Origin of the sequence: Paenibacillus albiflavus (assembly GCF_004344915.1) — a bacterium.
GTDB lineage: Bacteria > Bacillota > Bacilli > Paenibacillales > NBRC-103111 > Paenibacillus_AM > Paenibacillus_AM albiflavus.
This window is the reverse complement of record NZ_SKFG01000010.1, coordinates 57,672-173,014: the sequence shown is the minus strand read 5'-3', so window position 1 is coordinate 173,014 and position 115,343 is coordinate 57,672. Positions and strand designations below refer to the sequence as shown.

At 42.5% G+C, this 115,343-nt stretch carries 109 protein-coding genes (2 of these 109 cut by a window edge); 87 read left to right on the top strand and 22 right to left on the bottom strand.

Annotation, left to right across the window (positions count from 1 at the left end; all coding sequences use genetic code 11):
- The 28 genes from E0485_RS11840 to E0485_RS11705 form a co-directional block, all read left to right on the top strand.
- Positions 1-1,305 carry the 3' portion of an aminotransferase-like domain-containing protein gene (locus E0485_RS11840; protein WP_132418250.1) on the top strand. It extends 57 nt beyond the left edge of the window, so 1,305 of the gene's 1,362 nt are visible here — the last part of the coding sequence; its start codon lies off the left edge, out of view; it ends in the stop codon at positions 1,303-1,305.
- 109 nt (positions 1,306-1,414) lie between these two features.
- Positions 1,415-1,525, top strand: a complete 111-nt coding sequence (locus E0485_RS25510) for a hypothetical protein (protein WP_235857550.1) — start codon at positions 1,415-1,417, stop codon at positions 1,523-1,525.
- A gap of 711 nt (positions 1,526-2,236) precedes the next feature.
- The gene (locus E0485_RS11830) at positions 2,237-2,995 is read left to right on the top strand and encodes a DeoR/GlpR family DNA-binding transcription regulator (protein ID WP_165921156.1); all 759 of its coding nucleotides are present in this window, start codon (positions 2,237-2,239) and stop codon (positions 2,993-2,995) included.
- A 167-nt stretch (positions 2,996-3,162) separates the two neighbouring features.
- Positions 3,163-4,104, top strand: a complete 942-nt coding sequence (locus E0485_RS11825; RefSeq protein ID WP_132418248.1) for a ribokinase — start codon at positions 3,163-3,165, stop codon at positions 4,102-4,104.
- 48 nt (positions 4,105-4,152) lie between these two features.
- Positions 4,153-5,700 (top strand): sugar ABC transporter ATP-binding protein, encoded by a 1,548-nt coding sequence (locus E0485_RS11820; protein ID WP_132418247.1) that lies wholly within the window; start codon positions 4,153-4,155, stop codon positions 5,698-5,700.
- Between the two features lies 1 nt (position 5,701).
- Entirely contained in the window at positions 5,702-6,685 is a 984-nt protein-coding gene (locus E0485_RS11815; RefSeq protein WP_132418246.1) for an ABC transporter permease, read from the top strand.
- 17 nt (positions 6,686-6,702) lie between these two features.
- Positions 6,703-7,650 (top strand): ABC transporter permease, encoded by a 948-nt coding sequence (locus E0485_RS11810; protein ID WP_132418245.1) that lies wholly within the window; start codon positions 6,703-6,705, stop codon positions 7,648-7,650.
- Between the two features lie 58 nt (positions 7,651-7,708).
- A complete protein-coding gene (locus E0485_RS11805; RefSeq protein WP_132418244.1) occupies positions 7,709-8,758 on the top strand; it encodes an autoinducer 2 ABC transporter substrate-binding protein in 1,050 nt (349 codons plus the stop codon).
- A 46-nt stretch (positions 8,759-8,804) separates the two neighbouring features.
- Positions 8,805-9,749: a sugar phosphate isomerase/epimerase family protein gene (locus E0485_RS11800; RefSeq protein WP_132418243.1), complete on the top strand. Its 945-nt coding sequence runs from the start codon at positions 8,805-8,807 to the stop codon at positions 9,747-9,749.
- 26 nt (positions 9,750-9,775) lie between these two features.
- A complete protein-coding gene (araB, locus tag E0485_RS11795) occupies positions 9,776-11,449 on the top strand; it encodes a ribulokinase (RefSeq protein ID WP_132418242.1) in 1,674 nt (557 codons plus the stop codon).
- 81 nt (positions 11,450-11,530) lie between these two features.
- Complete coding sequence (gene araD, locus E0485_RS11790) at positions 11,531-12,220, top strand: L-ribulose-5-phosphate 4-epimerase (protein ID WP_132418241.1); 690 nt, start codon at positions 11,531-11,533, stop codon at positions 12,218-12,220.
- 390 nt (positions 12,221-12,610) lie between these two features.
- Positions 12,611-13,795: an acetyl-CoA C-acetyltransferase gene (locus E0485_RS11785; RefSeq protein WP_132418240.1), complete on the top strand. Its 1,185-nt coding sequence runs from the start codon at positions 12,611-12,613 to the stop codon at positions 13,793-13,795.
- 34 nt (positions 13,796-13,829) lie between these two features.
- Positions 13,830-15,365, top strand: coding sequence for an acyl-CoA synthetase (locus E0485_RS11780; RefSeq protein WP_132418239.1), 1,536 nt, complete (start codon positions 13,830-13,832; stop codon positions 15,363-15,365).
- Positions 15,366-15,455: 90 nt separating this feature from the next.
- On the top strand, positions 15,456-18,701 hold the full coding sequence (locus E0485_RS11775) for a BTAD domain-containing putative transcriptional regulator (RefSeq protein ID WP_235857540.1): 3,246 nt from the start codon (positions 15,456-15,458) through the stop codon (positions 18,699-18,701).
- A gap of 51 nt (positions 18,702-18,752) precedes the next feature.
- Entirely contained in the window at positions 18,753-20,033 is a 1,281-nt protein-coding gene (locus E0485_RS11770) for a substrate-binding domain-containing protein (RefSeq protein WP_235857538.1), read from the top strand.
- A gap of 19 nt (positions 20,034-20,052) precedes the next feature.
- Entirely contained in the window at positions 20,053-20,817 is a 765-nt protein-coding gene (locus tag E0485_RS11765; RefSeq protein WP_132418238.1) for an ABC transporter ATP-binding protein, read from the top strand.
- Entirely contained in the window at positions 20,804-21,508 is a 705-nt protein-coding gene (locus E0485_RS11760; RefSeq protein WP_132418237.1) for an ABC transporter ATP-binding protein, read from the top strand. The genes E0485_RS11765 and E0485_RS11760 overlap by 14 nt, the downstream gene beginning before the upstream one ends.
- Before the next feature lie 18 nt (positions 21,509-21,526).
- Entirely contained in the window at positions 21,527-22,384 is an 858-nt protein-coding gene (locus E0485_RS11755) for a branched-chain amino acid ABC transporter permease (protein WP_132418236.1), read from the top strand.
- 8 nt (positions 22,385-22,392) lie between these two features.
- The gene (locus tag E0485_RS11750) at positions 22,393-23,412 is read left to right on the top strand and encodes a branched-chain amino acid ABC transporter permease (RefSeq protein WP_132418235.1); all 1,020 of its coding nucleotides are present in this window, start codon (positions 22,393-22,395) and stop codon (positions 23,410-23,412) included.
- Positions 23,385-23,573, top strand: coding sequence for a hypothetical protein (locus E0485_RS11745; protein WP_132418234.1), 189 nt, complete (start codon positions 23,385-23,387; stop codon positions 23,571-23,573). Before E0485_RS11750 ends, E0485_RS11745 begins: the two co-directional genes overlap by 28 nt.
- 7 nt (positions 23,574-23,580) lie before the next feature.
- Entirely contained in the window at positions 23,581-24,648 is a 1,068-nt protein-coding gene (locus E0485_RS11740) for a 3-oxoacyl-ACP synthase (protein ID WP_132418233.1), read from the top strand.
- Positions 24,649-24,654: 6 nt separating this feature from the next.
- Positions 24,655-25,563: an intracellular short-chain-length polyhydroxyalkanoate depolymerase gene (gene phaZ, locus E0485_RS11735; RefSeq protein ID WP_132418232.1), complete on the top strand. Its 909-nt coding sequence runs from the start codon at positions 24,655-24,657 to the stop codon at positions 25,561-25,563.
- 110 nt (positions 25,564-25,673) lie between these two features.
- On the top strand, positions 25,674-26,426 hold the full coding sequence (fabG, locus tag E0485_RS11730) for a 3-oxoacyl-ACP reductase FabG (RefSeq protein ID WP_132418231.1): 753 nt from the start codon (positions 25,674-25,676) through the stop codon (positions 26,424-26,426).
- Positions 26,426-27,958: an acyl CoA:acetate/3-ketoacid CoA transferase gene (locus E0485_RS11725; protein ID WP_132418230.1), complete on the top strand. Its 1,533-nt coding sequence runs from the start codon at positions 26,426-26,428 to the stop codon at positions 27,956-27,958. The genes fabG and E0485_RS11725 overlap by 1 nt, the downstream gene beginning before the upstream one ends.
- A gap of 247 nt (positions 27,959-28,205) precedes the next feature.
- On the top strand, positions 28,206-29,276 hold the full coding sequence (locus tag E0485_RS11720) for an ABC transporter substrate-binding protein (protein ID WP_132418229.1): 1,071 nt from the start codon (positions 28,206-28,208) through the stop codon (positions 29,274-29,276).
- Between the two features lie 103 nt (positions 29,277-29,379).
- Entirely contained in the window at positions 29,380-30,303 is a 924-nt protein-coding gene (locus E0485_RS11715; RefSeq protein ID WP_132418228.1) for an ABC transporter permease, read from the top strand.
- Positions 30,303-31,097 (top strand): ABC transporter ATP-binding protein, encoded by a 795-nt coding sequence (locus E0485_RS11710; RefSeq protein ID WP_132418227.1) that lies wholly within the window; start codon positions 30,303-30,305, stop codon positions 31,095-31,097. The genes E0485_RS11715 and E0485_RS11710 overlap by 1 nt, the downstream gene beginning before the upstream one ends.
- Positions 31,098-31,175: 78 nt before the next feature.
- Entirely contained in the window at positions 31,176-32,468 is a 1,293-nt protein-coding gene (locus tag E0485_RS11705; RefSeq protein WP_132418226.1) for a homocysteine synthase, read from the top strand.
- A 63-nt stretch (positions 32,469-32,531) separates the two neighbouring features.
- On the opposite strand, the gene E0485_RS11700 is transcribed toward E0485_RS11705, so the two are convergent.
- Positions 32,532-33,806 (bottom strand): methyl-accepting chemotaxis protein, encoded by a 1,275-nt coding sequence (locus E0485_RS11700; RefSeq protein WP_132418225.1) that lies wholly within the window; start codon positions 33,804-33,806, stop codon positions 32,532-32,534.
- Positions 33,807-34,281: 475 nt separating this feature from the next.
- Here E0485_RS11700 and E0485_RS11695 point away from each other — a divergent pair, with 475 nt between their 5' ends.
- On the top strand, positions 34,282-35,907 hold the full coding sequence (locus E0485_RS11695; protein WP_132418224.1) for a formate--tetrahydrofolate ligase: 1,626 nt from the start codon (positions 34,282-34,284) through the stop codon (positions 35,905-35,907).
- A 530-nt stretch (positions 35,908-36,437) separates the two neighbouring features.
- On the opposite strand, the gene tnpB is transcribed toward E0485_RS11695, so the two are convergent.
- The gene (gene tnpB, locus E0485_RS11690) at positions 36,438-37,541 is read right to left on the bottom strand and encodes an IS200/IS605 family element RNA-guided endonuclease TnpB (RefSeq protein WP_132418223.1); all 1,104 of its coding nucleotides are present in this window, start codon (positions 37,539-37,541) and stop codon (positions 36,438-36,440) included.
- 6 nt (positions 37,542-37,547) lie between these two features.
- On the bottom strand, positions 37,548-37,949 hold the full coding sequence (gene tnpA, locus E0485_RS11685) for an IS200/IS605 family transposase (RefSeq protein WP_132418222.1): 402 nt from the start codon (positions 37,947-37,949) through the stop codon (positions 37,548-37,550).
- Positions 37,950-38,182: 233 nt separating this feature from the next.
- Here tnpA and E0485_RS11680 point away from each other — a divergent pair, with 233 nt between their 5' ends.
- From E0485_RS11680 to E0485_RS11645, 8 genes are all read left to right on the top strand, one after another.
- On the top strand, positions 38,183-39,937 hold the full coding sequence (locus E0485_RS11680) for a cache domain-containing sensor histidine kinase (protein WP_132418221.1): 1,755 nt from the start codon (positions 38,183-38,185) through the stop codon (positions 39,935-39,937).
- On the top strand, positions 39,934-41,487 hold the full coding sequence (locus E0485_RS11675) for a response regulator transcription factor (protein WP_132418220.1): 1,554 nt from the start codon (positions 39,934-39,936) through the stop codon (positions 41,485-41,487). Before E0485_RS11680 ends, E0485_RS11675 begins: the two co-directional genes overlap by 4 nt.
- A gap of 126 nt (positions 41,488-41,613) precedes the next feature.
- The gene (locus E0485_RS11670) at positions 41,614-42,672 is read left to right on the top strand and encodes a Gfo/Idh/MocA family protein (RefSeq protein WP_132418219.1); all 1,059 of its coding nucleotides are present in this window, start codon (positions 41,614-41,616) and stop codon (positions 42,670-42,672) included.
- A gap of 30 nt (positions 42,673-42,702) precedes the next feature.
- Positions 42,703-43,578: a sugar phosphate isomerase/epimerase family protein gene (locus tag E0485_RS11665; RefSeq protein ID WP_132418218.1), complete on the top strand. Its 876-nt coding sequence runs from the start codon at positions 42,703-42,705 to the stop codon at positions 43,576-43,578.
- 152 nt (positions 43,579-43,730) lie between these two features.
- Complete coding sequence (locus E0485_RS11660) at positions 43,731-45,098, top strand: extracellular solute-binding protein (protein ID WP_132418217.1); 1,368 nt, start codon at positions 43,731-43,733, stop codon at positions 45,096-45,098.
- A 132-nt stretch (positions 45,099-45,230) separates the two neighbouring features.
- Positions 45,231-46,103: a carbohydrate ABC transporter permease gene (locus E0485_RS11655; protein ID WP_132418216.1), complete on the top strand. Its 873-nt coding sequence runs from the start codon at positions 45,231-45,233 to the stop codon at positions 46,101-46,103.
- 86 nt (positions 46,104-46,189) lie between these two features.
- Positions 46,190-47,014: a carbohydrate ABC transporter permease gene (locus E0485_RS11650; protein WP_407944848.1), complete on the top strand. Its 825-nt coding sequence runs from the start codon at positions 46,190-46,192 to the stop codon at positions 47,012-47,014.
- Between the two features lie 41 nt (positions 47,015-47,055).
- On the top strand, positions 47,056-47,922 hold the full coding sequence (locus E0485_RS11645) for a sugar phosphate isomerase/epimerase family protein (protein WP_235857537.1): 867 nt from the start codon (positions 47,056-47,058) through the stop codon (positions 47,920-47,922).
- Positions 47,923-48,189: 267 nt separating this feature from the next.
- On the opposite strand, the gene E0485_RS11640 is transcribed toward E0485_RS11645, so the two are convergent.
- Positions 48,190-48,525: a MerR family transcriptional regulator gene (locus tag E0485_RS11640; protein ID WP_132418363.1), complete on the bottom strand. Its 336-nt coding sequence runs from the start codon at positions 48,523-48,525 to the stop codon at positions 48,190-48,192.
- 225 nt (positions 48,526-48,750) lie between these two features.
- On the opposite strand from E0485_RS11640, the gene glnA reads away from it, so the two are divergent.
- The 12 genes from glnA (at position 48,751) to E0485_RS11580 (ending at position 65,483) form a co-directional block, all read left to right on the top strand.
- Positions 48,751-50,091 (top strand): type I glutamate--ammonia ligase, encoded by a 1,341-nt coding sequence (glnA, locus tag E0485_RS11635; protein WP_132418215.1) that lies wholly within the window; start codon positions 48,751-48,753, stop codon positions 50,089-50,091.
- A 12-nt stretch (positions 50,092-50,103) separates the two neighbouring features.
- Positions 50,104-54,711: a glutamate synthase large subunit gene (gene gltB / locus E0485_RS11630; protein ID WP_132418214.1), complete on the top strand. Its 4,608-nt coding sequence runs from the start codon at positions 50,104-50,106 to the stop codon at positions 54,709-54,711.
- A gap of 43 nt (positions 54,712-54,754) precedes the next feature.
- Positions 54,755-56,272: a glutamate synthase subunit beta gene (locus tag E0485_RS11625; protein WP_132418213.1), complete on the top strand. Its 1,518-nt coding sequence runs from the start codon at positions 54,755-54,757 to the stop codon at positions 56,270-56,272.
- Positions 56,273-56,282: 10 nt separating this feature from the next.
- A complete protein-coding gene (locus E0485_RS11620) occupies positions 56,283-57,521 on the top strand; it encodes an LL-diaminopimelate aminotransferase (RefSeq protein WP_132418212.1) in 1,239 nt (412 codons plus the stop codon).
- Between the two features lie 15 nt (positions 57,522-57,536).
- Positions 57,537-58,385, top strand: coding sequence for a diaminopimelate epimerase (dapF, locus tag E0485_RS11615; protein WP_132418211.1), 849 nt, complete (start codon positions 57,537-57,539; stop codon positions 58,383-58,385).
- A 218-nt stretch (positions 58,386-58,603) separates the two neighbouring features.
- Entirely contained in the window at positions 58,604-59,920 is a 1,317-nt protein-coding gene (locus tag E0485_RS11610; protein WP_132418210.1) for an ArsB/NhaD family transporter, read from the top strand.
- Between the two features lie 100 nt (positions 59,921-60,020).
- The gene (hprK, locus tag E0485_RS11605) at positions 60,021-60,932 is read left to right on the top strand and encodes an HPr(Ser) kinase/phosphatase (protein ID WP_132418209.1); all 912 of its coding nucleotides are present in this window, start codon (positions 60,021-60,023) and stop codon (positions 60,930-60,932) included.
- A gap of 229 nt (positions 60,933-61,161) precedes the next feature.
- Positions 61,162-62,475, top strand: a complete 1,314-nt coding sequence (locus E0485_RS11600) for a glycoside hydrolase family 1 protein (protein ID WP_132418208.1) — start codon at positions 61,162-61,164, stop codon at positions 62,473-62,475.
- A 322-nt stretch (positions 62,476-62,797) separates the two neighbouring features.
- On the top strand, positions 62,798-63,547 hold the full coding sequence (locus E0485_RS11595) for an ABC transporter ATP-binding protein (protein WP_132418207.1): 750 nt from the start codon (positions 62,798-62,800) through the stop codon (positions 63,545-63,547).
- Positions 63,538-64,287: an ABC transporter permease gene (locus E0485_RS11590; protein ID WP_132418206.1), complete on the top strand. Its 750-nt coding sequence runs from the start codon at positions 63,538-63,540 to the stop codon at positions 64,285-64,287. Before E0485_RS11595 ends, E0485_RS11590 begins: the two co-directional genes overlap by 10 nt.
- A gap of 25 nt (positions 64,288-64,312) precedes the next feature.
- Positions 64,313-64,786, top strand: coding sequence for a hypothetical protein (locus E0485_RS11585; RefSeq protein WP_132418205.1), 474 nt, complete (start codon positions 64,313-64,315; stop codon positions 64,784-64,786).
- Between the two features lie 166 nt (positions 64,787-64,952).
- Positions 64,953-65,483 carry a C40 family peptidase gene (locus tag E0485_RS11580; RefSeq protein WP_235857536.1) on the top strand — a complete coding sequence of 177 codons (531 nt, stop codon included), beginning with the start codon at positions 64,953-64,955 and terminating at the stop codon, positions 65,481-65,483.
- A gap of 53 nt (positions 65,484-65,536) precedes the next feature.
- Here E0485_RS11580 and E0485_RS11575 read toward each other — a convergent pair whose 3' ends face one another.
- Complete coding sequence (locus E0485_RS11575; protein WP_132418203.1) at positions 65,537-66,379, bottom strand: alpha/beta hydrolase family protein; 843 nt, start codon at positions 66,377-66,379, stop codon at positions 65,537-65,539.
- A gap of 148 nt (positions 66,380-66,527) precedes the next feature.
- Between E0485_RS11575 and E0485_RS11570 the strand changes: the two genes are divergently transcribed.
- Positions 66,528-68,033, top strand: a complete 1,506-nt coding sequence (locus E0485_RS11570) for a long-chain-fatty-acid--CoA ligase (protein WP_132418202.1) — start codon at positions 66,528-66,530, stop codon at positions 68,031-68,033.
- Between the two features lie 30 nt (positions 68,034-68,063).
- Here E0485_RS11570 and E0485_RS11565 read toward each other — a convergent pair whose 3' ends face one another.
- Complete coding sequence (locus tag E0485_RS11565) at positions 68,064-68,711, bottom strand: lysoplasmalogenase (protein ID WP_132418201.1); 648 nt, start codon at positions 68,709-68,711, stop codon at positions 68,064-68,066.
- Between the two features lie 216 nt (positions 68,712-68,927).
- Here E0485_RS11565 and E0485_RS11560 point away from each other — a divergent pair, with 216 nt between their 5' ends.
- Positions 68,928-69,377: a DnaJ family domain-containing protein gene (locus E0485_RS11560; RefSeq protein WP_165921154.1), complete on the top strand. Its 450-nt coding sequence runs from the start codon at positions 68,928-68,930 to the stop codon at positions 69,375-69,377.
- 14 nt (positions 69,378-69,391) lie between these two features.
- Here the strand turns inward: E0485_RS11560 and lpxA are convergent, their stop codons facing one another.
- Positions 69,392-70,183 (bottom strand): acyl-ACP--UDP-N-acetylglucosamine O-acyltransferase, encoded by a 792-nt coding sequence (gene lpxA, locus E0485_RS11555; RefSeq protein ID WP_268957561.1) that lies wholly within the window; start codon positions 70,181-70,183, stop codon positions 69,392-69,394.
- Positions 70,184-70,385: 202 nt separating this feature from the next.
- On the opposite strand from lpxA, the gene E0485_RS11550 reads away from it, so the two are divergent.
- The 3 genes from E0485_RS11550 to E0485_RS11540 all read left to right on the top strand — a co-directional run bounded on the left by E0485_RS11550 (position 70,386) and on the right by E0485_RS11540 (position 72,907).
- A complete protein-coding gene (locus tag E0485_RS11550) occupies positions 70,386-70,724 on the top strand; it encodes a DUF1801 domain-containing protein (protein WP_132418198.1) in 339 nt (112 codons plus the stop codon).
- Between the two features lie 100 nt (positions 70,725-70,824).
- On the top strand, positions 70,825-72,006 hold the full coding sequence (locus tag E0485_RS11545; protein ID WP_132418197.1) for an NAD(P)/FAD-dependent oxidoreductase: 1,182 nt from the start codon (positions 70,825-70,827) through the stop codon (positions 72,004-72,006).
- Positions 72,007-72,046: 40 nt separating this feature from the next.
- Complete coding sequence (locus E0485_RS11540; RefSeq protein ID WP_132418196.1) at positions 72,047-72,907, top strand: RNA polymerase sigma-70 factor; 861 nt, start codon at positions 72,047-72,049, stop codon at positions 72,905-72,907.
- 174 nt (positions 72,908-73,081) lie between these two features.
- On the opposite strand, the gene E0485_RS11535 is transcribed toward E0485_RS11540, so the two are convergent.
- Complete coding sequence (locus E0485_RS11535) at positions 73,082-73,561, bottom strand: ferritin-like domain-containing protein (protein WP_132418195.1); 480 nt, start codon at positions 73,559-73,561, stop codon at positions 73,082-73,084.
- Between the two features lie 178 nt (positions 73,562-73,739).
- Between E0485_RS11535 and E0485_RS11530 the strand changes: the two genes are divergently transcribed.
- The 7 genes from E0485_RS11530 to E0485_RS11500 are packed head-to-tail and all read left to right on the top strand — an operon-like array spanning position 73,740 to position 78,774.
- Positions 73,740-74,390: a stalk domain-containing protein gene (locus E0485_RS11530; RefSeq protein ID WP_132418194.1), complete on the top strand. Its 651-nt coding sequence runs from the start codon at positions 73,740-73,742 to the stop codon at positions 74,388-74,390.
- A gap of 1 nt (position 74,391) precedes the next feature.
- The gene (locus E0485_RS11525) at positions 74,392-74,757 is read left to right on the top strand and encodes a hypothetical protein (protein WP_132418193.1); all 366 of its coding nucleotides are present in this window, start codon (positions 74,392-74,394) and stop codon (positions 74,755-74,757) included.
- Between the two features lies 1 nt (position 74,758).
- Positions 74,759-75,706, top strand: coding sequence for an FAD:protein FMN transferase (locus E0485_RS11520; RefSeq protein ID WP_132418192.1), 948 nt, complete (start codon positions 74,759-74,761; stop codon positions 75,704-75,706).
- A complete protein-coding gene (locus tag E0485_RS11515) occupies positions 75,706-76,278 on the top strand; it encodes a ferric reductase-like transmembrane domain-containing protein (RefSeq protein WP_132418191.1) in 573 nt (190 codons plus the stop codon). The genes E0485_RS11520 and E0485_RS11515 overlap by 1 nt, the downstream gene beginning before the upstream one ends.
- Positions 76,253-76,936 (top strand): response regulator transcription factor, encoded by a 684-nt coding sequence (locus E0485_RS11510; RefSeq protein ID WP_132418190.1) that lies wholly within the window; start codon positions 76,253-76,255, stop codon positions 76,934-76,936. Before E0485_RS11515 ends, E0485_RS11510 begins: the two co-directional genes overlap by 26 nt.
- Positions 76,926-78,260, top strand: coding sequence for a sensor histidine kinase (locus E0485_RS11505; protein WP_132418189.1), 1,335 nt, complete (start codon positions 76,926-76,928; stop codon positions 78,258-78,260). The genes E0485_RS11510 and E0485_RS11505 overlap by 11 nt, the downstream gene beginning before the upstream one ends.
- A 34-nt stretch (positions 78,261-78,294) precedes the next feature.
- A complete protein-coding gene (locus tag E0485_RS11500) occupies positions 78,295-78,774 on the top strand; it encodes a DUF2231 domain-containing protein (RefSeq protein WP_132418188.1) in 480 nt (159 codons plus the stop codon).
- Positions 78,775-78,874: 100 nt separating this feature from the next.
- Here E0485_RS11500 and E0485_RS11495 read toward each other — a convergent pair whose 3' ends face one another.
- Entirely contained in the window at positions 78,875-80,038 is a 1,164-nt protein-coding gene (locus E0485_RS11495; RefSeq protein ID WP_132418187.1) for an alpha-hydroxy-acid oxidizing protein, read from the bottom strand.
- A gap of 234 nt (positions 80,039-80,272) precedes the next feature.
- Here E0485_RS11495 and E0485_RS11490 point away from each other — a divergent pair, with 234 nt between their 5' ends.
- Both E0485_RS11490 and E0485_RS11485 read left to right on the top strand, forming a co-directional pair.
- Entirely contained in the window at positions 80,273-80,956 is a 684-nt protein-coding gene (locus tag E0485_RS11490; protein WP_132418362.1) for a DUF421 domain-containing protein, read from the top strand.
- Positions 80,957-80,979: 23 nt separating this feature from the next.
- Positions 80,980-81,687, top strand: coding sequence for a L,D-transpeptidase family protein (locus E0485_RS11485; protein WP_132418186.1), 708 nt, complete (start codon positions 80,980-80,982; stop codon positions 81,685-81,687).
- Between the two features lie 89 nt (positions 81,688-81,776).
- On the opposite strand, the gene E0485_RS25325 is transcribed toward E0485_RS11485, so the two are convergent.
- From E0485_RS25325 to E0485_RS11470, 4 genes are all read right to left on the bottom strand, one after another.
- Positions 81,777-81,881 (bottom strand): YjcZ family sporulation protein, encoded by a 105-nt coding sequence (locus E0485_RS25325; protein ID WP_207910968.1) that lies wholly within the window; start codon positions 81,879-81,881, stop codon positions 81,777-81,779.
- Between the two features lie 101 nt (positions 81,882-81,982).
- Positions 81,983-82,852 carry an SDR family oxidoreductase gene (locus E0485_RS11480; RefSeq protein ID WP_132418185.1) on the bottom strand — a complete coding sequence of 290 codons (870 nt, stop codon included), beginning with the start codon at positions 82,850-82,852 and terminating at the stop codon, positions 81,983-81,985.
- Positions 82,853-82,874: 22 nt separating this feature from the next.
- Positions 82,875-84,494: a thiamine pyrophosphate-binding protein gene (locus tag E0485_RS11475; RefSeq protein WP_132418184.1), complete on the bottom strand. Its 1,620-nt coding sequence runs from the start codon at positions 84,492-84,494 to the stop codon at positions 82,875-82,877.
- A gap of 224 nt (positions 84,495-84,718) precedes the next feature.
- Positions 84,719-85,411 (bottom strand): helix-turn-helix transcriptional regulator, encoded by a 693-nt coding sequence (locus E0485_RS11470; protein WP_132418183.1) that lies wholly within the window; start codon positions 85,409-85,411, stop codon positions 84,719-84,721.
- A gap of 551 nt (positions 85,412-85,962) precedes the next feature.
- Between E0485_RS11470 and sdaAB the strand changes: the two genes are divergently transcribed.
- The 12 genes from sdaAB to E0485_RS11410 all read left to right on the top strand — a co-directional run bounded on the left by sdaAB (position 85,963) and on the right by E0485_RS11410 (position 99,226).
- Positions 85,963-86,661: an L-serine ammonia-lyase, iron-sulfur-dependent subunit beta gene (gene sdaAB, locus E0485_RS11465; protein WP_132418182.1), complete on the top strand. Its 699-nt coding sequence runs from the start codon at positions 85,963-85,965 to the stop codon at positions 86,659-86,661.
- A gap of 22 nt (positions 86,662-86,683) precedes the next feature.
- The gene (sdaAA, locus tag E0485_RS11460) at positions 86,684-87,580 is read left to right on the top strand and encodes an L-serine ammonia-lyase, iron-sulfur-dependent, subunit alpha (RefSeq protein ID WP_132418181.1); all 897 of its coding nucleotides are present in this window, start codon (positions 86,684-86,686) and stop codon (positions 87,578-87,580) included.
- A gap of 175 nt (positions 87,581-87,755) precedes the next feature.
- A complete protein-coding gene (locus E0485_RS11455) occupies positions 87,756-89,078 on the top strand; it encodes an aromatic amino acid transport family protein (protein ID WP_132418180.1) in 1,323 nt (440 codons plus the stop codon).
- 345 nt (positions 89,079-89,423) lie between these two features.
- A complete protein-coding gene (gene ahpC, locus E0485_RS11450; RefSeq protein WP_132418179.1) occupies positions 89,424-89,987 on the top strand; it encodes an alkyl hydroperoxide reductase subunit C in 564 nt (187 codons plus the stop codon).
- Positions 89,988-89,998: 11 nt separating this feature from the next.
- Positions 89,999-91,528, top strand: a complete 1,530-nt coding sequence (gene ahpF / locus E0485_RS11445) for an alkyl hydroperoxide reductase subunit F (RefSeq protein WP_132418178.1) — start codon at positions 89,999-90,001, stop codon at positions 91,526-91,528.
- 955 nt (positions 91,529-92,483) lie between these two features.
- Complete coding sequence (vanR, locus tag E0485_RS11440) at positions 92,484-93,179, top strand: VanR-ABDEGLN family response regulator transcription factor (protein WP_132418177.1); 696 nt, start codon at positions 92,484-92,486, stop codon at positions 93,177-93,179.
- On the top strand, positions 93,157-94,290 hold the full coding sequence (locus E0485_RS11435) for a sensor histidine kinase (RefSeq protein ID WP_132418176.1): 1,134 nt from the start codon (positions 93,157-93,159) through the stop codon (positions 94,288-94,290). The genes vanR and E0485_RS11435 overlap by 23 nt, the downstream gene beginning before the upstream one ends.
- A 139-nt stretch (positions 94,291-94,429) precedes the next feature.
- Positions 94,430-95,287, top strand: coding sequence for an ABC transporter ATP-binding protein (locus E0485_RS11430; protein ID WP_132418175.1), 858 nt, complete (start codon positions 94,430-94,432; stop codon positions 95,285-95,287).
- A gap of 20 nt (positions 95,288-95,307) precedes the next feature.
- Positions 95,308-95,877, top strand: a complete 570-nt coding sequence (locus tag E0485_RS11425; protein ID WP_132418174.1) for a hypothetical protein — start codon at positions 95,308-95,310, stop codon at positions 95,875-95,877.
- 8 nt (positions 95,878-95,885) lie between these two features.
- Positions 95,886-97,118 (top strand): hypothetical protein, encoded by a 1,233-nt coding sequence (locus E0485_RS11420; protein ID WP_132418173.1) that lies wholly within the window; start codon positions 95,886-95,888, stop codon positions 97,116-97,118.
- A 7-nt stretch (positions 97,119-97,125) separates the two neighbouring features.
- The gene (locus E0485_RS11415; RefSeq protein ID WP_132418172.1) at positions 97,126-98,316 is read left to right on the top strand and encodes a hypothetical protein; all 1,191 of its coding nucleotides are present in this window, start codon (positions 97,126-97,128) and stop codon (positions 98,314-98,316) included.
- A gap of 340 nt (positions 98,317-98,656) precedes the next feature.
- Entirely contained in the window at positions 98,657-99,226 is a 570-nt protein-coding gene (locus E0485_RS11410) for an SF0329 family protein (protein WP_132418171.1), read from the top strand.
- Positions 99,227-99,307: 81 nt separating this feature from the next.
- On the opposite strand, the gene E0485_RS11405 is transcribed toward E0485_RS11410, so the two are convergent.
- On the bottom strand, positions 99,308-99,850 hold the full coding sequence (locus E0485_RS11405; protein ID WP_132418170.1) for a hypothetical protein: 543 nt from the start codon (positions 99,848-99,850) through the stop codon (positions 99,308-99,310).
- Between the two features lie 251 nt (positions 99,851-100,101).
- Between E0485_RS11405 and sigK the strand changes: the two genes are divergently transcribed.
- Positions 100,102-100,803 carry an RNA polymerase sporulation sigma factor SigK gene (gene sigK / locus E0485_RS11400; protein WP_132418169.1) on the top strand — a complete coding sequence of 234 codons (702 nt, stop codon included), beginning with the start codon at positions 100,102-100,104 and terminating at the stop codon, positions 100,801-100,803.
- Between the two features lie 50 nt (positions 100,804-100,853).
- Positions 100,854-101,657: a DUF2935 domain-containing protein gene (locus tag E0485_RS11395; protein ID WP_132418168.1), complete on the top strand. Its 804-nt coding sequence runs from the start codon at positions 100,854-100,856 to the stop codon at positions 101,655-101,657.
- 169 nt (positions 101,658-101,826) lie between these two features.
- On the opposite strand, the gene E0485_RS25320 is transcribed toward E0485_RS11395, so the two are convergent.
- The 5 genes from E0485_RS25320 to E0485_RS11375 form a co-directional block, all read right to left on the bottom strand.
- On the bottom strand, positions 101,827-101,952 hold the full coding sequence (locus tag E0485_RS25320) for a YjcZ family sporulation protein (RefSeq protein WP_207910967.1): 126 nt from the start codon (positions 101,950-101,952) through the stop codon (positions 101,827-101,829).
- Positions 101,953-102,063: 111 nt separating this feature from the next.
- Complete coding sequence (locus tag E0485_RS11390) at positions 102,064-104,004, bottom strand: TOMM precursor leader peptide-binding protein (protein WP_132418167.1); 1,941 nt, start codon at positions 104,002-104,004, stop codon at positions 102,064-102,066.
- Positions 104,001-105,446, bottom strand: coding sequence for a hypothetical protein (locus E0485_RS11385; protein WP_132418166.1), 1,446 nt, complete (start codon positions 105,444-105,446; stop codon positions 104,001-104,003). The genes E0485_RS11390 and E0485_RS11385 overlap by 4 nt, the downstream gene beginning before the upstream one ends.
- 186 nt (positions 105,447-105,632) lie before the next feature.
- Positions 105,633-106,025: a YkvA family protein gene (locus tag E0485_RS11380; protein WP_132418165.1), complete on the bottom strand. Its 393-nt coding sequence runs from the start codon at positions 106,023-106,025 to the stop codon at positions 105,633-105,635.
- Between the two features lie 66 nt (positions 106,026-106,091).
- Entirely contained in the window at positions 106,092-106,496 is a 405-nt protein-coding gene (locus E0485_RS11375; protein WP_407944846.1) for a RidA family protein, read from the bottom strand.
- A gap of 308 nt (positions 106,497-106,804) precedes the next feature.
- Between E0485_RS11375 and E0485_RS11370 the strand changes: the two genes are divergently transcribed.
- On the top strand, positions 106,805-107,275 hold the full coding sequence (locus E0485_RS11370) for a hemerythrin domain-containing protein (RefSeq protein WP_235857534.1): 471 nt from the start codon (positions 106,805-106,807) through the stop codon (positions 107,273-107,275).
- Positions 107,276-107,302: 27 nt separating this feature from the next.
- Entirely contained in the window at positions 107,303-107,635 is a 333-nt protein-coding gene (locus E0485_RS11365; protein ID WP_132418164.1) for a thioredoxin family protein, read from the top strand.
- Between the two features lie 3 nt (positions 107,636-107,638).
- Here the strand turns inward: E0485_RS11365 and E0485_RS11360 are convergent, their stop codons facing one another.
- On the bottom strand, positions 107,639-108,397 hold the full coding sequence (locus E0485_RS11360) for an ABC transporter permease (protein WP_132418163.1): 759 nt from the start codon (positions 108,395-108,397) through the stop codon (positions 107,639-107,641).
- Positions 108,394-109,371, bottom strand: coding sequence for an ABC transporter ATP-binding protein (locus E0485_RS11355; RefSeq protein ID WP_132418162.1), 978 nt, complete (start codon positions 109,369-109,371; stop codon positions 108,394-108,396). The genes E0485_RS11360 and E0485_RS11355 overlap by 4 nt, the downstream gene beginning before the upstream one ends.
- Before the next feature lie 184 nt (positions 109,372-109,555).
- Here E0485_RS11355 and E0485_RS11350 point away from each other — a divergent pair, with 184 nt between their 5' ends.
- Entirely contained in the window at positions 109,556-109,783 is a 228-nt protein-coding gene (locus tag E0485_RS11350; protein ID WP_132418161.1) for a hypothetical protein, read from the top strand.
- Between the two features lie 16 nt (positions 109,784-109,799).
- Complete coding sequence (locus E0485_RS11345) at positions 109,800-110,153, top strand: hypothetical protein (RefSeq protein ID WP_132418160.1); 354 nt, start codon at positions 109,800-109,802, stop codon at positions 110,151-110,153.
- Positions 110,154-110,261: 108 nt separating this feature from the next.
- Here the strand turns inward: E0485_RS11345 and E0485_RS11340 are convergent, their stop codons facing one another.
- Complete coding sequence (locus E0485_RS11340; protein WP_132418159.1) at positions 110,262-110,468, bottom strand: DUF1657 domain-containing protein; 207 nt, start codon at positions 110,466-110,468, stop codon at positions 110,262-110,264.
- A 93-nt stretch (positions 110,469-110,561) separates the two neighbouring features.
- Between E0485_RS11340 and E0485_RS11335 the strand changes: the two genes are divergently transcribed.
- From E0485_RS11335 to E0485_RS11310, 6 genes are all read left to right on the top strand, one after another.
- On the top strand, positions 110,562-111,422 hold the full coding sequence (locus E0485_RS11335; protein ID WP_207910966.1) for a DUF421 domain-containing protein: 861 nt from the start codon (positions 110,562-110,564) through the stop codon (positions 111,420-111,422).
- 20 nt (positions 111,423-111,442) lie between these two features.
- Positions 111,443-111,922, top strand: a complete 480-nt coding sequence (spoVAC, locus tag E0485_RS11330) for a stage V sporulation protein AC (RefSeq protein ID WP_132418158.1) — start codon at positions 111,443-111,445, stop codon at positions 111,920-111,922.
- Positions 111,923-111,924: 2 nt separating this feature from the next.
- Positions 111,925-112,938, top strand: coding sequence for a stage V sporulation protein AD (gene spoVAD / locus E0485_RS11325; RefSeq protein ID WP_207910973.1), 1,014 nt, complete (start codon positions 111,925-111,927; stop codon positions 112,936-112,938).
- 3 nt (positions 112,939-112,941) lie between these two features.
- Positions 112,942-113,307 (top strand): stage V sporulation protein AE, encoded by a 366-nt coding sequence (gene spoVAE, locus E0485_RS11320; RefSeq protein ID WP_132418156.1) that lies wholly within the window; start codon positions 112,942-112,944, stop codon positions 113,305-113,307.
- A gap of 156 nt (positions 113,308-113,463) precedes the next feature.
- Positions 113,464-114,414, top strand: coding sequence for an AAA family ATPase (locus E0485_RS11315; protein WP_132418155.1), 951 nt, complete (start codon positions 113,464-113,466; stop codon positions 114,412-114,414).
- A gap of 13 nt (positions 114,415-114,427) precedes the next feature.
- Positions 114,428-115,343: the 5' portion of a DUF58 domain-containing protein gene (locus E0485_RS11310; RefSeq protein WP_165921153.1), read on the top strand. Its footprint extends 344 nt past the window's final position; 916 of the gene's 1,260 nt are visible here — the first part of the coding sequence; the start codon lies at positions 114,428-114,430; its stop codon lies off the right edge, out of view.

The following is a 115,343-nucleotide window of genomic DNA, read 5'->3' as shown; positions in this document are numbered from 1 at the left end:
TTAAAAGAGGGAGATAAGTTACCATCTATTCGGGTTCTTGCAAACCAATATCACGTTAGTAAAAGCACCGTGATACGTGCTCTTCATGATCTTGAACAGCGCCATATCGTTTATTCGGTAGACAAGAGCGGGTATTACGTGGTCAAATCGATGATCACTGCCAATGTGGAAGAGGAGGACATGATTGATTTTGCGACTTCTTCACCGGACCAGCAAATTTTTCCGTATTTGGATTTTCAGCATTGTGTCAATAAAGCCATTGATACCTATAAGCAAGACTTATTTACTTATGGAACACCGCAAGGGCTGCCATCTCTTCTCGACATGATGCAAAAGCAGCTAGCCAATTATCAGGTTTTCACGAACGTCCGCAACTTATTTGTTGTCTCCGGGATACAGCAGGCTCTTTCCATTTTGACCGCTCTTCCGTTTCCAAACGAGAAAAGAAAGATATTAATCGAACAGCCAAGCTATCATTTATTCATCGAACATGTCATGACTTATGGTGTTCCGGTTGTAGGAATAAAAAGAACATCCCAAGGTATCGACTTTGAAGAGCTAGAGGAAATTTTTAAAACAGAGGATATTAAATTCTTTTACACAATGCCAAGATTCCATAACCCATTAGGTTGTTCCTATAGCGCAGAGGAGAAAAAGAAAATCGTTGCACTTGCGCATAAGTACGATGTTTATATTGTTGAAGATGATTACTTGGCTGATATGGAACAGGATACTAAAGCTGATCCGTTATACGCATACGATGATAAGACCCGCGTCGTTTACTTAAAAAGCTATTCCAAAATCATTTTTCCGGGATTGCGAATCGGCATCGCTGTTATACCCGACAGCCTTGTTGCCGCTTTTACGCAGTACAAAAGAATTCAAGATATTGATAGCTCTATGCTTTCGCAAGGCGCATTGGAAATTTACTTAAAAAGCAGCATGTTTGATAGACATAAACAAAAAATTAAATCCTATTATGAGCAAAGATCACGACTTCTTCATGCAGCTTTAGAACAACAGTTGATTCAGAATGGGAATCTTTTTAGTTTCGATGCTGGCGTAAAATCTTCGCTTCATACCTACATTAGATTGATTGAGGACGTACCCGCAAATGAAGTGATCAGGAGACTGAGGGGAAAATCACTAAGGATTGAACCGATTGATAAGCATTATCTTCCTTCGTTTCCGAAAGATAACTTGTTAAAGTTGAATGTGTCACGTGTCCGATTGAGTGGGATCGAGGATGGTGTTCACTTACTCATTAATGAAATACGACAGCTTCTGGCAGCAAGTTTTTTCTGAATCTCTCTGAATTTCATATGAAGTACAAACATAGTTGGGTATCTGTTTTGTTGAGCCACTTTTGGGAAAAGGTTGCTATTACTTAATTGCTACAGAAGAAGATAAGTTGATGGGTTGGATTCTAATAGGGTCTAGCAAAGACCAATTTACTGATGATATGATTGGCTTTATATACGAACTATATGTAACTCAAGAGTTCAGAGGAAAAGGCATCTCATAGCACCTAATGAAAAGTGCCATTGAGCACTTGCAATCTGAGGGATATCCTGAGATTCGTCTAGGAGTATTTTGCAAAAAATCATGCTATTCAACTTTATAAGCAAATGGGATTCTCTGAAAGAAACATTACTATGAGTCTGTTGGTCATGAAAGATTAATAGTTGAGATCTATTGGTGTATAGAGCAACGGAGCGGACATTGTCCTGCTTCTTTTTTTGACCAGATTTAAGATGAGGGGCGGCTATTGATAGTCGTCCTTTATTGTCCCCCTATCCCAGTGCCTAGCAAAAAGGCTATTACGTATGAGCCGATGTTAAGGCTTGTCATACCCGCCTGAAATTTTTGCAAATATCTTCTGAACGCACAAAGAAAGCCCCAACCATATTGGTGGGGCGAAAACAAGGAGCGTGTGTTTCTAGTATTAATATGAAGATAACTAATATACCTATCTTCCTATTGGGCAGAGCCAACGCTCTGGATTGATTAAACTAAATGAGGAAGCTTTCTAAGCCTGCACTATCATTTTCGACAGAGGAGATGCAGGTTATCTAGTTCCGAGAAACAAAAAAACAAAATAAAAACAATTTGTTTTAAGTTTTGTTTTGTTTGTTAATTTGGTTCTTTTTATTTTGAATAACCAAGCGTATAATGGGGATATAAATTCAAAACAAAAAGAAAAATGCCAAAATACAGATTAAAGGATGACATCAGGATGAAAAAGAGTCGATTAGCGGTAGAGCGGCAAAAGGAAATTTTCAGCAATATTAGCCAAGTCGGCACGGTATACGTTGCGAATCTAAGCAAGAAGTTCAATGTGACCAAAGAAACGATCCGCAAGGATTTAGAAGCGCTGGAGAAGGAAGGTCTGGTCCAGCGTACGCATGGCGGGGCGGTGTTAAACCATAAAATGCCGATTCAACGTCATATGACCAATGTGGATGTGAAGAGTTCCATTGCCAAGGAAGCGGCGCAGCTCGTGGAGAAGGGAGATATTATCGCTTTGGATAGCAGCGATTTTTCTTTGCAGCTCGCCAAAGAATTGCGGGACAGCGAAATTACCGTCATTACAAATTCCATTCCGATTACGCTGGAACTGCTCAATCAAGATCATATTCGTCTGATTACGATTGGCGGGTATGTGAATCATCAGTTCTCCTCTTTTGTCGGGGCGATTGCGGAGAAAGCGATTGATACGTACCATGTAGGCAAATATTTCTTATCCTGCAGCGGATTTGATCTGGAGCATGGTGTTTTTGAGAATCACGAAATGGAAGCACAAATTAAACAAAAGTTTTTGAAGGTCACCGATGAAGTTATTTTGATGGTGGATCATGTGCAATTCGGCCGTAAATCATTGACTAGCCTGGCTGGATTGAGTCAAGTGGATAAGTTGATCATCGATCATGGACTCCCGATTCACAACCTGACGGCATTGCGAAGTGCAGGTGTAAACGTTGTTTTAGCGAATTAAGTTTTGAATCAAAAACATAAACAAAAAAACAAAAGAAAAACCAAGCTCATTTGAGTTTGGTTTTTCTTTGTTATATTTGGTTTGACAACCTTGTGCAAATGCAATGAAAGCGTTTAATATGGCTTCAAGGACGCCGCCAAGGTGTTTAGGGAGGCAAATAGTCGAATATGAAAAAAATTTGTATTGTCGGAAGTTTAAATACGGACATTGTAATGCAGACGAAAAAATTCCCCACACGTGGTGAGAATACCGTGGGTCAAAATGCCGTTGTTCTATCCGGGGGGAAGGGCGGAAATGCCGCAACTGCTGTATGCAGACTTGGCAAAGAAGCCGTACTAATCAGCTCCGTCGGCATGGACTACTATGGCGAGACGATGCTAGCTGACTTAACTGAAAGCGGCATCAATATTACGCATATTAAGCGCACGCCGCTAAGTCATACAGGGTTGACCACGATCATTATTGATGAGTCGGCCGAGCGAACGATGGTCGTTGCTCCAGGCGCCAACATGCAGCTGACAGCTCAGGACATTACCGATCACGCCCTTGAGATTCAACAATGCAGTGTACTTCTCGTACAACTGGAGGTTGCAGAAGAGGCCGTCATTCAGGCGATGAAATTAGCCAAAGAGTCAGGATTGCTGGTCATTATCGATCCGGCGCCGGCGGAAGGCATTACGATGCAGGCCATTCGCTACGCAGATATTCTGATCCCGAACGAGCAAGAGACGAAGCATATGACAGGGATTGAGGTTGCCAACGTGGATGATGCGCTGCAGGCAGCGAAATATTTTCAACTGCTGGGGATTGAGAAGAGCATTATCAAAATGGGGCACCGGGGTGCGCTTGTCTATACGCCAAGTAAATGGCAATTTATCGAAGCGATTCCTGTTGATGCCGTGGACACGGTCGTTGGAGATACGTTCTCAGGCGCACTAGCCTGTTCGTTAGCGGAAGGAAATGACTTGTTCCAAGCGGCATGGTTCGCAACTATTGTCAGTGCGTTGAAGGTGACCAGACTCGGACCACGCGACGGCATACCTACGATGGCCGAAGTCGAAGCCTTTATGAAAGCGCGAAACTTACAGCAACCGTACTTGCCTTCATAACATGTGCCGAACAGATCAATTCGTAAGTAGGTTAGGGAGGGGATCAAGGTGAATCAAACACTACTGGAAATCAAAGATATGAGTAAAACGTTCCCTGGCGTAAAAGCGCTAAATCAAGTGCAGTTGGAAGTCAGACCGGGAGAAGTGCATGCCCTGATTGGCGAGAATGGGGCTGGGAAATCCACGTTGATTAAAATTCTGGCGGGGGTGGAACAGCCTGACCCTGGAAGCACGTTCCTGTTTGAAGGGAAGCCGGCGAATATTACAAAGCCGATCGATGCCACATTGAAAGGAATCTCGATTATCTATCAGGATCTTAGTTTATTCCCGAATTTAAGCGTGGCAGAGAATATTTGTGCCGGGCGTGAGGCGGAAAAAGGCGGTTTCAACTTTGTGAAATGGCGTGAAATGAAGCGCATTGCGAAAGAAACGCTGCAAGGATTAGGTTTCGACATTGATGTGAATGTGACGCTGGAGAAGCTGAGCATTGCCAAACAGCAGCTTGTGGCGATAGCAAGAGCCATTGCGTTCGATGCGAAGCTAATTATTATGGACGAACCTACCTCGTCGCTCTCTGCAGGGGAAGTTGAGCTGCTCTATAACGTTATCGCCGATCTGAAGAGCAAGGGGATTGCGATTCTATTCGTCAGCCACAAGATGGAAGAGTTATTCAAAGTTTCCGATCGGTTCACTGTATTACGTGACGGAAAATTCGTAGGCACCTATGACAAAGATGAGTTAAATGAAGAGAAATTAATTCACCTCATGGTCGGCCGTAAACTTGAAAACATAGAGAGAGAAGAGCATAGCCGGGGTGAGGCACTCTTAAATGTAAGCGGTTTATCGAAGAAAGGGAACTTCAAGAACATCTCATTTACGCTGCATAAAGGCGAAATTGTTGCGATAACAGGGCTCGTTGGGTCAGGACGAACGGAAGTAGCGCATGCGCTGTTCGGTCTGCAAAGTGTAGATAGCGGTTCCATGGAGTTGGACGGTCAGCCTGTACAAATGACATCAACGGAAAAAGCCGTCAAACAAGGGATCGCTTATGTACCTGAAAGCAGACAAAAGGAAGGTCTCGTTCTCCAGCAATCGATTGTACGCAACACATCGTTAACGATATTAAAAAGCTTAACGAATGCGTTCGGAAGCATACAAGAGAAGCGGGAACTTGAGCTAGCCAAACAATATATCGAGTCGCTTGATATCAGACCGAATCTGCCTTTTATCGATACTGGTAATATGTCGGGTGGTAACCAGCAGAAGGTTGTTATCGCGAAGTGGCTGGCGACGAATCCGAAAATTCTGATCGTCGATGAGCCGACGAACGGCATTGATATCGGAGCAAAGCGTGAAATTCATAAGCTGCTGCGCAAACTTGCCCGCGAAGGGATGGCAATTCTCGTGATTTCCTCTGACCTGTCAGAAGTGCTGGCCGTAAGCGATCGTATTCTGGTCATGCGCAAAGGGACGATTGCCGGAGAGTTATCGCATCAAGAAGCAACCCAAGAGAAGATTATGAACCTTGCGTTGTTGGGAACGCATATCCATGAGGCAGCAGAACCCAATGAAATGAAGCAAGGAGACGTGATGTAATATGACAAAGCTTTTTCAGAAAAAAGAGTTCGGCATCGGTCTTATCGTTATTCTTCTGGCGCTCATTCTTTCCATAGTCAATCCTGTTTTCTTTACGGCTGAGAATATCTTGGATGTTTTGAAAGCGAATTCAGTCCTCGGAATCTTGGCGGTAGGGATGACACTCATCATTATTACAGGGGGAATCGACGTCTCGGTTGCGGCTGTTACGGCAGCGGTTACCGTGGTTATCGGCAAGATGGCGGTTGCCATGCATGCAAGCTCTTGGAGCATCTTGGCGATCTTTATCGTAGCCCCTCTAGTTGGTGCCTGTTTCGGATTCGTGAACGGTATTTTAATTTCTAAGACCAAAATTCCGCCGATTGTTACTTCGTTAGGGACGATGAGCATTCTGTCCGGGGTTACGCTGTATGTCACGAATGGCGAATATATGAACAGCAGCATGCTGCCTGCAAGCTTTATTCATTTCTCGAATTTGAAAATAGCGGGTGTATCCATTCTCATCATTATCTTTGTGCTAACGGTTCTAATTACGTGGTTTATAATGAAATATTTATCTATCGGCCGATCTATTCTTTCCTTCGGGGGCAACCCGGTGTCTGCGATGCGCGTCGGTATTAACTTGACGAAAGTACAGATTTTCGTTTACACGTATATGGGATTTCTTGCTGGGATCGCCGCCATTGTGCAGACGGCTTACACCAAGGGAGTGGACCCGAACGGATTCGTCGGATTCGAATTAACCGTTATCGCCGCAGTCGTGCTGGGCGGGGCGAATATTCTTGGCGGTTCAGGCTCAATGCTCGGCTCATTCTTAGGCGTCCTGCTGCTGGGGATTATGCAGAATGGTCTCATCCTAGCCAAAATCAATACCTTCTGGCAGGAGATTATCGTCGGGGCTATCATTTTGCTCGCCGTTTCTTACGATATGATCAAGCGGAAGCGGGAAGAACGAAGTCTGGCTAAAGTCGAAGTCGAGGGATAGAAAAGAGGGATGAAGATATGAAACTATCAAAGGAATGGATGTTAGGGCTCATTTTTCTAGGATTATTCATCATCATGGCAATATCCGTACCGGGGTTTATCGATCCTTATAACTTAACGAGCATGCTCTATCAGCTTCCGGAACTGGGCATTTTATCCTTAGGTATGATGGTCGTGATCTTAACGGCGGGGATTGATCTCTCCATCACATATCTTGCTGCACTCTCGGGTGTGGTTATGGCATATGCGTTGACTGCTGGATTGCCTGTTCCTGTTGCGATGATTGCCGGGGTCATTGCAGCATTAATCGGCGGATTGCTAAACGGATTTTTCGTTGCTTTCATCGGAGTGTCGCCGATTCTGGTCACCTTAGGAACGATGACATTGTTCAAGGGCATTATTCTTCTGATTACAAAAGGGAACAGCGTATCCGGTTTCCCGGACAGTTATTCATTTATTGGCAATGGCGATATTCTAGGCATTCCGTTCCCAATCATCGTATTTGCGCTTGTAGCGCTGTTGGCTTGGTATTTGCTGAATAAAACTGTATGGGGACGCAACGTCTACATGGCCGGGAACAATCCGATTGCAACGTTATTCTCTGGGGTGAATACCAAGAAAGTTATTATGTATGTCTATCTTTTCTCAGCATTCATGGCTGCGGTCGCTGCTATTATCATGACAAGTCGTTACAACTCGGCCAAAGTCGATCTGGGAAGCTCCTATCAACTGCAAAGTATCGCAGTCGCGGTTCTAGGTGGGACGAGCATCTCCGGCGGCTACGGAAAAGTTATTGGAGTTATTTTCGGTACGGCAATTTTCCAAGTGCTTTCGAGCGGTTTGAACCTACTAGGCGTACCTGGCATGGTCATTAACATCCTGATTGGTGTCGTATTGATCGCTGTACTTCTGATTAACTTTTTTACAGCGAAATACAAGCATAATCAGCTCAAGAAAGCCACCTAATTATTGGCATCACCCTTTTCACATATATTTTCACAAAATTTTAAGGAGGAGTCTTACAATGAAAAAAAGAAAATTGTCCATGTTGCTCTCGGTTGTCTTAGCGGTAGGTATGTTAGCGGGTTGTGGTGCGGCAAAAACAGAGAATGCTGGCTCAACCGATCCATCGAGTACAGGAAATAAGACAGCAACTTCTGGAAAATTGAAAATTGCGATCGTGCCTAAGCTGATCGGTATTCCTTACTTTAATGCTTCTGAGAAAGGTGCAAAAAAAGCGGGCGAGGATTTAGGTGTAGAAGTAATCTATACGGGGCCGACGCAAGCGGATGCAGCACAGCAGGTAAAAGTCATTGAGGATTTGATTTCCAAGAAAGTTGACGTGATCGCGGTAGCGCCAAACGATCCGGCTGCGCTTACGCCTGTATTGAAGAAAGCGAAGGCGCAGGGAATTAAAGTCATGGATTGGGATACGAAAGCGGATCAATCGGTTGTAGATCTCTCTATTCAACAGGTGGATGATGAAGTGTATGGACGTCACATGGCAGATTTACTCGTGAAAGCAATGGGTAAAGAACAAGGAAACATTGCTATCGTAACGGGTGGTCTATCTGCACAGAATTTGAATACTTGGATTGATTGGTCGATCAAACAAATTCAAGAGAAGTATCCAAATCTCAAAATTATTGGCGAGAAAATTGGTACCGATGAGAAGCAGCAAATCGCTTACCAAAAAACATTGGACTTGCTCAAAGCAAATCCAGATCTTGACGGTATCTTAGCGTACTCGACAGTAGCCCCGCTCGGTGCGGCTCAAGCGATTCAAGAAAAAGGTCTGCAGGATAAAGTGTCTTTGATCGGTGTTGCATTACCGACAGATTCCAAGCCTTTCTTGGAAGATGGCTCTTTAGATACGGCAACGCTGTGGAATCCGATGAATCTGGGCTACTTGACGGTCGCTGCAGCGAAAGAACTGGCTGAAGGCAAAACCGTTACAAACGGTCAAGACATTCCGAATATCGGTAAAGTTGAAGTTAAAGAAGACGGCAAAACGATTATTCTCGGACCTCCTGCGGACTTCACGAAAGAAAATGCCGGAAACTATGATTTCTAAGACAACACGAACGGTATGAATTTTGAAACGGAAGGATGAAACGGATATGAAGCTGCAAAACTACCAGTTGAAAAACGAACGCATTCGGCAAGCTTTCATAGAACTAAAACGCCAGCATCCTGAACGTTTGAAACAAAGGCTTAATTTATCTTGGAGCAACTGGGGATTCGGTATGGAATCCCTGGTTGATTCCGTCAAACGTTTGAGTCACAATGGCGTCAGATATATTGAACTTCACGGCAACCATTACGGGCCGGATTTAGGTTACGATACACATAGCACGCTGCAAATTTTGCAAGACTTCGGCATGAAAGTATCAGGTGTGTGCGGCATGTTCTCGCAGCACAACGATATGGCGAGCAACGTTGCGCATCAGCGCCAGGCGGCACTCGATTATATTCGAAGAGAAGTGGAATTCACTTCAAGCGTAGGCGGGCAGTACTTGCTGGTCGTGCCTGCAGCGGTGGGACGCCCCAAGGCTTATGACGATCAGGAGCTCGAACGCAGCATCGAATCACTGCGCATCGTTGCAGACGAATTCGTTAACTATAGCGTTCGTGCGGCTATTGAGCCGATTCGTTCGGCAGAGACGACGATCGTGCATACGGTTGAGGAGGCTAAGGCCTATATACAGGCGGTGAATCGTCCAGGAGTTCAGCATATTAACGGCGATATTTATCATATGCAATCGGAAGAAGCTCATATTGGAGAGGCGATTTTGCAAGCGGGAGATCAACTTGTTAATTTGCATCTTGCAGACAGTAATCGCTGCGCATTAGGCGAGGGCTTTATGGACATCGACACCATTATTATGGCACTCTATCTTATCGGTTTTAATCAAGAAGGTCGATTCGTCACGCCGGAGCCACTGGGTCCTGGCGGAGATCCTTATCCAGCGATGTACGGCAAACCGAATGCTGCATCACTTGATATGCTCGTACAGCGAACTGTTTCCTATTTCAGAGAAAGAGAAGAGATCTTATTAGGGTGATAACAACAAGATTGTAGGTGGATCTTATGAAATATTGTATTGGGGTGGATTATGGGACGCAGTCCGGAAGAGCCTTGCTCGTTGAGATCGGGACTGGACGGGAAGTCGCTACGGCGGTAAAGCCGTATACTCATGGCGTCATGGATGAGTATCTTCCTGACGGAACAACGAGACTGGAACCCGATTGGGCACTGCAGCATCCGGCAGACTATTTGGAAGTATTGCAAGTGACGATTCCAGAGGTGCTGGCGAAATCCGGTGTGAGCGCAGATGACGTTGTCGGTATTGGCATTGACTTCACAGCCTGTACGATTTTGCCGACGAAAGGCGATGGAACGCCGCTATGCTTTCTGAATGAGTTCAAGCATCATCCGCATAGCTACGTGAAGCTGTGGAAGCATCATGCGGCACAAGATGAAGCGAATCGGCTTAACAGTATGGCGGAACAGCGTAATGAGCAATTCCTTTCTTTATATGGAGGCAAAATTTCCTCGGAATGGATGTTCCCAAAGGTATGGCAAATATTGAACGAAGCGCCTGAAGTGTATGAAGCCGCGGACTCGATTCTGGAAGCGACGGACTGGGTGGTTTCCCAGCTTATTGGCAAGGAGATGCGCAACAGCTGTACGGCGGGATACAAGGCAATTTGGCATAAACAAAATGGGTATCCGTCGAAGGAATTTCTTACATCGTTAGACCCTAGATTAGAAAATGTTGTGAGTGAGAAGCTGAGTCATGAGATCTATCCGATCGGAACGAAAGCGGGAGAAATTACGGAGCGTGCGGCCAAGTTAACGGGACTTAACGTAGGAACGGCGGTAGCGGTAGGCAATGTGGACGCGCATGTGTCGATACCGGCCGTTGGGATTACGGAAACCGGTAAAATGCTGATGATTATGGGAACGTCGACTTGTCATATTTTATTGGGAGAAACAGAGGAAATTGTCCCTGGTATGTGCGGTGTTGTCGAAGATGGCGTCATGCCTGGATATAGGGGCTATGAAGCGGGTCAATCCTGCGTAGGCGATCATTTCGAATGGTTTATCGAGAACTGTGTTTCGAGTGCTCTGCAGGAGGAGGCACAGCAAGCAGGAATTAACATTCATGAGCTGTTGACGGACAAGGCTTCCAAACTAGCGGTTGGGGAAAGTGGCTTAATCGCGCTGGATTGGTGGAACGGCAATCGCTCGACGTTGGTCGATGCGGATTTAACCGGGCTGATTATCGGCGCTACGTTATTAACGAAGAGCGAAGAAATGTATCGCGCGTTGATCGAGGCTACCGCTTACGGTACGCGTACTATTATTGAAGCGTTTAGAGAACATGGAGTTCCGGTAACGGAGTTGTATGCTGCGGGCGGCATTGCAGAGAAGAATGCGCTTATGATGCAGATTTATGCGGACGTATGCAATATGGAGATTCGGATTGCCGCCTCTTCTCAGACGCCGGCGTTTGGTTCAGCGATGTTCGGTGCCGTAGCCGCTGGCGTAGATCGCGGAGGATACAGCACGATTTCCGAAGCGGCGGATGCGATCGGTAAAGTCAAAGAGCATTATTATAAACCGATCCCTGCGAATGTAGCAGTTTACGATCGGCTCTATTCGGAATACAAGCAGTTGTATCATTATTTTGGCCGCGGGGACAATGATGTCATGAAACGATTGAAGCAGATTAAGAAGGACGCGTTAACAACCTTTTAAAATTCGATGTCTGGTATACATCGTGATCAAAAGATGACTTTTAAACTACCTTTTAAAATTAATTACTTGGGTGTGATGGATATGTTGGAAAGGCTCAAACAACAAGTGCTTGAAGCGAATTTGATGTTGCCGAAATATGGGCTTGTCACGTTCACTTGGGGAAATGTCAGCGGAATTGACCGCGAGCAGGGGCTTGTGGTCATTAAGCCAAGCGGCGTTCCTTACGAAGAGTTGTCCAGAGACGATTTGGTTGTCATCGATTTACAGGGGAACAAGGTGGAAGGACGGCTGAATCCTTCCTCCGACACCCCGACGCATGTGGCGTTATATAACGCATTTCCACATATTGGCGGCGTCGTGCATACGCATTCGACTTGGGCGACGAGTTGGGCGCAGTCAGGGCAAAGCATTCCGGCTCTCGGCACGACACACGGAGATTATTTCTATGGAGAAGTTCCTTGTACGAGAAAAATGACGACGGATGAAATTGAGGCCGAATATGAGCTTGAAACCGGGAACGTTATTATTGAAACGTTCGCAGATATCGATGAGGCTCAAGTGCCAGGCGTTCTCGTGCATAGTCATGCGCCATTCTGCTGGGGCAAAAACGCAATCGAGGCAGTGCATAATGCCGTTGTGCTTGAAGAAGTCGCAGAAATCGCGCACCATACGATGACATTAAACCGAACCACGCCACCGATGGATCAAGCGCTGCTCGATAAGCACTTTTGGCGTAAACACGGTACGCAAGCATATTATGGGCAGCGATAGCAAACGAAGAGTCCCGACTTTCGCCGGGGCTTTATTTCGCGAAGACGATTAAATTCATATCGGCCATGGACGTCTCAGTCCATGGCCTTTTTGGTTTTATGATGTACACGGAACAATCGAAGTGAACTGTAGCTTCCGAAGTTTAATGGGACAAATATGGATGGCAGGGTTGAGGAAGTAATGGTGAAAATGAGGGAAACAGGAATATGATGTGCTGATTGCATATAAAGAAGTTGAGTGTCATGAGCTAAATTTATCGAGTTAATAAATCTTTAGGCGGAGTATCCAGATTAGGATGAACTTCGCCTTTGTTTTTGTGTGTAACTGATTTGTAACTCTCCTATTGTTAACTGACAGTATTCGAGTATCCAAATGTAAGGTGGGACAACAGTGAGAGAAGTCGTTATCGCAAGTGCTGTACGTACGCCAATCGGCGCTTTTATGGGGAGTTATAGTGAAGTTACAGCTGTTCAATTAGGTACGCTGGCGATTAAGGAAGCGTTACAGCGAGCTTTGATTCAGCCCGATCAAGTGGATGAAGTCATAATGGGCAATGTGCTGCAGGCGGGCGTTGGTCAGAACCCAGCTCGGCAGGCACAGTTACAAGCAGGCATTCCGTATGTTGCGAGTGCAACTACGATTAATAAAGTATGCGGTTCAGGCTTGAAGTCGGTTATGCTCGGCGCGCAAAGCATTAAGTCAGGGGATGCAGAGATCATCGTCACTGGTGGCATGGAGAATATGACGCTTGCTCCACATCTGCTGGGCAAATCGCGTAGCGGATTTCGGATGGGCGATGCGCAGCTCGTAGATAGCATGATGCACGATGGATTAACATGTGCGATCAATCAAATCCCCATGGGGATCACGGCAGAAAATATTGCGGAACAATACGGAATTTCTCGCGTGGAGCAGGATGAATTTGCAATGCATAGTCAGCATAAGGCAGAAGCTGCAATGTCCTCGAATCGGTTCCATGAAGAGATCGTGCCTGTCGAATTTACGAATCGCAAAGGGCTGATCACGCGAATCGATACGGATGAGTATCCGCGAAGCGGGGTAACGATGGAAGCACTTGCGAAGTTAAAGCCTGCTTTCAAGAAGGATGGAACCGTAACAGCTGGCAATGCCTCTGGTATAAATGATGGGGCAGCAGCACTCGTGATATGTTCAAGAGATAAAGCAAATGAGCTTGGTTTAACACCATTAGCGCGTATAAGGTCCTATGCTTCAGCAGGTGTAGATCCCAAGCTGATGGGGCTAGGCCCAATTCCTGCGACTCAGCAAGCGCTGAAATTGGCAGGCATGTCTATTCAAGATATCGGTCTTGCAGAACTGAATGAAGCTTTTGCTGCACAGGCCATTGCTGTTACGCGAGAGCTCGGTATTGATCCTTCCATTATAAATGTGAATGGTGGAGCCATAGCGCTAGGGCATCCGATAGGAGCTAGTGGAGCGCGCATTCTCGTCACATTGATCCATGAGATGAAGCGAAGATCAGTTGAAGCAGGACTTGCTGCTCTCTGTATTGGAGGCGGGCTAGGCGTTGCGATGATCATCGAGCAGATCGATTAGATGAGAATGGAAGAGCTGATGGAGGATAGCGAAGATGGATAGTGTGAAGAATTGGATGAAGCATAGAAGCCGAATAAGTGCAGGAAAGACAGCTGTGATTGATGGTGAGACGGGCGAGGCTTGGTCTTATCGTCAGCTATGGCAACGAGTTGAGCGGCTTGCCGGTTATTTGCGCAATCAAGGAATTGCATATGGTGATCGAGTCGCATTGTTATCTCCGAACCATATTTGTTATTTGGAATTGCTGTTTGCATGTGGCCAGCTTGGGGCGATATTTGTTCCTCTTAACTGGAGGCTTGCTACGAATGAATTGAACTATATATTGAATGATTGTAAGCCGAGTCTGCTTGTTGTTCATCCAGATTCAAGCCATCAGGCTGTGATTGAAGCTATTCAACAGGGTATTGCTGTATTCGAGATAAACGGACAGGAATATAGCCATGTGATGTCTGATGAAGAAGTTTCTTATATAGATAGCAGTACTCATCATGCGGCTCCTCTTTTTCAAACGAATGATCCATTAGCCATTATTTATACAGGCGGAACGACGGGCAGACCGAAGGGTGTTGTGCTCAGTCATATGTCGATCTTCTGGAATGCGACGAATACGATTATTAGCTGGAACTTATCGGAGGATGAAATAACACCGACCTATTTGCCTATGTTTCATACGGGAGGGCTGAATGCTTTATCGATTCCCGTACTTATGGCTGGCGGTACGGTTGTCATCGCAAGAAGCTTTGATGCACAGAGTGTTATTCGTTTGCTCAATGATCAGGCCTGTACGATTGCACTTATGGTGCCGACGATGTATCACATGCTTATCCAGACGAAGGAGTTCATGGAAACGAGCTTTCCAATGATGCATACCTTTTTATCTGGTGGAGCGCCGTGCCCGCATCCGATCTATGAAGCATTCGCAGCCAAAGGCGTTGCGTTCAAAGAAGGCTATGGCGCAACTGAATCAGGGCCGAACAATTTCTTCATCAGACCAGGTGATGCTGTTCATAAACCAGGCTGTGTTGGCAAACATATGGTACTAAGTCAGGCGAAGGTCGTTAATGTTCATGGAGAAGAGTTGGCAGTTGGTGAGGTAGGAGAGCTGCTGCTCGCAGGTTCACATCTGTTTGAACGTTATTGGAATGAGCCTGCAATTACAGCGCAGGCATTCGATCATGGCTGGTTTCGAACGGGGGATTTAGCTAAGAAGGACGCTGATGGTGATTTTTATATCGTAGGTAGATGCAAAGATATGATTATCACGGGCGGAGAGAACGTGTATCCCGTAGAAGTGGAGACTTTGATCGCAGGGCATTCTGCTGTTTCCAGTGTGGCGGTTGTTGGCTTACCGCACGATAAGTGGGGGGAGATCGTAGCCGCTGCAATCGTTCTGCATGACGGACATCTCATCACAGAGGATGAATTACGTACGTATTGTGCTAAATCCATCGGTAAATATAAAATTCCGAAGACGATCCGATTTGTCAGTCAATTGCCCCTAACGGATGTAGGCAAGCTGGATAAAAATAAAATTATACAGCAATTTCTGAACACAATGGATACTTGGTGATGACCAAGTATTTTTTTGTAGTTAAGCACATCTGTTATGTTAGAATAATAATATCTGAAAAATTAGATTAATCAGTCAAGGGAGATGAACATGAACAAGGAGAGTATTATTTTAACAACGAAGCTGACTCCTCCTACTTTAAAAAAATATATGCTTAGTCGCGCTGCACTTACCAAAAAATTAAAGAGCGTTATGGATTATCCGCTAACGCTTGTTCATTCAGGACCAGGCTATGGGAAAAGTACGGCCTTATCGGCGTTTTTGCGTTCTGATCAATATGCGATGTGCTGGTATAGCCCTTCCTCGCATGACGATGATTTAGTTCCCTACGTAACTTACATGATATATGCCATACGGACGAAGCATCCGAAGTTCGGAGAGGAAATTCTAAACCGAATGGCACAGGGAGAGAAGTTTACACTTGATTTGGAAATTTATACATTATGCGAGTTGCTGATTAACGCGATTGCCAATATCGATCAAGAGTTTGTGCTGATTATTGACGATTATCACGTGATTGAACATTCCACAGAAATTGATAGCTTTATGCAGCATTTGCTGCGCCATTTGCCAAGTCATTGCCACCTTATCCTATCTAGTCGTACCTTCCCGAAGTGGGATATGCTGCGTGGGATGAAGCTGAAGCATGACGTGCTGGAGATAGGTGAAGCTGATCTTGCTTTAACAGAGGAAGAAATTGATGTATTGTTTGCCGATTATTATGAATATAGTCTGCCGTCAGATGGCGCACATCAAATTTACATGCGTACAGAAGGTTGGGTAATTGCGATTCAGCTAATTTGGCAGCGCTTACTTCTAAGTGGAGGCGAGCTTGACTCTGTTCTGGCTGAGAACACGGAAACGATGGATGAACTATTTCGGTTCCTTGCCCTTGAAGTATTTCATAAGCAATCGGACGACGTTAGGCAGTTTATGCTTCAAACGAGCATTCTTGAAGAGATGACTGGGGAATTATGCGATTTTATTTTTGCAAGGACGAATTCGCAGGAGCTGCTTGATTACATCAGTACGAATCATTTATTCTTGCTGCCTATTGGGGATCGGCAATATCGCTATCATGCACTTTTCAGGGATTTCTTGCTTGGTGAGCTCAAACGCAAGCCTAAGATTCATGTCGAGCTGCATCAGGCGGCTGCGCATTATTTTGAACGGATGGGCAAGAATGATCAAGCGATACACCATTTAGGTATTATTAATGACGATTATGGGGTTGCCAAAATATTACAATCACACGGTAGGACGATGATCAACCATGGGCAGTTGGAGAGCTTGTTGCAGCGAACGCAGCGGATATCCGAAATCCTGCGCAATCAATTTCTTATGCTATGGGTATATGAAGGCGAAATATATCGTTATCGGTGCATGTTCGATAAATCATTCTCTTGCTATGCCAAGGCTGAATTGCTGGCAAGTCGAGCGAATGATGTTTATATTCATAGTCTGGCATTGGAAGGACAGGCGAGAATCTATTTGGATACCATTCAGCCGGATAAGGCAGAAGTACTGCTGAAACAAGCGATTGAGCTGCTTGAAGCGGACCTGCATGCAGACCAGAATCATCTGCTGCGCTTATATGGACTAATGGCAGAGAATTTGATTAACTCTGGACGAGCTGCTGAAGCGGAAGAATGGTATGCGAGATGTCAGGAGCTAAACGGCGATTTTCAGGATGAATTTCTTGAAGCAAGGCTTCATTTGCGAACGGGGCGATTGATGCAAGCCAAGAAGCTGCTTGATGTCACGCGCGAACGTGAAGCTTTAACGAATAATCAGTATCTGGCCAGATTTCATAGAGAGACGGATATCTTATTATCGCTTGTTGAATTGATGCTAGGGAACCCTGAACGAGCCAAGCAATTGGCAGAGTCGGGCATGATGCAGGGCATTAGGCAAAAGGCTCCGTTTGTCGAGGCTTGCGGCTGGATGCGGATGGGGCATGCAGCCCAGATGATGCCGAAGTATGAATTTGCTATCGCTAGCGATTGCTACACAACGGCACTGGATATTATGGATCAGCTCGATGTTCCACGAGGGAAGGCAGAGCCACTGATGGGGCTATGCTTATTATATGGACGTGAAGGGATGCATGAACTGTCCATGCAGTATGGGAATGCTGCGCTAGCTGAGACGGAAAAGGTCAACGATGAATGGTTATCATCGCTCATTCGCCTGTCGATGGGAGTCACTACTTATTCGGCAGATCGCTATGCAGAAGCTAGCAGTATTTTTATGGAATGTCATAACAGATTCATGCAATGTGGGGACAGCTATGGCGTTACAGTATCTCTCCTTTGGCAAGCCATAATCGCTTATCGCCAGCAGCAGGAAGCTTTGTTCCTGGGCTTTATGGATCGGTTTCTGCGGATGATGCAAGCAGGTGAATATGATTTTCTACTAAATCATCGCACTTTAGTGGGGCCAGTCGATACAAGGCAGCTTCTTCCTCTATTAATTGAGGCGCAGCGCTTGGAAATCCAGCCACATTATGTGTCTTATTTATTATCAAAGTTGGGGCTGGAACATATGACTTACCACCCCGGCTACACGCTGCGAATTCAAACATTGGGGCAATTTAAAGTTTGGCTTGGCGACAAGGAGCTAGGCGGGAAGGACTGGCAGCGGGATAAAGCAAAGGAGATGTTCCAACTGCTGCTCATCAACCGCCGTCGTTTAGTTCCTAAGGATGAAATCATAGGCTTATTATTTGATAGTTCGGATGACAAGGTGGCTAATCGTGATTTTAAAGTGGCACTCAATGCACTTCATACAGCACTTGAACCTGCGCGTCTTGCAAGAAGCAACCCGTTCTTCATTCAGAGGCATGGTTCATCCTATGGCATTAATCTGGCAGCGGGGCTTGAGCTAGATCTTGTTGATTTTGAAAGCTTGATTAAGGCGGGGCTTGAGGAGCAAAATGCGGAACGGGCACTACGGTATTTGGACAAAGGATTGTCGCTGTATACAGGGGATTTTTTGCCTGATCGGCGATTTGATGATTGGTGTATTGAAGAAAGAGAACGATTGCAAGTGTTATTCCTTCGTGGGGGCGAACGGATAGCCAAGCTTTGTGTCGCTAGTAAAACGTATGACACAGCTATTCACTGGTGTGAGCGAATGCTGGAGAAAGACCCATGCTGGGAAGAAGCCTATCGTTTATTAATACAATGTCATTATGAGCTTGGCAATCGGAATCAAGCGATTAAGTGGTATCAAAGATGCTGTAGGACGATTACGGCGGAGCTTGGGATTGAGCCGATGAAAGCGACGACTGAACTCTACAAACAAATGATGCAATCCGATGTAACTCATTTGTAACTGTCCCCCGATATGATGTGAACTATTACAGTGTTAGGGGGAATTAGATCAATGTCAGTGAAGAAGTGGGCAAAGAAGAGCAGCGCGATGATGGTTGGAATGGCATTGCTGTTATCGGCTTGTAGTAGTGGAAGTTCAAGCAGTGGCGGATCTGCGACAAACACGCCAGCTCCAGCAGCAACAATTGCTGCGGTAACACCTGCGCCAACACCAGCTCCAGCAAAAACAATCAAGATCGGTGTACTAGCATCTCTTACAGGTGCACTCGAAAGTTATGGTAAACAAACATCGAAGGGTTTTGAGCTAGGAATTGATTATGCAACGCAAGGTATGAGAGAAGTTGCTGGCGCCAAAATTGAATTCATCATTGAAGATACAGAAACGAAGCCAGACGTTGCCATTAAGAAAGCAACAAAGCTGTTAGATACAGATAAAGTGGATTTCCTTGTTGGTTCATCCAGCTCGGGTGACACACTTGCCGTTCTGCCACTTGCTTTGGAATATAAGAAAGTAATGGTTGTTGAACCAGCCGTTGCTGATAGCATTACAGGTGCTGCGTGGAATAAATATGTGTTCCGTACCGCACGCAACTCTTCACAGGATGCAGCAGCAGGAGCAGCAGCAATTGCGAAGCAAGGAACGAAGATTGCTACGTTTGCTCCTGATAGCGCTTTCGGACGCGATGGTGTCAAGGCATTCGCTGATGTTGCCAAAAAGCTTGGAGCCGAGATTGTCGAAGAGCAATATGCAGATGCAGCAGCAACTGACTTTACAGCGAACATTCAGAAGATTATCGCTGCTAAACCTGATTATTTATTCATTGTATGGGCGGGTGCGAACTCACCATGGAAGCAATTGCAGGATATGAAGGTGCAAGAAAAGGGAATCAGGATTTCCACTGGCGCGCCAGACATTGCAGCACTTAAGACAATGAATGATCTGGTTGGCATGGAAGGCTTCTCCGTGTATTACAATGAACTGCCGAAGACTGATGTAAACAAATGGCTCGTAGATGAGCATAAGAAACGCTTCAATGGCGAAGTGCCGGATCTATTCACGGCTGGTGGAATGTCCGCAGCAATCTCCATTATCGAAGCAATCAAGAAAACGAATGGTGATGTAGATTCTGAGAAATTGATTGCAGCGATGGAAGGAATGTCCTTCGAAACTCCGAAGGGAACGATGACATTCAGACCTGAGGATCATCAAGCCTTGCAACCTCTATATGCGATTAAATTGGAAAAGCGCGATGGCTTCGATTATCCTGTTCCAGTTCTTATGAGAGAACTTACGAAGGAAGAAACAACCCCTCCAATTCAAAATAAGAGATAGTGCGAAAGTGGGTGTATGCATGCAACCGATCCTGGAAACAAGCGATCTGACGATAGCCTTTGGCGGTCATACGGCAGTAAATGAGGTTAGCTTGCAGGTTCCGAAGCAGCATTTTAAATCGATCATCGGTCCCAATGGCGCTGGTAAAACGACGTTCTTCAACTTGTTAAGTGGACAATTAAAGCCAACGAAGGGTCAGGTATTATTTAATGGGGCAGATATTACACATCTGCCCCCTCCTGCTAGAACGAGGCTTGGCATGGGTCGCTCTTTTCAAATTACGAATGTGTTCCCAAGCTTGACGGTATTAGAGAATGTTCGATTAGCTGCGCAATCAGCAGCAGGTGTCAGATTCAGTATGTTCGCTCGTGCTTCCAAGTATAAGCAGCTCGAAGAAGAAGCATTTGAATTATTAGAACGGGTATTTCTGTCGAACAAAGCAGATGCGATAGCGAAGAATCTTGCACATGGCGAGAAGCGCAAGCTGGAGATTGCGATGCTGCTCGCTTTGAAAACAGAACTATTGCTGCTTGATGAACCGACAGCTGGCATTTCAATTGAAGAAGTGCCTGCAATTCTAGAAGTGATAAGGGGAATCAAGGATAAACGTGATCGTACGATTCTACTGATCGAGCACAAGATGGAAATGGTGTTGGACTTGTCCGACAGCTTGACGGTACTCTTCAACGGCCGCCTTCTAGCCGATGGAACTCCGCATGAAATTATGCAGAATGAGCTTGTGCAATCCGCTTATCTGGGAGGAATATACGATGACGCTTCTTAAAGTGGATGCCATTGAAACCTTTATTGAGCAGTATCACATTTTGCAGGGCGTTTCTTTTGAGGTTACGGAGGGGGATATCACGGTTTTATTTGGCAGGAATGGCGCTGGTAAAACGACAACCTTGCGTTCCATCATGGGACTTAATCCTGCTTCCAAAGGTCAAATCCTGTTCAAAGACGAACGGATCGATCAAACGCCTACACATCTGATCTCACGTAAGGGAATTGGCTATGTGCCAGAGGATCAGGGTGTATTCTTCGATCTGACGGTTGGCGAGAATATGAAGCTGGCGATTCGAAAGAACGATTCTGAAGCTATGGGAAGACAAGAGTGGGTACTCGAGCTTTTTCCTGATCTTAAGACGTTCTGGTATCGTAAAAGCGGACTGCTTAGCGGTGGTCAAAAGCAAATGCTGGCTATTGCCAGAGCATACGTAAATGATAATGAATTGCTGCTGATCGATGAACCGAGCAAAGGACTTGCCCCTATTATGGTAGAGAAGGTCATGCAGGCGATCGAGCAAATGAAATCAAAGACTACGGTGCTGCTAGTGGAGCAGAATTTCTTCATGGCAAGTATGATTGGCAACCGCTTTTATATTATGGATGAAGGTCGTATTGTGCATCACGGTCAAATGCAAGAGCTTAAAGACGATCAGGAATCCCGCCAGAAGTATTTGGGAATTGCCTGAGGAAAGGAAACACGGTACATGGAAATCGTCAGTCTCGTCATTAATGGTCTAGCAACGGGGATGCTGCTCTTTCTGCTCGCATCAGGTTTAACGCTTATATTTGGTCTCATGAGTGTACTTAACTTTGGTCACGGTGCTTTGTTCGCATGGGGAGCTTATGCCGGTGTATGGCTGTATAAGCTAACGGGCAGCTTTATCCTTGCTGTGCTTGGCGCTGTGGTAATAGGTATGCTTTTAGGGCTTATCATTGAGCGTTTTATTATTCGTCCTGTGTATGGCAATCACGTATCACAAATTCTGGTCACTTTAGGTCTTATTCTCGTCCTAAGTGAATTAGTCAAGGTCTTCTGGGACCCTAATCCGATACCGGCAATTGTCCCTCCATTCTTGGATGGCAGCTGGATGCTTGGCGACCTCGTTATTATTAAATACCGTGTGTTTATTATAGCGGTTGGCATAGCAGCAGTTGTACTTCTACAGTTCTTATTGAATAGAACCAAAATGGGGCTAGTCGTACGGGCAGGTGTGATGAATAAAGAAATGGTTCAAGCGTTAGGAGTCAATATCAAGCTCGTATTCTCGCTTGTATTCATGTTAGGATCAGGGCTTGCTGCTCTTGGCGGAGCATTGCTAGCGCCATACTCTGGGGTTATTTTTGCAGAAATGGGCATGCAGTATGGCATTCAAGCTTTTATCGTCGTCGTGATCGGCGGAATGGGCAGTATTCGGGGATCTGCATTAGCTGCAATTCTTGTTGGTTTATCGGGGGCATTCATGGCGTATTATGTGCCAGATTTATCACTTGCAGTCAATATGCTGCTAATGGTTGCTGTGCTGTTATTTAAGCCATCAGGATTATTCGGAGCAAAGGGGTGAGGCTAAACATGCTATTGCAAAAAAAAGGTGCGAAGTCGAATCTAGCTCTGTTAATCATTGGCGTCATGTTAGTGCTTCTTCCATTTGTGAACGATTCACGCTCCTTAATGATCATGATGACGCAGATTTTTATTTTTGGTATTTTTGCGATGAGTTATGATATTCTACTTGGATTTACAGGAATTGTATCATTTGGGCATGCGGCGTTTTTTGGGATTGGAGCATATGCGGTAGGTGTATTTATGGACGGGATGGGGCCATCGATTGGCGTACTCATTCTGGCGTTCGTAGTTGGTGCAATTCTAGCAGCAATACTAAGCTATCTTGTTGGCATCTTATCATTGCGACTCAAAAGCCATTTCTATGCCATGCTGACGCTGGCGATATCCGGATTACTACTTGTTGTCGGGGAAAAATGGCGCTCCGTAACGAAAGGCGGAGAAGGTTTTACTTTTCAAATTCCAGAGGCCTTAATGAATCGCACGACGTTGTATTTGGTCGCTTTGGGATTAATGATTGTCATTTATTTATTGCTCAAGAGGATTACGATATCACCACTTGGTAAAGTGCTGCAGGCCATTCGCGAGAATGAACAGCGTACGGAATCGCTTGGATATGAAATCGTCCATTATAAGGTAATTGCGAGTGTTGTTGCAGGCGTAGTCGCATCAATGAGTGGAGGACTATATGTCATAACACTTCGCTTTATTAACACTTCGGTTCTATCGGTTGATATTACGTTAAATGCACTGCTCATGACGATTATCGGTGGCGTTGGAACACTTGTGGGTGCCATTCTAGGTTCATCGATTATTGAGCTGGCACATCACTGGCTGACAGAACTAGCTAAGGTGCATCCGATATTCGAGCGCTGGATTATTTTCTTCGGACTGCTCTATATCGTGGTGGTCATGGTATTCCCACTTGGCATCATCGGAACGATCAAGCTGTGGTATAACAAACGAATCGCTAAGCAGCAAGGAAAGAAGGTTGAACAGGCATGGCAGACTCCCATTCCACCCAAGTGATGTCGTCATTTGTGCTTCGCTTTAGTCCGCTTGAAGATGAAGATCGCGCTGATCATAAGTGGAGAATTCGTATTACCCATGTGCAGAATCAAGATGAAGTGACGGTAAGTACGCTTCAAGATGCAATGAATTATATTGATGATGCTTTGAAAAGAGGATGAACATCAGATGGATGCTACACAAGTTAAGGCCGGGGCGCAGCGCATAAGCATTATAAGTACTGCTGTCTACATTCCTCAGAATTTTGAGACAAGTGAGCAAATAAGTGCGGCTTCGGGCATTCCACAGGATGTCCTGGAACGGAAGATGGGTATCAAACGTAAGCCGATTCCAGGCGAGGAAGATCATAGCTGTGCGATGGGCATTTATGCAGCCAGGGAGGCAATCACGAAGGCGGGTATCGATCCACTTGAGATTGATCTTGTGATTTACATTGGCGAAGAGCATAAGGAATATCCAGTCTGGACCGCAGCGCTTAAGCTGCAGCAAGAGGTCGGCGCTTTGAATGCATGGGGCTTCGATGTTGCACTTCGCTGCTGTACAACGATTATGGCGATCAAAGTAGCTAAGAATATGATGCTTGCGGATGAGGATATTAGGACAGTGCTGCTTGCAGGCGGATATCGGAACTCCGATCTCATCGATTATGAGAATCCTCGTACCCGATTCATGTTTAATTTATCTGCTGGCGGGGGCGCCATGATTTTGCGCAAGGAGGCATCGTCACTAACGAATGAAGGAGAAGCTTTCACATGTTTAGGCGAAGTTCTCGCTTCCCATGTGATTACGGACGGATCCTTCTCCGAGGATGTCATTATTTGCGCAGGGGGGACGAAGCAGCCGATTACACCAGAAGCGTTTGCGCGTAGGCAGCAGTATTTTGACGTGCCTGATCCAGAAGCAATGAAAGCCAGATTAGATGACAAATCGATGCAGAATTTTGTGGCAGCGATTCGAGAATCAGTGAAGAAGAGTGGGTATCGTACGGAAGATATTAACTATTTGGCCATTCTGCACATGAAGAAATCTGCACATGAATATGTTTTGCACGAGCTCGGCTTAACTGAGGAACAGACAGTTTATTTGGAAAATTATGGTCATATCGGTCAGTTTGATCAGATTTTAAGTCTGGAACTTGGCTTGCAGCAGGGCAAAATTCAAAGCGGTGATCTGGTTGTCCTTGTGTCCGCTGGGGTTGGCTATGCCTGGGGGGCAACAACAATTAAATGGAGATGATGTTAGATGCAAGAAACTAAATTAATGTCCATTGAATTACCGAATGGGGAAACACTTGGCTACAGAGAACGGGAAGGCGGAGAGCAGGTGCTGCTGCTTGTTCACGGCAACATGAATTCCTCTAAGCATTGGGATCTCGTGCTAGAGAATCTGGATGCTCGGTTCAAAGTATATGCGGTTGATCAGAGGGGATTCGGGATTTCGACTTATCATGCGAAGATTAAAAGCTTACAAGACTTATCCGAGGATCTTAAGCTTTTTGTAGATGCGCTCGGTCTAACGCGATTCTCCGTGGCAGGCTGGTCTACTGGCGGTGGCGTTGTCATGCAATTTGCTGCGGATTACCCGGATTATGTAGAGAAGCTGATTTTATTGGATTCCATGTCTACACGTGGCTATCCGTTCCATGAGACAGATGAGAATTTTATCCCTGATCTATCTAGACGGATTCAGACAATGGAACAGATGCAAGAGACTGTACGCACGAAAGTTGTCAATGGTGCCAATCTGCGCAGAGACAAAGAGTTTATGCGGTATTTGTTCAATGCCTCGGTATATCCACTTAAGCAGCCGACACCTGAACGTTATGAAGAATACTTAGATGATATTCTAACACAGCGGAACTTGCCTGAAATTTATCATAGTTTAAATATATTCAATATTAGTCATAAAGCTGGGGACCTAGGCGCAGGTTCAGGTGCAATTGATCGCATACAAGCACCCGTACTCGTTCTATGGGGAGATCATGACGTCGTAGTTCCTAAAGCAATGACGGATGAAATCATGGAAGACTTCGGTGATCAAGCACGCCTCATTATTCTTCACGATTGCGGACATTCTCCGCTTGTCGATAACATCGACCTGCTATGCGAGGCAATGACGAAGTTTCTTGCGGAAGCAAGCGAACTAGCTTGATTTAACAGTTAAGTGGAGAGGATGGATCGTTCTGGAGAAGCGATAGCGTTTGGAAGAATGATCCATCCTTGCAGCGAATGCTTAATCTTTTAAGATAGGGGATTGAAGTGATGAGATTAGCTGGTAAGGTTGCCATTATCACCGGCGGTGCGAGCGGAATTGGGCTTGCGACCGTTCGTTTATTTTTGCTAGAAGGCGCAAGGGTTGCAATGGTTGATTATAACGAAGAAGCAGGCTTACAGGCAGTGGAGCAGCTGAAGTCTGAACAGTTTGGAGAACAGGATCAAGTGATGTTCGTGAAAGTGAATGTTGCTGAAGCCAGCAGTGTAGAGTCGATGGTGAATACGGTTGTCGAGCGTTTTGGAACACTTGATATTCTTGTGAATAATGCGGGTATTACCAAAGACAGCATGCTCAGCAAAATGACACTTGAACAGTGGCATGCTGTAATCGATGTTAACCTAAATGGGGTATTTTACTGTACGAAATATGCAGCTCCTCACATGGTTCAGAAAGGCAAAGGTAAAATTATTAACACTTCATCTATCGTTGGTGTAAGCGGAAATATTGGACAGACGAATTATTCGGCAGCAAAAGCTGGCATTATCGGAATGACGAAGACTTGGGCGAAGGAGCTGGGCTTCAAAGGTGTGAATGTTAATGCTGTAGCACCAGGCTTCATCGCAACAGGAATGACTGCGGCTATGCCGGAGAATGTGCTGGAGCAAATGCAGGCAAAGGTACCGCTAAGACGTCTTGGAAGTCCGCTTGATATTGCGCAAGCTTACTTGTTCCTCGCTTCTGAGGAATCCAATTATGTAAATGGTACTGTGCTTGAGGTTGATGGAGGTTTAGCCATCTAATGCGAGGGAGCAAAGTGAAGATTCTAACGGCTGATCAAGCCGTCACGCTAATCGGCGACGGGCTAACCGTCGCCGTTAGTGGTTTTGTCGGGTGCGCGCATCCTGAAGCGCTGACATCAGCGCTTGAGCGACGCTTCCTAGAGGAAGCGCATCCGCAGGGGCTAGCCTTGGTCTATGCCGCAGGCCAAGGGGACGGCGCGGATCGCGGCCTCAACCATTTGGCGCATGAGGGCTTAGTCCGCCGGGTGATCGGCGGACACTGGGGCCTTGCGCCTAAGCTTGGCAAGATGGCGCTGGATAACGCCATTGAAGCTTACAACTTGCCGCAAGGCGCTATCGCTCATTTATTTCGCGATGTTGCGGCTGGCAAGCTCGGGACGATTACGCATGTCGGACTGCATACCTTTGTTGATCCTCGGTATGAGGGAGGCAAGCTGAATCAAGTGACAACCGAAGATTTAGTAGAGTTAATGACAATCGGCGGCAAAGAGCAATTATTATACAAAGCTTTTTCGATGGATGTAGCCCTTATTCGTGGAACAACAGCTGATATATACGGCAATATTACGATGGAGAAGGAAGCGACAACGCTTGAAACGCTCGCGATGGCACAGGCAGTCAAGAATTGCGGGGGTATCGTTATTGCTCAAGTAGCGCGCGTGCAAATGGAAGGCCATTTGAATCCGAGAGAGGTTGTTATTCCGGGGATTCTAGTGGATGCCGTTGTTGTCGCAGAACCAGATGATCATCAGCAGACCTTCTTGGAAGCTTATAATCCAAGCTATTCAGGTGAAGTCTATGAACCGATCACACAGCTGGCGCCAATGGAGTGGAATGAACGCAAAATTATTGCTAGACGTGCTGCGATGGAAATTCAAGAAGGCAATGTGATTAATCTTGGTATTGGTTTGCCTGAAGGGGTCGGTTTTGTAACCGCTGAGAAAGGGCTTGATAACTATACGTTACTGCTTGAGTCGGGACCGATAGGTGGTATCCCTGCCCGTGGTCTCAGCTTTGGTGCATCTACGAATCCGAGCGCGATTCTGAATCAACCGTCTCAATTTGATTTCATTGATGGCGGCGGGATTGATATTGCTTTTCTAGGGATGGCTGAGGCAGATCAATTCGGCAATGTGAATGTCAGCAAGTACGGTACGAAGGTAACAGGCTGTGGTGGCTTTATTAATATAAGTCAAAATGCAAAGAAAATTGTGATCTGTTCTACATTTACAGCAGGTGGACTTAAGCTTGCGATGGAACAGGAGAAGCTTCGAATCGTCCAGGAGGGGAAGGTTTGCAAATTTGTTCCACAAGTTGAGCAAATTACCTTCAATGCCTCATACACAGGTGGGCGAGGAATTGCAGTACTATATGTGACGGAGCGGGCTGTTTTCCGTTTGTATAATGGAACACTAGAATTAATCGAGATTGCGCCCGGCATTGACTTAGAAGAACATATCCTCTCGCAAATGGCTTTTACGCCATTAATTTCTCCTGATCTTCGAGTGATGGACAGCTCTATTTTTGCATAAAACTTACCCTTGTCTAGCTGAACTTAATACATCTCCTAATTAGGCTCAATGTAAGGACTGTTACTTTGAAATGGTCTTTATGTTGAGCTTTCCAATTTTTAGATTTTTCATAATTTACAATTGACGTGATAGAAGAACTCTGTATAATGTACTATAATACTTTCATGCTTTTATGTTTTTGTGCATTTATGCTTTTACGCTTCTATGTACTAAAATAATATGCCAATGTTAATAGGAGGATAACCAAATGAAAGCTAAGAAATCATTTATGCTTGTTATGATGACATTTGTACTAGTTTTATTTGCAGGCTGTGGGGCGAAAACAGCAACTGAAGGTGGTTCAGGTGCAGGCACACCAGCACCTGCAACAAATGCGCCTGAGGCAGGTAAGAAAGTTAAGATTGGGATTTCGCAAATTATTGAGCATCCATCACTTGATGAGGCTCGCAAAGGTTTTCTAGCAGCACTGAAGGACAACGGCTTTATTGAAGGTGAAAATTTAGAAATTGATTACAAGAATGCACAAGGTGACGCACCGACTCAAGCGACGATTGCACAAAAATTCGTTGCAGATAAGAAGGATTTAATTCTTGGTATTGCAACGCCAACAGCTCAAGCAATCGCGCAAGCGACGCAAGCAACACCAGAAGGCAAGAATATTCCCGTTCTATTTACGGCAGTAACAGACGCACAGGTTGCTAAGCTAGTACAAAGCAATGAGAAGCCAGGAGGCAATGTGACGGGAACGGTTGATATGAAGCCTGACGCTGTTGTTAAGCTAATGGAATTCATCGCGAAGAATGTTCCAGGTGTCACGGATGTAGGGATTGTATATAGCCCGAGTGAAGCGAATTCAGTCGTTAACGTAAAAATGGCTGAGGACGCTTTGACGAATCTTGGTTTGAAGGTAGTGAAGACTGCAGCTACGAACACGAATGAAGTGCAAACAGCAGCGCAGCAGCTAGTAGGTAAAGTCCAAGCGATTTATGTACCGTCTGACAACACCGTTGTTGGTGCTTTGGATACCGTTATTCAAGTTGCAGATAAGAACAAGATTCCTTTATTCGTGCCTGAGAAGGATTCCGTGCAAAAAGGCGGAGCTATTTCCTATGGCTTTGAATACTACGATCTTGGATATGCAACTGGCAAGATGGCGGTTGAGATTCTGAAGAATGGCAAGAAGCCTGCTGATATTCCTGTAGGCTATGCGGAGAAGATTGGTCTGGCTATTAACTTGAAAGCAGCTGAGAAGCAAGGACTTCATATTACGGATGAAATGAAAGCTGAAGCTAAAGCTAACAACTATTTATTTGAATAAACCGAGTTAGCAAGTGTATGTAGGGAATACAAGCTGAGAGTAGTCTATAATAGGCTACTCTCCGTTCTATTTATTATTAGAACTTAAGGAGGATTACAACATAATGGATGCATTTCTAGGACCTCTACAATCAGGTATTTTGTATGCTGTGATGGCGTTAGGCGTATATTTGACGTTTCGCATTCTTGATTTTCCAGACTTAACGGTTGATGCCAGCTTTACGACAGGGGCTGGTATTGCTGCAATTGCGATATCGAATGGCATATCTCCGATTTTGGCAACGTTGTTTGCTTTTGTAGGGGGGGCACTGGGAGGCGCAATAACAGGGATTTTGCATACCAAAGGCAAAATCAATTCTTTGCTTTCGGGTATTATTATGATGATTGCACTATATTCGATTAACTTGCGCATTATGGGCAAATCCAACTATTCCTTACTAGGAATTGATACGTTATTTTCACAAATTTCGAATGTTTGGGTGATGCTATTCATAACGCTAGCTATGGTTATTGTTCTTAAAGTGTTGCTGGATTGGTTCCTGCATACGGAGATTGGACTAGCGCTGCGTGCAACTGGCGATAACTCCAAGATGATTAGAAGCTTTGGCGTTAATACGGACGGTACGATTATTCTAGGAGTCTCATTATCCAATGGGATTGTTGCCTTATCAGGTGCGTTAGTCGCACAATCACAAGGCTTTGCAGACATCACGATGGGGGTTGGCATGATTGTCATCGGGTTAGCTTCTGTCATCATTGGTGAATCTATCTTTGGTGCCAAAACTGTTATTCGAGCAACTTTAGCTGTTGTACTGGGTGCGATTATTTACCGGATCATTATTGCGCTTGCCTTACGTATTGAATGGCTGCAGCCGAGCGATATGAAGTTGATTACAGCTGTTATTGTAATTATTGCTCTTACGGTTCCTATGTTCCAACGTTCTATGAGACAGAAGCATGTTGCCAAGAAACGCGGACAAGAGCTATTGGAAGCATCTAAATATAAGGCCAAGGGGGGTGTTTCCTAATGCTGCGAATTGAGAATGTGTCCAAAATTTTCAACCCAAACTCGCCTGATGAGAAGCTTGGGCTTGCGAATATTAACCTACATTTGAAGCCACGCGATTTTGTAACCGTCATCGGTAGTAATGGAGCAGGCAAATCAACATTGATGAACATTATTTCGGGAGTACTTACACCTGATATTGGTCAAATTGTGATTGCAGGCGAAGATGTCTCACAGCTATCCGAATATAAGCGCAGCAGATGGATGGGGAGAGTGTTCCAGGACCCGATGGCAGGAACAGCACCTTCCATGACGATTCAGGAAAATCTAGCATTAGCTTATTCGAGAGGCAAAAAGAGAAGTCTAGCATTTGGCGTTTCGAAGAAACGTCGGGATATTTTCCGAGATCAATTAGCAAGACTTGGCATCGGCCTAGAGAATCGACTGCAAGCAAAGGTTGGACTATTGTCGGGTGGCGAGAGACAGGCATTGAGTTTGCTAATGGCTACTTTCACTGAACCGCAAATTTTGCTCCTTGATGAGCATACAGCAGCGCTTGATCCCTCAAGAGCTGAGTTAATCACACGTTTAACAGATGCAATCGTGAAAGAATATCACTTGACTACTTTGATGGTTACTCATAATATGGAGCAAGCAATAAGACTTGGAAATCGCTTAATTATGATGGATAAAGGCAAAATTATTTTGGATATCGATGAGGAGCATAAGCAGGGATTAACGGTAGAAAAGCTGCTCAAAGAATTCGAGAATATTCGCGGGCAAAAATTTGTTGATGATCGTGTCGTATTGGGCTAGCTAAATTGATTAAAATATGAGAAAATAGAGTGGAATAGTCTGAATTGTAATAATAGAAGATAAGGGAGGAATTTTCGAATGTCTCAGGAACGTAATTTCGGCTTTGATACATTGGCAGTCCATGCGGGTCAAGAGATTGATCCGACAACTTTATCACGTGCTGTTCCACTTTATATGACGACATCTTATGCATTCCGTGATACTGATCATGCGGCAAATTTATTTGCACTTAAGGAAGCAGGAAATATTTATACTCGTTTGATGAATCCAACGTCAGATGTGTTCGAGAAACGTATTGCTGCACTTGAAGGAGGAGCAGCTGCGTTAGCGGTTGCATCTGGTCAGGCGGCGATTACATACGCCATATTGAATATTGCTGGCGCAGGTGATGAGATTGTATCAGGCAAAAGCTTGTATGGCGGCACTTATAACTTATTTGCGATTACACTTGCGAAGCTAGGCATTACTGTGAAGTTCGTTGATCCAAGTGATCCAGAGAATTTCCGTGCTGCAATTACGGATAAGACGAAAGCCGTGTATGCAGAGACAATCGGTAACCCTAAAGGTGATGTGCTTGATATCGAAGCGGTTGCGAATATTGCACATGAGAATGGTCTTCCTCTAATCGTGGACAATACATTCCCAAGTCCTTATCTGCTTCGTCCAATTGAGCATGGCGCTGATATTGTCGTTCATTCTGCTACCAAGTTTATTGGTGGACACGGGACTTCAATTGGCGGCGTAATCGTTGATAGCGGCAAGTTTGATTGGAAGCAGAACGATAAATTCCCGGGCTTAACTGAGCCAGATCCTAGCTATAATGGTGTTGTATATGCAGATGCCGTTGGCCCTGTAGCGTATATCATTAAAGCAAGAGTACAATTGCTTCGTGATATGGGTGCAGCGATCTCCCCGTTCAATTCCTTTATGCTGCTTCAAGGATTGGAGACTTTACATCTTCGTATGGAACGTCACAGTTCCAATGCGCTTAAGGTTGCGGAATTCCTTGAAGCTAATGGTGCAGTAGAGTGGGTTAACTATTCAGGTCTTCCAAGTCATGCTTCACATGAATTAGCGAAGAAATATTTGCCTAAGGGTCAAGGCGCTATCATGACATTCGGACTAAAAGGCGGCATTGAAGCGGGTCGTAAGCTGATCCACAGCGTAAAACTATTCTCTCACTTAGCGAATGTTGGTGACTCCAAGTCACTCATCATTCACCCAGCTAGCACAACACATCAGCAGCTTACGGAAGAAGAGCAAATTGGCGCGGGTGTAAATCCGGGACTGATTCGCCTTTCGATTGGTACCGAAGATATTAATGATATTATTTATGATCTTGAGCAAGCAATTCGCGCAAGCCAAGCATAAATTTGATGTAATACAAGAAGAAACGCATCCGTCATATCAGGCGGATGCGTTTCTTCTTGTATATTAATTCGTTTGGAACACTTTTATTTTTTCATTTAACATGTTTGCGTTATTGCGAAGCACCTCTGATGAAGCAGCGACCTCTTCCATAATCGCGGTTTGCTCTTGTGTATACGCGGATACATCTCTTGCGCCTGAAGCAATTTGTCCAGAGATGGCGGCGATACCACGCGTTTCATCAAGTGTTTTTTGAATTTGGACACCCTGCTCTGATACGACTTCTACGATGACTTTGACTGCATCTGAAGTATGACTAACAGCTTGCTCAATAGCGGTGAGCGCTTGGTTAACTTTCTCGCCCTTGGATGCCTCTACACTAATCACATTCACTTGTCCTGTAATTTGTTCAACGACGAGTCCAATTTGGTTCTGAATTTGCTTAATTAGCTCGTTGATATTATCCACTGCTTCGGTGCTTTGCTCAGCAAGCTTGCGAATCTCCGTTGCGACAACAGCGAAGCCCATACCTTGCTCGCCAGCTCTAGCAGCTTCGATCGAGGCGTTAAGAGCAAGTAGATGAGTCTGATCTGCGATTTCTCTAACAACGACAGAGATATTATTAATCTCTTGTGCATTCTCATCCAGCTGATTCACAATTTCAATGGAATGTTCACTAGATTTGGCTAACTCTAGCATTCCTTGTACAAGGGAATGGACAATAACTTCACTATCTTGCAAGGTATGAGACATATTCTTCGTTAAGGCGAATGCTTGATCCGCTTTGCTGCTGACATCTTGTGCTGCATCAGTAATGCGCTCTACTGTCGTAAAGGTATTCTTGGTTGAATCCGCTTGCAAATCAGCGCCCTTGGAAATATCGATGATTGTATTGGAAATGCTCTCAACCTGACTCGCTGCTTGCATCAGTGCATTGCTCAGATCGGATGCATGGCGATTTGTGCTAGTTGAGTTATTTGTAATATCCGTTATGATTTGCTTTAAGTTCCCTAGCATAGTCGTGAAAGAAGCATAGAGAATATGAATCTCATCTTTGGAACGGTGCTCAGGAATTTCAACGTTCAGCTTTCCAGTTGCCGCTTCATTAACGACTGATGTTAACCTAACAAGCGGCTTCACCAGATACATCGCTGCTAACCATCCAAGCAGGCCTGTCCAGAAAATACCAAGGCCTAGAATGATAATGATATAAGACCAATCTGACATCTGGGGAGCAATATAATCTTTTAGTACAAATATGAAGAATCCGCTAGTACCATAGGTGATCATTGAAACAGCGATAATGCCGAGAACCATTTTTTTAATAAGGCTAAATTTCATTCGTGATCTCCCCTTAGTTTTATACCACTTTATATGGTAATGAATCTATTTTCTATTATAAAACATTTTCAGAATATATAAACTACTTTATGCATAAAATGTGAAATTTGAATGATAATATTCGACAGCGGCTGACAAATGTGACAGATGTCATCGCTTTAAATATTGTAGCAGGAGGTAGAAAGATGTCAAATAAACAACAAGGTCATGCTCGCCAGAACACGACGACGAAAACTTCCGATCGAAAAGGAAACAAAGGCAAGAACAATTAATCTAGTCAATGGAACGACACAAGGCTGTCTAAATAAAGACAGCCTTGTTCAGCATATGATGGAAATTCCACAATATGGTACTATAATTGCCAAATTCAGCAACTCCTTTTTTTACATAATACAGTATAATAGGTTCTAGATTCGGGTGGCTGAGCAGCCCTTGAATCTAGAATAACGATTGATCGATCTAGAGGAGGATATTGATGAAGCCGATAATCGAAGTAGCTAGACGCATTGGGATCGATGAAGATGACTTGGAATTATACGGGAAGTATAAAGCGAAGCTTTCAAGTACCTTATGGGATAAAGTAAAAGGCAATTCTGACGGCAAATTGATTCTAGTTACGGCGATGAATCCAACACCTGCAGGTGAAGGCAAAACCTTAACGACAATTGGGCTGTCGCAAGCTCTGAATTTGATTGGCAAACAAACCATTGCAGCACTTCGGGAGCCTTCACTCGGGCCATGCATGGGGATGAAAGGCGGAGCAACAGGCAGCGGTAGAGCCCAGATTGTTCCTCATGATGATATTAATTTACATTTTACGGGCGACCTGCATGCGATATCTTCTGCGCATAACTTGCTCTCTGCTATGCTTGATAATCATCTGTTTCATGGCAATTCACTTCGTATCAACCCGCAGCAGGTGCTGTGGAAGCGTGCAGTTGATATGAATGACCGCGCCTTGCGTAATATTGTTGTAGGATTACAACAAGGTACAGTACGCGAAGATGGATACATGATCACGGTTGCATCAGAAATTATGGCTATATTGTGCTTAAGCGAGAATCTAACTGATTTACGCAACAGACTTGGGAACATCATTGTAGCCTACAATTATGAAGGCAAAGCCGTAACAGCTAAAGACCTTGAGGCGGACGCTGCAATGACTGTACTGCTGAAGAACGCGCTTCAACCAAATTTGGTTCAAACCATTGAGCATACGCCTGTTATTGTGCATGGTGGACCGTTTGCCAATATCGCTCATGGCTGCAGCAGTGTAATTGGGACTAAATTAGGGTTAAAGCTGGCTGATTATGTCGTAACGGAGGCTGGTTTCGGAGCGGATCTCGGGGCTGAAAAGTTCTTCCATATTAAATGCCGCAAAGCGGGGCTGAATCCAAGCGCGGCTGTGCTTGTCGTGACCGTCAAGGCGCTTAAATACAATGGTGGCGTAACGAGAAATGAGCTCGGTGCTGAGAATTTGGCTGCAATTACGGCAGGTTTTGGCAATGTCGAGAAACATATTGAGAATTTGCGCTCGTTCGGCGTTCCAGTGCTTGTGGCCATTAACCATTTTGCTTCTGATACGGAGGCAGAGATTGGGCACTTGCAATCATTACTTAAACAAATCGGAGTCAATGCTGTGGTCTCTGATGTCTGGGAGCAGGGTGGACAAGGGGGAGCAGAGCTAGCAACTCAGCTTGTGAATTTAATTGAACAAGAGCCTAGTCAATTTCATTACTTGTACGATGAGCGCGATTCGATTCCGGCTAAGCTGGATACGCTTGTAAAGCAGGTGTACGGTGGTGCTGGCTACCAGTTATCCACAAAAGCGAAGAGAGCAATCCAGAAGATTGAAGCGATCGGCGCTGATCGATTGCCGCTCTGTATTGCCAAAACGCAATATTCTTTTTCGGACAATCCGAAATTATTAGGCCGTCCCGAAGGATTCACGATGAGTATTAAGGATGTCCAGTTATCGGCTGGAGCCGAATTTATCGTCGTTCTTACAGGCGATATTATGACAATGCCAGGCTTGCCTCAAGTTCCTCAGGCCGTCAAACTAGACATAGATGCACAAGGGAATATTATGAATTTAGAGTAATATTGATATGGCTCAAAACAATAATCAGTGCTAGACAAATAGCGAGAGTAATGGAGAGGACTGAATCGTTTCGGACCAGAGAAACAGTTTAATCGTCTAAAATGACGAATACGTTTCTTAAGGTTATTACACAACATATAGAATCCGAAGGAATAAATGGTGTAATACGAAGCGTTAGCGTTCGCCTAAAGAGCTTTCCGGAGGAAAGCTGAAGAATATGCTTTGTCAGCGAATTTCTACTTGGTGACAACAGCGATCGTAGAAATGCTCTGTCCTCGCAGCGATCACTACTCAGGAGTCAAGTACTTATTTTAGTGTTGATCCATTAATTAACATGCGGCAATCTCGTTTTACTGGGGATTGCCGTTTATTTTGTTATAAGAAAAAATAGTCGAAAAATTAGTAATTATGATACTATTAGATTGAACCTCTCATGGCTAAAGCCACGAGATTCTTGGGTAGTCCGTTCAACTGAACAGAATTAGTACATGATGACCAAGCTATCCCCGCAGTTCCTGCGGTTACTGCGATTATGCAGATAGTAGTCTTTTGCCTTCGGCAAGAATGTTTTTACTTGCGTTCATATCCCTATCCCATTCGCTATGGCAAGAAGGGCACTTCCACTGTCGCAAGTTAAGGTTTTTAACTTCCTTGTTTTGGTATCCACAACACGAACAAAGCTGAGAGGAAGCGAATGTTTTGCCTACGGCAATGACAGTACGTCCATACCACTTTGCTTTATATTCTAGTATCATTCTGAATTGATACCAAGACACTTCACCAATCGCTTTTGAAAGTTTGTGGTTCTTCATCATGTTAGATACCTGCAAATCTTCAATCGCAATGATGTCGTGGTTTTTGACAATATGCGTTGAAATTTTTTGCAAGTAGTCTGTTCGAGCATTTGAAATGCGTTCATGGATTCGGGCAACCTTAATTCGTTGCTTATTCCAATTTGAAGAACCTTTCATACGTCTGGAAAGAATGCGTTGCGCGCGTTTGAGTTTATGTTCCATATTCCGTAGGAATTTCGGATTCTCGAACACTTCACCGTTAGATAGAATAGCGAAATCCTTTAACCCAACGTCAATTCCAACTTCGCTGGTTGTTTTTGGCAATGGTTGTACGTCTGTCTCTACTAACAACGAAACAAAGTATTTGCCAGAAGGATTGCGTCTAATCGTAGCGTTTAAAATACGGCCTTCTACATCTCTTGATTTCGCAAAACGAACGTACCCAAGTTTCGGGAGTTTGATTATGTTTCCCTCAATTGCAATATTTCCATTTGTGTGTTTCGTTGTATAGGATTGAATCTTGTTCTTTTTGTTCTTGAAACGTGGAGCGTCATTCTGCTTCTTGAAGAATCGTGAATAGGCATCGGCAAGATTCTTTACTGACGACTGAATAGCGATGCTGTCTACTTCTTTGAGCCATATCAACTCTTTTTTCAGATTCGGCAGTTCGGAAGAACATACTCCGTATGATAATCCTTTACCAGTTTCTTTGTATGTTTCATTCCACTTCGCCAGGAAGTGGTTAAACACAAATCGACTGCAACCAATTGTTTTAGCAATTAGGACTTCTTGTCCCTTGGTTGGATAGATACGGAATTTGTACGCTTTATTTACTAACATTGCTTTTCACCTCACTTTCTGATTTTGGATGTATTGTCGTATTTGCGCTTCTGTGTGTTCACTTACGGTCGCCACAAAGTAAGAAGGATTCCAAAGATTCCCTCCCCATAGCTTCTTTTTTAGCTGGGGAAACTCTTTAAATAGCAACCTTGCCGAAACACCTTTTAACGCTTTGATGATATTTGGAATTGAATGTTGTGGATTACAATCAACTAAGAGATAAACATGGTCGCAATCACTTTCAATTTCTGAAATCATGAAACCATTATCTGTAGCAATTTGATTGAGTATTTCCTTTAACCTTATATCTATATCGCCAAGCAATACTTTATGGCGATATTTCACGCACCATACAATATGGTATTGGATAGAGTACACATATCCTCTACCATGTTTAACTTCTGCCATGTTATCCACCTCAATCACAGGATAACATATGTCCAATATTTTACAAGTTATTATCGCTAAATATCAGCACTTTTCATTAATCATTAAGTTAACATATGTCGGACAATTGACGTGTCAAAAGATACGCCTTGTCCGAAGCCGATTCATCTCATGACTGAAATCACGAGTGTTCTCTGCTAATTCATAAATAGTTGGAATTAGACATAAACAGGAGAAGGAGGGACGGATGGCTAGTGAAAAGCTGGTTAGATAAATCACTTAAGCGCAAGCTATTGCTGTTGCTCCTGATTGCGGTCGTATTGCCGCAGCTCGTGACGGGCGTTGTTTCTTATCGGATGGCTTCTTCGGTAACGGAGGAGAAGGAGAAGCTGTCGGGGATGAATACCTTAAAACAGATCAATGACAAGATTGATTTTGTCATTCGAGATGTGGAGAGCATGTCTATTTTCTTAATCGGTCAAAAGGATATTCAAACATATCTCAGCAACGATTACGAAGATGCGAATAGCTGGTATTTAAACACAGGTTTCTTGTCTAATCTAGCATTTACTAAGAAATATATATCCAATATTACGTTAACGTCTTTAAAAAACTATTCACCTCTATCAAATACAACCATTTTTGAATCTGGACTGACGGCGCTGCTTGAAAATAACGAGAAGGCGAATGATAAATGGTGGACACCTTTATATGAGAATATGACGGCAGACGGGCTAAAGCGGGTTATTTCACTTGTCAGACCGATTCGCAGCTTGAATACGTTTAAACCGCTTGGCCGTCTCTCAATTAGTATAGACGAGAATGAGATACGAGGTTATTTAACGAATTCAGGCTGGGAGTCGAAGGGCTATGTAGTGCTTATCGATGAGCATAATCGAATTCTATCGAGTGCCAACCAGGAGTGGCTGAATAAATCGATTGAGGAGCTTTTACCTGGACTAGGTCCTATGGATGGCAAAAGCGGTTCATTCGCCTATCGACATGGAGAAGTGGAGAATACGATTCTGTATAGTGAGATCTCCAAGCTCGGTTGGAAGCTGATCGGTGTTATTCCAATGGAAATATATACTGCCCAGAATCAATATGTACTTGGCGTTACTGCGGTCGCAGTAGGCATCTCACTCGTATTCTCCATTATTGTCGTCATCTTCTTTATCTTATGGGTAACAAGACCGTTAACCGTTCTTTCACGAACTATGAAGGATATTAATCCTGACGAGGCGTTACCGACTTATGTGGTGAAAAGCAAGGACGAGGTAGGCTTGCTGCTGCATAGCTTTAATAAGCTGAGCGATCGGATCCAACGCTTGAAGGTGCAGGTGCAAATGAATGAGGCGCTTAAGAAAGAAGCCGATATTATGGCTTTGCAGGCGCAGATTAACCCGCATTTTCTCTATAATACGCTCTCTTCCATTCACTGGATGGCATTGATGAGCAAAGAGAAGCAAATTGCTGAAATGGTCGGTGCGTTAAGTGATTTCTTGCGGTTCAGTTTGAATAAAGGGGAGGAGTTCTGTCCCGTTCAGCAGGAGGTCGCACACGCTAGGAACTACTCCTATATCATGTCGATTCGTTTCCAAGAGAAATTTGACGTTGTTTTCTATATCGATCCAGAGCTGAATTCAAAGCGTATCCTTAAATTGCTGCTTCAGCCGTTAATTGAGAATAGTATCATGCATGGTATTCAGAAGAAGAAGGAGTTCGCGCATGTATACGTACACGGCAAGCTGCATGGGCAAACGATGATTTTCGTTGTGGAGGATACCGGAATTGGAATTGAGCCCGATCAATTACAGAAGATTCATAGGCAGTTAAGTGAGATGGATACAGATGAGGTAAAAGAAGGCCGAGCAGGGTATGGTCTCCGTAATGTCCATAAACGATTGCTGCTGCATTACGGTAATGACACAGGTTTAGTGATCGAAAGCGAGGCAGGCGTAGGGACTCGCATATCATTCACTATACCGTTGATGGAGGATGCAACATGAGAATTATGATTGTAGACGATGAAGTCATTATACGAACTGGCTTATGTACGGTCATTGATTGGAAGGAGCTTGGGCTGGATTTGCTGCCAGCTGCAGCGTCTGCTGAGGAGGTGCTTGAACGAATTCCGAGTGAGAAGCCTCATATCGTACTAACGGATATACGGATGCCAGGGATGGACGGAATTGCGTTAGCGCAGGAGATTAAGAAGCTGCTTCCAGATACGGAAATTGTGATTTTGACTGGTTACGATGATTTTGCTTATGCGCAGCAGGCACTTCGGGGAGGTGTTACGGACTATTTGCTCAAAACAAGCGGTCCAGAAGAAATAATTAAAGCAGCGATGAAGGCAAAACACAATATCATGTCGAAATGGGAGATGATGAAACGTGAGACGGAGCAATCGGCCGCATTGCGCAGCAGGCTACTGGAGCAGCTTTTGACCGGTCAGCTTGATCAGAAGACAAGCATTGACCCGCTGCTCGATTGGTTGGCGAAGCGAAACGTGTTTCATTATGAGACAAGTAAAATCCAGAATATGCAATCAGTTTTATTATCTGCGACTGGTTGGGGGAGCGGATCACCGGCCACCCTGCTGCTCGGAGCGACAGAGAATATGCTGATCGAGCTGCTGCCTTGTGTGACATTAATGAAGAAAGATCGCATTATGCTTGTCACTCGTGTACCTGATAGCCTGTATACCTTTGATGAGCTGCTTTGTGCAGTTCGCCGTGTGGAGGATACGCTTAAATGTCATATTTTTGCAACTAGAGGCTGTATCGTTCAATTGTGTGATGAACTAGCTCGATCTTATCAAGAAGCTGAGGAGGTGTTTGCTTATCGGGGACTATTAGGAGGAGTTGGCGTACATGAGTACAGCATGATTAAGAATCGTAGTGGAGGCCGTACCGTTTGTTCAGAGAAAGAAGAGAATGAGCTCGCTGCCATTCTTATGGGCAATAACGCGACTCGTCTTCGGCTATGGGTAAACGGGCTTGTTAACGATATGCTGCTGGATCAGAATGTGACGCTAACAACGCTGCAAGCTTTTATGCAATCATTAGTCATCGCAGGTCACAGATGGCTTGAAAGAGCAAAGGGTGGCCATAGTATGGAGATTACCCTAGCTCCTACTTATGTATATGATGCGAATGATCAGCTTGAAGAAGAAGTATTTAAGCTGCTTGCCTCTATTATGTCAGCATTCCATGAATCGATTGCCGATCATCGGTATTCTTATATCCACTTGGCGACAGCTTATATTCGCAACAATTTGGATCAGAATGTTACCTTGCAGCAAGTGGCTAGGCATGTACATATTAATCCGAATCATTTGAGCGAAGTATTCAAAAAAGAAACGGGACAAAGTTACATTGAATTCGTAACACAGGAACGAATGAAGCTTGCAGCGGAAATTCTCAGAACCTCTCAGGTCAAAATAAGCGAGGTTGCTGGTAAAGTAGGCTATGAGGATATCAAATATTTTGGACAGCAATTTAAAAAGTATATGGGACAGACGCCTTCTGAATTTAGGCAATCTGGTAGTACCTGATTTAAATCTACCTATTCGCTGTATTTTGTCCCGTGCGCAGGAACAAGGCATTATACTATATTGAATGTTAAGCTACTCTATTCAACAATTTATTAATAAATAGATAATCCAGGAGGTATTAGCATTATGGGAAAATTAAAGATAGCAGTTATCGGAGCGGGTTCGATCTCGTCAGCGCATTTGTCATCCTATGCCAAAAATCCTGAAGTGGAGATTTATGCGATTTGTGATCTTGTTGAGGAACGAGCAAGAAGTGCGGCTGAGAAATATGGCGCTGCCAAGGTGTACACTGATTATCATGAGCTTTTGGCCGATTCTGAGGTTGACGCTGTCAGCATCTGCACATGGAATAACACACATGTCGAGATTAGCATCGCAGCTCTTGATGCAGGTAAGCATGTTCTGTGTGAGAAGCCGATGAGCACAGATATTGATAAAGCGTTAGCTTTGCAAGAAGCTGTTAAGCGTTCTGGCAAGCAGCTGCAGGTTGGGTTCGTTCGCAGATACAGCGGAAGTGCCAAAGTGTTAAAGCAATTTATCGATTCAGGCGATTTGGGCGATATTTATTATGCTAAAGCATCCATTCTAAGACGACTCGGTAACCCAGGCGGATGGTTCTCGGATGTGGAACGCTCTGGCGGTGGACCTCTGATGGATATTGGCGTTCATATCGTTGATCTCTGCTGGTATTTGATGGGTCGCCCGAAGGTGAAGTCCGTCACAGGGAATACCTATACGAAGCTTGGCAACCGTACGAACATTAAGAATTTAGATTTCTATAAAGCAGCGGATTATGATGCATCGAAGAATACAGTCGAGGATCTTGCAAATGCGCTTATTCGATTCGACAATGGCGCTTCCTTATTCGTCGATGTCAGCTTTACGCTTCATACCAAACAGTCAGTTTCATCTGTTACCCTCTATGGAGACAAAGGTGGGGCAGAGGTTGAGCCTGATTTTGTTATTGTATCTGAGAAGCATGATACGATTCTAAATATGACACCTCAGATCGATTATCCAGGCTTTAACATGGAGGAAGGTTTCCAGAATGAAATTAATCATTTTGTGAACTGCTGCTTAGGCCGTGCAGAGCTGATCAGCCCGGTTGAGGATGGCGTTGAAATTACGAAAATTTTATGCGGAATTTATGAGTCGAGCAAGACAGGCAAAGAAGTTCTATTCTAATACCATATATCAGATAGAGGGGAAAAAGAGATGAAACTTACGAATAAAATCGGTGTGATCGTGGATAGTTTTCAGGTTGGTGTTCGTAATGGATTGCTTAAGGCGAAGGAAGTTGGCGCTGATGGTGTTCAAATTTATGCCGTGAAGGGTGAAATGGACCCAGCGAATTTGTCAGCAGCAGCTCGCAAGGAGCTTAAAAATTACATTGCTTCCTTAGGACTGGAGATTAGCGCACTATGCGGAGATTTAGCCGGACATGGGTTCCAGGATAAGCAGGAGAATGAGGCCAAAATTGAAAAGTCCAAGCGTATTCTTGATCTAGCTCTTGATCTAGGTACGAATATTGTGACAACCCATATTGGTATTGTACCTGATGACAACAATAGCGAAGTCTATCACAGCATGCATGCAGCTTGTGAAGAGCTCGGCCAATATGCGACGAGTCTTGGTGCGTATTTTGCGATTGAAACAGGGCCGGAAACCGCTTCTCATCTCAAAAGCTTCTTGGATACGCTCAGCACGAAGGGCGTCTCCGTAAATTTCGATCCTGCAAACATGGTAATGGTTACGGGGGATGATCCCGTACAAGGCGTATATACTTTACGCGATTATATTGTGCATACCCATGTGAAGGATGGCATTCGCCATCGAGCGGTTGATCCGAGAGAAGTATACGGCTCACTTGGATTTGAACCGATGGATCATGGCAAAATCGCACAAATGGTTACGTCTGGCGAAATATTTGAAGAAGTTCCACTAGGCGAAGGTCGTGTTTCTTTTGATTCTTATTTTGCAGCTTTACAGGAAATCGGTTATAAAGGCTATTTAACGATTGAACGTGAGGTTGGTGCACAGCCAGAGATCGATATTCGCAAAGCAGTGGAATTTATTAATCGATATAAATAAAGAGTGGAAGGGATAATCTGATGATTATCCCTTTTGTATGAAGTGAAGCATAAATCTGTATTTTGTCTACCCTATGGCTGATTGATCTCCCCTTCTGGAAGCTAACCCTGTTATTTATACTAAAGAAGAAATCTAAAGAGGAGGGTTAAGGAATGAAAAAGAGAATATTGTCTATCGCTGCTTCTGTTCTAGCTCTATCCACCTTGCTTGCAGCATGCAGTACGAAGGAATCCCCGCCACAGGCTGGCGCAACAACACCGAACACACCTGCGACAGAAGCACCTAAAGGTACAGATGCACCGTCAACAGATAAAGTGAAACTGTCGATCTGGCACAACTATTCTGGTGATGATGCAAGAGCGAAAGTCATAAGAGGTCAAATCGAGAAGTTCCAGAAGGAACATCCAGAAGTTGAGCTCGATGCGCAAGCGATTCCGCCAGATGGCTATCGCCAGCGTTTGAAAACGGTTGCAGCAGCTAACGAAATGCCAGACGTATTCTTCGCGCATGCAGGAACAACGATCAAAGAATTCTATGAGGGCGGCTTCATTCAACCGATTAACCCTGTTCTAGATAAATACCCGGATTGGAAAAATAACTTTACAGATGGCGCATTTGGTCCGCTTACATTCGATAACGGTATATATGCAGCGCCAGTGAACGCATCTGTGACTTCGATTTTATACTACAATAAAACTTTGTTTGAACAGAATAATGTGAAAGTGCCTACGACATGGGACGAAATGATGACAGCTGTCAAAACGTTCAAGGACAAAGGAATTACGCCAATTGCACTCGGCAACAAAGCAGCATGGCTGGCACAATCCAGTATTCTAAGCTCATTAGCGGATCGCGTAACAGGAACGGAATGGTTCCTTAAAGCAGCGAAGCAGGATGGAGCGAAGTTTACTGATCCCGAATTCGTACAAGCTTTGACTTACTTCAAGAGCTTATCGGAAGCAGGCGCATTCCAAAATGGCTTTAACAGCATCGATAACACCCAAATGGAGCAGTATTTCGTGCAAGGCAAAGCAGCAATGATGATCGACGGCGCATGGGGAATCACGAATATGGCTTCCTCTGCCACCAAAGAACAGTTAGATCAAGTGGAAGTAACGGTGCTTCCGTCAATTCCTGGAGGCAAAGGAGACCCTAATACCTTATCTGGCGGCGCTGGCGGTGGTTTTACACTGAACAAGAAGCTAACAGGCAAGCAGTTGGAAGCAGCGCAAGAGCTGATCTACACCATTAGTGGTCCTGAAGGAATGAAGCTTGTTGCTGAAGCGAATCAAATCGTTAATTACAAAGTGGAAGTAGATAAATCCAAGGTTAGCTCCTTATTTATCAAAGCTTATGACTTAACGCAGAAAGTTAAATTCACTCCTGTATATGATGCTGTACTTACTTCTGCAGGTGCAGATGCAATCAACGTTGGTTTGCAGGATCTCTTGATGAAGGGCAAGCCGGAAGACGTGGCGAAGAAACTGCAAGAAGCGCAAGCCAAAGCTCTTGGCAAATAAGTTAATTTAGCGATAAACCTATCCTTAAATCGAAATGACAAGGTGCAGCATCAGAATTCTTGAGCTCGTGAAGATCGATGCTGCATCTTCGTCTTTCATCCACATTTATCATGCAGAGAGGAGGGATCGATAATGGCGACTAGAGCTCAAATGAAACGCTTCATATTCTTCGCTCTACTTCCAGCCGTTGCGATCTATTCCGTATTCGTCATTGTCCCTATTTTCTGGTCAGCGTACTATGGATTCTTTGATTGGAAGGGGATAGGAACTGCAACCTATAACGGCACAGCTAACTATATTGAGGTGCTGCGTGATCCTATTTTTTGGCTAGCTCTTAAAAATAATATGATCATTGTACTAGCTTCCATTGGTGGACAGGTTCCAATCGCGCTCTTGTTAGCTCTCATCCTATGGAAGAATACATTCTTCTATAAATTCGTTCGTTCAGCGGTATTTATGCCGATGGTTCTAGCATCTGTCGTTATCGGAATTATGTGGGGCTATATTTATCATCCTGAAATCGGACTCATCAATTATATTTTGCAGCAAATCGGTTTAAGCTCTTGGATTCAGGATTGGTTAGGCGATCCAAGCATTAATATGTACTCGGTTAGCATGCCGATCATATGGGCAAACATTGGGCCGTATCTCATTATGTTCATTGCAGCGATTCAGAACATTCCTTCAGAGGTTGAAGATGCTGCTCGAATTGATGGTGCTGTAGGTGCTAAGAGACTGTATCTGGTCGTCATTCCGATGATCTGGAACATGATTAAAGTAGCGATTGTTCTTTGTATTTCGGGAAGCTTGAAGGCATTCGACTTGATCTATGTCATGACAGGTGGGGGACCGGCACAGTCAACAGAGCTGCTTGCAACTTACATGTATAACAATACATTTAACATTTATCGCTATGGCTATGGTTCAGCCGTTTCAACTTTAATCATTATCATCAGTTTGATTCTGGTCCTAACTAGCCAAGTAGTGATGAAACGTAAAGATTAGGGTTAAGGCAGAAGGAGGGAAAAGAGATGCAAACGATGGTTCCACAGCAAGTAAACAGAGAAACAAATCACCGCCCTCTCTTGAACATGAAGATGATCCTAAGATCGGGTATTGGTAAGTTCTTGCTGGCGATCTACGCTCTGGTGACACTTTATCCGTTGATTTGGTTGTTTATCAGTTCATTCAAAACGAATCAAGAGTTTTTTGGTAAGCCATTTGGTTTGCCAGAAATATGGCAAATTCAGAACTATGTAAAAGCTTGGAAAATCGCAGGTATTGGAACTGCGTTAATGAACTCGGTGATTGTGACCCTGGTTTCACTTATTTTGACTATATTTATAGGTACGCTTGCTGCTTATGTTTTGTCGCGACTTCAATTTCGCTTTAAGGGATTTCTATTAGGCATGTTCGTGCTTGGCATGCTGATTCCGATTCACAGTACATTAGTTCCGCTATTTATCATGATGAATAAAATGAGGATTCTCGATACGTATGCTGCCTTAATTCTGCCTTATACGGCATTCGAGCTGCCTGTCGCTATATTCGTAGTTACTGCGTATTTGACATCTGTGCCCAAAGAGGTGGAGGAGGCTGCGATGATTGATGGATGCAGCTATTGGGGCATATTTTTCCGTGTCATCTTTCCATTGTCCGTACCTGCTATGTCAACGGTTGCTATTCTAGCCTTTTTACGATTCTGGAACGATTTTGCCTTTGCACTTGTGTTCATTAATAAGCAAGCGCTGAAGACTTTGCCACTGAGCTTGTCCGTTTTCTCGGACGGATTCGGTACAGATTACAGCTTAACGATGGCGGCGATGGCAATTGCGGTCATTCCTACGATTGTCATTTATTTGATTTTTCAGGAACAAATTATGAAAGGTATGGTCGCAGGGGCTGTCAAAGGTTAAGATAGGGGTATTGTACAATATTTCCAGGAAGAAGGTTATGTATGATGAAGTTAGGCATTAGTTCTTATTGTTTGTATCCAAACTTGCATTCGCAAGAGATGAGTGTTAGACAAATGCTGGAATGGGTGAAAGCCCAAGGTGCAGATCATGTGGAATTTACTCCGCATGGGATTGATTTTGAAACGAATCCAGGAGCAGTGGAGCAGATTGCTGATGCAACCCGTAAGCTAGGTCTTGAAGTTGCAAACTACGCGATATCGGCGAATTTCTTGCAAAGCACGCCTGATGAATACAGGCAAGAGCTGGCTCGTGTGAAGAAGCAGGTCGAGCTTGCAGCTCGTCTTGGTTCATCCCAGATGCGTCATGACGTTGTGGCATGGGCATACAAGCAATCATCTGTCGGTCAATTCGAAGGAGATTTTGAGCATTTGGTAGATGCTTGTGGCATCATTGCGGATTATGCTGCTTCCTATGGCATTACTACAACAATAGAAAATCATGGCTTCTACATAACCCCTAGTGATCGCTCGTTGCGAATTGTACAGGCAGTTAACCGTCCTAATTTCAAAATGTTGCTAGATATTGGAAACTTCCTCTGTGTGGATGAGAATCCAGTAGCAGCAGTGAAGCAGTGCTTATCTGTAGCAAGTATTATTCATTTTAAGGATTTTTATATCCGTAGAGCTTACGAATATCCAGGTGAAGGCTGGGTTCAGACGATGAATGGCAATTATATTAGGGGCGCAATCTTCGGACAAGGCGACATGGATGTTCGTTATATAATCCGAATCATCAAGGAATCAGGCTACAAAGGACCGATTTCCATCGAATTTGAAGGGTTTGAGGCAGCTGAACGCGGCACAAGCGCCAGCTTCGCTAACGCTAGAAGGTTATGGGATGAGGCGTAGAACAAATAAAAATAGAACAACCGCACAACGATGCGGTTGTTTTTTGTATCTATTCACTAGTCGCGAAGGTAGCGGAGAGAATGGAATCGTTCTGGAGAAGCGATAGCGTTCGCCTCAAAGCTTTCCTCAGGAAAGCTTACTTCGGAAGGATATGCTTTGTCACCGAATTTCTACCATTAAATGGCTTATCAGATTAAGAAATTTGGGGACAACAGCGATCGTAAGAATGATCCGTACTCGCAGCGGACATCTCGCGCTACACCCTTTTTATTTGAATTTAGACTCATTTCGATTCATCAATCCGAATCGCACATTTAGTTGCCCTCGAATTTCCTCTCGCAGCTTCTCCTTGCTGATCGTTTTCTGCTCTTTTTGCGACTCGTTTATTTTCCGTATCTCGTAAGTTTGCAAGCCATCCTCGATTTTGTTGGCAATTTCCACAAGTAATTCCACATCGGAGAAAGAGTACATCCGAGTTCGGCCTTTGGTTCGATCTGGATGGATTAATTGACGCTCTTCATAATAGCGTATTTGTCTTTCAGACAATCCCGTTAACTCACTAACGACCCCAATCGAAATGACTTTCTTATCCTTGTAAGAAATGGTCGACATGTACATCACTCCCGTTACTAGCGCTGTATATTCATTAATGTAACATATTTTGAATAAACTTCAAAATAGACTGTTAGATTATCTTACATATAAAACGATTTATAATGGAAATAAAAATAAGTTATGTTAGATTATCTTACATTATTGTGGAATTGAACCTTTGTATGTGGAAAAATGAAAACAACCAGAAACGATAAATATACGGAGGTTGTGACTATGACAGTGAAACACTTTAGCAAACAAGATATTATCCGATTGGCAGAAGAAGAGAATGTTCGATTTATCCGATTGCAGTTCACAGATTTGCTTGGAACGATTAAGAACGTCGAAATTCCTGTCAGCCAATTGACGAAGGCACTCGACAATAAAATGATGTTCGATGGTTCTTCCATTGAAGGCTTCGTCAGAATCGAAGAATCGGATATGTACTTATATCCTGAACTAGATACGTGGATGATATTCCCTTGGACAGCAGGTAACGGTAAAGTAGCGCGCTTAATCTGTGATGTGTACAATCCAGACGGCACACCATTCGCGGGAGATCCTCGAGGCGTACTGAAAAGAGTATTGAAGCAGGCTGAATCGATGGGCTTTACAGCGATGAATGTTGGTCCAGAGCCAGAGTTCTTCCTTTTCCAATTGGATGAGAAAGGCAGACCAACGCTTGATGTGAATGACCAAGGCGGATACTTTGACCTTGCACCGATCGATTTGGGTGAGAATTGCCGTCGTGATATTGTACTTACGCTTGAAGAAATGGGATTTGAAATTGAAGCTTCACACCATGAGGTGGCACCTGGTCAGCATGAAATTGATTTCAAATACACGAACGCCGTGAATGCAGCAGACCAAATCCAAACGTTCAAGCTGGTGGTTAAGAATGTTGCGAAGCAACATGGATTGCATGCGACATTCATGCCAAAACCATTGTATGGTGTTAACGGTTCAGGTATGCACTGTCACCAATCTTTATTCCGTGGAAATGAGAATGCCTTCTATAACGAAAGCGACGAGCTCGGATTAAGTGAAACGGCTAAGCAATATATGGCGGGTGTTCTGGAGCATGCTCGCGGTTTTGCAGCTATTACGAATCCAACAGTGAACTCTTACAAACGTCTTGTTCCAGGTTACGAAGCACCTTGCTATATCGCGTGGTCAGCGAAGAACAGAAGCCCGCTAATCCGTGTTCCCGCAAGCCGTGGTTTGAGTACTCGTATTGAGGTTCGTAATCCAGACCCAGCAGCTAACCCTTACCTAGCACTAGCCGTTATGCTGGCAGCTGGACTTGATGGCATTAAACGCAAGTTGCAAGTGTGTGAACCAACGAATCAAAATATTTATCTCATGAATGATGAAGAACGCAAAGAGAAGTCGGTTGACAGCTTGCCTGCTTCCTTGAGAGAAGCGCTAGATGAACTTAGGACAGATGATATTATCGTTCGTGCACTTGGAGAACATATTATCGCTCATTTCATCGAAGCCAAAGAAATTGAATGGGATCAATTCAGGGTACAAGTTCATCCATGGGAACGCGATCAATATATGACGGCCTATTAAGGGTGGTTTGACATGACAATAAATGGATTGCCAGCAAAGCAAGGTCTATACGATCCAATTTATGAACGTGATGCGTGCGGCATCGGATTTATTGCGAACATTAAAGGGGATAAATCGAGTGAGATCGTAAGTCAAGCTCTTGAAATTCTGTGCCGCCTTAAGCATCGCGGTGGGCAAGGGTCGGATCCGAGTACAGGTGACGGTGCGGGCATTCTAACACAAATCCCGCACGAGTTGTTTGTCTTGGAATGTTTGAAGGAAGGTATTTCCCTTCCTAAGGCAGGTTGCTACGGTGTAGGTATGGTCTTTCTGCCACAAACAGAAGACATCCGAGCTGCCTATGAGCAATTAATTGAAAATATCGTAGTTGATGAAGGGCAAGTTGTATTGGGATGGCGAACTGTGCCTGTAGATGATTCGGTTATAGGTACAAGTGCTCGCGCAGCCAAGCCAATGATTCGTCAGGTATTTATTGCAGCTGCATCTGACTTATATGAAGCAGATGGGCTTGCTTTTGAACGGAAGCTATATTTGATTCGCAAGCGCGTTGAACTAGAAGCGAGTCGCTTGAGCATATGGGAGGCGGAAAGGCTCTATTTTAGCAGCTTGTCTAGCAGAACGATCGTCTACAAAGGTTTATTGTTACCTGAACATTTGGCAACATTTTATCAGGATTTGTCTCATCCATCCTATGCTTCAGCACTAGCGCTTGTTCATTCCAGATTCAGCACGAATACTTTCCCGAGCTGGGAACGATCACATCCTTATCGTTACATGATTCACAACGGCGAGATTAACACGATCAAAGGGAATGTGAACTGGATGCGAGCGCGTGAGCGGGCTTGCGAATCCGAGTATTTTGACGATCTGGATAAAATTCGCCCTGTTATCGATCAATCGGGTAGCGATTCCTCTATGTTCGATAATGTACTCGAGTTCTTGATGCTTACAGGTCGCGCCATGTCACATTCGGTGATGATGATGATTTCGGAGCCTTGGGAAAAAGATGAAACGATGATCGATCAGAAGAAGGCTTTCTATGAGTATCACAGCTCTTTAATGGAGCCTTGGGACGGTCCCGCTGCTGTAGCCTTTACAGATGGCAAGCAGATTGGGGCTGTACTAGATCGAAATGGCCTGCGTCCTGCTCGATATTATGTGACCAAAGATGATCGGATTATTCTGTCTTCTGAAGTAGGCGTTATCGATATTGCTCCAGAGAATATTGTGCGTAAAGACCGGCTTCGTCCAGGTCAAATGTTGCTAGTTGATACCGTGCAAGGCAGAATCGTACCCGATCAGGAAATTAAGCAGCAGGTAGCTGAAGCTCATCCTTATAGGGAATGGACACAAGATACGATCATTTATCTCGATGAACTTAAGGATCATAGTAATAGCGTTAATCAATTTAGTAAAGAAGAGGTTGTTAAGCTCCAGCATGTATTTGGATACACCTATGAGGAATTGAATAAAGTGCTTGCTCCGCTTGCACTTCGGGGGGACGATCCGACAAGCTCAATGGGTTATGATGCTCCGCTTGCCGTATTATCAGAGAGACCTCAGCTACTATACAGCTACTTTAAACAAATGTTTGCGCAAGTTACAAATCCGCCAATTGATGCTTTTTTAGAAGAAATGATTGTCTCCGTAGAGTCGTTAATCGGACCCGAAATCCCGCTTTTACAGCAGAGTAAGCAGCCAGAGAACTTGCAGCGCATACGGCTCAAAACGCCAATTCTAACGAACGATGAACTTGCCCGCATAAAGAATAACCAAGAGATGTATTTGAAGACAGTTTCTATCCCTATGTTGGTCCCTGCAGGTGATGACGATAATGCGCTCGAATCGGCATTGGAGCAGCTGGTCGCTGAAGCGGATCTGGCAGTAGCTGGTGGAGCAGCGCTTCTCGTTATAACGGATCGTGGTGTAAATGAGAAATATGCACCAATTCCTGCTCTCCTATCGGTAGCTGCATTGCACAATCATTTGATCGAGAAGGGGACACGGACGAAGGTAAGCATAATCGTTGAATCAGGTGAACCTCGAGAGGTACATCATATGGCGATGCTGCTCAGCTATGGTGTTGATGCGATTAATCCATATTTAGCACTTGATTCTATTCATCAAATGCTATTGAACGGTCAATTCAGGCTGGAAGAAACAGATGAATTGATTACGTTGGAGGAACTGGTTAACCACTACGTAAGTGGGGTAACCAAAGGTATTTTAAAGGTTATTTCCAAAATGGGAATATCGACGATTCATAGCTATATAGGGGCACAAATATGTGAGGTAGTAGGCATTCGTCAAGAGGTTGTGGATCGTTATTTCACTTCAACGCCAACTAGAATTGGTGGGATCGGGCTAGAGGTTATTGCACGCGAGACATTGATTCGGCATCAGAAGGCTTATGCTGTTTCAAATGAGCGTGAAGCGCAGCTTGAATCAGGCGATGATTTTCAGTGGAGACATAACGGAGAAGAGCATCTATTCAATCCGCAGACGATTCATACACTCCAGCATGCATGCCGTCAGAACGACTACAGCTTATATAAACGTTACAGCAAACTGATTGATGAAGAAACACAAACGAGCAATAACCTGCGCGGATTATTAGATTTCACAGATCGTATATCGGTTCCGATTGAGGAGGTTGAATCGGTCGAAAGCATTCTGAAAAGGTTTAAATCCGGTGCCATGTCCTATGGTTCTATCAGTCAAGAAGCACATGAAGCACTCGCGATTGCCATGAATCGAATCGGGGCAAAGAGCAATTCGGGTGAAGGTGGCGAAGATTCGGCGCGCTATACACCAGATTCGAATGGAGATTTACGCAATAGTGCAATTAAGCAGGTTGCCTCAGGAAGATTTGGCGTAACAAGCCATTACTTAATGAATGCCACTGAGATTCAGATCAAAATGGCGCAAGGTGCGAAGCCAGGTGAAGGCGGTCAATTGCCAGCACGGAAGGTTTATCCGTGGATAGCCAAGGCGCGTGGTTCTACTCCAGGTGTGGAACTTATCTCTCCGCCACCACATCATGATATTTACTCTATCGAAGATCTTGCTGAACTTATTTACGATTTGAAGAATGCAAATTCTGCCGCACGAATTAACGTCAAGTTAGTTTCTGAAGCAGGAGTAGGCACAATTGCAGCGGGTGTGGCTAAGGCGAGAGCAGATGTCATTCTAATCAGCGGCTACGATGGCGGCACAGGGGCAGCCCCTCGAACCGGCATCAAGAATGCAGGTATGCCATGGGAAATCGGGCTTGCTGAAGCACATCAGACGCTTGTGCTGAATGGTTTAAGAAATAAAGTGACGCTGGAAACCGACGGCAAGCTAATGACAGGACGAGATGTGGTTATTGCTGCATTGCTTGGTGCAGAAGAGTATGGTTTTGCAACGGTTCCACTAGTCGTTCTTGGTTGCGTGATGATGCGTGTCTGTCACATGGATACTTGTCCTGTAGGGATTGCAACGCAAAATCCAGAATTGCGCGCCAATTTCAAAGGTGACCCTGAGCATATTGTAAATTTTATGCGGTTCATTGCGCAGGAAGTTCGAGAATGGCTTGCGAAGCTTGGCTTTCGTTCGATTAATGAGTTGGTAGGACGCACGGATATTCTAAGAACGAAAGATGTCCGCGATATCTGGAAGGCAGCAACAATTGACTTATCACCATTACTCTATCAGCCTAGTACCGTAGTCAATCGTGATATCCAAGAGAAAGAATGCCAAGATCATGAATTAGATCAAACGTTAGATGTGACGAAGCTGATCGAGCTGACAAAACCGGCGATAGAAGATAAACAGAAAGTGCATTTAACGTTGCCACTACAGAATACGAATCGTGCTGTAGGAACAATTTTGGGCAGTAAAGTGACTATGCGTTATGGTGCTGAAGGATTGCCGGAGGATACGATTCTAGTTGATTTTAAAGGCACAGCAGGTCAAAGCTTCGGTGCATTCATGCCAAGTGGAATGACGTTTACCTTGGAAGGCGATGCCAATGATCATGTGGGTAAGGGGCTATCTGGTGGCAAGATCGCGATATATCCACCTGCGAACTCAAGCTTTGTTCCAGAGTCAAATATCATTATTGGCAATGTTGCTTTCTTTGGTGCAACCTCTGGAGAGGCCTATATTCGTGGTGTTGCGGGAGAGAGGTTCTGTGTACGCAATAGCGGTGCGAATGTCGTCGTTGAAGGTGTTGGCAATCACGGCTGTGAATATATGACCGGTGGAAGAGTCGTTGTGCTCGGAGAGTTTGGCAAAAACTTTGCAGCCGGCATGTCAGGCGGTATTGCTTATGTATGGGCTGAGAGCATGGAAGCTGTAAAGCAGAATTGCAATATGAAAATGGTACTGCTCGAAGCTTTACAGGAACGGGAAGAGATTCAAATCGTTAAGCGAATGATTGAGAATCATGTGGCATTTACCGGAAGCTTGCACGCTCAAAAAATATTAGGACAGTGGGAGCAAAATGTGAAGCACTTTGTCCGAATTGTACCAGCAGACTATAAGCGGATGGTAAAAGCGATTGAACGCTTCCGTCAATCAGGCATTCCTGGTGATGACGCGCTATTGGCAGCTTTTCAAGAAAGAAAGAATGCTTAATCCGCATCAATAATCTATCGGCTAGAAAAGGAGGAGCCCGCTTATGGGAAAGCCAACGGGATTTATGGACTACAAGTCGCAGCATATGCATGAGCGGAATCCTTTGGAGAGGATTCAAGATTTTGGAGACTTGTACTTGCCGTTATCTGATCAAGAACTACAGCAGCAGGGAGCTAGATGCATGGATTGTGCGGTTCCCTTCTGCCAAACTGGCGACGTGTTTAGTGGGCAAGCAGTTGGGTGCCCTGTGCATAATCAAATCCCGGAATGGAATGATTTGATCTACAGAGGGCAGTGGCGTGAAGCATTGCATCGGCTTCATCAGACGAATAACTTCCCGGAATTCACAGGAAGAGCATGCCCAGCGCCATGCGAAGGCTCTTGTGTAGCTTCTCTATATGAATCACCGGTTACGATCAAGAATATCGAGCGGGCGATTATTGATAAAGGCTTTGAGGAAGGCTGGGTTGTACCTTCACCACCAAGCAAGCGAACAGGAAAGACCGTAGCGATCATTGGATCGGGTCCAGCGGGTCTAACTTGTGCAGATGAATTAAATAAGCTCGGCCATAGAGTTACGGTATTCGAGCGCCATGATCGTGTTGGCGGCTTGTTAACTTATGGAATACCGAGGATGAAAATTGAACAATACGTCGTTGAGCGGCGTGTAGAGTTATTGCGCCAAGTAGGAATTATGTTCGTCACAAATTCAGAGATTGGCAAGGATATTACTTTTGCTATGCTGCAAGAGCAATTCGATGCAGTAGTCGTTTGTATCGGTGCGACTAAGCCTAGAGATCTGCTTGCGCCAGGCAGAGAGCTAAAGGGGATTCATTATGCAATGGATTTCTTACATGCGAATACGAAGAGTTTGCTAGATTCAAACTTGCAGGATGGTCAATATATCTCAGCTGAAGGCAAGGATGTAATCGTTATTGGTGGAGGAGATACAGCGATCGACTGCGTCTCGACGGCGCTTCGGCATAACTGTCGTTCTTTAACCCAATTTGATATTCATGAACGTAAGCCGGATGAGCGGGATGAGGACAACAATCCATGGCCGGGGTGGCCCATCGTGCATAAATGTGATTATGGATTAGAAGAAGCGACTGAGCTATATGGCCATGATCCGAGACAATTTGCTCTCATGACCAAAGAATTCATTAGCGATGGTGCAGGTAATGTTACAGGCGTGCGCACGGTACAGCTTCAAGTGACGAAGGATGCGGATGGGAAGCTAATCCGTAAAGAAGATGCAGGAACGGAGCGAGTATGGGAAGCACAGCTTGTGCTGCTTGCAATTGGCTTCAGCGGTCCAGAGAATCATTTGCTGAACACCACGGGTATCCATACGAATCACAGATCGAATATAGAGACAGCACATGGTCAATATGCAACGAATATAGAAGGTGTATTTGCGGCAGGAGATGCTAGACGTGGCTCAAGCTTAATTGTATGGGCAATTCAAGAAGGTCGTGAAGCGGCTAAGGCTTGTGATCAGTACCTAGCAGAATGCGTAAGCAGCAAAGCATTGATCAGTGAATCTGTGTCTACAATTTAGGAGGTTACAGATGCAAGCGGGATATATACAGCAGTTATTTGCGGAACGAATTGGTGGCGTTAAGTTTGGTTTGGATTCAGAGATTTATAAATTCGAGAAAATTAAACGTGCGAAGCAGGCAGCGCTTAGGGCGCATCCTGGAGTTGAGCTAATCGATTTGGGAGTAGGTGAGCCTGATGAGATGGCGGATCAGCAAGTTGTACAGACGTTATATGAAGAAGCCGGCAAAAAAGAAAATCGCTTCTATTCTGACAACGGAATCGCCGTTTTCAAGCAAGCTGCTGCTGACTATATGAATAGCGTATTTGGAGTGGGCGGAATTGATCCGGAGACGGAAGTTAATCATATCATCGGTTCCAAGACAGCATTGGCGATGTTGCCGACTGCTTTTATCAATCCAGGTGATGTAACGATCATGCCTTCTCCATGCTATCCGATTCTTGGGACACATACCGAATATCTGGGCGGAGAAGTTGTGTCACTGCCTATTCATAAGGAAAATCATTTTTTACCAGATTTAGATTCCCTATCTCCCGAAATTTTGAAACGGGCAAAGCTGCTCTATCTTAATTATCCGAACAACCCAACGGGTGCTTATGCGACTAGAGAATTTTTTGAGAAGGTTGTGCAATTTGCAAAACAGCATAACTTAATCGTCGTGCATGATGCAGCATACGCGGCGCTTGTATTTGAAGGCGAAGAGCCGCTCAGCTTCTTATCCATTCCTGGAGCTAAAGAGGTTGGTGTTGAGCTGCATTCTTTATCCAAGTCCTACAATATGACAGGGTGGCGCATTGGTTTCATTGTTGGTAATTCGCATATCGTCAAAGCGTTCGCAACGGTTAAGGATAATAACGATTCTGGCCAATTTATTGCGATTCAGAAAGCAGCTGTATACGCACTGCAGCATCCCGAAATTACGGAGAACATTAGCAAGAAATATTCACGCAGACACGACATGCTGGTAGAAGCCTTGAGAAGTCTTGGATTTACGGTGGAGAAGCCGAAGGGTTCTTTCTTCCTCTATACGGCGGCGCCTAAAGCAGTTGCTGAAGGACCTGAGTTCCATACAGCAGAAGACTACAGTCAATACTTGATCCGTGAGAAAATGATCTCTACTGTTCCGTGGGATAACGCTGGACAATACATTCGCTTCTCCGTCACGTTCCAGGCACAGGATGAGGTGGAGGATAAGCACGTGATCGAAGAGGTTAAACGCCGCTTGTCTAGTGATCGCTATATTTTTTAAGTAGGGTGAAAACTTATGAAATACACGAAAATGCACGGCCTCGGCAACAATTATATCTATGTGAATGAATTCGAGGTTAAGTTACAGGAAGCGGAACTGGCATTGATAGCGGTTAAGGTCTCTGATGTGAATTTTGGAATTGGGTCAGATGGGATGATCCTGATTGGGCCATCAAGGGTTGCTGATTTTAGAATGCGTATCTTTAATTCGGATGGATCTGAGGCGAAGAATTGCGGCAATGGGTTAAGATGTGTAGCGAAGTATGTGTATGATCGGAGTATGACACATGAGCGGCACTTCACTATTGAAACGCTTGGCGGCATTGTGCATGTCGAGGTTCATGTGGATGAAGAAGCAGTCCAAACCGTAAGTATCGATATGGGGAAACCGCGATTAATGAAAAAAGAAATTCCAATGCTTGGCGATGAGGATAGCATAACGATTAATGAAAGCGTGCAGATTGATGGCGCCGACTATCAAATGACTGTCGTGTCGATGGGCAACCCTCATTCGGTCATGTTTGTCGAGGATATTGAACAAGCAGCGGTCAATCAGATTGGACCTACCGTTGAGCATGCTGCGCTATTTCCTGAGCGAATTAATGTCGAATTTGTCCAAGTTCAGAATTCGCATGAAATCGATTTTCGCGTGTGGGAGCGTGGTTCAGGTATCACGATGGCTTGCGGTACTGGAGCTTGCGCAGCAGTGGTTGCTGGGGTGCTAGGCGGTCATTTGGAGCGTGCTAAGCCGATTACCGTTCATTTATTGGGTGGGGATTTGGTCATTACGTATGCGGACAACGATCATGTGTATATGAAAGGTCCAGCGACGTTTATCAGCGACGGTGTGTTTTATTTGAGATAAGAATCCGCTATTTTTTTAAAAGAAGAGAATCTGAGCAAATAAGTATTTAGAAATCCGTTATTTGATTTCATACTAGATCAACAACAAACCACCCTTCTATATTATTTGGAAGGGTGGTTTGTCATATCGGTTCGTCAAAAAATGATGGATAACCTGAAACATTTCAAATATAGTATGAATAGGAATCTACTAGAGCATTGTCAGAGGGAGAGAGTGACATGGATGATGTATTTTCAATCGTTCCGTTATGGAAGCTGATTGGGGCCATTGTAGTGTTCGTATGTGTTTACATATTCATTATACTTGAAAAAATGAACCGAGCCGTATTAGCAATCAGTGGAGCGGTCCTGATGGTATTGGTCGGGATCGTCGATACACAGGATGCTTATACGAAGCATATCGATTGGCAGACGATATTTCTATTAATCGGAATGATGCTCATCGTTACGGTGACGAAGAAGACAGGGCTTTTTCAATATATATCTGTGAAGGCCGCGCAGAAGGTAAGAGGGAATCCGATAAAGGTTCTGCTGATGTTATCGACGATTACGGCAATTGGTTCTGCTATTCTCGATAATGTGACGACAGTTCTGCTTATTGTTCCGATTATCTTTTCTATCACCAGAATTCTTAAAGTGAAACCGATGCCTTATCTGATTGCAGCGATCCTGATGAGCAATATTGGAGGAACAGCTACATTGATCGGTGACCCACCGAACATTATGATCGGAACGTCTACGCACTTAAACTTTAACGATTTTATAATCAACTTGGGACCACCTGTACTTCTTACAATGATAGCTGCGCTGGTTATGCTCTGGTTGATCTATAAAAAGGATTTTGCAGTTAATGCCGATCGAGTAGAAGAGCTTATGAAAATCGATGCAAGCAGCTATTTAACAGATAAAGTGCTTTTGATCAAATGTCTCGTAGTTCTATCATTAACTTTAATCGGATTTGTCTTGCATAGTGTCATTCATATAGAAGCTGCCGTTATTGCGCTGGCAGGCGCAACGATTCTTATGCTGATCGGTACGAAGGGACATGAAATTGAAGGCGTGTTTCGCTCGGTAGAGTGGGTAACGATCTTCTTTTTTGCTGGCTTGTTCATTCTCGTTGGTGGTTTGAAGGATGTGGGCGTGATTAGCTTCCTGGCAACCAAGGTGCTGGAGCTTACGGCAGGCAATGAAACTTTTACTTCCATGCTTATACTCTGGGTGTCTGGCATCGCATCGTCTACAATCGATAATATTCCGTTCGTTGCAACGATGATTCCATTAATTCAAGATATGGGAGCACAGATGCATTTAGCTGACCCGAATATGCTCAATCCTGTATGGTGGTCGCTAGCTCTAGGCGCTTGCCTCGGTGGAAATGGAACGTTGATCGGTGCATCGGCAAACCTTGTTGTAGCGGGTATGGCTGAGCGAGAGGGTCATAAGATAACATACATGGGCTTTTTGAAAATTGGTGCCCCTATCACATTCGTATCCCTTGTCATTTGTTCGATTTATGTCTTCATCGTTTATCATTAGGATGGCTGATGGAGAGCCAGCATAAAGCAGATCACGTTCCTTCTTATTTTATTTATGATAGAATAGATGTTATATGAAATGTTGATGAGGTGCAGATCCAATGAAAACAATCACTGTCAAAGATTTAGTAGATAAATTTCAATTGGAAGTACTTGCGGGACAAACTCAATTGCATCGAACGATATCAAGATCAAGTGTACATAGGCCTGGCCTCGAGTTTGTCGGTTTTTTTGAATATTTTCCTCAAGAGCATGTGCAAGTACTGGGTGAGAAGGAAATTACTTATCTACATACACAGACTGAACAAGAACGCGATATTCGAATTGGTAACGTTGTGAAGTATCATCCACCTTGCTTTGTTGTGACGTGGAATCAAGGCGGATTGGAATATCTGATTGAGCATTGCGCAAGAGAAGGCATACCATTGCTTCGCTCGCCCAAGCCAACGTCCGTGTTTATCGAGCGTGTTGATGCATATCTAACGAAAGCTTTCGCACCTGAAGTGCAAATCCATGGGGTATGTGTGAATGTCGCGGGCATCGGTATTTTGCTTCGGGGTAAATCAGGTATTGGCAAAAGTGAAACCGCATTAACACTCATCAGACGAGGACATCGCCTGGTAGCCGATGATGCAGTTGTGCTGAAGAAAGTCAATCCAGAGCTAATTATTGGGACACATAATCAGAAGACACGCGAATTTCTTGCCTTACGCAGTGTAGGATTAATCAACGTGGCACGTATTTATGGCAGAAGCTCATTCCAGGATGAAACTCGGATTGTGCTGGATATTGAACTTACGCAGTGGAAAGAAAGTGAGCTTTACAATGACTTGGAGCTAGAAACCAAGTATGTTGAATATTTGGATGTTCGTATTCCACATATCGAAATTCCGCTTCAACCAGGGCGAGATGTTGCTGCATTAGTAGAAGCTGCAGCTAATAATTATTATCTTCAGCTGCAAGGCTATAGTGCGGCAGAGGAATTTATGCAAAGAATCAATAGTGACTCTTAGTTCTTAATACATACGACGAAAGACGTGAACCTGACGCAAAGCTTTCCGTAAAGCCTGCGTTAGTCACGTCTTTATTATTTGTGTTACCGGGCTTAAACGAGAGATTAGATTCATATAATTTAACGCAAGTAACAAGTTCTTATTTTTTTGATGTGCCAAAAAAGAATGATATAATTACAGAGATGGAATGATTTTTGTTAATGAATTGAAGCTAGGAGGTGAAAATAAGATGAGAGCTTATAAACTTCCACAGAATATTCAGCTTGGTTCAGCAACTGCGTCTTTGCAGATTGAAGGGGGAGATCGGAATAACAGTTGGTATCAATTTTGCGAGAACAATCGAATTAAAGATGGTTCTCATTGCATTGTTGCTGCTGATCACTGGAATAGGTATGAAGAAGATATTGCGATCATGAAGCAGCTTAATCAAGAAACGTATCGAATGAGTATCGAGTGGAGTCGTATTGAGCCTGCTGAAGGACAGTATAATCAAGCGGCTTTAGATCATTACAGAGACGAAATTCTTAAGCTACTAGATGCTGGCATTCGTCCACTTGTAACTTTGCATCATTTTTCCAATCCGATCTGGATTGAAGAAGCTGGTGCATGGACGAACCCCAGAATCGTTAATTATTTTTCTAAATATGTCAAAACAGTCGTGTATGCACTTGGTGATTTGGTATGTGATTGGGTGACGATTAATGAACCGAATGTCTACTTATTCCAATCGTATATTGAGCTTACAAGTCCACCAGCCAAGCCCAGCATGAAGCATTATTTTAAAGGCATAAAGTTGATGATCGAAGCTCATATTGATGCCTATCGCGCAATTCATCGGATTCGCAGTGAACAGCATTTTCTTGGTCAGACACAGGTAGGCGTTGCCTTTCATATGCGGGTTTTTGATATTGAGAGGAAGAAAATTCGTTCCGCGCTATCGCGTAAGTTAACTGATTATGTGTTTCATACGCTTTTTCTAGAGGGAATGATTCATGGGAATTATAAGTTTCCAATTCATCGGAATAAGCAGTATATTAATCAGAGAACGGAGCTTTATTGTGATTTTTTTGGTCTGAATTATTATTCGCGAGACATTATTGAATTTACTTGGAATCCATTCGTAGCCTTTGCTAAGCAATTAGTGAAGAAGGGAATTGATACGAATGATATGGGGTGGGAGATCTACCCTGAAGGGCTTTACCGAATTTGTAAGGAAATTTATAAGAAATACCAGCTACCAATTTATATAACGGAGAATGGTATTTGCGATCAGACAGATGGCAAAAGAGCGAAGTTCATCTATGATCATCTAGAACAAGTGGCTAAGCTTTGTGAGGAAGGAATTCCGATTGAGCGTTATTATCACTGGTCAACGATCGATAACTTTGAATGGCAGGAAGGTTTAAGCAGACGCTTCGGGCTTGTTCATATCAATTATGAGACACAAGCCAGAACAATTAAACAGAGTGGCTATTTCTATGCAGAAATATGCAAGACCAAGGAAGTATCTCCAGAAATGCTAATGAAATATCAACCTTCATAGGGATATTAACGATAAAAGCTCGATCATCTCCACTATAGTTGGAAAGATCGAGCTTTCTGTATTTGTTCTGATTGAGTAATTCTGCTTTGGTCTTCGTCTTCTTGGTCGATAGATCCATTGCGATTTGGGTGCCTTGGCGTTTCATTGCATGTAAGTCATAGCCTCTGGCACGGGCTAGCTTATCACGATTACGTCTTGATAAACTTTTGGACATGTTGATCAGCTCCTATTTGGTTTATAATTGTATTGTACATCGAATTAGGGAAAAATGAAAAGTGGGCAAGTGTTTAACGTAATAGAGAACATCGAAGGAGTATATGGAATGTCGATATTGGATTTGCAGCAGCTGGGGAAGTATCGAACAGGCGGGGAGCGAGTGGATTTATTCAGAGAAGTATCAGCGCAAATTAATAAACCAGAGATGATTACTGTACTCGGCGCTTCAGGTCAGGGAAAAAGCACATTGCTTCGTATAATGGCTAAGCTGGATCTTCCGGATGAGGGAGAAGTTTTTTTGCATAATAAATCCGCTAATGATTGGAGTTCCAAGGAGTGGCGAATGAAGGTTTGCTATATCGCTCAACAGGCTGTTATGCTGCCAGGAACTGTTGAGGACAATCTCAGAACTGTCAGTGAATTGCATCGAACACCTTTTGAAGAGAAGCTTGCAACAAGGCTGATGGAGGAGCTCGGATTAGGTCAATTGGACTGGAAACAGAATGCTGATCTGCTATCTGGGGGGGAAAAGCAGCGTGTAGCGCTCATTCGTTCACTGCTCCTGCATCCCGAGATTCTATTGCTGGACGAAGTGACAGCCTCGCTTGATTCAGCAAGCAAACAGGCTGTGGAAAGCATGCTTAAAAAGTGGCACAAGGCGAATGATACGACACAGATCTGGATTACCCATGATCTTGATCAGGCGAGACAGATTGGTGATCGCGTTTGGTTTATAGGTGGTGGAACATTACTCGAAGATAAGGATAGTCATTCGTTTTTTGAGTGTCCATCTAGTGAGTTAGGACGTCAATATCTCCAATTAAGTGAACGGGAAGTTGAATCATCATGTCTATAATGGCTTTATCTTTTACCTTAATTTTTATTATGATTACGATCCTCGTATCTTTATGGCAGAAGCTCGGCTTAGAAAAGGATATTCTGATTGGAACGATACGTTCCGCTGTTCAGCTATTGATTATGGGATATGTGCTGCAGTTCATATTTGATACGGAGCATCCTCTTTTTCTCGTCTTGATTCCTTTCATCATGATCTCAGTGGCTTCTTGGAATGCAAGCAAGCGTGCAGAAGGAATGTCTGGCGTTGTCTGGCGAATTGCCGTATCGATTGCCTGCACAGAGATCATTACGATGGGACTGTTTATAGGATTCAACATTATTGAGCCGATCGCAAGATACATTATACCAATGAGTGGAATGATTATCGGTAATTCCATGATCGTATCCGGCTTGTTCCTCAACCATATGAAACGTGAAGTAGATGCTTCCCGCGGAGAGATAGAAGCTTTGTTATCACTTGGCGCTACAGCTAGACAGGCCATCCATGCATCGCTTAAACGATCCGTGAAAGCAAGTATGATTCCTACGATCGATAGCATGAAAACTGTGGGACTAGTCCAATTACCTGGGATGATGACGGGTATGATCGTAGCGGGTGCAAGCCCTGTCGAGGCAGTACGTTATCAGATTCTGATTATGTTCTCCATCACCTCAGCGGCAGCTGTTACAAGTATTATGTTAAGCCAGCTATGCTATCGTTTATGGTTCACGAAGGATATTCGATTGCGAAGACTATAAGTTTGAAATTGGAGGTTTAATCATTATGATCAGAGGATCGCATGCAGTATTAGAACAAGAAATCAATGCATTTATACATAATGAAGCTTATGGTGATGGCGTTTACCATGTCGAGCATTCGATATTGACTCATGTTTATCCTGCTGATGCTCCCTATGTTTTATACATGGGCTGCGGCGGCAGATCTACAAGACCTTCTTTTATTCTGGGTGTTGGTAACCTACATACCGATCAAGGAGCTTTGATTATTTCCCATTATTACAAACCAAGGTCGTATATCATGGCATTCACAGAAGCAGTTAAGGAGTTATTTGAGGGATCATCCACTGATTACATTCGCTCACTTGTAATGCACTGGGGACAAGTATATAAGGAAATGATTGAGGAGTACTATAGAGAAGCCTCAAATACACAGCAAATAGACCTTAAAACAATGGATATATGGCAGAATAAAGAGGAGATCGAGGCATTCATTAGACGAGAGCGGAAGCACGTCTAAGCATTTTGAGAGTGAATTCTAAGAGCTATTTAATCGTCTTCTCAGAATGATGATTTTCTTTAAGCACAGCGCGGTTTTGCGGCTTTGTAGGCCCAGATTTGGGCATTTGGACATGTGTTATAGTAGTGTCAGAAACCAAATTGGTACTCACAAGGAGGCAACAACCATGAAAATTCAAAACAAACTAGGAAAAATCGTTTTTGGTGTCGTAATGAGCACAGCTTTGATTCTTCCAACAACTACAACTGCTTTTGCAGCAACAACTACTACAGCAGCTACTTCTGCTAAAGCAACAACTTCTATGACATCTGCCCAAAAAGCGGATAAGATGATAAAATTTGCAAATTCACTTGTAGGTAAAGTTAAATATGTGTATGGCAAAAATGATACAAAAAACTTGATCTTTGACTGCTCATCTTTTACAAAATATGCGCTTAAGCAAGTAGGCGTTGACGTGAAATGGGGAGCAAACGCGCAATATAACCAAGGTAAAAAGGTAGCTAAGAAAGATTTGAAAAAAGGTGACCTTGTATTCCTAAGCGTCAAAACTCCTGGTAAAATCGGACACGTTGGTATCTACGTAGGAAATGGCAAGTTCATTCACAATACAACTGGGTCAGTATACGGTTTAACAACTGGTGATTTGAATAAAGGCTACTGGAGTACTCGTTATGTAGCAGCAGCACGTTATTTCTAATAAATGGACAAGCCTAGCGCAAAGAGTGATTAACTCTTTGCGCTTTTTTCTAGTTAATCTTGCCGAATCCATTCGAACATACGCTGAACAGCCTGGAGATGGATTGGAGCGGGGAAATGATGTCCAAGCCCTTCATATTGATGGAAGGAAACATCTTTGTGCAGCTTAATCAGCATTTGGTACATCTTCAAGCTATGCCCGAAATCGACTTGAGTATCGTCAGTGCCATGTATCAGAAGTATCGGACATTGCAATTGATTGGCTATATGGATGGGGGATCTGGCTTCATAGGCTTCAGGTACTTTATTCGGTGTGCCGCCTATTACGCGCTTAAGCATTCGACGTAAATCAATTCTTTCCTCATACGTTTTGCTTAAGTCAGATACGCCGCTCCATAAGATGAGTTTATGCACATCTTTCGAATGTCCAGCCAAATGTGCTGCATTGATCGATCCGCGAGAGAAGCCCATAACGGATATTTGGTCAGTACGGACAAAGGGTAACTGCTGTAAATAATGAATCGCTCCAAGCGCATCGGCTTGATCCGCACCGCCGAATTCATCCCTGCCTTCTCCGCCTTCATTTCCTCTGTATGATGGAGCAAAAATGATATAACCTTGAGCTGTGAATTGTTCTATCCACTCCAATTTGACTTTCCCTACTTTGCCTATTCCACCACGGCAATAAATGAGTGCTGGCAATTTCGCTTGCATGATGTCTTTAGATGGAGAATGTAAGGAGCTAGCTAGCTGCTTGATCGGCAGTTCTGACAAGGGATAAATCTCTTTATCTAACTTTGCTAAAGCAGGTATGGAAAGCATGTATTCAGGTGGGATGCCCAAATATCCTTTGACCTTAAGGCCGTCGTTTGAAAGGTAAGTTATATGAAATATCATTTGTATTCAGCATCCTTCTTCGTGCAGGTAATCAATTGTGTACTATAGCGTCTAGGTCGTAAAAATACAAGTTGACGTGTCTTAATGGTCAAGTTACGATAGAGTTGTAGATATCCTTTTTGTGGAAAATAAAGGAGGAGTTGCTAGTATGAATTTAAGCGAACGTTTACGGAGCAATGCACAGCATTACCCAAATAGTCTGTCATACGACTATCTGGGAGAACAAGTTACGTATCAGGAACTTGATGACAGAGTGAATCGATTTACATACCAGCTTGCGGCTAAAGGAATTGGCAAGGGAGATGTTGTCGCATTATTGCTTGGAAATAATCCGTATTTTGTAACCGCTTACTATGGTGTCATACGAGCAGGTGCGATTGTTGTACCAATTAATCCTACTTTCACCTCAAGGGAATTATCCTACATATTGACGACAAGCAAATGCAAGCTTATTATTGCCCATTCCGCGTTACAGCCAGTCTTGAATGGACTAAGGAGTCAATTAGCTGAGCTTCAATCGATTATTTATGCAGAACCTGTAGAGAATGAACTCAATATGGAATTATTGATGGAGGAAGTAGATGAGCAACTATCGCTTCCAGAGCTTGATGAAGAAGATGTTGCCGTCATTCTCTTTACATCGGGCACGACGGGGAATCCGAAAGGTGCCATGCTGACCCATCGCAATTTGTATTCGAATGCGGTTGCCTGCTGCGAGTTATTCGAAATGACTCGGGATGATCGGATCATTGCCGTATTGCCCTTGTTCCATGTTTTCTGCATGACAGTGTGTATGAATGCTCCGATTATTTGCGGCTCGTCGATGGTGATCATGCCGAAATTCAGTCCAGTTGATGTTGTGAATACGATTCGAGATACGCGGGCAACCTTATTTGCAGGAGTTCCAACGATGTACAACTATATCATGCAGCTTCCAAACGTGAGTGCTGCTGATTTCTCTTCCCTACGACTCGCAGTTTCAGGTGGAGCGCCTATACCTGTATCATTGCTTGAGAATTTTAGCGAGCGATTCCAGGTTCAAATTCAAGAGGGCTATGGTTTATCGGAAGCTTCGCCAGTAACAGCATTCAATCCAATTCGCGGTAAGCGAAAGCCTGGTTCTGTTGGGCTCAATATTCCGAGTGTCATGAATATGGTCGTTGACAGTGAAGGGTTAGAGGTGCCGCGAGGCGAAATTGGAGAACTGATTGTCAAAGGTCCTAATGTGATGAAAGGTTATCTTGGAATGCCAGAGGAAACTAGTCTAACGATCAAGGATGATTGGTTGTATACAGGTGATTTAGCTACAATGGATGAGGAAGGCTATATCTATATCGTCGATCGCAAGAAAGACTTGATTCTTGTTGGCGGCTATAATGTATACCCAAGAGAAGTAGAAGAGGTACTATATCAGCATCCAGCGATCATTGAAGCGGCAGTGATTGGTGTTCCAGATGAACAACTGGGTGAAGCAGTCAAAGCCTACATTGTAAGGAAGGATGCAGCCTTAATGGATGAGGAAATTAGAGCTTTTCTCCAGGATAAATTAGTTAAATATAAAATTCCGAAGTATATCGAGTATATAGCAGAGCTGCCTAAAAACAGTTCAGGTAAAATTCTAAGAAAATCTCTAAGGGAAACAACGGTTGTTTAGATCATAAAATAACCATAACAGCATCGACCTTTAAGGTACGATGCTGTTTAATTTTGCCGAATTCGATTGTGTGGTTGTTCCAATACTTCTCGCAATTAGGAATTGTGCCATATAATATGTAGACATGATCAGTACGTGAGAATAGGCGATATCGGTGATAAACATATTCCAGGCTAGAATAGAATCCGAGGTTACGAAGAGGATACCACCGACGATCGACCACTTATTCCCTGTCATGATGGAGAACCAGCACATGAGAGAGATAACAAGAAGATACACTAGAACAGGAATGATTAAGACTTGATCCCCTTTGTCTTGGAGAGAATGGAAGATTCTATAGCCCATATAGATTCCGTATAGGAGGAGAGGGAGAATCGTGCTGAATCTGATCCAGGAGAATCGCCATCTGGTGATGAAGGCCCATGTGTAGAAGAGATGTCCAATGAGAAATGCGGATAAGCCGACTACAAACCACTTTAAGAGACCGTCACCGAGCATGCAGAAGAATAGCCCCGTTAGTACGATTAAGAAGTACCGATCCTTCAGATGTGGTTTATGCAAATATGCATAAATGAGAATGAGCCACATCGGGATTAGCTTGAACAGCATGGCGGAGCTTACAAAAATATCAACAAGCCCCATTACAAGGATTAGCACAGCTAACAATCGTTTGACCATAAATGATCCCCTTCCTATTGTTGATTAGGTAATTAACTTAACAATATCTCATTATTCAGATAATTCATAGCGTTAAATCTAAGTAGACGAGGCTAGACACAGATAGTATTAGACACAGATAGTTTGCTTGCGTGCTGGCTGCTTCCGATGCCATAATAGGCTACAAAGGTTGGTGCAAGCTGGAAGTCTATTATAGATATAATCGGAGGGGTAAGATTGAATCATCATGATGATAAGAAAGCTGTGGTATCCGATGCTGAGAACAAGGCTAAGGATGCTTCTGAATTAGATAAACCAAGACCATTTGAATCTCATCTGGTCGTTGATGAAATCGTCAAAGACTATGCGGCCCAAGGCGGGTTTGATTATCTTGAAGGTAAGGGCAAGCCACTTCATATATCGAATGATGATATACTAAACACGATTCTCAAAAACTCTAATTTTCTACCACCGTGGGTTGAATTGCAGAAAGAGATTCGTTTAAGAATGGTAGCCACTATCAAGAAGATAGATCAACAAGCTGGCAGTACCATCATTTCGCAAGAGATTGACGAAATCAATGCTCTGATTAAAGTTTATAATCGGAAAGTTCCGAATAGTGCTTTGCAAAAAGGTTTCGTAACAGCTGAGAATCTAAAGTTAAAATATAGTGATAAGTGGGAATAATTAGATATTATCCCTTACTCTGATTTTCTGCAAAGTCCTCGAGTTGATTTATCGATAAAAGATAACGTGTGTTTGATAAACTCGGAATCAGGTAGTTCATGAAGAGTCTCAACGGCTTTCTGAAGCGGTAGTCCTTGCCTGAATAGAATACTATGAATTCTCTTAATTTCTTTACGTTCAATTGAGCTTAGACCTGCACGTCTTAATCCTACGACATTAAGACCTAAATATCGGAGCGGATTGCCACTTACAAGTGCAAAAGGGACAACATCCTGTGAGATACCGCTGCCCCCTCCGACCATTGCATAACGTCCGATTTTGCAATATTGATGAATGGGGGTCAGTCCTCCGATTACAACGTGGTCCTCTATTTCTACATGTCCCGCAATCTTGACGCTTCCTGTGATTGTAGTGTGGTTGCCGATGATGCAATCATGCCCGATATGTACGTACAGCATAATTAAATTATGATTACCGATGGTAGTATTCGAACCGCCCTTGTTCGTTCCACGAGATAGCGTGACATGTTCGCGAATGACGTTGTGATCGCCAATCGTTAAGTAGGTCGGTTCGGTTTGAGGAATGGTAGTGATTGGCTCAATGCCAATTACAGCTCCATGATAGATATGGTTATTCTGCCCAAGTGTGGTGTTGCAATGAATTCGGACATGAGACTCAATCCTGCAATGGTCACCGATCACAACATCCTCATCGATGATGGAGAATGGACCAACTTCTACATTCTGACCTAACTTGGCATGGGGATGAATAATAGCGGTTGGATGTATCATACAATTTCCTCCAATTTGGTATGCGAATTCTTACAAAACTTGTAGTTTAAAATAAATTGAATATTCGATTAATATGTATAATTCCTATATTGGCAGATATAATCTGACCAATCAAGTTATGAAGTGAACAAGTTATTAAATTTGATCCCGTAAAGAAAGACGAATTGCAGGACCAACTTAACTTTTTATTAGGAAAACATAAAGGGGAGAAGAAGCAATGAATCAAGAAGTAACCGAATTTATCGAAGCGTTGGAACCGTGGCAGAGCGAACTGTCGGAGATTTTGAGAGAGGTTGTGTATCAGGCGATACCTGATGCGCTTGAACGGATGCAGTATAAGAAGCCTCATTTTTTAAAGAACGGTAAATATGCAGCTGTGATCTCGCCATCCAAAGCAGCAGTTAGCTTCACAATCTTTCATACATCTGAGTTGAACCTGCCTGCAGAATTATTTGATGGTCCACCGGAAAGAAAAACGATGAAACTGCGCAATGGGGATATGATTAATCGCACTCAACTAGCAGAATGGATTAGTCAAGCATCGGGTTCGCTGTAAAATTGGCCGAGCTTCATTCTTTGTATGGAACGGAATGAGGATGTCACAAAATGGCACCCTATCTCGTTACATGATCAAACGAGAGATGGAGGGATTTGTGATGAATGAATTAACTTGTGTGGTTGTTGGTGGAGGATATGCGGGGATTCATGCGCAAAAAGCGATTCGTAAAGCATTCTTAGGAGAGTCGGGTTCGCGATTAAAGCTTATTCTAATTGATAAGAACACCTATCATCTTCGTAAAGTACTGTTGTTCAAGAAGGCGACGAGGGACGAGGATATTGCAATTCCTTTTACTAACTTATTGTCCGATGGAACTAATTTTATTCAGGCGACGGTAACGGGAATCGAATCAGTAGAAAAAAGGCTATTCTATCAGGATACGGGGGGCAACGAGCACTCGATGCGCTATGATCTACTTGTCTTGGCGGCGGGGAGCGTCGTGATGCGGCCGGATCCTGCTCAAGGCGGAATAGCATTGGTAAATCTGGATGCTGCAGCAAAGATTCGACAGGCTTGGCGCACAAATTTAATGAAAGCTGCTCAAGAAACGAATCCGCTTGAACGTCAGAGATTAATGACGTTAGCGATAGCTGGTGCTGGGATAAGCGGCATTGAAACTTCGGCAGAACTCGCTTCCATCGTTCGTGAAGAGGCGAGAGTAATTGGCCTCGATCCGACTGCCGTGAAGATTTTTCTATTGAATTCGAATGATAGGCTTTTCCCAGAAGGTCCTGCTAAGGTAGGACAAAAGCTGGAACATTCGCTTGAGCAGTGCGGGGTAAAGATATTCCATGGGAGAAAGGCAATGCACGAAAAAGGAGGAATCGTCACTTTATCGGATGGTGAAACAATACCCGTTGGCTTATGTGTCTGGACACTAGGTTTATTGCCTAATCCAATGCTTCGGAGTCTGGGGCTGCCGTTAACTACGGAAGGTGAAGTGATTGTGGATGCCAGTTATCGCGTCCAAGGCAGTCAAGGTGTTTATAGTATCGGCGATTGTGCAAGAATCGTAGATCCTGCAACGGGACGAAAAGACGGCAAGACGTGCAAGGAAGCAACCGCTCAAGCGGGAAGGCTTGCAAAGATTATGATGGCTGATATAACAGGACTCCCTGCGCCTGTACACAAGGGGTTTATGGACTTCTTCTGTTTTGGCCTCGGCCCTAATCAAGGCATGGCATGGATACGTAAATGGGGAATAGATATGATTATAACAGGACAGCTAGGATGGCGTTTAAGGAAATTCACATGGGATTCGGCAAGTCTGTTGAAATAATGTAAATAGAGAGCTAGATGATAAGAATGGAAGTGGAAAGATGCAGGAGTTATATAAGCAGTATAAAGGGCTGCTTTTTACCCTTGCCTATCAATTAACCGGATCTGTTACCGATGCAGAAGATGCTGTACAGGACGTATTTCTTAAAGTGCATGATGTAGATCCCGAACGTTTAGTTGAACCCAAAGCCTATTTGTGCAAAATGGTGACGAATCGTTGTCGAGATTTACTAAAATCGGCACGTAAACGGCGGGAACAGTATTTCGGACAATGGCTTCCCGAGCCTATTTTTACATCTAATGATGAAATGTATGAATCGGTAGTTCGCGGCGAGCTATTGTCTTACGCCATGCTTGTGCTGCTTGAAAAGCTGACCCCTACAGAACGGGCGGTATTCGTGCTTCGTGAGGGGATCGGTTATGAATATCCTGAGATTGCTGAACTCGTTGACAAAAGCGAAGCGAATTGCCGAAAGCTGATCAGTCGCGCGAGAGTAAAGTTGGGAATTGCTAGCGAAGAACCGATCTCTTCTGAAGCAAGCGAAGAATGGGTCCATCAATTCCTGCATGCTCTCCAGCAAGGTAATGTGGATACGGTTGTTTCAATGCTCGCTAAGGATGTCGTGTTGGTCTCAGACGGAGGAGGCAAAGCGATCGCTGCTGTCCATCCTATTGAAACGCCAGAGCTCGTCATCCGATTTCTTCTCGGTCTTATTCGTAAGATTCAAAATGATGAAGAAGGCCTCAGTATAGAAATAAGAGATGTAAACGGCCAATCAGGAATTATTGTCCGATCAGGTGAGGTTATCGATACCGTTGCTCTAATGCACGTCGAGAGAAATTCGATTCGCAATTTATACTTTGTTAGAAATCCTGATAAATTGAAGTTCACCTATAATTGATAATATCCCCTTTAAGTAGACAGTGCGAATAAAGCGCACAACTGTTTACTTGAAGGGGATATTTTTAATGATATAGAATTTATAACATTCGTCTAATAAATTCTAAGTATCACCTTAAGAAACGCGCCACCTTTAAGGATGGCGAAGTCGTTTCTTCTTGTCTATGAGGGTTCATCATTTGTTCTTTGCAAACAGATAGTTGTAGTAGCTCGCGTGCTTAATTTCATCCGTCATAATTTCGAAGATCATATCGCGAAATTGCGGCTGAATGTTGAAAAAGATCGTTCTGTATTTCTCGAATGCTTTCAGTTCCCCAAATAAGGCTTTTTCAATTCCTTCTAAATAATTGGTTACGGTTTCGCCCTGCTCCTCCATACTTTCTGACACATTTGGTATTGTGCATGTTAATTGTTGATATATGTTTCGAAACATTTGATTATGTTTTCTTTCATCATCACGAATTCCAGCAATAATTTTCTTTTCGTTTTCAGTTGGTGCTAATTGTATCAGTTGTTGATAGAACAACTCATCGCTTCTTTCCCCTGATATGGATTGCAAAATCATATAGGGAATCATTTCCTGATTAGGACTGATATATCCATAGCAATTGCGTTGCTGATAGCTATAATGTGAGGGTGGATATGAAGGGATCATTTGCGTTCTCCTTTTCACATTTCATTTTTAGTAGGATATTCACCTAGCTGGGATTAGGTTCGATCCTTTACTTTTACTCGCTAGCATGGCCCCTGTAAGTGACTGATGTTTCTCATGTTTTTATCAGAATCAAGGTTTATACTCGGAATAGATTCAATCAATAAATGGAGGGGAAGACGTGCATAAAGGAAATTACATATCCAATAAACGGTTTAAAAAGTTCGCTGTTCGGGGAGCAGTGATCGCTTTTGTGGTCGTGATGTTGGGGTTCGTCTTTACTTATAATCAGTCAATCGTTTATGCCGATCACAAGAATGACAAGAAGGTGGAGAAGGACGATCACAACAAAAAAAGTGACAAATCCAAGGAGCTCAATAAGGATATTAAATATGATACAGATGATCGCTCAAATGAAATGGTATCTCAAATAGATCGGACAGGTCTATCTGACAAGATGATCACACTTCAAGTCGATAATAAGCCTTTAATGAAGTTAACTGGCTTTATACAAGACCAAGTCATTTATGTACCTGCAGTTACTACACTGCAGCAGCTTGATGTAGCGAGCATTTGGTATGAGAACATTGGAGCGATAGAAATGTTTGTTTCTGATCATACATCTGCAACTACTGTGCTTGACTGTATTTTCCGTTCGAATGAAAATGTCATGTTTATCAATGGTGCTAAATATCGAATGACATCAGTGCCAATAATGAAAGATAATCTGTTGTATATTCCTGCAGAAGCTATAGCTGTACTGATGCGTTATCAGATGACAACAAAGGAAGAATTGAATGGTTGGTCATTGACATGGGAAGGAGTGAAATGAAATGAGTCGTAAAATTACGAAGTGGGTGATCGGTGTTTCGAGTGTAGCTCTTTTTACAGGTCTTCTTTATGTGGAAGGGCAATTGAATTTAACGAATAAGGCGGAAGCGAATATAGAAAATATGGGCGTTCCTTATGACATTAGAAATAATACCCAGACTTCTATTAAAGGCCAAAATACAGGGTTCGTTGGCAATGAGCAAGATGTAAATGGGTTACAAAATATGAGTCATGATGAAAAAAATCAGAGAGAAACATGGATTAATAGCTTGGATTGGGAGAAGCAGGAGGTAACGATTGTTCCTAAAGATACGCAGCCTACTCAACCCACTCAAACCACGAAAAAACTGAGAACTCGGAGATCCTAATATGGAGAAGACATTTCGTGCGATGAATACAGAAGTGACCGTGATCATAGATGACGTTCCCGAGCAACTCGACTGGGCAGATCAGGTTCAGCAGCTGTTTCAAGTCATGGAAGCTACGGCATCAAGATTCTCTGTGGATAGTGAATTATCACGCTTGAATAATGCGCCTATCGGCAATCCTTATATGCTTACAGAACAGCTCTATGATTTATTCGCTTATGCATGGAAATGCACGCTGCAATCAGATTTCAAATTCAATCCGTTGATCGGATCGGTTCTCAACAGGATCGGGTATGATCGTTCGTTTGAGAAAATTGAACGTGTGGATAGCGTACTAGATTCAACGTATCATTATGGGAACGCTCAGTTATCCGAAAGGTTTGACTTTGATGTACTATCGTTCTCTGATGATCTTCGATCGGTAACGAAACATAAGCAAGTTAATGTCGATCTTGGAGGTATTGGCAAAGGATGGACGGTTGACCTCGCTTATCGGTTGCTTCAAGATGATCTTCAAGTCCAGCAAGGAGCAATTGATGCGGGCGGAGACATGAGAGTTTGGAGTAACGCGATTCCTTGGCAAGTTGGTATCCAGCATCCAACCGATGAAGATCAAGAAGTTATTCAGCTCTGGATCAAAGAAGGAGCAATTGCAACATCTAATGTTATGCACCGTAGATGGATTCATCATGGAAATTTGTATCACCATATTATAGATGGTCAAACCATGCAGGTTGCTAACTCCGATATTGTGCAAGCAACTGTACTCGCTCCATCAACAGCACAAGCAGAGGTTGTATCGAAGGTGATCTGTATGCTAGAAGCGTCAGAAGTGAATAATTGGGTATCTTCACATTTTGAAGGAGTCGGATATATCTTCATTACCAAGAGTGGAGAAATCAAACTTAATCGCGATGTGAAAAATTATGTAGAGGAGTTGAATTGGTAATGGCAAATTATCTCTCTACATGGGGTGTCATTAAGGCAGCTGGAATTAGCTCTTATCTACTGTTGTTTATTTCGGTTTCTGTTGGAGCGTTCGGGTACAGCAAGCTGGTCTCTGTCAAGCGTCGAGGTTTGTTATTAATCATCCACCAATGGACGGGCTGGTTTGGTTTTCTATTTGGATTGCTTCATGGAATCGTATTGCTGATTGATATGTATGAGCCATTCTCGATTAAAGAGGTGTTGGTCCCTTTCTACACGGATCATCAAACGGTTGCTAATGGTTTTGGGATTCTTGCATTTTATATGTTTTTTGCAGTACTGGTGACTTCGGATTGGATGAAAACTTTTGGGAAAAAAGTCTGGAGGTTTGTGCACTATTTGCCTTTTCCTGCTTTTATTCTTTCCTTACTTCACGGACTTCTTGCTGGTTCAGATTCATCGCTAAAGGGGATAAAAATGATGTATGCTATTACTGGCATCCTTTTCATATTAGTAGTTGTCGTTCGAATGGGGTGGAGGAAGCCAGCAAAAGAAAAGGAGCAGAGTCATGCATATATTACTAGCCGAGGATGATGTTCGACTTGGCCCCCTCATTGTACATATGCTGAACAAGGAAGGGCATGCTGTTGATTGGGTTAAGGACGGCTTAGAAGCTTTAGATTATATGGATACGACTAGCTATGATATGGTTATTCTCGATTGGATGATGCCAAGAATGGATGGGATCATGCTGTGTAAACAATTAAGGATGGAATCCTATTCGGGCGGGATTATTATGCTGACAGCAAAGGATACCTTAAATGATCGAATAGATGGTCTGGATGCTGGTGCGGATGACTATATCATGAAACCGTTCGAATTCGCTGAGCTGTTTGCAAGAATTCGGTCGTTGTCGAGACGTATCGCTCAAGTTATTCAAGAAGAATGGATCGAGATCGGTTCCTATCGATTATCAGTCAATGAACGATCTCTTGTTTACGATGATATGAAGATCGCACTCACGATACGAGAATTTCAATTAATAGAGCTGCTTATGAGGAACTTCGGAAATGTACTTCCAAGACAAGTGCTCATTGACCGAATATGGGGCTATGACACGGATGTGAATAGTAACACGTTAGATGCGTTAGTCAAACAATTACGAAAGAAGCTAGACTGTACGACAGGAGATTTGAACATTAACAATGTTCGAGGTACAGGGTATAAGCTGGAGGTAGCCCATGTTTGCTAGAACGAGCAGCAAGCTAACTTTATTTTTTGCGGTAATGATGATCTTGTTCCTGCTCGCAGTAAATTTATCTAGTTACTTTCTGCTAACTTCGATCATTTATAAAGAACAGCAAGTAAAGCTGGAAACGATCGTTAATAACGAAACGAATGAACACTCCAATGAATTGATAACGGATCGAATGAGGGATAGGAAGGGGGATAAACAAAAGGAAAAAAAGGATAAAACAGATAAAAAGGATTCCTATCATGATATTGAAATGCCGCTGCGTCCTTTCTATTTAGTCCTTGATTATGAAGGTCATATTGTGAAGACCGACGCAGTAAATGCAGAGCTAGCTCACGACATTAGCGATAAATTTGAACACTGGGTTCCAAAGGAGAACGAAACGATTCATCAAGTGTTTGATGTTGAGAAATCAAATGTCCATCTCTTACTTGCGGGCAGGGCTGTTTATGCCGGAGATGAATATGTGGGAAGTGTTGTCGCGGGAATAGATGTAACCGAACAGAATCGATTGCTTGAGAAGGTTATGCTGACTCAGATCATTATCTCCATTGTATTTTTGCTAGTATCGATCGCTATAGGCTATATGATGTCACGTCGAGCGATGAAGCCGATTAAGCAATCATTTGAGAAGCAGCAGAAATTTACGGCTGATGCCTCGCATGAATTGCGTACGCCACTTGCTGTTCTCCATTCCTCAATCGAAGTGTTGGAAAGCGAAGGCGGGGAGAAAATACCCGAATTCAGCAAACAAGTGATGCTGGACATGAAGGAAGAAGTCAAGCGCATGACTGGTCTTGTTGCAGATCTCCTCACATTAGCTAGAGCAGATGCCTCTGCTGTGAAGATGTCATTCATTGAATTTATGTTAGATGAAGAACTGGATAGAGTATTTCGCAATTTCATTCCGATTGCACAGCAGCGGGAAATTGAACTAGTCAAACCTGCAGATACCGAAGTAATTGTGCGAGCAGATCAGGAACGATTCAGGCAATTGCTAGTCATCTTAATGGATAATGCCATGGAGTATACGACCAAAGGTGGTCAAATTAGAATTGATACCGCTGTAAAAGGGAGTATGCTTACGCTACGAGTTATAGATACAGGGATTGGAATTCCAGAAGATAAATTAGATGAGATTTTCGAGCGTTTTAATCGATTGGATGAATCTCGTAACCGAACTTTCGGGCATGCGGGTCTGGGACTATCAATTGCAAAATGGATAGTAGAAGCTCATCGTGGCACGATCAGAGTAGAAAGTAAGCTTGGTGAAGGAAGTATGTTCATTATTATGCTGCCGATCGTATCGTCAAAGGTATGAGAGGAAGTTCATCCAAAAAAGTGAGGGAGATCAAATGAGTACACCGCTGCATCCGTTAATTGTTCATTTTCCAATTGCCTTATTATTTATTGGCGCTATTCTCCAATTAGCTGCGCTTTGGAAGCCGAAGATGTTGAACAATATCGCAAATATTTTTCTAATTTCTGGATTTGTTACAGGTATTTTTGCTTATATGACAGGTGATGGCGGAGAAAGATTTGCCAGACAAGTGTTTGGTACGGATAAAACAGCAATCGGAATACATGAAAAATACGCAATGCTGACCTTGCTCGTATTTGGACTCATCGTTCTAGTAAAGCTCTATCAAACTTTTCCGCTAGTTCCTCGTCTTAAGAAGTATGCCAAGTACAGCTTATCTAAATTTTTTATTCCTGTATTGCTTGTATTGTCATTAGCTGGCGGAACACTTGTGTTCTTAACAGGGCACTACGGCGGGGAGTTAGTCTATCATGATTCAACTGCAACAACTAGTAAAGTGAATTCGGTGAAGTGACAAGTAATTGAACTGAAAACCTGAATAATGGAATGAAAAAATGGACTGTTGAAGCAAACAGTCCATTTTTATTCGTGATGGTCATTCCAATTGTGGGGAATCATTGCACCTTAATAATGAGCGACGAATCCACTTCATGAATAGCATGACGTCCAGAAATTGCTAATTGCAGTTCCGTTTCAGCGATCAGATGTTGAATCACTTCTTCGACACCACTTTGTCCTGCAACGGCCAAAGCATATGCATACGGACGACCGATCAGAACAGCAGAAGCTCCTAATGCAATCGCCTTAAGAATATCAGCGCCTCTACGGATGCCACTATCCATTAATACGGGGACTTTTCCGTTAACTGCTTCACAAATCGATGGGAGAACATCAAGTGTCGCCACCGCGCCATCAAGCTGACGCCCGCCATGGTTCGAAACAATAAGCCCATCAACCCCATGTTCCAAAGCCATAACGGCATCGTCTGGATGGGTGATCCCCTTGATGAGTAACGGGAGCTTGGTTTGCTGTCGAATAAAGTCAAGCTCTTTCCAGGTGAAACACGTATTATTGCCTTCATCCAGTGCCAGCTTGACGGCTTCCTTGATGTTTTCATGAGGAGGTTGTTTGAGCTGACTACAAAATACAGGGTCTGTAAAATAATTCCCCATCCCTTGGCCAGTAAGAAACGGTAAAAATGCATTGCTCAAATCTGTTTCCCGCCAGCCTAGGAGGGTTGAATCGACGGTGACGACAATCGCGCTAAATCCAGCCTGTTCAGCTCGACTTAGAAAACTTTTGGTCAATTCGCGATTTTTCGGCGGATAAAGCTGGAACCACCTTGTATGTTCCCCCATCGTTTCTGCTATTTTTTCGAGAGGGATACTCGACACATTGCTAAGAATATAAGGAACGCCTAATTTTGCTGCTGCTTTGGCAGGTCCAACTTCCCCTTCTGAATGAAGAATGGTATTAACGCCAATAGGAGCGAGCAAGAAGGGAACGGGTTGTTTTTGTCCAAATAGTTGGATGGAAATGTCACATTTAGAAATATCGCAGCAAACTCTAGGACGGATTCGATATTTTTGAAAAGCGTCAACATTGCTTCGTTTGGTATCTCCTGCGCCTGCTGCTCCGTGAACATATCCAAAGGGGCCAGCTGCTAATATCTGCTTCGCACGTTCCCTCCAGTCGTCATAAGAAACGGGCAATTGTATGGCAGCCTCATCTCCAGATTGATACCTTTTCATTTGAATCTCATCGCTACGAAAGGTCATAGCCCTCACCTCCATATTGCAACCTATGAATGATCTAAGCAGTACACCTCTGCATATCGAGGAAATTGACGTGATCTTTGTTTAGTCTTGCCCTAGTTGGAAGTCATTTAAACGGTTCTTTTGAGGTGAATAGCAAGCATAAACAATCTATTCATGGACATGATAACCAGAACTAAATGTAATGGGTTCGGCATTGAGCACATATTAGCGGCGAGTGATTGGGGGCATAGGATGATGAAGTTCCTGAATCTTACATATGAACTTGTGGTTGGATTTTTCCTGCTTTTTATCATCGTTAAAATCGTCGGGAGAAAGATCATCACCCAAGTAACGCCTTTCACTTTTATTACTGCTATTGTAATAGGGGAGATACTAGGGACTGCATTATATGAGAAAGAAGCGGGTATTCCTGAAATCACCTACGCGATGTGCTTGTGGGGATTTTTGCTGCTGATCGTTGAATTTATTGGACAGAAATTTTTATGGTTTCGAGGTATAGTTGATGGGAAGCCTGCTGCGCTTATCAAAAACGGGGTAATTGATCGGGGTGAATTGAAAAAAAACCGAATGAATCTCAATCAATTGCAAAGTTTGCTTCGGCAGAGTGATGCCTTTTCGATTCGGGAAGTCGCGTATTGCTATTTGGAGCCGAACGGTTCGATCAGCGTTTTAAAGAAGCCGAAATATCAAAAAACAACATTGGAGGATTTCAAGCTTGCTAGCAAACCAGTTCATGTACCTGTTACCGTTATTCGGGATGGGCATGTATTATGGGATGAGATCAAAGAGTTGGGATTTGACGAATCATGGTTAATGAAGCATCTTCAAACAAAAAGCATTCAGAATTACAAAGATGTTTTTATAGCTGAATGGTTGGTTGGAGATGAGCTTTTTGTGCAGACTTATATGAAAACATAGTCACAAAGGAAATAGGATAACAAATGAAGGCTCGAACAATACATTTTTTCACTAAATTGATATTTGGATTTGTTGTATTTTCCATCATTACTTGTGGTGGAATAAATGATAAACAAGCGTATGCTGATCCATCATTACCTATCGTTGCTGATCAGAGTTTATTTACAATTGACGTATATCCTGTTAAGCACCGACTTATTGTGTGGAAGCAGGGGAAAAAGGTGAAGACATACTTAGTCGCTGTTGGTAATCCGTCTACTCCGACACCTGTTGGAGAATATAAAATTGTGTATAAAGGGAAAGACTGGGGCCCTTCTTTTGGGCCGCGATGGTTAGGATTAAATGTCCCCTGGGGTATTTACGGTATCCATGGTACGAACAAGCCGCATTCAATTGGACAGCATTTGAGTCACGGCTGCATTCGGATGAATAACAGAGATGTCGTTGAATTATATGAGATGATTCCGCTCGGCACTAAAGTAACCATTTTCGGACATATTCTGGGAGATCCGAGTCATAATCCAAGAGACTTAGCCGAGGGTGATGTAGGTGGGGATGTGCAGCTTATTCAATCTCGTTTGAAAAGTGCTGGTTATTTCAGAGGGATATGCGATGGTAAGTTCCGATCTAATACAAAGATAGCTCTTATGAAGTTTCAATATGATCATCAATTGGCACAGAATGGGGTGGTGACTAAAAAAGTATATGAGGAATTAGGGCTGCTAGATTAAAAAGTAAACGATAAAAGTCACTCGGTTAAGAGTGACTTTTAAGGAACATATTGATGTTTTTACAGTCATATCTTCTCGTAAATTTATTCTTAGTATAAGAATGTTTTTGTGATAATAACTAAAAGAATAAACAGAACAAGAATTGCGGCTGTGCTAGTGAACAAACCGCCACCGTAGTCTCCAACCTCACCCATAAGTCCCCCTCCTCTCTATCTATCTAATTCTATAATATGTCTAAATTACCAGAGTGCTTGGATGGGAGTACAAAGTTATTCCTTACATATCGCTATTCATATTATCCGTTAATAATTACTCCGCCATTTACGTGAAGCATTTGCCCCGTCATGTAGGAAGAATCTTCAGAAGCCAAGAAAACATAAGCTGGTGCGATTTCCTGAGGCTGCCCCGCACGTTTCATCGGTGTATCAGCTCCCCAATTTGCAACTTGATCCGCAGGGAAGGATGCAGGGATGAGTGGAGTCCAGATCGTTCCTGGAACGACACCATTAACTCGAATACCCTTTGCTACAAGTGATTTGGAAAGAGAGCGTGTAAATGCGACGATAGCCCCTTTGGTTGCAGAGTAATCAATGAGTTGTTCGTTGCCTTCATAAGCAGTTAGCGATGCAGCATTGATGATCGTGCTTCCTGACTGTAAATGGGGCAAAGCTGCCTTCGTCAAATAAAAAATAGAGAAGAAATTGGTTCGAAAAGTTTTCTCCATTTGTGCTGTTGTAATGTACTCAATACTCGTTTGAACATGTTGTTCTGCCGCATTGTTTACTAAAATATCAAGCTTACCAAGTTCAGTGATCGTTGTTTGAATGACTTCTTTGCAGAAAGATTCATTTCCAATATCCCCAGCCATTGTTAAGCATCTGCGTCCATGTTGTTCAACAAATTGCTTTGTTTCTTGCGCGTCCTCATGTTCATTGAGATAAACAATCGCAATATCCGCACCTTCTTTTGCAAAAGCAGCAGCTATGGCCCTGCCTTGTCCGCTGTCTCCTCCCGTAATGATCGCTACTTTTCCTAATAACTTCTCGCTTGCTTGATAGTGGGGATTTTCATATTGTGGTCTGGGATTCATGGTCGCTTCTATTCCAGGTTGTTTATGTTGATGCTGAGGTGGAAAGGGTGTTGATTGGCTATTTTGGGCACACATCTATTTTCGCTCCTTTATAAGTTTATCCATAATCTGGGTACGGAACACGACGGGTTGGAACATCAATAAAAACTGGAGTTGTGAAATTTATTGCCTCCTTCATTATTTTCTCTAATTGATCTATATGGTTAATTCGAATGGCCGTCCAACCGCATGCTTCTGCGATCTGCATAAAATCAGGATTTGTTAAATCCGTTCCATAAGGCACAAAACCTTTCATTTTCATTTTGTCAGCTTCCATTTGATAGGCCTGATTATTAAACAGAATAAGTGTAATGATTAATTGATAACGCACAGCAGTAAGTAATTCGGCAAGACCCATTTCCAAACCACCGTCTCCTGCGATGCATAAGACCTGACGGTTTGGCATTACGATTTTTGCCGCCATTGCAGCAGGAAGTCCGTATCCCATTGATCGCCAATAATCAGAAACCAATTGCTGCTGGCGCTTAGCCTTGAAGTTTCGTTGAAACCACAGGTTAGAATCACCAATATCTAAGGCAATAATAGCGTCTTCTGAAATTCCAGACTCAATTGCTTTAACAATATTTGAAGGAAAAAAGGGAAATGCCGTTTGATTTCTTTCTTTATCATTCAACGATTTCCACAATTGTTTATTTTCATGGATTTGTTGCAGCCAATTTTCATTCCGTTGATAATTACCGCTTCGAAACACTTCATTTAAGAGAACTGTTATCTTATTTACATCACCGAATAAACCTATCTCTACAGGAACGGACATATTTAGATGATGATTGGTTGGATGGATTAAAATGACATGAGCCTGATCGGGAACATCTTTATTAGGCCACCAAGTCGTGCCGATTTGCAGAACTACATCTGCTTGTTGAAATAACTTATTGGCGAAGTTGTTGCCACCTTCTCCTAATCCACCTAACATCACTGGATTCTCTTCAGGAATTACTCCGATAGCCGCATATTCGTTTACGATACCGGCTCCCCATACTTCCGACAAATGTACAATTGAGGCTTCACATGCTTTAGCTTGCTTTCCAACCATAATCATTGGACGTTTAGCGTCCCGCAACACTTTAACGGCTTCATGAATTTTGCCCATTTGGGGTTCGAGTCTGGCGAAATTCACTATAGGTCGCGGAGTGAACATGATTTCCATTTCGAATAAATCCTCTGGTATGGAAACATGTGTAACTGTTTTTTCTGCGATGGATGTGTATATAGCATTTGTAAGAACGTCGATGATTGAATCAGGATGAACGACCTGTGAACTATAAGTTGCAATGGGGTTTATCAGTTGTTGTTGGTCGATATACTGCTTGTAATGTGTCCCTATTTTACGAAGTGGGACTTGACCTGTAAGAGCCAGTACGGGAAGATTGTCCATTCGGGCTTCACTTAAACCATTGATCAGATTAGCTAGCCCAGGACCTGACGTTGCTATACATACACTCAGAGAGCCAGTTAGGCGAGCTTCCGCAGCGGCCATGAAGGCTGCCGTAGATTCATGTTTTACGGCAATAAATTGTATGGAATCTTGTTTGGCGAGAGCGTCCATGAATCCAAATAAAGAGTCCCCAACGATACCATAAATTCGTTTAACTCCCGTTAATTGAAGTTGCTCTAGAATAACATTTGCTACGCTTAGTGTTTGAACATGAACCATCTTTATGGCCCCCAGGAAATAATTAACTTAAAGTGAGTTTGCACAGAAAGAGGTCATGTTATGTATTGGGATGATTGGTCAATCCAAGGGGTTCTGATTACGGGCAGAGTTTGTTTCGTGGGTCGGTACTTTAGCATACAAAAATGTCCGAGAGATTACTATTGTAGTCTCTCGGACATTTTGTCAGTATTTAAAGCTGTTATATCTATTGCACGGCACCCAGATCACATACCAGTCTGGCTCGATAGGAGATACTTGTCGTTGCGTGATACCATTTGAAGATAACGATAAACACTTGATTCCGAAATTCCCATTATATCAGCAACTTCATTTATTGTACCTTTTATTTCAAATACCCCGTATTCTTTTAATTTAGAAATAGCAAGTTTCTTTTGTTCAGGTGATAATTGAGCACCGGATTCTATTATATCTTTATCTATTACTGCATAAATGATATTACGAATATTATCGGTAAGTTTTTCAACAGGCTGTTCCTGATCAGTTTCCTTTTGGATAAGGTCGATATCTAAATTTAGATTGGCCAATTTTAATATATCCTTTGCGACTTTCCTATAGACATCCGCATCAAAATTTATACATAAAAGACCTTGTAATTGACCTTCATGATCTTTTATAAACAAAGTTGATGAACGAAATTTTTTACCTCTTGGTCCTTCTCCAACATAACCTACAACATAATCCTTATTTAAATATACTTTATCGTTGATTAATTCTTTTGCATAGTTAGTTAATGGGCTATTTAAAGATCTTCCACTTAAGTTTCCATTGACTATGTGACCGATATGAGAACCTCCATTAGGATCTAAAACATGTAATACAAATTCATAATTAGATCCTAAAATTTCCCCGAAATAATTCATTATATTTTGATAGTGTCGAAATAGTTCATTATCCAATTAAGTAATCCTCCTTATAAGAGCAATCAGTATTTATTCCTGAATTTTTCATTCGTTCTGTGGTCATGCTAAAGTTCAAGCCGGCATTCAAAATAGATAACCCTATTATAACAAGGTTTCTGGAACTTTAAAGGGAGAAACAAGAATTAAAAAGTCTATCAGAATGACATATTTAAAATTATAACAGACTTTGGTTGTAATAATAAATTTCTATAAAAATAATTTTTTACTATTTCATTGACTTCATGATAAATGATGTGGTATTTTATATATGCGGTAATAAAAAATAATTACTGTAATAAATTATTACAAATTATTGAAGAAGGATCAGATTAAAATGATCGTTGTTTTGATGCAATGATTGCAAAGTTAATAATTTATCCAAGTGTTCAATTAGTACTAAGAATGAGGTTCGATCCTTACTGTTATTTTTGAAAACCTTTACATGATAGGTGTTCTGTTGCTATTGAACCTCTTACTCAAGCTGACACAACTTATTTTAGATTGGTAATTCTACTAACTGATATGGCATCTATGGGGAGGAAACTTATATGAACATGAACGTAGTACCTATTAAAGAGAAGAAGGTTATTAATTTCAAAAGTTGTTTTGATGTGATTGGACCGGTTATGATCGGGCCCTCCAGTTCACATACTGCAGGTGCCTTAGCTATTGGAGCAGTTGCCAATAAATTATTTCAAGGTCTTCCAAAAAAAGTGGTGGTAAGGTATTATGAATCATTTGCTGAAACTCATAAAGGACACGGAACTGATTTTGCAATAATTGCCGGTGTATTAGGATTTGCTACCGATGATAGTAGAGTGCCCGGTGCTATTGAAATTGCAGAATCTAAAGGGATTGACATTACCTTTTTAGAAGAAGCAGGTAATAGTCCTGCCGGTCATCCGAATACTGCAGATATTTATATGGAGGATGAAAATTGTAGTATTAGAACAGTGGGTATTTCAGTCGGTGGTGGATTAATTGAAATCAAGCATATCGAAATTGACGGATTTAGCTTAAATCTTCAAGGGCCATTGCCAGTTCTTATAGCGATTTCCGAAAGAGATGACCTTGAATTTATATTACGCAGGATCTTTAAACAATCTAATGTGGAAATTAATAACTTTAATATTTTAGAAAAATCGGGGAAATATTTATATGAATTTGATTTGGATTCCCAATTACCTAATGATGTTCAGAAGGAATTGAGGACTCTTAGCAGTACAGCTAAAATCATTATTCTATAAATAGAATAGGGGTGAAGATTTTATGTACATGTCTATAAAGGAAATAATTGATGCGGCTAATGAAAGACAAAAGCCAATTTATGAATTAGCAATTGAGCAGGAAATCGAGCAAACTAGAGCTTCTTATGAAGAAATTTGGAGTAAAATGGAAAAAAATTTAGCGACTATGGAAAATGCCGCTAAGAAAAGTACTGAGGGCAACGGAGTTTTTTCTCCAACCGGTTTATCCGGAGGGGATGCTGTTAAAATAAAACGATATCGTGAAAGTGGAAAAACTCTTTCTGGAGATTCGATGATGTTCGGGGTCCAAAACGCTATCGGAGTTAATGAAGTAAATGCATCGATGGGGGTTATTTGCGCAACTCCAACAGCAGGTGCAAGTGGGACAATCCCGGGAGTGCTGTTTAGTATACAAGAAAGCTTACAGTTAAGTCATGAGGACAAGGTCCATTTTCTGTTCACTTCAGCTTTAATTGGCATGATAGTAGCAAATAACGCTTGTATTTCCGGCGCTTTCGGAGGATGTCAAGCTGAAGTAGGTAGCGCCTCAGCAATGGCTGCAGCAGCAGCAGTAGAAGCTGCTGGAGGAACACCTCAGCAATCTTCTGAAGCTTTCTCAACTGCATTACAAAATTTACTCGGTTTAGTTTGTGATCCGGTTGCAGGTTTAGTTGAAATTCCTTGTGTAAAGAGAAATGCTATTGGAACGGCTAATGCCTTAGTAGCAGCGGACATTGCACTAGCAGGCGTAACCAACGTCATTAATGCTGACGAAGTAATTGAAGCGATGTTTAGAGTGGGAAGACAGATGCCTAGCGAATTAAGAGAGACAGGTTTAGGCGGAATTGCAGCCACTCCCACAGGAATTGCTATTAAAAGCAAGATTTTTGGAGAAAAGGTTATTAAAAAAGAAAGATAATAATATAAGAAAGAGTTTTGTAAGCGTAAACAAATTAAATAGATTTGCTCTTTAAATGAAGGCAATCTGGCGTGAATAGGAAGTGATAAAGTAGGTAACCTTATAAAAAAATAAGTGGCGGATGCTTCCAAACGCAAGTGTAATTATCCACAACTAGACTGGGAGGAATTATAATATGAGTGGGAATGCAGTGAAAAAACTTGAGTTTACTGCTGAAAATACTGCAGGAACAAATGAAAAATATCCAGATCCTAAAAAATGGCATAAACAAGATACTACCTGGGCATTGAGCCTTTTTGGAACAGCAATTGGAGCAGGCGTACTCTTTTTACCGATTAATGCGGGAGCAGGAGGTTTATTCTCATTACTGTTAATTACAATACTTGCATTTCCTGTTATGTACTACTCGCATAGGGCGCTTGCCAAAATGATATACGCTTCCAATTCTGCTGATGAGGGGATTACAGGTACGATAAGAGAGTATTTCGGTAATAAGGCAAGTGTAGCTTTTAACATCGTATTTTTCTTATCCATTTATATTATCGTGCTGATGTATTCAATTGCACTAACCAATACGGCAAGTAGTTTTATCGTAAATCAATTGCACATGAATGAGCCGCCAAGAGCTATTTTATCCCTTGTATTAGTACTCGGTCTTATAGCTATTCTGAATTTTGGTCAAGATATTACTGTAAAGGTAATGAGCACGCTAGTATATCCTTTCATTGCTTCGTTGCTTTTTATCTCACTATCTTTAATTCCACAGTGGAATACGTCGATGCTTAGTTTTACAAGTGTTTCTACTGCTCCAACAGGAGTAGGCGGATATTTCAATCTGATATTCTTGGTTTTGCCAATCATCGTATTCTCGTTTAATCATTCTCCTATGATATCGTCATTTGTTGTGAAACAGAGACAAACTTATGGCATACAAGCTACTGACGCCAAATGTGCTCAAATACAAAAATACACTTATATTATGACATTCGTTGTCGTTATGTTCTTTGTTTGGAGCAGTGTCTTGAGTTTGACTCCAGATGATCTTGTAATGGCAAAAGAACAGAATTTATCAATACTTTCATACCTTGCCAATCGTCTTAATTCGCCTATAATCACGATTGCAGCTCCTATTATTGCGTTTGTGGCTGTGACAAAATCTTTTCTTGGCCATTATGTAGGTGTATACGAGGTAATGCGTGACATGGTTATTTCGGCTGGTAAAGCGCGCGGAAAGAACCTAAAAGAAAAAACAGTTAAGAGAGCGATCCTTGTTTTTGTAGTGTTAACATGCTGGTATGCTGCCTATGCAAATCCAAGCATTCTTGGAATTATTGATACGCTCAGCGGACCGTTAGTTGCTGCTATTCTATGTGTGTTACCAATGTATGCGATCCGTAAAGTTCCTGTACTAGCTAAATACAGAGGAAAACTTAGCAATGTGTTTGTCATAATTGTGGGCGTTCTCACAATCCTAGCAAGTATTAAAGGTTTCTTCTAATTAAAGTGGCACTTGTTAAACTTAAACCCGTAGTTTGGACACTTTTAAATAAGTGTTTAGGCTGTGGGCTTTTTGTATATTGGAAAGACCCCGAGAGAGATTTCTGAAATGAAATGGTTTCTATGTGAATGTAATCGGAATGAAGCGAGAAGAATAAAGTGCAAGTCGCTGAATTAACAATTTGGGATTTATTCTTAATTATAATTATTCTAATTTAGCTTGACAAAAATCGTGATTTGGTTAATTATAATTATTATAAAGTATGACATTAGTTGAGATATTCTTTAAACTGATTTATGCTTAAAATGTCAAAACATATCACATTACACAAAGGAGATTAGAATTATGTCACTAATTGGAACAGAAGTACTACCTTTTAAAGCATCCGCATTTCACGATGGTAAATTTATCGATGTTACAGAAGAAAATTTTAAAGGTAAATGGAGTGTAGTTTGCTTTTATCCAGCGGATTTCACATTCGTATGCCCAACAGAACTTGAAGATCTCCAAAACCAATATGAAACATTAAAATCACTTGGTGTTGAAGTATATTCCGTTTCTACTGATACTCATTTCACACATAAAGCATGGCATGAAAGCTCAGCTGCCATCGGTAAAGTTAAATACATTATGATTGGCGACCCATCACATGTAGTTTCCCGCAACTTTGATGTATTGATCGAAGCTGATGGTCTAGCAGATCGCGGTACATTCATTATCGACCCAGATGGCGTTATCCAAACTGTAGAAATCACAGCTGGTGGCATCGGCCGTGATGCAAGTGCTGTTGTTAGCAAAATCAAAGCTGCGCAATATGTTCGCAATCATCCAGGAGAAGTTTGCCCGGCGAAATGGCAAGAAGGCGGACAAACACTTAAACCAAGCCTTGATCTAGTAGGTAAGATTTAAGGTACAGCCCTATGACATTAGATAATGAAATTAGAGCTCAACTAGCACAGTACCTCCAGCTCCTGGAGGGTACTGTGGTACTGAAAGTCAGCGCTGGCGATGATGATGCATCCAAAGAAATGCTAGCTTTGATCGATGAACTTGCTAGCATGTCTTCCTTAATACAGGTTGAGAAAACTGTGTTATCCAGAACACCAAGCTTTAGCGTGAATCGCGTGGGCGAGGATACAGGAGTAACCTTTGGCGGAACTCCACTTGGACATGAATTTACTTCTTTAGTTCTTGCGCTGCTGCAAGTTAGCGGCCGTGCTCCTAAAGTAGAACAGAATGTGATTGATCAGATCAAGAGCATTCGCGGTGAATATAAGTTCGAAACATATATCAGCTTAAGCTGCCATAACTGTCCTGACGTTGTACAGGCCTTGAATCTTATGAGCGTCCTAAACCCTGCAATTACACACACGATGATTGATGGTGCAGTGTTCAAGGCAGAGGTAGAAAGCAAAGAGATCATGTCTGTGCCTAGCGTATACCTTAATGGTGAATTTTTCGAAAGCGGTCGTATGACCGTTGAAGAAATACTAGCTAAAATGGGTAATGCGCCTGACGCTTCAGAATTTGACAATAAAGAGCCATTTGATGTACTTGTTGTTGGTGGCGGTCCTTCCGGCGCAAGCGCAGCTATCTATGCAGCTCGCAAGGGCATTCGCACTGGTATCGTAGCGGAGCGCTTCGGGGGTCAAGTTAATGACACGTTGGGCATCGAGAACTTTATCAGTACGAAATATATCGAGGGTCCTCAGCTTGTTGCAAACCTCGAGCAGCAGGTCAAAGAATATGGTATCGATGTGATGAAATTACAGCGTGCCAAACGTATTGAGAAGAAGGACCTGATCGAGGTTGAACTTGAGAACGGAGCTGTTCTGAAGAGTAAAACAGTCATTTTATCGACTGGTGCTCGTTGGCGGAACATGGGAGTACCTGGTGAAGCCGAGTTCAAGAACAAGGGTGTAGCTTACTGCCCACACTGTGACGGACCTTTATTTACTGGTAAAGATGTTGCAGTAGTTGGCGGCGGCAATTCAGGCATCGAGGCTGCTATTGATCTTGCAGGGATTGTGAAACATGTAACAGTGCTAGAGTTTGCTCCAGAGCTCAAAGCTGATGCTGTTCTGCAAGAACGCCTTTACAGTCTACCTAATGTTACGGTTCTTAAGAATGTCCAAACAACAGAAGTTACAGGAAAAGACAAGATTGATGGCATTTCTTACAAGGAACGTGATACAGGCGAAACGAAGCATGTTGAATTGCAAGGCGTATTTGTCCAAATCGGACTTGTACCGAATACAGAATGGTTAGGCGACACGGTTGAACGTACTCGCGTTGGTGAGATCGTTGTTGACAATCATGGCGCAACGAACCTTCCTGGTGTATTCGCTGCTGGCGACTGTACAAACAGCTCATATAAGCAGATTATCATTTCCATGGGATCAGGAGCGACTGCAGCTTTAGGCGCTTTTGATTACCTGATTCGTAACTAAATAATCAAATTGTAAACAAAAAAGGTGAGGACAATTTTATGTGTCTCACCTTTTTTATTTTCATCAATTTCATTGAATATGATTGTTCGGCTACCTACAGGGCGATTTCTCGTAATCTCCTGATCAAGCACAATTTAAGGCTAATGGAGTATTATTGTGCTATTTGCTATTCTAACTCTAATTGGAATCATTCAATTCGTAAGTCCGTAACAATCATATGGTGTAAGATGTGATAGCTAATGAATTTAATAAAAGAGAAGTTCTATGTAGAACCACTCCAATACAAGAGTGGTTCTTTCTTTATATATTAATGTAGATCTTATGGTCAAAGACAGTGTTGCGTTTAGATACATTACGGAGATGCGTATCGCGTATGCTGGTACAGCAAAGAGTTGAATTAAAAGTAGAAGCAGCAATGCTAAAAGTGAAAGTAGGTACGTAGGTCACAGCACTCGACTCATGGAGTGTGTAATATTGATGGTACGAAAATGAAAGAATGAGAAGTGACAGGTGACAGATTCGCTTAAGAAAGTAAAAGGACAGACAGACAAGTCACGTTGAGTGTATGATAATGACGACAAGTTGTGGTCAAAACGACAAATAAGGCACTCGACCACAAGATATTGTGGTTTTGGAGTAAAAAAGGGGCAAAAACCAGGCTGGAAATGTTCGGTTTTTGCCCTTATTTTTTTAGGGTGAAAATATAGATGACATAGGTTGGTTTTGATGGTGACAGATGAAACGTGAGATAAAAAGTTAAAATAAAAGTAAAAAAGTATCATTCAATGGTGAGAAAAATTTATATAACCTTCTATCATAGAGATATTTACAGTGGCAAATAATCACTATTTTTAAATCTTAAGAAAATCTCAATAAAATATTAAGCTTGAAATCAAACTAGACTCGACAGAAAGCTGTAAAATTACTGTTAAATATTATTTTAGGAAGGTATGCCATGCCAATAAATATACTGGTTGTAGATGACGAAAAAGAAATCGCAGATTTGCTTGAAATATATCTGACGAATGAAAATTATACTGTGTATAAATTCTATTCTGCAAAGGAAGCAATGCAATGTATACAGGAACATAAAATGGACTTAGCTATTTTAGATGTAATGCTGCCGGATGGGGATGGTTTTTCAATGTGCCAAGAGATACGAAAAAACCATTTATTTCCCATCATCATGTTAACAGCAAAAGATCACGAAAGCGACAAAATCATAGGGTTGACTTTTGGAGCAGATGACTATATCACTAAGCCATTCAGACCCCTGGAGGTTATCGCACGAGTAAAAGCACAGCTTCGCAGATATACAAGGTACAATACAGAGCCCAGCGAAACTGACAATCTGTTGGTTCATCGTGGACTTGCCATAAATGTAAAGACGCATGAAGCAATCTTAGATGGAATTCCTATGAATCTTACTCCAACCGAATTTTTGATTTTAAATATTTTATGTGAAGAAAATGGAAATGTAGTCAGCTCGGAACAGCTTTTTCACAGGATTTGGGGTGATGAATATTTTGTTAAAAACAACAATTCAATTACAACCCATATAAGACATTTGCGTGAGAAACTTGGGGATTCTGTAGAAAATCCGAAATATATAAAAACAGTGTGGGGGGTTGGTTACAAACTTGAAAAATAAAAAACCATATAAAAAGCTTGTTGATAAGATATTTTTTCAAACACTTGGCTTATTTATTGTTGCAATTGTGGTTGTGTTTTTTATCCGCTCAATTGGCCAAGGGGAAATTGGAAATACTCTCACGAACATTATTAGCAATATTTTTGATGTGGATTGGGAACCTGCACAGCTTATGTATATTTATAACATACGCAAATATTTTGACCTTATTATAGTTGGAACAGTTATTTTGATATTTGCAGTGTTCTATAAGGTGTTTCTGTCTTGGTTTACGAGGTATTTTGATGAAATGATAGCCGGTGTAAATGGTATCGCAAACAGAAACGAAAAAATTAATATGTCTCCGGAACTGCATTTTATGGAAGATACCATGAATCAAATCAAATCAGATTTGGAGAAAAGTGCGGAGGCTGAACGTGATCTTGAAAAACGCAAAAACGATTTGATTGTTTATCTCGCACATGATATTAAGACGCCTTTAACATCGGTCATAGGATATTTGAGTTTACTTGACGAAACGCCGGACATGCCGATAGAGCAGAAAAGTAAGTATATACACATTACCTTAGAAAAGGCATATCGCCTTGAAAAACTAATCAATGAATTTTTTGAAATCACGCGGTACAATTTAAATTCGGTTCCTTTAAGCAAAGAGCCAATAGACTTATCTTATATGCTGGTTCAGATTGTTGACGAAGCTTACCCTCAACTTACAGCAAGTGAAAAAGAAGTGTCGCTCAACATACCTCAAGATTTAAACCTCTATGCCGACTCAGAAAAAATGGCGAGGGTGTTTAATAATCTTTTGAAAAATGCTATTGCATACAGTAAATCCCATAGTGTGATTGAAATATCGGCAGAGTGGAAAGAAAACAAGACCGAAATCCGCTTCAGAAATCAAGGAATGATTCCACAGGACAAGCTGGATACTATATTTGATAAATTTAGTCGATTGGATGCAGCGAGACAAAGTTCTACGGGTGGCTTCGGATTAGGACTTGCAATCGCAAAAGATATTATAACACTGCATGGTGGTACGATTTATGCATATAGCGATCAAAGCCACTTCACTATAGTAATTGAAATGCCGGGTAGAGGTAACAGCAAATAGCTTTATAGTTTCTACAGAAAATCTCAATAAATTATCAGTCTGATGTTAAAACTTCAAATATCCCCTTTTGATAAACTGGTTTTATCAAGAGGGGATATTTTCATTTTACAACCCTCTCAAATAGAAATGGAGGTTTAACATGGAGCTCAAAATCCAAGGTCTCTATAAATCCTATAGAGATAAAGAAGCACTTAAGAATATTAATATTACTTTGAATTCTGGAACATATGGATTGCTTGGCGAGAATGGTGCAGGTAAAAGCACCTTAATGCGTATTCTAACTACTGTTGATTTTGGTTCAAAAGGAAGCATCCGTTTTAATGGATCAGATATTGTGAAATTGGATGAAGATTATCGAGGTATTGTCGGGTATATGCCACAGGATTTGAATGTTTACCCCAGTTTTACCGCCAAAGATTTTTTGGAATATATGGGGGCATTAAAGGGCATTGCACCGGAGGTTTTGAAACATAAAATCCCGGAAGTACTCGAATTTGTCAATCTTTCTAATGTTGCAAGCAAAAAAGTAAGTGCCTTTTCCGGCGGGATGAAAAGAAGGATTGGTATTGCGCAAGCAATCCTGAATGATCCGAAAATACTAGTTCTTGACGAGCCTACAGCCGGTCTTGATCCGAAAGAGAGAATACGATTTGCTAACATTATCAGTGCCATGTCAAAAGATAAGATTGTCATTCTATCTACCCATATCGTTTCGGATATCGAAGCGATTGCAAACAATCTGATTGTAATCAAAAGCGGCGAAATATTGCAGTCGGGTGAAATCAATTCAATGGTATCCAGCATTACCGGAAAGGTTTGGGAAACAGTTGTTGATCAAGCTGTATTTCACGAATTAAGTGTAGTAAGACAAGTCATTCGCATAAAGCAAGAAGCGAACAATATCCGAGTACGATATGCGGGCGATGCTTATGACGGTATTACAAACAGGCCGCTTGAGCCTAATTTGGAAGATTACTATATGTATGTTTGGCAATAAAAATTTTGGAGGTAATTAATATGAAATCAACAAAAATTGTAGCACTTATTATGGTGGTAGTGATGGGATTGACATTATTTACAGGCTGTAGTTCCAGAAAGGGAAATCTTAATGCAATGGATATGGGCGATATTGAAAGATTGCCCGAAGAACAAAAAGATGCAGAGCTTGATAAAACTTTGGCACAGATGCGTAAATTCAGAACAAATAATTTCAAAGTTGAAAACGGCAGCATGTCTAGTTTGTCACAGCGAGATGATGCCATTCCGGGCCAAACAAAAAATCGTCCCGATTTTAGTGATGCCAAGACCGAAGAATTTTGGGCGTTAATACACGACTATGTTGAAAATGAAGCCGGTGTTCCGAAACGCAAGTATGGGTATGATGTTTCACAGTGTATGGACCCAAGAATGAACATAATTTACGATGACGATGATAAGGGCGTGGCAGCCGGATATGATAACGAAAACATTTATCTTGCCGAGTATGAAACAGCAGAAGATGGTGTTTACAGCTACTTGGTGTTAGTACGTGAATCAAGAGAGAGTCCGTGGCAGATTATCCATGACGGACTCAGTTATAAGGAGTAACGCCCGATATGAAAAGGTTGATATTATACGAATTCAAAAAGTTATGGAATAAACCTGCTATATTAGCTGTAGTCGCCTTAATGCTATATTCAGCAATGATGACTGGAATTTATTATCTGTATTATGAACAAACAACCATCACCGGTGAGGGAGAAAAGGTTAGCGGCGTTGGGGCATATTGGGCAGTAAAAGAAGAAGCAAAGGAACTTGAGGGTACTGTAGACCAACAATATTTAGAGAATTTGGTTAAACAATTTAACAGCAGTATCGAAAAAAAGGATTTTGAGCATCGCTTTGGGATGGACATGATGAAGTATCAATATTCAAACCAGTTAATAAACTTTGCCGCTTTTGGTGGAGGTGTGAGCAATTTTACGATGGGTTTGGATTTTGATTTTCTAGGGTCAGAAAAGGATTTCTATAATCAATTTAAATCATCTGTAAAGCAACTTATAAGAGATAACAATGAATTTAATTGGTTTCGATACACAGATGAACAGTTGAAAAAAATAGATGAAAAAGTTGATGCTGAGAAAATGCCTTTTGAAGTTTCTTATGCTTCTGGCCTTGAAAAAATAACCATTGATTATGCCAAACAGTATTGGCTTGTGCTAATAGTTTTAGCTTTTGCACTAAGCGGAATATTCTCAAAGGATAGTTCGAATGGGATTGATGAGATCAGTTTATCCAGCACTTATGGCAGAAAGAAAAACATGAACGCAAAGATTATGGCCGGAAATCTTTTTGCAATCACTGTATATGTGATATTTTTAGCAGCACTTTTTGCTTTGAACGGTTCGTTTGCATCTCTTCACGGCTTGGGGCAATCGGCACAAGCATTTTGGTATACTTGCCTTTATGACATCAATATGGGTATGGGAATGCTGCTTATGTTTGGATTAGGGCTACTTGGAATTCTCATTGCTGCAAATTTTATTATGATGATATCCATCAGAGTGAAATACGCTAAGTTGTCTGCTGTGCTGTCCGTAGCAAGTGTTTGGGCACTAGTTGAGTTGACAAAAACCGCAAACCCATTGCAGCTGCAGCTTAATCCCATTTATTTTGCAACACGACTGGGTGTAATAAACTCTGGTATAACTGACTTTGATCCATACTTCTTTATCGGCGATGTGATGATACCCTACTCTTTGATCGCTGTTGGTCTGACAATTATCTATATAGCAGCTATTCGCCTTCTAACTGTCAGCAAATATAAAAGATACGCATTGAGGGGGTGAATTACTTATGAGAGAAATAGTACGAGTGGAGTGCAAGAGAATTTTAAACATAAAAACACTTGGGCTTATTTTAATTATTGTTTTAGCGATTTCAATCTTTAGTTCTGTGAATAATTTTACATCATATAACCTATACGACTCTTCAGGAAAAGTTGTGCTGTCGGCAAAAGATAACTTGGCAGAGTCTAAAAAAAGTGACCATAATAAAGCGTTGGATTCCGAGGCTCTTATGGATGTTATAAATGGCGTGGATAAGAGCAATTATCTATACAACATGAATACAATAAGGGTTGTTCTTTCCACTTACAACGAAAAACATATATCAGAAATGACAAAGGAAGATATGGATCATTTTTATGAGCAACGCATTGCCGCCTTAGAGACAGGCGCACTCAGACCTTTGGGCATTTTTACGGACGAGCAAATTGAGCATCTACTTTCTAAAGCAAGTCAGCTTGAAGCACCGATGCAGGTTGGGTATGCAGAAGGATGGAAAAACCTAAATAATGATATGGCAGACCTCTTGGTAATCATTTTAATGATTCTATCTGTTATTTTGCTACCTGTTTTTGGCGGAACAGCAAAAACAAATATGAATGAACTTTGCCTTTCAACAAAGCATGGAAAATCAATCTTCATAAAAGCAAAAATGATAGCAGGACTTGAAATCACTTCACTGGTTTACGTTGCTTCCGTATTCATATTGACCATTGCACAGTTAAGTGTTTTTGGGACAAACGGATATAATCTTGTAATACAAAGCGATGTGTTTTATCTTTTTTCGACATATAACATCACATTTTTAGAGCAATATATATTGAATGTGGTAATGGGCTATACGGCAGTACTTTTCATGACATCTATTATCTTTTTAATTACAGTCATTACAGAACAAATTATAGCGGGTGGAGTCTTAACAACATTCTTTTGGATCATGATGTTCACATTACCGAGTAATTTGTTTACAAGCGTTGGTATTACGCACAACTTGAGTAACTTCCTTCCTTATAATATGACAAATTTCAATAAGTTTTTCAGAAACAATGAAATTTATGAGGTCTTTGGGCAGATGATCCCAAGCTATTTGTGGGTCATGATTGTGACACTTGTCATCACCGCTTGTCTAACCGTAGCCACAAATATTGTAGCTGATTTAAAGATATCGAAGAAGTTTGAGATCATAACATACAGGAAATGAGTATATCCTTTATTACAAACTTAGAAAATTCAGATGCCAGCTAATTTCTATGAGTAAATAATTGATAAATGCAATACGGCTATTGCATATGAATGGGAAGAGAGTAAAGTGGACAGGTAGACAAATCATGTTGAGTGCTGTGTGTCGCTGGTAAGGGAGTAAAGTTTTAAGAGTCGCATTTACCGATAATATTGAGGAGTGTGGGTAACTGAAAGGCCTGCCAATATGTTACTGCACTTAAACGTTATATTTAGTATGATCGATGAGTTGGTTATTGTATGATGGATAATAGAATGAATGCCTCAATAGGTATTTAATATATAGAACATAGGAGGATTACATGTCCTGGAGCAAATTAAAGCAACAGCTGGAGAGTTTTCTCTGTCCTGCGTTATATGGAAGGGTCGAATACCGTGCAACCGGCTACCGTTATTTACCTGATAAAGCAGGACTTTGTTATATTGCGGTAGATAAAAAAAACGTACTCAATATGAATGATACAACTACCTTAATCAGATGGTATCAGACGGAGCTGGAAATTAAGAATGATTCAGATATTCAAATTCCTATTAACAATGAAGAAATTGAAGCGATCAGAAAAGATACCCAGGGGAAAGTTCCGGAGGATCGTCTAAAAGTAATTGCAAGAAGTAGAAAAATATCAGAATATGCAAAAGAGCTTATATCAGCACAGTCATCATTAAGTAAATCAAACTTTATCGTTGTAGCTAATAAGTTTTTATCCCTTTCGATAGAGGAAAGTATAGAGAGCGATGATATCTTATTAAATATTCTAGCTTTGGTGGACAGACGAGTTGGAAAAAAGCGAATTTTAAACATGACCGAGAAGATGAAGTTAAAGCATCCAATTGTGCAGTATTTTTATGAATTACGGCTTAGTACGTTATGAAAATAAATAACTCATGAGTTGCGAAGGGCGTATAGCGAGAGAGAATAATAACAAAAGGGATAGAAAATTCTATCCCTTTTTTCACTTAATCGTGTTGGCAATTTCAACTAATTTTTCGGTGTCATACAATGGAAGAAAATTCCCGTTCTCAATTTTAAGAGATGATAAAACATAAGTTAAGCCATCGTATCTCCAATAAAGTGCACTAACACTTTGGTCACTTTGAATCCATGTTTGAGAACCGTTTTCGAGTTTAACGCCCTTTTTTCCTTGTGGTTTTGAATTATCTTTAGAATTTGATATAGCTAGAATTATTTCGAAACCTAGTTTATCATTAGCAGACGTCATTTGGATAAAATCAAAGGGAGCTTCAATACCACCTATTGCTTTATTGGTTATTTCAAAGGGTACTTCGGGTTGTTTAACTTCAAATGGAACCTTTTTTATAAATTCGTCAAATGATAAAGCATTTTTATCTTCATCCCATTTTATTTCCCCATTAGATATAACTAAAGAACTGTTATTTGTTTGAAGATTAGATGGTTGAATATCATTCTTACTTGCTTTGCACCCAACAACCAATAAAACGAATGCGAGCAATATAATTATACTAATCTTTTTCATAAATCACCTTATTTCAATTGTATAGCTTTCTCCAATCTTTCATATATTTCCATTTTAACAAATTTGGGAGTTCACACAAACTATTTTACAGACTCGATCTTTGAAGAATGGTGGATGGTTGAACTATTCTCCCCGTACATGCACTTCTGGGCAGCTGCCCACATACAATGAGAGTAATCTTCGCTTAGCTTCCGTTCAAATTTCACTTTGAAGGACGGACGCAGGCGCGAACTTCTCAGGGGGTGACTGCTGTGCCGGGCTTGTTTACCATGGTCGCGTTATTTTTTAAGGAGCTCATGCTTCTTGTATCGTATGTTAAGAACAACGCATTTCCCCAGCCCTTAACGGAGGAAGAAGAGGAAAGACACCTGAGGCAAATGGCAGAGGGCAATGCGATTTCCCGTAATCTCCTGATCGAGCACAATTTAAGGCTAGTGGCCCATATTGTCAAGAAATTCGATAATACAGGTGAAGATTTGGAGGATCTTATCTCGATTGGAACCATCGGGCTGATTAAAGCTATTGAGAGCTTTCAACCGAACAAGGGGACGAAGCTGGCGACATTCGCTGCTCGTTGCATTGAGAATGAGATACTGATGCATTTGCGGTCCCTTAAGAAAACTCGTAAGGATGTGTCCTTACATGATCCAATTGGAACAGACAAAGAGGGCAACGAAATAACTCTTATTGATATCCTTGGAACTGAAGCAGATGATGTCGTAGACAAGGTACAGCTTAAAATAGAAAAAAGTAAAATATATCGCAATCTCGATATTCTCGATGAGCGTGAGCAAGAAGTAATTAAAGGCAGATTTGGTTTGGAATTCGGCGGTGATGAACGTACGCAACGAGAGATCGCCAAGGAACTTGGCATTAGCCGTTCCTATGTCTCAAGGATTGAGAAGCGGGCGCTTATGAAATTGTATCATGAGTTTTATAAGCAGAAGAAATGAAGTTTCATTTCTTATAAAGCTATGTTAGAACGATTAGAGGAGGACTACCTTTGGATCAATCCGCTCTATTTGAGCATAGGTTTTGGCTGCAGATTCTTGGTGATCATTCCAGATTCATTTTTAACAGTCTCTCTCCCAAAGAAACGGCAGATATTCAAACTGCTGAGCAGTTTATTCAGGCATTCGACCAGCTTCTGGGGCAAGCGCGAAGCATGCATTCGGATTCACAGCTTGGTTCACTTAATCAGCAGGCTTACTCACTTACGATCAATTTACGGAAATTTAAATTGAATATTCTAGAGCGACTTCTTGTAGGAAAAATTGCAACTGGACTTACACCAACTTTCTTCAATCATATGGTCAATGAACTTGAGGAATACTTGCGTATTCTAAAATGCCTGCTTGAAGGGAAGTCGGTTCCGCAATTTGATGCCCTACACCACGACTTGTTATGGTTGTCAGATGCAATATTCCATGCTGCTGTAATATCCAGTGATTTGGACTATGTAGAGAAACGTTTAATTCACAAAAGCCAAAAATATGAGGAGCATTTTCAACAGTTTTATTTGAAAAGCATTGAAATGGCTAGCTTTATGAGAACGCAACTCCGTGATTTCCCTGCTTTTCGCAGGCTTCATACGGATATTGATATCGAAATGAACTTGTTTAGATCTTTTTTAAGAGAGTTGGAAGATTTGGAGCTATCAGCTGAAGTGTTGGGTCGAATTTCCCCGCTAATGCCAGATCACATGATGAGGGAGGAGTGTTATTATTTATTGAAATTAGCCAAATTAGGAATGGTTCCCGATCCTAATTGTAAGCCTGATAAGCCAAGAATAGATGCTTTAAAATAGAAAAAAGATGCGAGCAGGTAGAATTGAAAAAGCTTAAGTGGTATATCCACTTAAGCTTTAATAGACTAAATAAAAAATTATAGAACGACTATCACGGGCGTCACTTTGACTGCTGATGTTGTTTTTTCATGCATTAACACAGGGCTCGATAGTCTGTATGCATCAAATTTTAGAAAAGAAATGCGCGAGAAATAATAACCAGCAAAATGAATAATACGAGGATTGCACCTGTACTTGTAAACACGCCACCACAGCTACAGCTTCCTATTCCACCAATTCCTCCAAGTTCTCCCATCGTGATATTCCTCCCTTCGCCGTTTATTCTAAATTGTATGAATGAAAACGACTTGTGGATTGGACTTCTTAATTAAAAAATCGGTGAAAACCTTTAGAACATTATCGGTGTCTATGGAAATGGATGCGGATAAGGATTAAGCTCCTCCCGAGTCAGCCTGTGATCTGCGTAACCCAGCTTCATCGGTACATCCAATACCCTATTCAGGCCAGTGAGCCGGGTAAGATGATGCCCGAATGTCATGGGTAACATTCCCGGTATGAGTACCTTCACACAACGCAGTCCGTTGCGGAGTGTCTCACTTGATGACTGGTCAACGACAATGACATCCATCTGAAAACTGTGGAAAACTCGAAGTATTTGTTTTAAATCCTCTGTTAAATCTTCTTGCCACGGCATTGAATGAAACTCTTCTGCAAAAGTACGGACAGGGTTCTGTTCGTCCATTAAGAAGTGAAGTCGTTCCTCTGCCTGTGGCAAGCTGTAGAGCAAGGAGTGATCTTCCATATGCTGCACAAGGAACGAGTCATCAAGCATAGCTTCGGCTTCGATACTTCGATCCCTCAATCTTCTTTCAGCCATCGGGATCATGCCCGCGAGCTCATGTATAGCGCTCTTGGCCGCCCGAATCGGATCGAGATGAGCACCAGCAGCACAGATTAGGTTTACGCTGTGTTCCGCACCTCCTTTTGCCAGTGCCCATATGCTGGGAATACCGTTTTCCATCGTGGTATTGTATAAGCTCACTTCATAACCAGTAACCGCTCTTAAACGCCTAATCATCAGGATCAGCTCCGAATCTCCCGATGAACTATAGTCAAGCCGCGGAACCTGTAGCTTTGCATACCAGGTCATCAGAAAGGAATCTCTCTCAACCACCTCGAAAATCCCGTACAAGATGGCCTCCTCTAAGCTTCCACCTACCGCGCTCCCGTTGGAGTTTTCATATACAAAGCCCCCATCATCGCCCAGACTGTAATAAGCGAGCAGATTGGGAACTAGAATCGGACGTGCCTCTAGAAACGAATATCCCCAGACCCATTCCATTGGAGAATCAGGATCATACGGGATGAAGGGGAAATCAGGTTGTTCGTATTGCTCCTTCGCATGAAGCCCTACCATAGATGGATCCAGCGCAGTAGCCTTAAGATGGGAATAGCTGCCTTGCACGATCGTTCGTTTACCACGTGGTGTCACGCCGCAATAACGCTCCAGCCCTTCTAACATCCCAGCGAGCTCGCTATCTACATATGAATGTGAATGAGCCCCCGTAATCTCATTGTAAAAACTTAAAGGAAGATTTATAGCGACACTAGCAAAGATTGAGGCGAGATTCCACTTCTTATCATTAAAGATTCCTGTACGACTGTCCCAATAATCTCTGAGCAGAACCTTTTTCAAATCACTCATTGAAAGGCAGCGGTAGCTGTTACTCAGTTTTAGACACTTCTGTAGTGATATCTCCGCTAATTCCGCCGAATCATCCGGCAATCGCCCGCAAACCGAGCAAGTCCCAATTGGCAGAACATAATGGATTGTGCTGCTCAAATTATTCAAGTTGACCAAATAGAGATGTTCCTCCGTATTCGCTCTCTCGCCCCGCAGCACCTTATCCGTCTCCGCTGAGATAATATGTGCCATATAACTAGCTCCAGCTGGAGATATTTCATCAGTATAACGAGGAACATAATCATCATCCACGAGCTTTATAAGCAAATCCTTGACTTCTTTGCGATTCCTCCCCGCCATAGATAACCGTTCTTCTGCACATTGGAAGCATCCGGTCGTTCCCGGAACAATCAGCGGTCCTATGATTCCTTCTCCCAAAGATACATAGGCACACAGCCAAGGAATGCCACGCGGTCGAAGCATTTGTTCAGCTTCATAATAATAGGAGGAGGTAGAGTTCCCCCCTTCATACAGCACCAATACCAAGTCTACAGCTGGTATATCTTCACTGAAGTCCTTTCTTCGGACAAGCGTGAGCCCAGACAGATGCTTACACACGGTGTCGGCAAGTATTCCCTCTCCAATAATAGCGACTGTATTCAAAGGGATTCCTCCTCTCCGAGAACTACTCCATATGCTACAAACGGCCCTTTGCCCCACAAAGGTTCGCTGTGCAGTTCAAACACTTCAAGACGTTTATCGCACTGCTTTAGAGTCTCAATGGCTGATAATATCAAAGAATGATAGCTTAGAGGTTCACCATCAGAAATTGTAATATCTTTCACTTCATGATCCTCAAAAAAAACAGGAGAAACCGCAGTGCGCTCGGTCTTACTCAGCGCCTTTTGCAGAGATTGACGAAGTGCAAGCGTGAAACTAAGATCTGCGCTGCCATACCACGAGGAATCCGAATAGATCCACACTGTCGGAAAACCGAGCAACGGCTCACCTACTGCAATAAGAGATTCCCCATCTAGGATGGTTAACGCTTGTAAATAATACAGGCAACGTCCGTCTTCAATTTGAGAGCATGCTATACGCTGAACAACAGTCGGCTCATCAGACAAAATCCGCTTGCCTAACTCTTTAGTTAAACAAGCTCTAAGCCCCCGCCCAACGGCTTCAGTTATATCGCAGCCCGCTCCGATGCTGGTTCCTTCCTGAAGTGGAGGTAAGCCAGTAAACAGCAGCGGGATTATGCGGGCCACATAGGCTTCTAACCCTGCTAATCCTGACTCTAGACGAGCCTCAACATGCGTTAGTCCACTTCGGACAATGGTTGGTAAAAGATGTGCAGGTTCTTTTGACAAGGGGTCTGCAGGTTGAACAAGACACTGAGCTAGCGGAAGCTGGATTAGGTCCGCCTCTTCCCATGCATGAAAAATGCCTGTTACCTTCGAAGTCAGTTGGTTGAACGCATTAAACCATACCTCTGGGCTTACCTGCTCATGATTTATACCTAGGCTAAGCGCCAAATTTGTTACCGGACGGGCTGCGTCATTTCCGGATACTAAAGGATGAGGAAGAATAGAATGCCAGCTTCCAGTTAACGTGACAGGATCAAGTAAGAAGCATTGATTTCTATAGTCCAATTCATGCTCACCTGTAATCGCTTTATGCCATATATGAATAATAAGATTCGATAAGATTCCTGCAGCCGCAGTAGAGAAAACCTCCAGCGTTTGTTTCTTAGGAAAGACGGACGAATGAATTCTCATCCATGCCGACTCCCAGTGTCCGTCCTCGTCAGGATGCAGCAGCGGACCTACCATTCCCATTCCTCGTATTGCGATGGCAGGGAGCATCTGTTTCCTTTCTGCTATACAAGCATGCTGAACACGCCGAAGCTCCTCTAAGTCGCCATGCTCTGAGGCATACACAATAAATTGAAAAGGCCGAACGATTGCCCTCCAATTCGGCTCCTCATCTCCTTCTGCAGAATAAACCTTGAGTTTGGACAAACCAGATTCATACCATGATTCAGCAAGTGAGAGCAATATTCGACCGGAACCGATCGCAAGCGTACCTTCCTCCTGAAGAGACATCCTGCACAACTCCTTCCCCAGTAATCAAGGCTAGAAGAACAACCATATCATTGGAATTTTCCCCCTTTAAATAATTCTACCCCAATAATTTCTTGTCTTAGAACGACATTTTCTAAAGAAAACAAGCTGCTTCCTGATGAACAGGAGGCAGCTTGCTTCGTTTACATGATGTTAGTGGTATTAAGCTTATTTGTTTACTTTTGCTTCATCGCCATTAAAGAACTTCTCCGCCTTATCCCGATGCTCGTCCCTCACTTGATCCGAAATTGCCTTGAATCCTGCCGCAATCACTGCGGCATCATCGGTAAACCCAAGTCCGATTATGGCATCTGGAATTGCGTCCAGTGGGGAAATGAAATAGGCGAGCGCACCGAAGGCTATGCCTTTGGCCCATAACGGAGTTTTGGCGTCTACGGCACAATAGTACATGGCAATCGCGTCTTTGGTGAATGGGATTTTTCCTGCGAATTTCTTGGTTTTAGCCCAAAATTTCTTCGTTACCAGTTCCTCATTCTCTTTGTTATAGGGAAGTTCTTGTAGTGTCAGATTTGCATGAATGAAATCATCGTCTTTCGTCATATGGATTACCTCCCAATGAATTGTATTAAAGGAGTTATCGTATAATCACTTTTTGGACATTAAAACTCAACCAGCAGCCCAAACATCTAATTCAATCTTTAATTCTGGTAAGCCTAATCCTTTGACATAAGCAATTGTCATTGATGGAGGAGTAGTTCCGAAGATTCGTTCCCAAATTTCGTAAAAATGATTCCAATCGATTGTTTCTGTAGCCCAAATGTTGATTTTGACAACTTGATCAGGAGTCAAATTCTGTGAAGCAAGGATTTTTACAATATTGCTCATTGTATTGGTTACTTGCTCATTAAAATCAGTAGGGATTTGATTGCTCTGATCTATACCTATTTGACCAGAGAACACATACCACTCTGCATTTCTATTTATTTTGGTTACATGGCTATAGTTTCCAACAGGCTTGGCTATTTGTTCTGGATTATATCTTTGAACCACATTATTATTTGAAATCATCATCTGTAAGCTCTCCTCTAAATTTTACTGTTTTGTGATTGCCTCTATTTGGACAGACGTATCCCGTCGGTACGCATTCTAGAAAAAAACAGCAGTAGAATACCCAATCCCCGAAGATAAAAATTGAATCGATCTCTTCTTCATCAGGTATCCCTCCTTCATTTAAAGTAAACTTACTACTTAATCATATTGAAATCGTATGGAAAAAGCAAAATCCTTCGTTCGTTTACTAATATTGATTACAATCACATCTTCTCTTCAAAATTCAGCTATAATAAAATTATCCGATTATGTAAAGGAGAGTGACCTTTGTGCCTAAGCCAATTAAACGCCATGATTCGTTAGCGCCTTTGTCTCGGCATCATCATCATGTACTCGTGATGTCGCTGAAAATTAGCAAACTGAGTGCAGATCCTAGCGCAGAAGAAGTTCAGGCGCTTCGCGAGGAGCTTCGAGTTTTATGGGAGACGGGGGGACAAGCGCATTTTCGGGAGGAAGAGGAGATTTTGCTTCCTACGTTCGCATGCTATGCTTCAATTCATCAACCGATCATAATGGAAATGTTATTGGAGCATGTTGAAATTCGTTCTTTGGTTAGGTTAATTGAGCTTGGAGAAGGAGATGTAGTTGGGGATATACGTAAGCTTGGTGTTTCCTTTGAACAGCATGTACGTAAGGAAGAGAGGGTCATTTTCCCACTTATTGAAGCAGCACTACCCGAAGATGTGTTGCAGCAGCTTAAACCGTATTTTCACGAACATTCATCAGGTTGCAGGCTATAAGTTTAACTGTATAAAGGAGAAGACAACATGAATGAGATCACGACACAAGCAGAATGGGAAACGCGTATTCATAACTACCCGATGTGTGTTCTTTTTATCAAAACAGAGCATTGCGGCGTATGCGATGCAGTTCTGGATAAGACAAAAGCTCTGCTGACGAAATATCCTGAGGTAGATTTTTCGTTAGTCCATATGCAGGATCATCCTGATATTTCGTCAGCATATCTCGTTTTTACAGCACCTACGATTTTATTGTTTATCGAAGGCAAGGAAGTTTACCGTGCTTCGCGATTCGTGCTTATGACTGAACTTGATACAACGATACAGAAGTGGCATGAAATAATTTATCCGAATACATAAACCTTATTTGCTAACTCTCCACTGCACATTTTTCGTGATTATGAAGTATGACAAGATGGAGAATCCAAGCATGATAATTGCATTTTGCGTTAAAGCTGGCGTCCAGCCAATGGTGAATATGTCGAGTAAGGCTTGCGTGGCATAAGTTGTCGGAAAAATGTAGGATAACCATTGAAAAGCGATTGGTAGTTGGCTTATGTCAACCATTACAGGTGTTAAGAAAGTAATTAGCATCATAAACACTTGTGTAAGCATATTCGTTAATTGATGGTTTGGCGACCAGAAGCCAAGTCCAACGCCGAAGCCGACAACGCTTAACAATGCAAGTAGAACTACGGGTATAATAGACAGGCTATAATTGAAATGGATGCCAAATACGAATTGACCAAGGATGGCAATAATGATTACGGAAGGCAATGTTGACATTAAACCTCTTAGTAGGTTAGCGATAACGAAATTTATCTTGGAGATGGGCAGAGAGGCGTAGAAGGTAAAGTGTCCTTGATGCTTCTGCCACGAAATTTCCTGACCCATCGCATTCATCCCCATAACGATAATACCGAAGACCATGTTACCGACTATCATACGCATCATTAGCTCAGGTGTAGGATTAACAGTAAAGAATTTCATAAAGAGTAGCATGGTAAAAGGAAACATTGAAGCTAAGAGAAGCACGAAGACCCAAGATTCACGTATAATGGAAAACTGAATTTTGAATAGTATGCCTAACTCCGTTAACGTACGATTGATTCTATTTATCATGAGGTAACAGCCTCCCTTTGAGCATTCCCAATCTGCTCAGCTTCTTTATCGATATGAAAATAAACATCCTCTAAACTCGGTGGAACAATTGCGTATTCATCTATATGGAATCCATGACGATCTGAAATAATCCAATCCAGTACACGGCTGGCATCTTGCTTCTCAACTAACAAGCGCAGGCGGTTATCCCCATTGCGATTTATGGTGCCATAAGGCTCCAGATGTGTGATCAATGATTCTACAATTCCTGAAGTGACGGTGATTTCAAACTTAAGTCGCTGATCTACCTTTTGTTTTAATTTCGATACGTGGTCAATTGCTAGAAGCTTACCATGGTTAATGACTGCAACTCGATCTACAACTTGCTCGGCTTCTAGAACGTTATGCGTTACGAGTATAATTGTCGTCCCCTGTTGATTTTTCTCCTGAATGAGGTCCCACACAAGTCTGCGTTTTTTTGGATCAAGCTCATTGGTTGGTTCGTCAAAGATCATAACAGATGAATTGCCAATTAAGGTCGTTCCAATCCCAACCATTCTTTTTTGTCCACCTGAAATTCGCTTTAGTATTTTGTTGCGGTGCTCCTCCATCTCGAATCTGGCAAGCAGCTCCTCTGTTTCCATCATTGCAGCTTCCTTACTCATACCTCTCAATCTACCTGTAAAATACAAGACCTCCCAAACCTTAAGCGATGTAAGTGAATGCGGATCCTGTGCATAGAAGGCGACATTCTGTGCTACATCATGGGATTGCTTCAGCACGTCAACACCACGAAATCGTATACTTCCTTCTGTAGGGCTTAGGTGACCAACCATTTGATTTATAATCGTTGACTTCCCAGCACCATTGGGTCCGAGCAGTCCAAGAATTTCTCCTTCGTTCACATGAAAGCTAATGTCGTCGTTTGCTTTAACCTTCCCTTTTTTATACACCTTCGTTACATGATCGATTTCATAAATATTCACGTTCGTCATCGCTCCTCATTAACAATTTCGATAGTCTTATTATCTATTCATTGGCGATTATTTCCTACAGTCAGCGGAATGATCTCTTACTAAGTCTCAAGTCTGATAGAAATTAATTCATTAGCATGAAATACAAGGTATTGGCACATGACTAATAACAATTCGATTCTATGCAGAAGGAGATGGTTAAAGCTTGAAATCCGTTCTTGTCCCGTTATTGATCATTGCGGCTATCGTCCTCGTTATAGGCGCGGGTTTGACTTATCAAATTGCTCGTAAGCAAAGGAAGAATGTGATCGATCGAGGTGTAAGTGAGGTAACAGTAAAACATAAAATTATGGCGAATCCGATTTTTATCGCTTACGTTATTTTTCCAATTGTGATTGTAATCGGGGCCGTGCTTGTCATGTATTTTATATAGTGGGAGCAGTGGATGTATGACTAAGAAGACGTATTATGTATCTGTGCAAGCAGGAACGGTTATGTCACATCAGGGAGATGCGGCGTACGAGCTTGAAATTGAAGCAACGGCATCAGAAAAAGCAAGGCTTGAAATGTTATTTGGGGCGAAAATGTCCTATGATGATTCTTCTAGTATAAGAGCAGTTCTGCCTGGAATTCCTTATCATGTCGATGATGAGAATGATAAATACGATGCTGTGCTGCAAGAAGTTTATAGGCTGCTTTATGAGCTGGGGACAACCGAGACGAAGAACCATATCAGTTCAATGCATATACTTAGTCAAGAGGAAACGGCTACACCGTCCTTTGGGGACGGGAGCGTTTCCTAAGGGCTAATCAGAGGAAGTATGGTGAAAACTTATACTTTCTGATTAGTTAAAATAAGCCCGAGCCGCTGTTATTGGTACAGCGTGACTCGGGCTTATTATTAAGTAACTTTAGAAGCCTTTATATTGCGGCTCTTCTTGTTCTAATTGCTGTACTCTTGAGCTTAGCTGATCGACTACGCCTTGTGTTGTTTGTGCGGCGGTTTCAAACAGCTGCTTTGCGTCTTTATTTTGAGTACCTAGTGCAAAGGTTTCAAGTGAAGCTTGTGCACTTTTGAGTGATGCAAGTGTTGTTTTTACTTGTGATGCAACAGTCATTTTATTCACCTCCATATTTGTGACCGTACATAATATGTCCAATTATTGCTCATAATTATCATCGAGATTTTGTTTATACATAGGGGGGATATTGTGGAAGATTGGCTAAACATACTGGTGCGAGCCTTAGGTGCAATTACAGTCATGTTTATTTTTACTCGCATACTTGGTAAAAGACAGATCTCACAACTAACCTTTTTCGAATATATAACAGGAATTACCATTGGTGATTTGGCAGGCTTCATTTCAACTGATATTGAGGCCAATTACTTACACGGTCTAAGCGCGCTGATGATGTGGTTTATCATTCCATTTACAATTGAATGGTGGATGATGAAACAACGTAGAATGCGCATTGTATTTGAGGGCAAAGACAGAGTGTTGATTCAAGACGGCAAAATTCTTGAAGATAATTTGAAAAAAGAGCGGATTACAGGCGATGAATTACTTGAACAACTTCGTATGAAGGATGTCTTTGACCTAACGGAAGTGGAGTATGCCGTTCTCGAGACATCAGGTGCACTTAGTGTGCTGCTCAAACCTGAATTTAGACCACTGACTCCTTTGCATATGCAAATGAAAGTTCCAGGAGAACGACAACCGATCGAGGTAATAATGGATGGCGAAGTGTTAAATGAAGGCTTAAGACTTGCGGGCTTTACCAGAGAATGGCTGTTTACTGAACTGGATAAGCTAGGGGTGACACAGGCTAATGTATTCCTTGCACAGGTTGATGCTTTTGGACAACTATATGTAGATGTGTATGATGATACGCTTGAAATACCATTACCCCAGGCTTTGTTTTTACTTTATGCAAATCTCAAAAAAGTTCAAGCCGACCTAGAATTGTTTGCTTTGGCGACCCAAAATAAGGTTGTTTCCACTATGTATGGGGATTGTGCACAGCAGATGGACGATGTTGTAGAGTCTTTTAAAACGATGATCAGAACGTAGAATACAAGTCGGAGGAATGAATCGTGACGAATTCAAAAAGCAAAATAACCAAAACACAGCAGCAATATCAAGATCTTGCGAAAAAAAATGAACCACAAAGACCTGTTTTTAGAAACTGCATTCTTGCTTTTCTAGTTGGTGGATTTATATGTGAAATTGGGCAATTTCTCACCCTTATGTTTACGAAATGGTTTGGGTTTACGAAAGAAGCGGCTAGTAATCCAACCGTTGCTTCACTCGTACTCATCTCTGTGATTCTAACAAGCTTCGGCCTGTATGACAAAATTGCGCAGTGGGCGGGAGCGGGTACAGCCGTGCCTGTAACAGGCTTTGCGAATTCGATGTGTTCTGCTGCACTTGAACATCGAAGCGAAGGTTTCGTGCTTGGAGTCGGTGGTAATATGTTTAAATTGGCAGGCTCGGTTATCGTATTTGGAGCGGTTGCTGCATTCTTTGTCGGTATTTTTCAATTATTGTTCGGCACGCCAGGAGGACATTAATGATGTTAAAAGGCCATCAAAGTTGGACATTCGAGAATAGACCCGTTATTTTGTCTACAGCAACAGTTGTAGGTCCGGAAGAAGGACAGGGACCTTTGCAGAATGATTTTGATGTCGTACATAGTGATCTATGGATGGGACAAGATAGCTGGGAGAAAGCTGAGAAGAAAATGATGGAGGAAGCTGGGCAGCTAGCGATGAAGAAAGCGAATCTTCAGGCTGGTGATATTCAATTTCACATTGGCGGAGATTTAATGAATCAGATAATTTCTACTTCCTTTGCTGCACGAACGCTTGCGATTCCCTACCTCGGAATATTCGGTGCATGCTCTACCTCCATGGAAGGTTTAGCGATTGGATCAATGATTGTGAATAGTGGGGGAGCGAAGCATGTACTTAGCGGAACTTGCTCCCATAATTGTACGGTTGAAAAACAATTTCGCTATCCAACAGAATATGGCTCTCAAAAGCCTCCGACGGCACAGACGACCGCGACTGGTGCGGGTGCTTGCGTAATTGGGAAGCAGGGTGTTGGACCTGTTGTAACTTCAGCAACAATTGGGAAAGTCGTGGATATGGGCCTTACAGATCCATTCAACATGGGGGCGGCGATGGCTCCAGCTGCAGTCGATACGATTCAAGCACATTTCCGAGATTTAAAGCGTGAACCTGGGTATTATGATTTAATCGTCACAGGGGATTTGGCTGCTGTTGGATTTGATATAGCCAATGAGTTATTTCATAAACATCATTTCCCGATCAACCAGACGAAGTATATGGATTGCGGTCTACTTCTATATGATCGTGAGAAACAAGGGATGCAGGCAGGTGCTTCGGGTTGTGGATGCTCAGCTGTTGTTACCTATGGATCGTTGCTTAAGAAAGTACGAAGTGGTGAATTGAAACGGATTCTGGTAGTAGCTACAGGAGCGCTTCTATCGCCATTGTCTTATCAGCAAAACGAGAGTATCCCGTGTATTGCACATGCTGTAGCGATTGAGAACGGAGGGAATTAACTCATGTGGTCACAAATTTCTCCATTTGTATGGGCATTTCTTGTTGGCGGAGCAATCTGTGTAATTGGTCAGTTGATGATGGATGTTGGCAAGCTGACTCCCGCTCATACCATGAGTACATTAGTTGTTATTGGAGCAGTGCTTGATGGTGTTGGTTTGTATGATCCCTTAATTAAGTTTGCTGGAGCTGGTGCAACCGTTCCGATCACGAGCTTCGGAAATGCACTGGTGCATGGTGCGCTAACAGAGATTGAGCAGCACGGCTGGATTGGGGTGTTAATGGGGATATTTACATTGACAAGCGCGGGTATTTCGTCCGCGATCATCTTCTCCTTCCTCGCCTCCTTATTCGTTCGTCCGAAGGGTTAGGTTGTTACATTAGATATGCCAATAATCTCTTAAGCCTCTCTGCACTGTACAGGCAGAGAGGCTAATTGCATTTCTATATTGTAAGAATATTCAGTAATATGTATGATAAGATTAGGATTGTGGAAAGAACAATATTTAGATGCGGAGGTCCAGATTATGGCTACAATAGTTGAAACTCATGTAAATCTGCTGGAGAAGTTAAGGGATAATTTGGAGGTTTGCATCCACGGCAAGAAGATGGAGATCGATTTATTATTGACTGCCTTGTTAGCAGGAGGACATGTATTAATCGAGGATGTTCCCGGAACGGGAAAGACAGTTCTAATCAAAGCGCTTGCCAAGTCGATTCAAGGACAATTTCGTCGTATTCAATGTAATCCTGATTTACTTCCAACTGATGTTACTGGTGTTTCCATCTACCACCCTAAGCATGAATCTTTCATTTTTCGACCTGGTCCAGTATTCTCTAATATTCTTTTAGTAGACGAAATTAATAGAGCAACAACCAAGACGCAATCTTCACTCCTTGAAGCTATGGAAGAACGCCAGATTACCGTTGATGGAGAAGGCTACTCGCTGCCGAAGCCATTCCTGCTGCTTGCTACACAGAATCCGATTGATTTTGAAGGTACATACTCTTTGCCAGAAGCACAGCTGGATAGATTTATGATTAAGCTTACTCTCGGCTATCCAGATGAGAAGATGGAGAATAAGATGGTAGCTTCTCAGATGACCTCATCGCCTTTGGATGAAATTATGCCGGTAGCTAATATTGAAGAAATAATGGCATTGCAGGAGGCGGCAAGACGAGTTCATATCGAAGAGCGAGTGATCAATTACATAACAGCTATTACGAGAGCAACGCGCAATCATCCTGCCATTTATTTGGGAGCAAGTCCGAGAGCAACGCTGGCGCTTGTACATGCTTCACAAGCCTTTGCTTATTTGTCAGGAAGAGAGTATGTGATACCTGATGATGTCAAATATTTGGCGCCGTATATTTTACAGCATCGGATGATTATCCATAATGGAGCAAGACTTGAGGGCACTTCTTTATCATCTGTCATGCAAAAGATCATGGATCAGGTGCAAACACCTGTTAGATAGGGATGTGAAGATAATGAAGAAATTAACTTCCATTTCCAATAAACGCATTCCCAAAGCAGTCTGGTATTTATCCAGCTTATTTATTGCCTCATTATTTTATTTGCTCTTACAGGGTGGTAGAATTTCAGGCATTATGTTCTTTTTTGTTTGCGTTATTACCATTTACTTAATTCTGGGTAGATGGAGCGGGATCCGTCATGTTGAAGGCACAAGAACACTGCTGAATGCAACGGGCAGCAATAAAATCACAGCAGGTCAGAGTCTTCAGCTTAAGGTCGTGTTCTATGTGCCAGGGTTCTGGCCTCTTCCTTATGTAACGATTAAAGAGAAGCTCATGAGGAAAGGCGGACTATTAACCGTTCATAAAGGGACAATTGTACTCGATTGGGCTCGCAGTGGGGATCTTACGTATTCAACGCCTCCACTTGGAAGAGGAATCTATCATTTTGAGCGAACAGAGCTTGTGACGACAGATATATTCGGACTCATTGAACATCGAGGTGAGACGAATGTTCCACAGTATATTACCGTATTTCCCGAGATGGTAGATCTCAGAGAGTCTATTCAGCTGCGTCAGTTGTTAAGAGGGATGCAGCATCATACCTTGTCTACATTAGCCCATCGTGAAACGACGCAAATTAATGGTGTAAGAGAATACATCTATGGAGATAAGCTGTCACGTATTCACTGGAATGCTACAGCTAGAACCGGCGTATGGAAGTCAAAAGAATTTGAACGAGAGGCACTGCCTCAAACGATCCTAGTTCTGGATCGCAACCACAGCGTTTATTCAAATGCAGCTCAATTTGAACTTGCTGTCTCAATCGTAGCATCCTTCTTAAGGTTCGGGTTCGAACATCACATGCCTATGAACTTGTTATCAGTAGGACAGAATCTGAAGCACTTTAATGGTGGACTCTATCAAGATA

Coding starts and splice junctions, on each gene's coding strand:
- E0485_RS11405 (WP_132418170.1), bottom strand. CDS start 99,850: ATGAAAAAGATTAGTATAATTATATTGCTCGCATTCGTTTTATTGGTT.
- E0485_RS11710 (WP_132418227.1), top strand. CDS start 30,303: ATGCTGCGAATTGAGAATGTGTCCAAAATTTTCAACCCAAACTCGCCT.
- E0485_RS11490 (WP_132418362.1), top strand. CDS start 80,273: ATGAAGTTCCTGAATCTTACATATGAACTTGTGGTTGGATTTTTCCTG.
- E0485_RS11755 (WP_132418236.1), top strand. CDS start 21,527: ATGGAAATCGTCAGTCTCGTCATTAATGGTCTAGCAACGGGGATGCTG.
- dapF (WP_132418211.1), top strand. CDS start 57,537: ATGAAATACACGAAAATGCACGGCCTCGGCAACAATTATATCTATGTG.
- E0485_RS11620 (WP_132418212.1), top strand. CDS start 56,283: ATGCAAGCGGGATATATACAGCAGTTATTTGCGGAACGAATTGGTGGC.
- E0485_RS11485 (WP_132418186.1), top strand. CDS start 80,980: ATGAAGGCTCGAACAATACATTTTTTCACTAAATTGATATTTGGATTT.
- E0485_RS11545 (WP_132418197.1), top strand. CDS start 70,825: ATGAATGAATTAACTTGTGTGGTTGTTGGTGGAGGATATGCGGGGATT.
- E0485_RS11720 (WP_132418229.1), top strand. CDS start 28,206: ATGAAAGCTAAGAAATCATTTATGCTTGTTATGATGACATTTGTACTA.
- E0485_RS11750 (WP_132418235.1), top strand. CDS start 22,393: ATGCTATTGCAAAAAAAAGGTGCGAAGTCGAATCTAGCTCTGTTAATC.
- E0485_RS11645 (WP_235857537.1), top strand. CDS start 47,056: ATGATGAAGTTAGGCATTAGTTCTTATTGTTTGTATCCAAACTTGCAT.
- vanR (WP_132418177.1), top strand. CDS start 92,484: ATGCCAATAAATATACTGGTTGTAGATGACGAAAAAGAAATCGCAGAT.
- E0485_RS11745 (WP_132418234.1), top strand. CDS start 23,385: ATGGCAGACTCCCATTCCACCCAAGTGATGTCGTCATTTGTGCTTCGC.
- glnA (WP_132418215.1), top strand. CDS start 48,751: ATGACAGTGAAACACTTTAGCAAACAAGATATTATCCGATTGGCAGAA.
- E0485_RS11805 (WP_132418244.1), top strand. CDS start 7,709: ATGAAAAAAAGAAAATTGTCCATGTTGCTCTCGGTTGTCTTAGCGGTA.
- E0485_RS11625 (WP_132418213.1), top strand. CDS start 54,755: ATGGGAAAGCCAACGGGATTTATGGACTACAAGTCGCAGCATATGCAT.
- E0485_RS11415 (WP_132418172.1), top strand. CDS start 97,126: ATGAGAGAAATAGTACGAGTGGAGTGCAAGAGAATTTTAAACATAAAA.
- phaZ (WP_132418232.1), top strand. CDS start 24,655: ATGCAAGAAACTAAATTAATGTCCATTGAATTACCGAATGGGGAAACA.
- E0485_RS11825 (WP_132418248.1), top strand. CDS start 3,163: ATGAAAAAAATTTGTATTGTCGGAAGTTTAAATACGGACATTGTAATG.
- E0485_RS11600 (WP_132418208.1), top strand. CDS start 61,162: ATGAGAGCTTATAAACTTCCACAGAATATTCAGCTTGGTTCAGCAACT.
- E0485_RS11810 (WP_132418245.1), top strand. CDS start 6,703: ATGAAACTATCAAAGGAATGGATGTTAGGGCTCATTTTTCTAGGATTA.
- E0485_RS11760 (WP_132418237.1), top strand. CDS start 20,804: ATGACGCTTCTTAAAGTGGATGCCATTGAAACCTTTATTGAGCAGTAT.
- E0485_RS11420 (WP_132418173.1), top strand. CDS start 95,886: ATGAAAAGGTTGATATTATACGAATTCAAAAAGTTATGGAATAAACCT.
- E0485_RS11715 (WP_132418228.1), top strand. CDS start 29,380: ATGGATGCATTTCTAGGACCTCTACAATCAGGTATTTTGTATGCTGTG.
- E0485_RS11775 (WP_235857540.1), top strand. CDS start 15,456: ATGAACAAGGAGAGTATTATTTTAACAACGAAGCTGACTCCTCCTACT.
- sdaAB (WP_132418182.1), top strand. CDS start 85,963: ATGAACATGAACGTAGTACCTATTAAAGAGAAGAAGGTTATTAATTTC.
- E0485_RS11365 (WP_132418164.1), top strand. CDS start 107,303: ATGAATGAGATCACGACACAAGCAGAATGGGAAACGCGTATTCATAAC.
- fabG (WP_132418231.1), top strand. CDS start 25,674: ATGAGATTAGCTGGTAAGGTTGCCATTATCACCGGCGGTGCGAGCGGA.
- E0485_RS11550 (WP_132418198.1), top strand. CDS start 70,386: ATGAATCAAGAAGTAACCGAATTTATCGAAGCGTTGGAACCGTGGCAG.
- E0485_RS11500 (WP_132418188.1), top strand. CDS start 78,295: ATGAGTACACCGCTGCATCCGTTAATTGTTCATTTTCCAATTGCCTTA.
- gltB (WP_132418214.1), top strand. CDS start 50,104: ATGACAATAAATGGATTGCCAGCAAAGCAAGGTCTATACGATCCAATT.
- E0485_RS11515 (WP_132418191.1), top strand. CDS start 75,706: ATGGCAAATTATCTCTCTACATGGGGTGTCATTAAGGCAGCTGGAATT.
- E0485_RS11700 (WP_132418225.1), bottom strand. CDS start 33,806: ATGAAATTTAGCCTTATTAAAAAAATGGTTCTCGGCATTATCGCTGTT.
- E0485_RS25325 (WP_207910968.1), bottom strand. CDS start 81,881: ATGGGTGAGGTTGGAGACTACGGTGGCGGTTTGTTCACTAGCACAGCC.
- E0485_RS11480 (WP_132418185.1), bottom strand. CDS start 82,852: ATGTGTGCCCAAAATAGCCAATCAACACCCTTTCCACCTCAGCATCAA.
- E0485_RS11665 (WP_132418218.1), top strand. CDS start 42,703: ATGAAACTTACGAATAAAATCGGTGTGATCGTGGATAGTTTTCAGGTT.
- E0485_RS11660 (WP_132418217.1), top strand. CDS start 43,731: ATGAAAAAGAGAATATTGTCTATCGCTGCTTCTGTTCTAGCTCTATCC.
- E0485_RS11610 (WP_132418210.1), top strand. CDS start 58,604: ATGGATGATGTATTTTCAATCGTTCCGTTATGGAAGCTGATTGGGGCC.
- E0485_RS11740 (WP_132418233.1), top strand. CDS start 23,581: ATGGATGCTACACAAGTTAAGGCCGGGGCGCAGCGCATAAGCATTATA.
- hprK (WP_132418209.1), top strand. CDS start 60,021: ATGAAAACAATCACTGTCAAAGATTTAGTAGATAAATTTCAATTGGAA.
- E0485_RS11815 (WP_132418246.1), top strand. CDS start 5,702: ATGACAAAGCTTTTTCAGAAAAAAGAGTTCGGCATCGGTCTTATCGTT.
- E0485_RS11385 (WP_132418166.1), bottom strand. CDS start 105,446: ATGTCTCTTCAGGAGGAAGGTACGCTTGCGATCGGTTCCGGTCGAATA.
- ahpF (WP_132418178.1), top strand. CDS start 89,999: ATGACATTAGATAATGAAATTAGAGCTCAACTAGCACAGTACCTCCAG.
- spoVAE (WP_132418156.1), top strand. CDS start 112,942: ATGTGGTCACAAATTTCTCCATTTGTATGGGCATTTCTTGTTGGCGGA.
- E0485_RS11475 (WP_132418184.1), bottom strand. CDS start 84,494: ATGGTTCATGTTCAAACACTAAGCGTAGCAAATGTTATTCTAGAGCAA.
- E0485_RS11340 (WP_132418159.1), bottom strand. CDS start 110,468: ATGACTGTTGCATCACAAGTAAAAACAACACTTGCATCACTCAAAAGT.
- E0485_RS11430 (WP_132418175.1), top strand. CDS start 94,430: ATGGAGCTCAAAATCCAAGGTCTCTATAAATCCTATAGAGATAAAGAA.
- E0485_RS11565 (WP_132418201.1), bottom strand. CDS start 68,711: ATGGTCAAACGATTGTTAGCTGTGCTAATCCTTGTAATGGGGCTTGTT.
- ahpC (WP_132418179.1), top strand. CDS start 89,424: ATGTCACTAATTGGAACAGAAGTACTACCTTTTAAAGCATCCGCATTT.
- E0485_RS11360 (WP_132418163.1), bottom strand. CDS start 108,397: ATGATAAATAGAATCAATCGTACGTTAACGGAGTTAGGCATACTATTC.
- E0485_RS11770 (WP_235857538.1), top strand. CDS start 18,753: ATGTCAGTGAAGAAGTGGGCAAAGAAGAGCAGCGCGATGATGGTTGGA.
- E0485_RS11595 (WP_132418207.1), top strand. CDS start 62,798: ATGTCGATATTGGATTTGCAGCAGCTGGGGAAGTATCGAACAGGCGGG.
- E0485_RS11355 (WP_132418162.1), bottom strand. CDS start 109,371: ATGACGAACGTGAATATTTATGAAATCGATCATGTAACGAAGGTGTAT.
- E0485_RS11505 (WP_132418189.1), top strand. CDS start 76,926: ATGTTTGCTAGAACGAGCAGCAAGCTAACTTTATTTTTTGCGGTAATG.
- spoVAD (WP_207910973.1), top strand. CDS start 111,925: ATGTTAAAAGGCCATCAAAGTTGGACATTCGAGAATAGACCCGTTATT.
- E0485_RS11570 (WP_132418202.1), top strand. CDS start 66,528: ATGAATTTAAGCGAACGTTTACGGAGCAATGCACAGCATTACCCAAAT.
- E0485_RS11540 (WP_132418196.1), top strand. CDS start 72,047: ATGCAGGAGTTATATAAGCAGTATAAAGGGCTGCTTTTTACCCTTGCC.
- E0485_RS11525 (WP_132418193.1), top strand. CDS start 74,392: ATGAGTCGTAAAATTACGAAGTGGGTGATCGGTGTTTCGAGTGTAGCT.
- E0485_RS11375 (WP_407944846.1), bottom strand. CDS start 106,496: ATGATGATTTCAAATAATAATGTGGTTCAAAGATATAATCCAGAACAA.
- tnpB (WP_132418223.1), bottom strand. CDS start 37,541: ATGTTAGTAAATAAAGCGTACAAATTCCGTATCTATCCAACCAAGGGA.
- E0485_RS11520 (WP_132418192.1), top strand. CDS start 74,759: ATGGAGAAGACATTTCGTGCGATGAATACAGAAGTGACCGTGATCATA.
- sdaAA (WP_132418181.1), top strand. CDS start 86,684: ATGTACATGTCTATAAAGGAAATAATTGATGCGGCTAATGAAAGACAA.
- E0485_RS11585 (WP_132418205.1), top strand. CDS start 64,313: ATGATCAGAGGATCGCATGCAGTATTAGAACAAGAAATCAATGCATTT.
- E0485_RS11410 (WP_132418171.1), top strand. CDS start 98,657: ATGTCCTGGAGCAAATTAAAGCAACAGCTGGAGAGTTTTCTCTGTCCT.
- E0485_RS11315 (WP_132418155.1), top strand. CDS start 113,464: ATGGCTACAATAGTTGAAACTCATGTAAATCTGCTGGAGAAGTTAAGG.
- E0485_RS11780 (WP_132418239.1), top strand. CDS start 13,830: ATGGATAGTGTGAAGAATTGGATGAAGCATAGAAGCCGAATAAGTGCA.
- E0485_RS11495 (WP_132418187.1), bottom strand. CDS start 80,038: ATGACCTTTCGTAGCGATGAGATTCAAATGAAAAGGTATCAATCTGGA.
- E0485_RS11705 (WP_132418226.1), top strand. CDS start 31,176: ATGTCTCAGGAACGTAATTTCGGCTTTGATACATTGGCAGTCCATGCG.
- E0485_RS11590 (WP_132418206.1), top strand. CDS start 63,538: ATGTCTATAATGGCTTTATCTTTTACCTTAATTTTTATTATGATTACG.
- E0485_RS11695 (WP_132418224.1), top strand. CDS start 34,282: ATGAAGCCGATAATCGAAGTAGCTAGACGCATTGGGATCGATGAAGAT.
- E0485_RS11425 (WP_132418174.1), top strand. CDS start 95,308: ATGAAATCAACAAAAATTGTAGCACTTATTATGGTGGTAGTGATGGGA.
- E0485_RS11670 (WP_132418219.1), top strand. CDS start 41,614: ATGGGAAAATTAAAGATAGCAGTTATCGGAGCGGGTTCGATCTCGTCA.
- E0485_RS11765 (WP_132418238.1), top strand. CDS start 20,053: ATGCAACCGATCCTGGAAACAAGCGATCTGACGATAGCCTTTGGCGGT.
- E0485_RS11455 (WP_132418180.1), top strand. CDS start 87,756: ATGAGTGGGAATGCAGTGAAAAAACTTGAGTTTACTGCTGAAAATACT.
- E0485_RS11800 (WP_132418243.1), top strand. CDS start 8,805: ATGAAGCTGCAAAACTACCAGTTGAAAAACGAACGCATTCGGCAAGCT.
- E0485_RS11345 (WP_132418160.1), top strand. CDS start 109,800: ATGACTAAGAAGACGTATTATGTATCTGTGCAAGCAGGAACGGTTATG.
- araB (WP_132418242.1), top strand. CDS start 9,776: ATGAAATATTGTATTGGGGTGGATTATGGGACGCAGTCCGGAAGAGCC.
- E0485_RS25320 (WP_207910967.1), bottom strand. CDS start 101,952: ATGGGAGAACTTGGAGGAATTGGTGGAATAGGAAGCTGTAGCTGTGGT.
- E0485_RS11380 (WP_132418165.1), bottom strand. CDS start 106,025: ATGACGAAAGACGATGATTTCATTCATGCAAATCTGACACTACAAGAA.
- E0485_RS11725 (WP_132418230.1), top strand. CDS start 26,426: ATGCGAGGGAGCAAAGTGAAGATTCTAACGGCTGATCAAGCCGTCACG.
- E0485_RS11575 (WP_132418203.1), bottom strand. CDS start 66,379: ATGATATTTCATATAACTTACCTTTCAAACGACGGCCTTAAGGTCAAA.
- tnpA (WP_132418222.1), bottom strand. CDS start 37,949: ATGGCAGAAGTTAAACATGGTAGAGGATATGTGTACTCTATCCAATAC.
- E0485_RS11655 (WP_132418216.1), top strand. CDS start 45,231: ATGGCGACTAGAGCTCAAATGAAACGCTTCATATTCTTCGCTCTACTT.
- E0485_RS11830 (WP_165921156.1), top strand. CDS start 2,237: ATGAAAAAGAGTCGATTAGCGGTAGAGCGGCAAAAGGAAATTTTCAGC.
- E0485_RS25510 (WP_235857550.1), top strand. CDS start 1,415: ATGGGTTGGATTCTAATAGGGTCTAGCAAAGACCAATTTACTGATGAT.
- E0485_RS11650 (WP_407944848.1), top strand. CDS start 46,190: ATGAAGATGATCCTAAGATCGGGTATTGGTAAGTTCTTGCTGGCGATC.
- E0485_RS11580 (WP_235857536.1), top strand. CDS start 64,953: ATGAAAATTCAAAACAAACTAGGAAAAATCGTTTTTGGTGTCGTAATG.
- E0485_RS11675 (WP_132418220.1), top strand. CDS start 39,934: ATGAGAATTATGATTGTAGACGATGAAGTCATTATACGAACTGGCTTA.
- araD (WP_132418241.1), top strand. CDS start 11,531: ATGTTGGAAAGGCTCAAACAACAAGTGCTTGAAGCGAATTTGATGTTG.
- E0485_RS11535 (WP_132418195.1), bottom strand. CDS start 73,561: ATGATCCCTTCATATCCACCCTCACATTATAGCTATCAGCAACGCAAT.
- E0485_RS11510 (WP_132418190.1), top strand. CDS start 76,253: ATGCATATATTACTAGCCGAGGATGATGTTCGACTTGGCCCCCTCATT.